The following is a 109,671-nucleotide window of genomic DNA, read 5'->3' as shown; positions in this document are numbered from 1 at the left end:
GGCAGCGCGACGTTGAGGATCGAGAAGTCCACCGACATCATGAACTGCGAGCCCAGCAGCACCACCAGGATGAGCTGCTGCCGCCGGGTCATCCGCGGCCGGGCCTCGACGGCGGCCCCGGGCTGCGCCGTGGGCGCGCCGGCCGGTGGGGGTGGGACTTCGGTAAGTGCGGTCATCGTCGAACGTCCGATCGTTCTGGTTGGAAGGCAGGGGTCATGGACCCGAGACCCCTGGGGGATCCGGGTCGGGGTCGGACGGGCCTTTCGGCGGGTGAGAGAGAGCGGCGGCTGAGCGGGCCCGGAGCAGGGCCGGCTGCGCATCGGCGCGTGGAGCGGAGGGACCGCGGGGCGCCCGGCGGCCGCGAAAAGGGTCTTACGAGCGGGTCAGGGCCGGCCGGTGTCGGCGGCCCTGGTCCGGCCTCACTTGTCGATCGCGAGCTTCCCGGCGACGCCGAAGCTGTCGGCCGGGGTCTCCTCGATGAAGACCATGACCGTCTCGGCCGGGATCCCGTACGTCTCGACGAACGCGTCGGTGATCTTGCCGATCAGTTCCCGCTTCAACTCGACGCTGCGGGGACCCTGCTGAACGGTGACGGCGGGCATGAGCCGCTCCTTCTGGCTGCGCTTTTCGGACCTGTCCAGACTCGTTGACCGGGATGTCCGCATCAAGCGTGGCCTGTGGCACGATCGGTGAACCGGACTCACCGATGGGGGGCGGGCGGATGGAGCGCCACGAGATCGAGACCTTCCTGACGCTCGCCGAGGAACTGCATTTCAGGAAGACCTCCGAACGCCTGGCACTGGCGCAGGGCCGCGTCAGCCAGATCGTCAAGAAACTGGAGCGCCAGATCGGCGTGCCGCTGTTCGAGCGCACCAGCCGCCGGGTGGCGCTCACCCCGGCGGGCCGCGCGTTCTACAACGATCTGAAACCCGCCTACGACCAGGTCCTGGAGGCCGTCTCCACAGCGGTCGCGGCCGGTCGCGGCATCGCCGGCACCCTACGCGTCGGCTACTCCACCCCCTGGTGCGGCGACCTGGTGGTCCGCGCCGGGGACGCCTTCCGCGCCGCCCACCCCGGCTGCGAGGTCCACTTCCGGGAGATTCAGCTCAACGACCCCTATGGCCCGCTCCGGGCCGGCGACGTTGACCTCCAACTCACCGAGTTCCCCGTCGACGAGCCGGACCTCGCCGCCGGGCCGGTGATCATCTCCGAACCCCGGGCCCTGATCGTCCCAGCGAACCACCCCTACGCCCGCCGCGAGACCGTGTCACTGGAAGACCTGGCCGCGATCCCCCTCGTGCCCATCGCCAACGCCCCCGACCACTGGCTGGACCACCACTACCCCTCCCACACCCCCTCGGGCAGGGAAATTCCGCGCGCCCCGGCAGCCACCTACTGGCAGGAAACCCTGACCCTCGTCGCCGGCGGCCACGGCGCGGCCCCGGCCGCTGCCCGCGCCGAGCGCTACCACGGCCGCCCCGGAGTGGCCTTCGTGCCCTTCAGCGACGCACCACCCATCCAATACGGACTCATCTGGTCCGCCACCGGCCACAACGCCCGAGCCCGCTCCTTCATCGAAACCATCGTCCGAACGCCGAGCGCGTAACGGCTCCAGGGACGCCCGGACTATCGGGTGGAAGATGATCTTGATCAGCGTGGAATCCAGCGGGACGCTTTGTCGTTTCCGAGGCCAGTCTTCTGACCGCAGAGTCCGGGCGCGCCGCGCAGCGGGGGGCGAGAACCGTGGCGGGCCAGGTGCTGATCTTGCGCTCGTTGGCGTAGGCCAGATGGAAGGCCGGCAGGAGGCTTGGCGGCTATGCCCCGGACGCGGCGGTTGCCGCCGTGCTCGATGCCTTCGTAGGCGTCGCCGAGGGCGGCGTGCATGGTGGCGTGGGCTGCTGGACGGTGGTCGGCCGGGCGCAGTGCCTACAACGAGCGCGTGTGCCGCGGAGGGGTTGCCGTGGGTAGTGGCGTTCTCGTGGAGTTGGGCTGCGTCGCGGTGCTCGGCCGAACTCATGGGCGGGAGATCGTCGGTGCGTGGCGCCGGACCAGGGCCACGATCGACGGGGCGATCCTGAGCCGCGGCAGGACGTCCGGGCGGAAACAGTGCAGCATGATCCCTTCGGTCAGCGTCAGCGTGGACGGGTCACCGTTCCAGCGGCCGGCGAAGATCTGGACCGAGAAAGCCGAGGATTCGCCGCTCACGGCTTCTTCCACTGCGAACGGCTCCAGAACGGGGATGTGGAGCCCTGCCTCTTCTCGTAGTTCCCGCCGGATCGTCTCTTCGAGGGTGCGGTCGTCGGGTTCACGGTTGCCGCCGAGCAGGGACCACGCGCCGGGCTCGGCGATGCCCGGGATGTTGTCGCGCAGGTGCAGCAGATACTCGCCGCGGCCGTTGTAGATCAGCGCCGAGGCCGTTGACGCATTGGGATGATCTTGAAGGTTGCTGCCCTGCGTGCTGACCTACGCGGCAGCGCGGGCAGTACGAGGCCATCCACTTGGCCGGCGGCAACATTGTTAGTCCGGATCACAGGAGCGCCGCGATCTCCGGCCAGCAGTAGCAGACCTCGTCGGGTGGCACCTCACCGGCGAGGACTCCGCCGAGCGAGGTGTAGAGGCGGCGAGCGCGTTCGTTGACGGCCAGTACCCGGATCGCCAGCGAGCCGAACCCGTCGGCGGACAGGTCGGCTGCCGCCGCCCGCAGCAGGGCGCGGCCATGGCCTTGGCTCTGATGTCCGGGACGGACGGCGAGGGCGTAGATCTCAGCGTCATGGCCGAGTTCCGGATCCGCCGGACCGCCCATGACCAGACCGATGACCGTCCTGTCCGGCAGTTCGGCGACCCTGGTGTGGTGTGGCCGAGGTCGTTCGGCCGCCTCTCCGAGGAGATTCCTGCGCCAGTTGGCGGTGGATTGCTCACGGGTGACGTCGAACTCCTCGAACTCGGCGAACGCGGCACAGGTGACCTCGGCCATGACCTCGGCGTCGGGCGGGAGGGCGTACCGGATCGGCATAAGCGGAGCCGCCCCCAATGGTGCTCATCGTGAGGGATAGCCGGGCAGTTGTCTGCCGGCCTCGACCTCTAACGGTCAGTGAATCCGCGTATACCGCAGGGCGTCCGCTCGCGCAATACGATGGCGCTGACTCGCGAGGGGCCACGCCATGTCCGAGTTTTTGTTTTCCGTCTACGTCATGCTCGACGAGCTGAAGATGATCGAGGCGATCACCAGTGACCAGGTCGCCCGGGCACCGGGCAACCAGGGCATGCTCACGTTTGTCTTCGCTCACCCGAATTCGGTCGTGCTGCGCGACTTGAATGCGTCGGCGGCCTACATCGACATCCGCTCAGGCCTGGCGTGGAACCTCTTTGTCGTCGGCTACGCCCCGGGTCCGCACGGGCAGCCCGACCTGGTCTCCAAGCCGCAGGTGTTCGACGAGGTCAGGCGTACGATTCCCGCTCCATGGCGCTACTCAGGGCTCTGCGACCTCGTTTCGGTCATGGCCTACCAAGGGCATGCAGGCCTGATCGACTGGTCATCCATGCGGTCGGTGACCATCACCGGTCCCGACGGCGGCTACACCGACCGCAGCATCGGCGAGATCTCCGAGTTGATGGCCGACTGGCACGACGACCCTCCCGGCCTAGCCGACTACGCCGCCGGCGAACCCCCGGCAGCCAGGTCCCTGACCGTGTCCAGGCTGGCGCCCGCCCTGGGGTTCCTCGGCAACGCGGTCGGAGGCGGAGTCCTCGGCAACACCGTCTACGACCTGCTCAAGGCACTCCACTGACCGCATCGCGGTGACCTCGCCGTGCCCCAACTTCGGGGTCGCCGAGCTCGCTGCTCGCCGGTAGCGGGGTCGATCCGCATCGGAACCGTGATTCTTGATCGACGGCCTGGTGCTGGTCGCCCCCGGCCCGTCACGCGTTTTCCATCCCCTCCCGGGCACCACGGCATACTCGGTTACCTGTGGCAGGAGCCGACACGAGCCGGGGGAGCGATGCCGGGAGACGGCGCACCAGGGGACGCGGCGCCGGGGACGGTCGCGCAGCTGCTCGCCGCAGACGACCGGGAGTTGGAGGAGATCCTCGCCGCAGCGGACACCGCCGACCTGGCCATGCACGCCCCGCGCACCAGCCCCCCGCGGGTGCGCCGTCCCGCTCCGGGAACGTGCGAGATGGTCCTGCTGGGGTCGCTGGGCTGCCGCTACGGGATGCTCGCCGGCGGCGCCGGCGGCCACCTGGTCCGCACCGCGTCCGCCAGCGTCCTGGTGGACCCCGGGCCGGCCGCACTGCACCTGCTGCTCGGGCTGGCCGAGCGGGGGCTGTTTCACTGGAGCGAGCTGGACGCCATCTGCGTCACCCACTTCCACCCCGACCACTACACCGACCTGATCCCCTGCCTGGAAGGCATGGCCGGTGACCCCGCCGCCGGGCGCAAGCTGCTGGTGGCCAACCCGACTGCGGCCGACCGGTTCCGCGCGTTCTCGCCCTATCACGCGGGCGGCATGGCCGACCTGGTCACGCTTGCGCACCCGCGGACCGAAGGGGACGGCGAACCCTCGGTCAAGGTCGGCGACCTGACGATCCACGCCACCCCGGCCCTGCACACCGAGGAGACCGGCCGCACCCGCTCGGCGATCGGGCTGGCCTACCGGACGCCCGCCGGGGGGATCTGGTATACCTCCGACACCAGCCTCGCGGGCGGCCTGCTCGGCGAGGTCGCGGCGCTCGTACCCGAGGCGGCGCTTGTGATCGCGCATGCCGACGCCACCAACCTGCATCCCTCGCCCGAGCGGACCGCGGCCTGCCACCTTGAGACCCGAGACGTCCCGGCCATCGCCGCCGCGCTGCACCCAGGCCACGTCCTCATCCACCACTACGACGCCGCCTACGCCGCGCCCCGGTACCGCATCGCTCAGGCCGTCTGGCTGCAGCGCGAACTGGACCGGCGCGGCCTGCCCGCCCGCGTGCTGCCCTCGGCGGCCGGCATGCGCCTCACGCTCGCCGATGGCGGGCTGCGGCACCACCACGTCGACGTCACCGATGACGCCGGCGCCGCCGTCGCCGAGTATCTGCGGATCGCCTGACGTGTCGCGGTGTGCGGCTCGGTCCGCTCGTCAGCCGGGTTGAGCGCACGCCCGCGCCGTGCGGTCCACCGCTCCCACGACGGAGTGGAAGATGATCTTGCTTGGCGTGGAATCCAGCGCGGCGCTTTGTCGTTTCCGAGGCCGGTCTTCTGTGACCGCAGAGCCCGGGCGCGCCGGAGACCCCCTCGGGGCCAGCGTGCGGCGGTGTGCCCGGGCCGCGAGCGCCGCGCGTTCAGCCTGCTAGACGGAATCCCAGAATTGGCCGAGCTCCTTCGCGAACCAGTCGAGCCGGTCGGCGGCGTACGAGGCGCGCAGGTCCTTGACCAGCGGGTCGAGTAGCGCCCGGTCGCGGTCCGCGCCGAGATTCGCCATCAACTCGCTCTCGTTCTTGTACGTCGCGCCGAAGTTGGCGAGAACGGCGAACACTTCGAGGACGTCGCGCCAGAACACGGTGGCGTCGATGCCGGTGGCGCGCCAGTCGGTGCGGGTGAAGCGCAGCATGGCGGCGGAAGCATCGTCGCCGAGTGCGCCGTAGGAGTCGTCGCAGCGGTGGAAGGCCAGCGAAGCGGCGGTGAGTCCGGCCCGGCGGACGGCCAGCAGAACGGGTGGATCGTCGGCGTGCTCGGCCTCCAGTTCGTTCAGCGCGTCGAACAGGGGCCTGATGTTCTCCAAGGCCGAAATGCCCCAGCCCGGTGCTTCGAGGTCGAACGGAGTGGCCCCGGAAAGTCGTTGGTAGAACGGGCGCGGTGAGACCGGGTACAGATCCCAGCTGCCGAAGTGCGTCCGAAGGAGGTGGCGGTGGCTGGGGGTGTCGCGCATGGCGGGTGAATGGTCCTTGCTCCGGACGCCCGTGCCCTGCTTCACCTTCGACCGTGCCTTGGCCAGCGTCTTGCGGTCGGCGGCCAGACCACCGACGAGGTCTGCGGCGGTTTTCCCGGTGGCGGCGAGACGCTCCTTGAGGTCGACCAGGTGCGACCACATCCGTTCGGCGAAATTTCGGTTGGCGGGTTTCGCGTAGAGGCTCGCGTCGAGCTCGTCCCAGTCGCCGTTGTGGTCCGCGACGCACACGACGCCGAACCACAGGTCCCAGTACGTCCACTCGGCACCGAAGGCGGTTTTCCATGCTTCCGGCCCGTAGACGGTGGGCTTCTTCGTTTTCACTGGTGCACTCGGGGTTTTGTGCTCGGTGGCGAAGAAGTGAACGAGGGCGAGTCCGTCGGCATCGGCTCTGGACGAGCGGTACTTCTGGCCTCCTTTGACGGCCTCCCAGTGCGGGGCCGTGTTGCCGTAGGGGCCCTCGGAGTAGTCGAGGCGCCAGCCGTCGGGGAGGCCGGCGCAGAACGGCACGGCCAGCTCGGCGAGGTCCCGGCTGGGGCAGGTCGGTCCGTTGGGCCTCACCGACCAGCCGGGGCGCGGCCGCCCGCCGGGGGCGGGCATCGTCGTCTCGACGACGGCGCAGTGTCGCCGGTGCCGGGGCGTGGCGTCCGGCCGCGCCACCGGCCTGGCCGCCGCGATCTCCCGTTCGGCCAGTGCGCGGAACTCGGCGCGGGCGGCGTCCGGGTCGGCGCCGGACAGCAACCGGGCGGCGAGGTCGGCGACCGGCCAGGTCACGAGGGCGCCGGGGTCCGCGAGGTACACCCCGGCAGCGCGGACGCCGTAGAGGTCGCCGGTGTCGAGCCACGCGTGCGCGACGAGGTGCCGCAGCCGCCGGGCCACCTCGGCCGCGTCGCCGAGGCTGACCGCGACCAGCGTGTCGCCGATCATCAGGTCGCCCTCCGCCAGCCCGTGCACGAACACGGGCTCGGCGACGCCCCGCATGGCGCCCGGCCCGTCCAGCCGGTCACCGAGGGCGCGGGGCAACTTCCGGACGAGGCCGACCAGTTCGCGCACCTCGTCCTCGGGGACGCTCCGGTGGATCTGCTCGACGGTAGCGTCCGGCTCCGGCAGCACACCCGCCTCGAACCGGGCCAGCATCAGGCAGAGCCGGGCCAGCCCCGTCTCCGCGCCGCCGACCACGCCGACTGTCGAGTGCGCGGCGAAATAGCGCCGGACGCGGTCGATCAGCTCGGACAGGACCGCTTCCACCGGACCGGGCTTCGGCGGGCTGGACAACGCGGCGAACGCTTTCCTCAGGTCGCGCTCCCGGAGGTCGTCGACCCAACCGTGCGTGGTGGGCCGCAAATCGGCGGCCTTTTCCCGGAAGGGCGGGACCAGCTGCGCGTGCGACGCGTACCGTCGCGCCATGCGGTCCGCCCATCCGTCCCGAACGACCGCCTGCAGGCCGCGCAGCGCGCGATACGGAGGCACCTGCTGCACAAGAGCGCCCATGCGCAGGGCAAGTGCCCGCTCGGTGTATTCGCCGTGCGCTCTGCCGGAACCAGCCGGCAACCGTCCGGCAAGCGCAGGCGCCCCAGCGAAAGCACGTGCGCACCATTCGCCGACGGCACCGGCGTCCAATCCCACGGAGCCCACCATCGCGCACCTTTCCTGCAGTGACCGGGGACCATCGACCCTACGGCCTGTCCGGTAGGTCTGGGTGTTTCGTAGTTCCGGCGATGAGTTCGACCGGCACGCCGGGTCAGTCACAGAGCAACGAACCTACGGAGGGGACAATCCAATGGCCGAGCTGAACGCCGAACATGCCCGGCGAGCGATCGTCGAACACACCCGACGTCTGGCGGAGTCGGCCGCCGCGGCCGGGCCTGACGCCGTCGTGCCGACGACCCCGGAGTGGACCGTCACTGACCTGGTCGAGCATGTGGGCCAGACCCAGCACTGGGTCGCGGAGATCATCGAGCGGCGCATCACCGACCCCGCGCAGCTGCCCGCGGAGATGGCCGCTCTCCCCGCCGACCCCCGTGAGTGGCAGGCGTGGCTGTCGGAGTCCGCGCAGCGGGTCGCGAGCGCGTGCTCCGATGACTCGCTCGACGCGCCGGTGTTCAACCCGGCGGGGGACGAGCGGACCGGGACGCGATTCTGGATGTCCAGCATGCTCAACGAGGCGGTCGTCCACGGCTTCGACGCGGCCTCCGCGGCGGGCCGACCGGCCGACATCGACGCCGACATCGCAGCCGCGCTCATCGGCAACCACCTCGCGATGCTCACCTCCCCCACGTGGGAGATGCAACGGTCGGAGTCCGCCCACGCCATCCGGGGGACCGGGCAGACCCTGCAGTGGCTGGCCACCGACACCGCGGACGACGCGGGCGCCTGGTTCGTCGAACGGCGGCCTGACGGGGCGACGTGGCAGCCTGGAGCCCGGCAGGCCGATGTGACGGTGACCGGCCCGGCACGCTCGCTGCTGCTGGCCCTGACCCGGCGACTCCCTCTCACCGACCGCGAAGCCACCGGCATCAGCGTCGACGGCGACACGGGCCTCGTCCAACACTGGCTCGACAACACCGCCCACGTCAGCGGCTGACCGGTACCGAGGCGCCCGGCGTTCAGGGGGCGTCGCCGGCGAGCAGCCAGCGGAGGCGGGTCGTCAACTCCTCGATGACGGTGTCGGCCTGCCGGTCCCGGCTCGTGCGGACCCAGTCGTCGAGCCAGACCTGCAACGCCGAGACGATCATCCCGGCGGCCACGCGCGGGCGGATGTCGGGCAGCTCACCGGCGGCGATGGACGCCTCGACGCCGCCCGCGAGCGTGTCCAGCCCGGCGCTCCAGACCGTGCGCTGAACCCCGCGGCCGCCGTCCGCGCCGCTCGCCCAGCCGAATCCGGCCCGGAGGTTGAGGTGGAGGTACTCGTCGTGCTCGGTCAGGAACCGGGCGACGGCGGCGACCCCGGTGAGGAGGCGTTCGAGGGGTGACGCCGCGGTCCGCGTCACCGTGTCGACCTCGGCGAGGAGCGCCCGCATCCGCTCGTCATGCAGGGTGTCCCAGATGGCGAGCTTCCCCGAGAAGGTCTTGTACACCGTCGAGAGGGACACGCCGGCCGCCGCCGCGATCGACTCCATCCGCGCGTCGGTGAACCCGGAGGCGCTGAACTCCCGCTCGGCCGCGGCGAGGATCTGCCGCTGATACATCCGCCGGCGCGCGTCCCGGATGTCGGGCACCGCGGCCGGGTTGTCATCAAGGTGCATGGTTCTCCACTGCGCCCGTACGGCTCCGCCGCGCGCCGCGCGGTTCGCTCTCCGAGCGCGTGCACGGATCGTTTCGAGAGGGGTTGTCCTCATCGTAGCGCCTCGCTACGGTGACTGCAGAATCACGATTCTGTTTATTGAAGTGACCATTACTCCATTCGTGGAGGCCGGAGGTTCCCATGGCGAAGCCGACGCTGTCGATGAAGCCCACCGGTTGGTTCCAGGTCGCCTGGTCGGCCGAGATCGGGCCGGGCGACGTCACCCGGATGACGTACTTCGGCCGCGATCTGGTCGCCTGGCGCGGAGAATCGGGACAGGTGTCCGTCATGGACGCCTACTGCGGGCACCTGGGCGCACACCTGGGCTACGGGGGAACGGTCGTCGGGGACCGCCTGCAGTGCCCGTTCCACGGCTGGGAATGGACCGCGGAGGGCCGCAACGCCTGCATCCCGTACGAGACCCGGCCGAACCTCGGCGCCCGGATCCAGACCCTGCCGGCGGTCGAGCGCAACGAGGCCGTCTACGTCTGGCACGACGTGCACGGCCGCCCGCCCTACTTCGACGTCCCCGACGTCTTCACGGGCTGGGACGACGGCGTCACCGCGGACGACTACCACCCGGCGTTCCCCGGCTCGGCGCTGCTTCGGGAGCGGCTGGAACTCCATCCGCAGTACGTCCTGGAGAACGGCGTCGACTTCGCGCACTTCAAGTACGTGCACAAGGTCCCGATCATGCCGGTGTTCACCCGCCAGGACTTCGACGAGCCGGTCTCCTACGTCGACTTCACCATCACCTTCGACGGCTCGCTGAGCAGCATCGACGACGTCGGCAGCGGTGTGCACGCCATCAACGCCGGGCTCGGGGTCGCGGTCACCAAGAGCTGGGGAATGGTCGACAACCGGACCGCCTCGGCGGTCACACCGGTCGACGACCGCACCTGCGACGTGCGCTTCTCCGTCTGGATCGCCCGCCGGCCCGACAAGGACGAGGCGGCCTCGCGGTCCTCGGCGCAGCGGAACGCCCAAGGCGTCATCGACCAGTTCCTCGCCGACATCGAGATCTGGTCGCACCAGCGCTACGCGGACCCCGCGAGGCTCGTCCGCGACGAGCACGCCGGCTTCACCGCGCTCCGCGCCTGGGCCGAGCAGTTCTACCCCGCCGAACAGCCCCGTTCCCACGAAAGGCAGAGGCCATGACCTCAGATCGCAGATCACCCGTCCGGGTCTTCCAGGTGGCCACCGGCAACGTGGGCACCGAGATGATCCGGCGGATCGGCCGGCATCCCGACCTGGAACTCATCGGCGTGCACTGCTACACCCCGGAGAAGATCGGGCGCGATGTCGGTGAACTCGCGGGCGGCGACCCGATCGGGGTCGCGGCGACCGGATCGGTGGAGGAGATCATCGCCGCCGCGCCGGACGTCGTCACCTTCCACGGGGTGTTCCCGGACGAGGCCCTCTACGAGCGGGTGCTGGAAGCCGGCATCGACATCGTCACCACAGCCGACTGGATCACCGGGCACCACCGCGACCGGAATCATCCGCACCCGTCGGGCCGGCCAGTCAGCGAGGTCCTGGCCGACGCCTGCCGGCGCGGCGGCGCCACCTTCTACGGCACGGGGATGAACCCCGGGCTCTGCCAGATCCTGGGCGTCGTGCACTCCGCCGACGTCGCCGAGATCGAGAACGTCACCGTCATCGAATCGGTCGACGTCTCCTGCCACCACTCCGCCGCCACCTGGATCGAGGTCGGCTACGGGCGTCCCGTCGACGACCCCGCGCTGCCGTCGATGCTGGAGAAGTACACGCGGGTGTTCGCCGACTCGATCTACATGATGGCCGACTGCTTCGACCTCCGGCTCGACGACGTCGCCTTCTCCTACGAGATGGGCGCCTGCACCAAGGACGTCGACCTCGGCTGGTACCAGCTGCCCAAGGGCTCACTGGGAGCCAGCTACATCAAGTACCAGGGCGTCGTCGACGGCGTCCCGCGGATCGAGGCCCACCTCGAATGGCAGATGACACCGGACACCGATCCCCGCTGGGACGTCAAGGGCTGCTACATCACCAAGATCCAGGGTGATCCCGTGATCTACAGCAAGCACATGATCCTGCCCAAGCCCGGCACCGACTTCTCCTCCCCCGAAGCCTTCGCCTCCATCGGCATGACCGTCACAGGGCTCCCCGCCCTCAACGCCATCAAGGCCGTGGTCGACGCACCTCCCGGCATCCTGACCAGTGCCGACATGCCGCTGCGCGGCTTCGCCGGCCGTTTCGCCACCACGGCGGGCGGCTGACCGGGACATGGGGTGCCACGTCGAGGGAGGAATCCGTCGCGCGAGCCTCTGAGACGTCGTAAGGCCGCTAACGGCCGGTTCCGCGTTCCGTGGCCGGCTGACAGCGGCGCGCTCCGATGCTGGGATCGGGTCATCGGTGGACCGGTCATGGAGGGAGCGGGTTGCGCGTCATTCGGTGGGCGCTGCGCATCGTCGCGACGGCTGCGCTGGCGGTGGCGGCCGGCGTCGCGGTCAACCAGGTCCTGAACGGCGGGACCTTCGCGCCGCGGTGGGCCGTCGCCGCGTTCGCGCTGAGCCTGGTGTCGGAGGGCCTGAACCAGTGGTTGGCGCGGCGCGACGCCCGCCAGACCCCGGCAGGCGAGGGCGGCCCCGGGCAGCGGGCCGTCTACCTCAGGCAACTGCGGTCGCACGTCCAGCCGAGCCTTCCAAACCCTCGTGCAAGCCGATCGCACCACGCGCCTGCACAACCTGCACCGGCTCAACGAACTCGCCGCCACAGGCGAGGTGGACATCTTCAGCGCCCACGACCCCGACGAGCTCGACCGCGCGCAAGGCGGACGCACTCGCGATCAGGCGGAATCGGAATCGCGCCGGCACGTGTCACAGGAGGGGCCGGGGCTGCGTCCTTGAAGGCATGAAGCCCACGATCACCGTGATCGGCGGAGGTCTGGCGGGTCTGACCGCCGCCATCGCCAGTGCCGAGCAGGGCGTCGACGTGGTCCTGTTCGAGGCGCATCAGAGCCTGGGCGGCAGGGCCCGCTGCACGCCTGCACCCCACATCGCCAATGACGGCCCCCATGCCTTCTACAAGGACGGCACCGCCTGGAAGTGGCTGGCGGCGCGGAGCCTGGCGCAACCCGCCGCGCGGTTGGGCGCCGCTCAGCTGGCCAGGGTGCGTTTCCGTCACGGCGGCGGGCTCAAGCTGCTCCCGCCCGCCGGGCTGGTCCGCATGCTTATCGCGGGCCGGGGGCGGCATGCCCCGGTCGACCGCTCGTTTCGGGACTGGGCTAGCGCGGAGTTCGGGGAGCCCGCCTACCGTGCCGCGGCGGGTCTGCTCGGACCGGCTCTGTTCGAGGCCGACCCCGGCCGGCTGTCGGCCGCCTTCGTCTTCGAAAGGCTCTTGCGGGTGGCATCGTGGCGCCAGCCCGTCACCCGCTATCCGGTCGGAGGCTGGGGCGCGCTGGTCGACAGGATGGCCGCCCGCGCCCGCCACCTGGGCGTCCGCATAGAGACGGGAGTGCGCGTCGATGCGGTCCCCACGGCGGGGCCCGTGATCGTGGCCACCTCCCTCGACGCCGCCCGCGCGCTTCTGGGTGATGAGAGCCTGCGCTGGGAGTCCGGGCGTTGCGTCCTCATGGACGTCGCCCTGCGGCCCTCGCGCACGGACCAGTGCGTCACGTTCGACCTGCAGGAAGGCGGCTTCGTTGAACGGTTCGGCGCCCAGGACCCGAGCCTGGCGCCACCCGGCGAAACACTCCTGCAGGGATCGATGCCGCTGCGGGCGGACGAGTCCAAGACCCGCGGCATGACGCGTCTGGAGGCCCTGTACGACCTGTGCGCCCCAGGTTGGCGCGACCGGCTCACTTGGCGCCGCGACCAACTCGCCGCCGGACGCACCGGAGCCCTCGACCTCCCCGGCACGAGGTGGCGGGACCGGCCGGCGATCAGCCGCGGCGGCCGGACCTACCTCGCCGGAGACGCCGTCGCCGCCCCCGGGCTCCTCGCCGAGGTATCGGTCAACAGCGCTCTCATCGCCGCCCGCCTGGCCACCGATCCGGCTCCCGCGCGGGGTGCGGGCGTGGACCTCGCAGGGCGTCGTGCAGCGCCTCCCGCAACGAGGGAGGATTCAAGCCGTCGAAGGGCTCGCAACGAGCGGGGTCGATGACGTAGTCGTGTTCGTTTCCGCTGGCCAGGTAGCGGCAGAAGCCGTAGGGCTCGCCGGTCACCGCCGAAATGAGGGCAGCGTCGAGCCGCGGTGTGGCGATCGGGGAGCGGACGATGAGCCGGCGCAGACCCAGCGTGGTGGCGATGGCGCGGACGAGCTCCCGGTGGGTGGGTTGGGCGCAGGCAGGTGCGTCCAGCGTCCGGCCTGCCAGTGCCGCGTCGGTCCCGGCGGCGACGATGGCCTCCGTCACCGTGGCGGGATCGATCACGGCGATGCGGTTGGCGCACCAGGGGCCCAGCGGAACGATGGGCGATCGTTGGACGAGCTTCACGTAGGGCAGCAGGCCGCGGGAGCGGGCGCCCAGCACCATGCCTGCGCGTACGGCGGTCATGCCAGGGATGCCGTCCAGCAGGATCTCTTCCACCCGCAGCCGGTTGTGCTGGTAGACGGGCGGCCGTGCGCCACTGGGTGGCGCCAGGGTGGTGAAGAAGACGCCTTGTGGCAGCCCGGTGGCCTGCGCCGCGCGGACGAACTGCCGGGCGGCGCGCAGGTCGCGTTCGTCGGTCCTGCGGTCGGGTGCACCGAGGGCGTGCACGAAGTAGAACGCGGTGTCGACATCGGTCAGGGCCTCGTGCAGACCGGCTCCGGTGATGGCATCGCCCTGGACGACGTCATCGATGCCCGCCTCCTTGAGGGCAGAGGCCGCGCGTGCGCGGTCGCGGACGAGGCCGCGAACGGTGTGGCCCCGCGCCGCGAGGAGCCGGGCGACGTTCCCGCCGTTGTAGCCGCCGGCGCCGACGATCAGAGCCTTCATCGCCGTGCCTCCCGCGCCAGCACGCCGACCGCGGTGCGCGGGTCGGCCAGCAGCACGCGGGTGCGCGCCCAGAGCGAGCTTCGAGGGCGTACGTCGAGATGGCAGTACATCTGATGACGAGCGACGAGGTCGCCGCGGAAGGTCCAGATCTCGGTGCCGAGCTGGTTGGCGCGGCCGCGGAACCCGCCCTCCCAGGTGAGGACGACGGTGTCGGCATCGGCGCATTGCGGGATCTTCCGAACGCGCAGCCGGTGGGCCCGCCAGACCTCGGCCAAGACCGAGGCCGCGGGACGGATCGCGTCGAGGCCCGCGTAACGCTGGGCGGCTCCGTCGAAGACCCACTCGGCGACGGCGTCGGGGTGGTAGAGGGCCAGCCACTCGTCCAGCAGCGCCTCATTGGTCATCCGTTCGGCCTCGGCGGCGAAGGACGCGGCGTCGAGAGCGCCGTCCGCGCGGCGGGCCAGAGGGGTGGTGGCGGTCATCGGTCGCTCCTCGAGTCCGGTCCGTCGGGTGTGTTGAGCCATGCCGTCTCCAGTGCGTGTGCGGTGGTCGGGGCGGGCGCGGTCAGCCGCCGGTGGAACGCGGTGATCGCGCGGACGGCGCGCCGGTCGGTCATCGTGGTGAGCAGCGCGGCGCCCTCCGCGCGGAACGCCGCGGTCGTGCGGTGCGCACCCGGCCCCTGGTAGGCGACCCGTTTGAGCTCACGGATCACCCGTGGCCCACGTGTCGCCAGGCGTTGGGCGATCGACACCGCCCGGGCCTCCAGGTCGTCGCGGGGGACGAGATGGTGCACGAGACCGAGGTCCGCCGCCTGCCGCGGGGTGAGCATGCGCCCTTCGAGCAGCAGTTCCAGTGCGCGGGACGTGCCGATCGCGTCGAGCGTGCGGCGGGCGCCGCCCGCCCCGGCCAGGACGCCGACGGTGCTCTCCGGAAGGCCGATCGCGTACGTTCCGTCGGCGGCGACGCGGACGTCGCAGGCCAGGGCGAAGACCCAGCCCATCGCGACCGCCGTGCCGTTGATCGCTGCGACGAAGACCTTGTCCGTGCGGTTCATGCGGCGGAACGTCGCGTACAGCCGCGGTGCCAGCAGCACGCCGCGCAGCGGGGTGGCCCGGACGACCCGGTCCACCAGCCGCGACCGGGTCAGGACGCTCCCGACCCGCAGGATCGCGAGCGCGACCGGATAGGGGACACGGCGCGGCGCCAGCCGTACCGCGTCCAGCACGTCGGGCACGTGCAGATGCGGATAGGCCGAGCCCTGCCCGGCGAAGACCACCGCGCCGACCGAGGTGTCGCGGGCCAGCCGCCGGGTGAGCCGGTCCAGTTCGACGCTCATCGGCTCGTCGAGGAAGTGATGGGGCGGGTTGTCGAAGTGCACCACCAGCACGCGCCCGACCCTCCGGGTCAGCAGGCGAGGCCCCTGGGCACCAGACGTTCGTTCGTCCATGGCTCAGGACGGTACATAAGTTTTCGAAGCTAGTAAATAAGTATTCGAAGTAGATGCTTCGAATAGTTTTCTGCGAGCGGTAGAGTGCGGGGCATGGCTCGGCGCACCTATGACCAGTTCTGCGGCCTCGCCCGCGCACTCGACATCGTCGGGGAACGCTGGACGCTGCTGATCGTCCGGGAGCTCATGTCGGGCCCCAAGCGCTACTCCGACCTGGCCGCCGCACTCGACGGCATCGGGACCAGCCTGCTGGCCTCCCGGGTCAAGCAACTCGAAGCCGACGGCGTCATCGCGCGGCGCCGTCTGCCGCCGCCGATCGCGTCCACCGTGTACGAACTCACCGCGACCGGGACCGACCTCGCCCGGGCGATCATGCCGCTCGCCCTGTGGGGCGCACGCCACTACACCGGCGAGGGCCGCGGACCCGCGGACGTCTACCGAGCCGAATGGACGCTGACGCCGCTCGTCCATCTCCTTCCGCCCGACGCACTGCGCGACGTCGAAGCCGTCTACGAGTTCCACGTCGACGACAGCACGGCCCACCTGCGCATCCAGGACGGCCAGGCCCACATCGCCCCGGGAGTGGCGGACGGGCAGGCCGACGTCACCATCCGTTCGGACTCATCGGCTCTCGCCGCCATAGCCGCAGGCCGCCTCGACATAACCGAAGCCCTGGAAGCCGGCCAAATCGAGGCGGACGGCGAGGCGACCGCGCTGACAACACTGCTAGAACTCCTGCACGCCCACCTACACCCCCTAATCCACCCCAAGAACACCGCCTAGCCACCCGCCCCCGAGCCCCAATGCTCCAGATGATGGAAGCAGGGGGCCGCGGCCGGCGCCGCCGCGGCGATCGGGGAACTGCTGGCGGACATGCTGCGAGTGCTGGCCCCCGACCATCCCGACACCCTCGCCGAGGCGATGGTCGCGTGTTCGGTCGGTTATTTTTCGGCGGCCGCGATGTCGTCGGGCCGCGTTGCCGGCAGGTCTGGGGTCCAGGAGAGGAGGATGTGTAGTGCGTCGTCGGATGGTGTTCCCGGCTGTGCGGTGAGCACCATGAGTCGCTGTCCGCTGTCGTCGGGGCTGTCCCAGGTGTCGCAGTCCAGGGTGAGGTCGCCGACCTCGGGGTGCCGGTAGTGCTTGGTGCCGTAGGCGGCGGAGTTGACGCGGTGTTCGGCCCACCACGTGCGGAAGTCGGGGTCCTGGACGGAGAGTTCGCCGACGAGTTGTGCGAGGTCCGGGTCGTCGGGGTCCTTCGCCGCTTCCATTCGCAGGGCTGCGACGGCGTCGCGGGCGTCGTGCTCCCACTCCAGGTGCATGCCGCGGATCCCGGGATGGGTGAACAGCAGCCGGACGTAGTTGCGTTCGCCGGCGGGTATGCGGGCGAAGTCGGTGTAGAGAGCGGCGGCGGCATCGTTCCAGGCCAGGATGTGGAGCCGCTTGCCGAGGACGACCGCCGGGGTCGTGTGGAGCTGGTCGAGCAGGCGGCGCATCGCCGGTCGCATCTTCTGGACGGTGCGGCGCCGGCGCGGGCGGGCGTCGGTCTTGCCCGCGATCTCGTAGAGGTAGGTCTGCTGGTCTTCGTCCAGGCGCAGGGCGCGGGCGAGGGTCGCCAGGACGGTGGCGGATGCCTGGACGCGGCCCTGTTCGAGCCGGGTGTAGTAGTCGACGCTGATCGCGGCTAGCTGCGCGACCTCCTCCCTGCGCAGGCCGGCCACCTTGCGGCGCCCGCCGGTCTCGGGCAGGCCCACCTCGTGCGGCGCCAGCTGGGCGCGGCGGGCCTTGAGGAAGGCACCGAGGTCGCCGGTATCCGGTGAGGCGGTCATGCCGTCCATTCTCGGCGGTCAGGGGGCGCGCCTGGGAGGGCAGGTTCCTTCCCAGGCAAGAACCCGTCTCTTTTGCGCGTCCGGGAGCAGCGCGAACGTGGAGTCACACCGCTTCCCGACAGCGAACTGGAGCCTCCCGTGACCACGATCGACGTCACCTTCGACAGCGCCGGCATCACCCTGGCCGGTCACCTTTACGTCCCTGACGCGCCCTCCGACGGACCGCGCCCGGGCATCGTCGTCGGCCATCCCGGCACCGGCGTGAAGGAGCAGGCCGCGGGGCTGTACGCCGCCCGGCTCGCCGAGCAAGGGTTCGTGACCCTCGCCTTCGACGCCGCCTACCAGGGCGAGAGCGGCGGCGAGCCCCGCGGGCTGGAAGATCCGGCCCAGCGGATCGAGGATCTCAAGGCGGCCGTCTCGTTCCTCACCACGCGGCCCGAAGTCGACGCCGAACGCATCGGTGCGCTCGGCATCTGCGCCTCCGGCGGCTACGTCCTGCCCGCCACCGCCGGTGATCACCGCATCAAGGCCACCGCCACCGTCAGTGCCGTCGACATCGCCCGCCAGTTCCGGCTGGGGGCTGACGGAGCCCAGGACCCGATGGTGTTCCAGGGCATGCTCGACGCCGCCGCTGCCGCCCGCACCACCGCCGCCCGCGGTGCGGACCCGGGCGTCCTGACCTTGTTCCCCGACACCATCGAGGAAGCGCGCAGGCTCGGCGGCGAGCACGGGGCCGAAGGCTTCGAGTACTACCGCACCCCACGCGCCGAGCACCCGCGCGCGGCGGCGTTCTTCGACTGGACCAGCATCGACAAGATGGCCGGCTTCGACGCCTTCGCCCCCGTGCCCTTGATCGGCCCGCGTCCGCTGCTGATGATCGCCGGAACCCGCGCCATCACCTCGTGGATGACTCTCGAGGCCTTCCATAGGGCGGTCGGCCCCAAGGAGATCCACTGGGTGGACGGCGCCAGCCATGTCGACCTCTACGACAAGGACCAGTACGTCGGCCCGGCGGTCGAGAAGCTCACTGCGTTCTTCACCGACGAGCTGGCGTCCTCGTCGGCTGTTGCTAAGTGGACTGCGGTCCGGTAGCTTCCCGAGAGGAATGCGGACCGTAGTCCGCTTGCTGAAGGGATCAGGTCATGAGCCGTTTGCTGCATGTCTCCGCCTCGCCGCGCGGAGCGTCCTCGGAGTCGCTGGCGCTCGCCGCCACGTTCCTCGACGCCTACCGGGAGACCCACCCCGGCGACACCGTCGACCACCACGACCTCTGGGACGGCACGCTCCCGGAGTTCGGTCCCGCCGGAGCCGGGGCCAAGATGACGGTCTTCGGAGGCGCCGAGCCGTCCGGCGCCCAGGAACGCGCCTGGGCCGCCGCCCGCGCCGTCTTCGAGCGCTTCGACTCCTACGACCGGTACCTGTTCAGCGTGCCCATGTGGAACTCGGGCGTGCCGTACATCCTCAAGCAGTTCGTCGACGTGGTCTCCCAGCCCGGCTGGGTTTTCGGCTTCGACGCCGAGCAGGGCTACACCGGTCTCCTGCGGGGCAAGAAGGCGGCCGTCGTCTACACGAGCGCCGTCTACGGCGACGGCCGCGAACCGGCTTTCGGCGCCGACTTCCAGAGCACGTTCCTCGAGGGCTGGCTGCGCTGGGCCGGGATCACGGACATCACCGCCGTGCAGTTCCGTCCCAACCTCGCCACCGCCGACGCCGAGATGGGACGCCGCGAAGCCCACGGCCGGGCCCGCGAGGAAGGCAAGCGTTTCTGACGTTCCGCGCCACCCGTGATTGCAACGTGACGTCGCATTCTTGCCAGCGCGGGCGGCCTGGCTCGCGAGAGGGTCGGCGACGGCTCGCGATTCCGGTCGCGGGCCGTCTCACCCTCGGCATTCTGCGAAAGGCGCTTTGCATGCACGTCGTCCCCGGACTCAAGGTGTTGTACTTCGGAACTCCGGTGGTGCTGATCAGCTCGCTCAACGAGGACGGCACCGCGAACCTCGCGCCGATGTCGTCCGCGTGGTGGCTGAACCAGTCGTGCATGCTCGGCCTCGGCAACAGCGCCCGGACCACGGCGAACCTGCTGCGGGACGGCGACTGCGTGCTCAACCTGCCCTCGTCGGCGATGGTCGACGCCGTCGACCGGCTCGCGCTCACGACCGGTAGGCCGGACGTGCCGGACCACAAGGTCGAACAGGGCTACCGGTACGAGCCGGACAAGTTCTCGGTCGCCGGGCTGACCGAGCAGGTGTCGGACGTGGTCCGGGCCCCTCGGGTCGCGGAATGCCCGATCCAGATGGAGTGCAGGGTCGTCTCGGCCCATCCCGTCGGCCGGCCGACTCCGCAGGCCACCGCCTTCCAGGTCGAGGTCCTCCGCGCCCATGTCGAGGAAGAGCTGGTCATCCCGGGGACGAGCCACGTGGACCCGCTCGGCTGGGACCCGCTGATCATGAAGTTCTGCGAGTTCTTCGGCGGTGGCGGCAACGTCCATCCGTCCCGCCTCGCCGAAGGCTGGAACATGCCGCACGACCTCCGGACGTCGACCGTCTGAGTCCGCTCCCCAGAGGTTGTCGTTCGGGAGCCTGGCCTCGCCGGCGGGCCGGCGGTGCCGTGCCTGCTCACGTCGTGATCGTCCGCCGCACCCCGGCCGGCCTGGTGCTGGGTACAGGCCCGATTCGGGTCTCCGCGATCATGTACAGCGAAGCATTGGTCAGGATCAGCCAGGTCAGCAAGACCTATGGCCGCCGCGACAACAGGGTGGCGGCCTTGAACGGTGTCTCTGGTCGTGTTTCCGGGCGGCCGGTTCACCGCCGTCATGGGGCCCTCGGGATCGCGGAAGTCGACCCTTCTCCAGTGCGCCGCGGGAATCGACCGTGTCGACGCGGGCGGGGTCGAGCTGGCCGGAACGGCCCTGAACAAGCTAAGTGAGAGTCGCTCGGCGTCGGCGGGGCAGCGTCCAGGCGTGGACGGGCGCGGTCGCGAGCAGCAGCCCGCAGCTCCAGGCCGCGCCGACCAGCACCGCCAGGACGGCCTCGGGCGGTTCCCGGCGGGATCGACGCCGGTGAAGGCGGTGATCCGGGAGCGCTGCAACGCGGCGCAGCCGCGCACCACGGCCAGGATGACGATCAACGCCAGCACGGGGGCGACGACCGACCGCGCGAGCTCGATGCCGACCGCGATCCGGAAGGCGACGGTGGCCAGGCCCGCCAACCCCACTGCACCGCCCGCCGCGACCTGCGCCGTGGCCAGCCAGGTGTCTGCTCTGACCGGCGACCTGCACCACGCTCCGATCCCCGCCCGCGTCGGAATCTGCGCGGCATCAAGATCACAGCCGTCACGCTATCCGACGCCTGATGGTGGCCCTGCCGGTACCGGTAACCGCCGGGCCTGGGACGCCGGCCCCGCGCTCGGCAGGCTTGCGGCTCACCGGACCTCTCGCCGAGTCCACAAGGAGAGATCAGCATGTGTCACGACATCGACAGCCGGCCCCCCGCGGCGCCCGCCGTCACCGGAGGGGTGGCCGAACACGGGCCGCTGGAGATCGGCGCCGCCGACGGCAACCGGCTCCGGGCCTATCGGGCAGCCCCGGCCGTGCCGAACGGCCGCAACGTGCTGTTGCTGCCCGACGTGCGCGGGTTGCATCCGTTCTACGCCAGCCTGGCCCAGCGGTTCGCCGAGGCGGGCTTCCACACCCTGGTGATGGACTACTACGGACGCAGCGTCGGCACCGCACCCCGGGACGACTCGTTCGACGGCTACGCCCACCTGCCCCTGCTCGAACCGCACCACGTCGAGACCGACGCCGCCGCTGTCGCCGAGACGATCCGCGCCTGGCATCCCGGCCCGCTGTTCAGCGTCGGCTTCTGCCTGGGCGGCGGCTACTCGTGGCGGCTGGGCGCCGCCGGGCTCGGCCTGTCCGGCGCCGCCGGCTTCTACGGGCCGCCGCGCTTCGTCGGCGACCGCGCGGACCAGCCGTCCGCGCCGCTGCTCATGCTCCTGGCCGGCGACGACGTGGCCACCACGCCGCGGGAGTACGCCGAGCTGACCGCCGCCTTCGACCGTGCGGGCAAGCAATACGAGGCCCACACCTACGAGGGCGCCCCGCACTCGTTCTTCGACGACTCCTACGACCAGTGGCAGGAGGCGTGCACCGACGCGTGGCACCGCATCCTCGCCTTCACCGCACGCCACGGCGAACAGCCCAATGAGTGAACGCGCGACGTGACGGGGCGCCGTGGCCCGCAGCGCGCCCAGGCCTTCGCCGGTCAGGACGGCCGGCCAGCCGCGCCGGTCGGAGGCCAGATGCTCACCCTCGCTGCCCGCTCCGGGGTATCCAAGCCGACGCTCTACGCGCGGTTCGGGTCCAAGGGGCGCGCTCGTCGCAGCCGTCCTGGAAGAGGTGCATGTCCGCCGGCGGGCGGAGATGGAGCGGTACCTGGACCGCCATGACGGGCCCCGGGCGCGGATCCTGGCGGTGTTCGACTGGCTGCAGCGGTTCCACCGGCAGCGCGGCAACCGCGGCCGCCCGTTCGTCAACGCCGCCGCGGAGCTGTGCGACCCCAAGGACCCGGCCCGGGAGGTCGTGGGGCGCCACAAGCACTGGCTGCGCGAGGTGCTGACGGCGGAGGCGCGGAACGCGGGCGCCGACGATTCCGGGCACGTACTGCTGTTGCTGCTGGACGGAGCGAACGCGCGGATCGTCGTCGAGGGGGACCGCGGACGCCGCCGCGCGCCCGCCGGACGGCCAGCTCCTCGACGCCGCCCTGTGGGACGGCGTCGATCCGCAGGTGGAGTCGGGTGTACGGCGCGCCGCCGAGGTCCTCGCCGCCGCGCTCGGCATCCACGAGTCCCCTCTCAACCGTCGACTGCAGGACGCGTAGGACGCCACCGTCCCCCGCCCGGGATCCGGACGGGGGCGGTGTTGTGGTGGTCGCGGTCAGCTCGTGGTGACGGGCGCCGGGTCGGGTGCTTCCGCGGCGGTTGAGGACGTTGTGGAAAAGCGGGGCAGGACGAGGCTGACCAGCAGCCCGATGACCATTCCGGCCGCGGTCAGCAGCACCACGATGAATTGGCCGTGGGCGGTGGCGGAGCGCAGAGTCTCGCCGGTCTTGCCGCCGGTGCCGATGTCGGCGAGCGCGGTGAACATCGCCAGGCCGATGGCGTTGCCGATGTTGAGGGCGGTGGAGGCGATGCCGTTGGCGACGCCCTGCTCGTGGCCGGCGGTGCCGGTGGCGGCGGCGATCCACATCGCCGTCCAGACGATGCCCTGGCCGACGCCGGAGACGACCAGTCCGGGCACCAGCAGGCCGTAGCCCGCGTCGCCATCGAAGCCGATCGCCATGGCCGCCGTGCCGACGGCCCCGATCGCGAAGCCGATCAGCAGCGTCGTGCGCAGGCCGGTCCGGGTCGTCAGCCGCTCGCCGAGCTGGGTGCCGGTGGCGATCGCCAGCGAGGGGACCAGGAAGGCCAGCCCGGTCTCCAGGGCGCTGTAGCCGTGCACGCTCTGCATGAGCACGGTCAGGAAGTAGGGCAGCACGCCGAAGGTCGCCATGTAGAGGAACGTGACGGTCAGGCCGATGGTCAGGTTGCGGTTGCGGAACAGCCGGAACGGCATGAGCGGGTCGGCGCTGCGCCCCTCGATGGCCGCGAAGGCCGCCAGCAGCGCGGCGGCCAGCACGAAAGCACCGATCACGAGCGGGTTCGTCCAGCCCTCCTCCGGGCCTTCGACCAGGGCGAACACCAGCAGTGTCGCGCCCGCGGTGACGGTCAGCGAGCCGGGCAGGTCGAAGCGCCGCCGCGGCCCGCCGGCCGGGTCGCGCGGGATCACCGCGAGCGCGGCCACCGCCAGCAGGGCGGCCAGCGGGACGTTGACGTAGAAGACGGCCGGCCAGCCGAAGTTCTCGGTGAGGACGCCGCCGAGCAGCGCCCCGATGGTCAGGCCGCTGGCGCCGGCGCCGCCCCAGACCGCCAGGGCCCGGTTGCGCTGCGGCCCCTCGGCGAACAGCGTGTTGATCAGCGAGAGCGTGGACGGCAGCAGCAGCGCGCCGCCGATCCCCTGCACCGCCCGCGCCACGATGATCGTGGCGGGGCTCGGCGCGAGCCCGCCGGCCAGCGACGAGACGGCGTAGAGGGCCAGCGCGGACACGAAGACGCGGCGGCGGCCCAGCAGGTCGGCGGCACGGCCGCCGAACAGCAGGAACCCGCCGGCGAACACGACGTAGGCGCTCACCACCAGCTGCCGGGTCTGACCGGGGAAGCCGAGGTCCGAGCCGATCTCGGGGAGCGCGACGAACACGATGTTCAGGTCCAGCGCGTAGATCAGTTGTGCGAGCGCCAGCAGGGCCAGGGTCCAGCCCGGCCGGGCCTGTCTTGGAGCAGCGGACATGCGAGAGGACACCCTTCGGGGGACGGGCCGGCGGGCGGACCGCCCACCGACGTACGACTGTACGAATAATTACGTATGATCGTACGGAGCTGCAAGGGCGTCCTGGTCGATTGTTCGACTATCGCTGTACGGTGGGACCATGAGGTACCGTCACCCGGAGCGCGACCAGATCCGCATCGACGGGGTGCTGTCGGCGCTCGGCCACCCGGTCCGGCTGGCCGCCGTCCGCGTGCTGGCCGGCGGCGGCGAGCACAACTGCACCAGCGTGCTGGTCGAGCTGGGCATCACGGCCAAGTCGACGATGACCCACCACTGGCGCGTCCTCCGCGACGGCGGCGTGATCTTCCAGGAGCCGTCCGGCCGGGAGAACCTGCTGACCCTGCGCCGCGACGACCTGGACGCCCGCTACCCGGGCCTGCTGGACGCCGTCCTCGCCGGCGCCCGCACCGACGAAGCCGACGCCTGAGCCGCGCTAGCGCGAGGTGGTGCGCCGCCTGGATGCGTTCGTTAGAGGTCGAGCACCAGAGCGCGGTGGTCGGAGACTTCCGGCGCGGTCACGACCTCGAACCGTTCCACCTCGACGGGGTCGGAGACCAGCAGGTAACTGGCGTGCCGGAGCGGCTTGGGGTACCGGGACGTCCTGGTGTCGGCGTCGCGGACCAGGTCGGTCAGTCCGAGGTCGGCGAGGATCTTGAACGTCTTGCTGTCGGGGAGCAGGTTGAAGTCGCCGCACACCACGGTCATGTCGCCGTCTTGGCGCGCCCCCTCGACGAGGGCCGCGAGCCGTTCGGCCTGCGCGTGGCGGGCCGGGGTGTCGGCCTTGCCGCGCGGGTCGCGCAGGCCGTGGAGGTTGACGACGGTGACGAACCGCCGTGCCCGGCGGTCGTGTACGCGCACGGCCAACGCGGCTCGGGGCCGTCCGTCGGTCGGCCATCGGTCGCGGTGTTCGGTGTAGTCGCCGTGCACGAACGCGGAACGCACGCCGACCACGGGAAGCGGCTCGCTGACGAAGGTGGCCACACCGAAGTCCTGCCGGTGCTGCCGCTGTTCGTGGTCCCGCACCGGGCCGGTGTCGCTCGCGACGAAGAGCCCGTGGTGGTGCGGGAGGCGGGAGCGGACATCGGCCAGAAGGTTCGCCCGCTGGGGCAGCGAGCGATCGGCGTCGTCGAAGCGCGTCCAGCCGCCGAGCGCCGGGGTGTGGGTGACTTCTTGCAGGCACAGGACGTCGGCGCCGCACGCGTCGAGCCAGGGGGCGAGTTCGTCGAACATCGCGCCGCCCCAGGCGTTGAGGGAGATGATCCGCACGTGGACCAAATGTAGATCCACCACGTCATACCGGCCAGCCGCAAAAGCCCATCACCCGATGAGCGACCGCAGCACTATGCAGGGGAGCGGAGCGCCGCCCAGGCGGCGAGGCCGTCTTCGGTGAGGAAGTGGTCGAGCGCGGTCACCGCCGCCCCGTGGAGTGCCCCGTCGCGGCCGAGAGCGGCGGCGACGACGGGAGGCGGGTTCGGGCGGCGGAAGCGCATGAGGCCATCGGCGACGGCGGCGTTGAACTCCGGCTCCGCGGCGGCTCGGAGCGGCTCTGCGAGGCCGCCGAGTGTGACGACGGCGGGGTCCAGGGCGTTGATCAGCCCGGCGAGGCCGCGGGCCAGACCGGTCGCCGTGCGGCCGACGGCCGTCCGGACGGCCGGGTCCGCCGGGGCGCGGGCGAGGGCGTGCTCCGCGTACGCGCGGGGGTCGCGGGGTGGAGGATCGCCGAGGTGGCGGGCGATGGCACGGCCGTCGACCATCAGGTCCCAGCAGCCTCGGGCGCCGCACGGGCAGCGCAGGCCGGGGTCGCCGAACGGAAGGTGACCGAACTCCCCGCCGGCGCCCGTCGCGCCGTCCACCGGCCGTCCGTCGACGACCAGGGTGCCGCCGACGCCCACCTCGACGGTGACGTGCAGGACGGTCCCGGCTTCGGCGGCGACGCCCTGCCGGGCCTCGGCGAGGCCCGCGAAGGTCGCGTCGTTTCCGATCAGCAGCGGCACATGCGGGTCAACTGCCAGCGCCGCTAGATCGACCGGGCCCCAATCCAGCGCGGCGGACTGGACGACCCTGCCGCGCTGCACGGTCGCGGCGATCGCCACGGAGACCGCGCGGACGCGTTCTCCGTAGTGGTGGTGGAGGCGCCGCACCGCCTGCGCGACCGTGTCGATCACGTCCTCGGGGTCGCGGCTGCGGTGGGTTCCGGTCTCCGCGATGTCGGGCTTTCCGTCGAGCGCGGCGACCGCACAGCGCCAGTCCCCTTGCCGGACGTCCACCGCGATCACGACGGGCCCGTCCGGATGAGGGGTGAGCACGGTCGTCGGACGGCCCCGGCCCGCCGTGGCGGCGGGCGTCTCGGCGAGGAGGGCGAGGTCGCGCAAGCGGGCGGTGATCTCGGTGGCCGATCCGGTGCTGAGACCGAGCCGGCGCGCGACGGCCGCTCGGGTCACGCCCGGCTCGCGGCGCATCTCCTCGAGCACGGCGAGCGCGCCGCGCCAGCGGGCGTCCCTGGCACGCGCGGACCGTGTCCGGTCCCGGGGGCTTGCCATGTGCACCTTCCCCTTGATTATGCTCGTTGCACGAGTTTATTTGAAGGGAAGGCTGTTCTGCGACCGCGGCGGCGCGATCCCGCCGTCACGCCCGACCATGCTCACCACCGACGCTCCCATGAGGAGGGCGGCATGACCGACGAAGTGACCCCGTTCGAACTCGACATCCCGGAAGCTGTGCTGACCGACCTGCGGGAACGTCTGCGGCGCACCCGCTGGCCGGAGGAGGCGACGGTCGACGACTGGTCGCAGGGCGTCCCGCTGGGCTACCTGCGCGAGCTGTGCCGGTACTGGGCCGAGGAGTACGACTGGCGGACCACCGAGCGGCGCCTGAACGCCCTGCCGCAGTTCCGCACGTCGATCGACGGTCTCGGAATCCACTTCCTCCACGTCCGATCGCCGCACCCCGATGCGCTGCCGATCGTCCTCACGCACGGCTGGCCGGGCTCGGTCGTGGAGTTCCTCAAGGTGATCGGGCCGCTCACCGACCCGACGGCCCACGGTGGCGACGCCCGCGACGCGTTCCACGTCGTCTGCCCGTCGCTGCCCGGCTACGGATTCAGCGACAAGCCGGCCCATCGCGGCTGGGGCGTCGAGCGGATCGCCAAAGCATGGATCCGGCTGATGGCGCGCCTGGGGTACGAGCGTTACGGAGCGCAGGGCGCGGACTGGGGCACCACCATCACCACGCTGATCGGCCAGAACGACCCGGACCACGTGGTCGGCATCCACCTCGTACCGCCCCTCGCCGCGCCGGACCCGGCGACGTTCGGCGACCTCACCGACGCGGAACGCGCCGCGCTGTCCGCACTCGAGCACGGCCAGGAGTGGGAGGACGGGTACTCGCTCGAACAGTCCACCAGGCCGCAGACCATCGGGTACGGGCTCGTCGACTCCCCCTCGTTGCTGTGCGCCTGGATCATCGAGAAGTTCCGCTCCTGGACCGACTGCGGCGGCCACCCCGAGAACGCGCTCGCCCGCGACGAACTCCTGGACAACCTCATGTTCTACTGGCTGCCCGGGACCGGCGCGTCGGCCGCCCGGCTCTACTGGGAGAGCTTCAAGCAGGTCCAGCGGCTCTTCACCGCCGAGACGACCGACCTGGTGACCGTCCCGACCGGATGCACGGTCTTCCCCAGGGAGACCCCCCGCCCGTCCCGGCGGTGGGCCGAGAAGCGCTTCACCGACATCCGCCACTGGAGCGAGCCAGGCAAGGGCGGTCACTTCGCCGCGTTCGAGCAACCCGAACTTTTCGTCAACGAGATCTGCACGTTCTTCCGCCTCGTCCGCTGACGCGAACGGCAGCCGCCGGACAGGGGATGCCTGTCCGGCGAACGGTGCGGCTTCCTGGGCTTGCGGCTAGTCCTGGACGGTGAACTCCGTGCTGACCGGTGCGGGACCGAGCACCCACTTCGCGGTGAGCTTCACCTTGGTGCCGGCCGGGACCGAGTCGGCGACGTAGATCCTGAACTGGGCGCCGGCCTGGTCGGCCGGGATGCTGCCGTCGGAGGGCACACTGAGCTGCGCGGTGACGCCGGGGGTGTCGCTGGTCATGTTGATCCTGGCGCCGAACGGGTGCCAGATGTCGCCGAGGCCGACCGCCCCGAAGTTCTCAACGTTGCCGGGGCGGTGCCGCACCGGCCCCAGGACGCCGATGGAGAACTTCTTGGGCACGCCGATGACGCCGGCGAACTGCCTGGCGGTGCTCAGAGCGGCCATGACGGTGACGAAACGCGGCTGGTCGTAGGCCATGGACGCCATCGAGAAGGTGGCGCTGGTCGCCCCGGCGGGCACGACCACGTAGTACGGGAACGAGAAGGCCCCGCTCTCGTAGGGGGTCTTGCGCAGGTCGACGGCCAGCCCGCCGATCGGCGCCGGGGACTTGATCCGCACCGTCCCGGTGATCTTGCCGCCCTCCGCCGCGATGCGCTTGTCCACGGTGAAGTCGGTGACGTCCTGCACGCGCGCGTCGATCGGGTCGACGGTGACGGACGTCTCCGCGACGCGGCCGCCGACACCGGCGGTCAACCGGGTCACGGTCCCCGCGCTGGTCGCGGACTGCACCCGGATCGGGAAGCTGACGCGCTGCTGCCCGGCGGGCACCGTGACCTTGTGCTTGGTCGACTGGAAGTAGGTCAGGTCCTCGTACTCGTTGCCGTCCAGGAGGTCGACGGTGACACCGCCGGCGGGAGCCGGCTCGGCCAGGGTGACCGTCTGGATCGCCTCCTCGCCAGAGGTGATCCTGGACGGCGACACGCTCGTGGACGCGACCGTGACCTCGGCCGCCGAAGCCCGCAGCGGAGCGAACACGGCGGCCGCCAGGGCGAGCGGCAGCACGGCGCCGGCGGCCCGGCGAACGGCGGAACCTGAAGTGGATGCGTTCATGGGCCCAAGTCAATGATCTTCGCCTGGCCCCGCACCAGATCACGACCCCGCACGTTCGATCTTCGTAAGGACTCCGCCCACCACAGTGACCAAGCCATCACGACCAGCACTTTTCACGCACGACCACCGCCTCATTCCCGGACCTTCCCCCGAGGATCGTCGATCGAGAAGGCCTCGAGGGCATGTGGGCCGACGGCTCCGGTCAGGGGGTCGGGGTGGGGACGGGGCCGAGGAGGTAGCCGCCGTCGGCCACGAATTCCGAGCCGGTCGCGTAGCCGGCCTCGTCCGAGGCGGCGAACAGGACCAGGTTGCTGATCTCGTCCACGTCCGCCAGGCGCGGGAGGGGCTGATCGGCGACGCCGACGTTCAGTTCGCCGGTGGCGGGGTCGTAGGCCAGGGGCGTCTCGATGATGCCGGGGTGCACTCCGTTGACACGGATGTTCTCCCGGCCGAGTTCCTTGGCGGCGATCCGGGTCAGTCCGCGGACGCCCCATTTGCTGGTGCCGTAGGCGGCCAGTCCCGCCGCGGCGCCGATCCCGGCGGTGGAGTTGATGTTGACGATGGAGCCGCCGCGGCGGCGGCGCATCGATGGCACCACCGCCCGGATGCCCAGGAAGGTGCCCACCAGGTTGGTGTCGATCACCTCGCGGAACTCCTCGAGGGTCACCGACAGGGTGGTGCCGACGATGGCCCGCGCGGCGTTGTTGACCAGGACGGAGACCGGGCCGAACGCCGCCTCCGCCGTGGCGACGGCGGCGTCCCAGTCCTGCTCGCTGGTGACGTCGAGGCGGGCGAACGCCGCGTCGGGGCCGAGTTCGGCGAGGAGGTCGGCGACCTGCTCGCGTCGGCGGGCGCCGACGACCACGCGGGCGCCCTCGGCGGCGAATCGGCGGGCCATGCTGGTGCCCAGGGCTCCGGCGGCGCCGGTGATGATGACGGTTTCATCGGTGAAGCGGGGCATGGTCTTCCCTTCCGGGGGACGGGTGTCAGGCCTGGGGCGGTACGAAGCCGTCTCGGTCGGTGGTGAGGGCGAACTCGTATTGGGCCTCGGCGCTTTCCAGCCGGGCCTTGAGGGCGTCGTGGACGAGGCGGTACGCGTCGGAGCCGAGGAGCTGCCGCCGCGGCGGGTCCGCGAGGTCGCCGATGCGGATCATGGCTTCGGCGACCTTGCGCGGGTCGCCGGGCATGTCCTCGAGCGCGACGCTGCTCTTGCCGTGGGTGAGGTCCGCGGCCTGGGTGCCGGCGTAGGCGGGCAGCTGCGAGGGGGCGACGTCCGCCGAGCTGTAGAAGTCGGTGGCGACCATGCCGGGCTCGATCAGCGTGGTGCGGATCCCGAACCGCTCGGTCTCCAGGGCGTAGGTCTCGAAGAAGCCTTCGAGGGCCCATTTGCTGGTGTGGTACAGCGACATCGCGGGGAAGACGATGTGGCCGCCCATGCTGGAGGTCTGTAGGAACCGGCCGCCGCCCTGCGCGCGCAGGTGCGGGGTCACCGCGCGGGCGAGCTGGATGGGGGCGGTCACGTTGGTGTCGATCTGGCGCTCGATCTGCTCGTCGCTCAGCTCCTCGGCCAGGCCGATGAGGCCGTATCCGGCGTTGGAGACGACCGCGTCGATGCGGCCGAACTCGGCGAACGCGGCGTCGACGACCTCGCGCATGCGGGCGGTGTCGGTGACGTCCAGCTGCGCGCGCCACAGCCGGTCGCCGTGCTTCGCGGCGAGGTCGTCCAGGCGGGACGGGTTGCGCAGGGTGGCGGCGACCCGGTCGCCGCGGTCGAGCAGCAGTTCGGTCATGTGCCGGCCGAAGCCGCTGGAGGTTCCGGTGATGAACCAGGTGGAGGCCATGTCCGCTCCTTCGTAGGTAACTAGTTAGATACCGTAGCACAGAAAGTATCTAGACAGTTAGGTACGATGGGGGACATGGACGAAGCCCCTGCCCTGACGGCCAAGCAGCGCCAGTCCCGCGCGACCCAGGAACGGCTGCTGGCCGCGGGATTCGACGAGTTCCAGGGGCATGGCCTGGCCGGGGCGCGGGTCGACCGCATCGCGGCCAAGGCCGGCGCCAACAAGCGGCTCATCTACGTGTACTTCGGCGACAAGGAACGGCTGTTCGACGAGGTCATCGTCCGCAACGTCGCGGCGATGCTCGACACGGTGCCCTTCGACGCCGATGACCTGGTCGGCTACGCCGAACGGCTCATGGACTACCTCGAGGACCGTCCGGAACTGACGCGCCTGTTCTCCTGGCGCAACCTGGAGCGCACGGACGTCTCCGAGGCCGAACTCGTCTCCTATCGCAACAAGGTGACCCAGATCGCCCGAGCCCAGGACGGCGGGCGTCTCGACGCCGCGATGCCGGCCGTCCACGTCCTCGCCTACGTCCTCGGGCTCGTCGGCGCCTGGACGATCGCCTCCCCCGCCCTCCACCAGGTCGCCGGCCCGGACGGCCTGCGCGACCTCCGCCGCCGCAGCCTGCGCGAGGCGGTACGGCGCCTGCTGACCGCACCGCCCCCCTGACAGCGGCTGCGAGCCGGGCTCGCCGCCGCGACGGCGAACCCTGCTCGCGGACGAGGCTTCACGCCTTGAGGAGTTGCTCGCTCAGCTCCCAGAGGCGCCGCGCCGAATCCGGGTCGACGGCGTGCGGGACGACGTCGGCCGAGACGATCGCGTCGGCGTCGAAGGCGCTGGACGTGGGAGCTTCGTCCAGTTCCGAGACGTCGTTGTTCCTCAGGTAGACGCCGCCGATGCCGGCGAGCAGCGGGCTGGCCGCGGCGAACACGATGGTGCCGGCGCCCTGCTGCGGCGTCTTCCGGTCGCGGTCCGGGTCGATGATCGGCCGGCCCGACGCGTCGACGAGTCCCATGGCCTGCTGCATGGCCTGCACCTCCTCCGGGCTGACCGAGTTCCCCAGGTTCGTGCCGACGACGATGCCCGGGTGCACGGCATAGCCGTGGATCCCGTCGTCGGCCCATCGCCGGTCCAGTTCGACGGCGAACAGGACGTTGGCGGTCTTGGACTGGGCGTAGGCGAGCATGCCGTCGTAGCCGGTGGTGAACTGCGGGTCGTCCCAGCGGATGCCGGAGAGCCGGTGGCCGCCGGAGGTCACGTTGACGACCCGGGCCCCGTGGGCGGAGCGCAGCGCGGGCAGCAGGCCCAGGGTCAGCTGGAAGTGGCCGAGGTGGTTGGTCGCGAACTGCGACTCGTAGCCGCGCGCGTCCCGGACCAGCGGGCCGCCCATGATGCCGGCGCCGTTGATCAGGATGTGGAGCGGGCGGCCGGAGCCGAGGTGGCGGTCGGTGAAGGCGTCGATCGACGCCGGGTCGAGGAGGTCCAGCCGGTCCACCTCGACGCGCTCGATGCCGTCCAGCGCGGGGGCGGCGCGGTCCGGGTCGCGCGAGCCCACGGTGACGGACGCGCCGGCCTTGCTGAGCGCGCGGGTGGCCTCCAGGCCGAGCCCGACGTGGCCTGCGGTGACGACGGCGTTCTTACCGGACAGGTCGATGCCCTTGAGGACGTCGTCGGCCGTCGACGCCGCGGTGAACCCGGACCCGATGGGGTGCTGTTTCTGATGCATGCCACCACTGTGTCCGCGACCGCTCGTACTCTGAATAATTGACAGTTCGGATTTCTTTGGCGAGAGTACGGGAATGGTCGTCGATCAGCTGTCCGAGGTGTTCGATCTCGTCGAGGTCCGGGGGCAGATGACCGGCGGGTTCGAGGTGCGGGGCCGCTGGGTGTCGCGCGGCGCCGTCGACGACCCGCTGAAGCTCGCCGCGATGGTGCGCGGCCGGGCCCGGCTGACCACCGACGGTATCGACGACCCGATCGAGCTCGAGCCGGGCGACGTCGCCATCCTGAACAACCGGTCATGGCTCTGCATGGAGGGCGGCACCGGCGGCGGACCGCCCCGCGAGATCGTGCCCGAGCAGACCTACCGCACCATCCGAACCGACGGCACCGACGGTGCCGACGGCGGCGCCCCCGACGTCGTCATCGGCTGCCGCGTCGACGTCAACCCGGCCGGTCAGGCGCTGCTGCTGGAGGCGCTTCCGCCGGTGGGCCACGTCCGGGCGTCGGCCGCCGCGGCCGGCCTGCGCCGCAGCCTCGACCGGCTGATCGACGAGGTGACCGGCGGCCGGCCCGGCTCGGCGTTCGCCATCCGGCAGTGCGGCCAGCTCCTGCTGCTCGAAGTGCTGCGCGCCTACGTCGGCCAGGCCGAGCTGCCTCCCGGATGGCTGCGCGTGCTGACCGACGAACGGTTGCGCCCGGCGCTCAACCTGATGCACGCCGACCCGGGAAGGCCCTGGCGGCTGGAAGACCTCGCGCACGCCGCGGCGATGTCGCGGACGTCGTTCGCCGAACGCTTCCGCACCATGGCGGGCGTTCCGCCGCTGACCTATCTCAACCGCTGGCGGATGCTGCTGGCCCAGCGGGCCCTCCGCGACGGCGACGTCCGCATCGGCTCGCTGGCCGCCGAACTGGGCTACGCGTCCGACAGCGCCTTCAGCACCGCGTTCAAACGGGAGGTGGGGGAGTCGCCGCTGCGTTTCCGGCACCGGACGCGCCAGACCGCAGTGCTCCCAACACCGGCAACGCAAGCCTGAAGCCGCGGAACAGCAGCTAGAGCGTCAGGTCGGCCGGCCAGGGCGGGTCCGCGCCGGGTTTGCGGCAGGTCTCCGCGGCGACATCGGAGGCGAAGGTCAGCGCGCGCACCAGCAGGTCGGGGTCGAGCGCGTCGAGCTTGCCGCCCAGCGCGCCGCCCTGGTGCAGGCGGTGGAGGAGGCCGGCGGTGAACGCGTCGCCCGCACCGACGGTGTCGACGGGGGTCACCGGACGGGCCGGGACGGTGAAGCGCTCACCGTTGAGCGAGGCGGTCGCGCCGTCGCCGCCCCGGGTGACCACGACGAGGCGGACGCCGTCGGCGTGCCATTGCTCGCAGAGGTCGGCGAGCGGACGCCCCGGGTAGAGCAGGTCCAGGTCGTCCTGGCTGAGCCGGAGGATGTCGGCGATCGCGGCCCAGCCCGGCAGGCGGTCCCGGTAGCGGTCGAGGGGGACGATGCCGGGCCGGATGTTGGGGTCGATGGAGATCGTGGCCGCGCCGCGCCGGTCGCCGAGGAGCCGTTCGATGAGCGGGCCGCCGGGGTCGAGGGCGAGGGCGAGGGACCCGGCGTGCAGGCAGACGGCGTCGTCCGGGGTGCTCGCGGCGAGCTCGTCCGGGCTCCACTGCCAGTCGGCGGTGCCGGCGGCGTAGAAGGAGTAGCGCGCCTGCCCCGCGGCGTTCACGGCGGCGATCGCGAGCGTGGGTTCCTCGGCGGCGTCGACGACCCGCGACACGTCCACGTGGGAGTCGGTGAGGTGGCGCCGCAGGAGCGCGCCGATCGGGCCGCGGGAGACGCGGCCGACGAAGCAGGCCGGCGCGCCCAGCCGCCCGAGCGCCACGGCGGTGTTGGCCGGGCCGCCTCCCGGACGCACCCGCAGGTCGAGTGCGCCGGGGGTGGCCTGTTCGGCGGGGAGGAAGGCGTCGGCCACGGTCTCCCCGATGACCGCGATGCAGGTCAACGTCGTCCTTTCAGATCTGGAGGGCGCCGGTCATGATCGCCACGACGTCCGACATCGAGTGGTCGGCGGGCCTGACCACTCCGGCGCGCCGGCCCAGCCGCTGGATGTGGATCCGGTCGGCGATCTCGAACACGTGCGGCATGTTGTGGCTGATGAGGACGACGGCGAGGCCGCGGTCGCGGACCTTGCCGATGAGGTCGAGCACCTGGGCCGACTCCTTGACGCCGAGCGCGGCGGTGGGCTCGTCCATGATGACGACGTGGCTGGCCCAGGCGGCGGCGCGGGCGACGGCGACGCCCTGCCGCTGGCCGCCCGACAGGTTCTCCACCGCGCCGTTCATCGACTGCAGCCCGATGTTGAGCTCGTTCATGTGGCGGGCGGCGTCCGCGCGCATGGCGGGTTTGTCGAGCATCCGCAGGATGCTGCCGAGCGGCCCCTTCCTGCGCCGTTCGCGGCCCAGATACAGGTTGCTGGCGATGTCGAGGGCGGGTGCGACGGCCAGGTTCTGGTAGACGGTCTCGATGCCCTGCCGCCGCGCGTCCAGCGGCGACTTGAAATGCGCCCGCTCGCCGTTGAGGAAGATCTCGCCTTCGTCCGGGCGGGCGGCGCCGCTCAGCGCCTTGATCAGCGACGACTTGCCGGCGCCGTTGTCGCCGATCACGGCGAGCACCTCGCCGGGCAGCAGGTCGAAGTCGCAGCCGTCCAGCGCCGTGACCGGGCCGTACCGCTGGACGAGCCCGCGGGCCCTCAGCACCGGTTCGCTCATCGCTTGGACCTCCTTCTCGACAGCTGGTCGACGGTGACGGCGAGGATGACCAGGATCCCGGTGATGAGTATCTGATAGATCGACGGGACGCCCATCAGCTGCAGCCCGTTGCGGATGATGCCGACCAGCAGCGCGCCGACGAGGGTGCCGACGATGAGGCCGCGTCCGCCGAACAGGCTGGTGCCGCCGAGGACGACGGCGGTGATGCTGTCGAGGTTGTCGGTCTGGCCGGCCTTCGGGTCGCCGACGCCGGTGCGGGCGATGAGCAGCAGCGCCGCGATGCCGTACACGGCGCCGGCGAGGGTGTAGACGGCCAGCAGCCGCCGCTGGACGGGGATGCCGGTGAGCCGGGCGGCCTCGGAGTCGTTGCCGACGGCGTACACGTGCCTGCCCCATGCGGTCTGCCCGAGGACGTAGGCGAACACGGCGAACAGGCCGAGCATGAGGACCGACCCGTAGGTGACGTCGGTCTTACCGAACGGGAAGGTGTCGCCGAGGGAGGTCAGCGCCGAGGGCAGCCCGCTGATCGTCTGCTCGTCGGAGTAGATGTGGGTGAGCGCGAACGCCACGTTGAGGACGCCGAGGGTCACGATGAACGGCGGCAGCGAGATCTTGGTGACGAGCAGGCCGTTGACCAGCCCGAACCCGGCGCAGACCGCGATACCGGCGGCGATCGCGAGCAGCGGCGGCCAGCCGGCGTCCACGGCCAGCTTGGCCATCAGGACGCCGCCGAACGCCATCACCGCGCCGCAGGACAGGTCGATCCCGCCGGTGAGGATGATGAGGGTCTGGCCGATGGCGAGGGTGCCGACGACCATCACCTGCTGGATCACCAGGGCGAGGTTGCCGCCGGCCAGGAACTGGCCGCTCTGCGTGGTGAAGAAGGCGCCGGCCAGGAGCAGCGCGGCGAACGGTCCGACGGTGGAGCCGGACAGGAACGTCAGCCGCGGGGTGGCGGCGCGGAGCCGGTTCGTCAGTGCCGTCACGGTCAGCCCCAGCAGTTCTGCAGGCCGAACGCGGTGTCCTTGGCGTCGACGCCCGTCACGTTGTGGTCGGTGATGAGGGTGACGCCGGTGTCGGTGTACCCGGCCGGCTTGGTCTTGTTCTTGGCGTACGCGGCGATGGCGTCGACGCCCATGGACGCCATCTTCAGCGGGTACTGCTGCGAGGTCGCGGCGATCTGCCCGTCCTTGACGCCCTTGACGCCGGTGCAGCCGCCGTCGACGGAGAAGATGAGGACCTTCTTCTCCAGGCCCTTCGCCTTGAGCGCGGTGTAGGCGCCGAGCGCGGCGGGCTCGTTGATGGTGTAGACGATGGTGAGGCCGGGTGCCTTCTGCAGGCAGTTCTCCATCGCGGTCTGGCCCTTGGCCTGGTCGCCGCCGGTGTCGGCGGCGCACACCACCTGCGGCGCGGTGGCGGGCTGCGCGGCCTTGGCGTCGACGGTGGCGGCGCCGAAGCCGTTGAGGAAGCCGTTGTGGCGCAGGATGCCGACCGAGACGCCCGGTTCCAGGTCCAGCATGGCGATCTTCGGGGTCTGCCCGGCGGTGCGGGCCTTGGCGTACTGCCCGATGAGCTGCCCGGCCTTGAAGTTGTCGGTGGCGAACAGGGCGTCGGTGGCGTCCTGCGGCTGGGTCGGGGTGTCCAGCGCGATGACCGCCACGCCCTTGTCCCGGGCCCGCTTGATCGCCGGGATGATCGCCTTGGTGTCGCTGGGGGTGATCAGGATGCCCTTCACCCCGGCGGCGACCATGTTCTCGATCGCGGTGACCTGGCCCTCGTTGTCGCCGTCGAACTTCCCGGCGGCGGTCATGAGCTTCAGGCCGTCCTTGGCCGCCTGGGCCTGCGCGCCCTGGCGCATCTTGACGAAGAACGGGTTGGTCTCGGTCTTGGTGATGAGACCGACCTTGGGGGTGCCGCCGCCGGAACCCTTGGCGCCCGAGCCGCAGGCCGACAGGGCGAGTGCGCCCGCCACGGCCAGGACGATCCCTCTGCGGACCATGAGTTTCTCCTTGGGGGGTGGGTGTTCCCGGGGGTTACGCCCCGGTTGAGTCCGCGTTATCTTGCTCACGCGAAAACGCTCGCGCAATCGTTTGCGCAAACGCTTTGACCGAGGAGCCCAGCATGGCCACGATGGCCGATGTCGCACGTCTGGCCGGTGTTTCGGTGTCGACGGTCTCCCATGTCATCAACGGGACCCGGTTCGTCGCCGACGAGACCCGGCTGCGGGTGCTGGCCGCGGTGCAGGACACCGGCTACATCCACAACAGCGTCGCGCGGGCGCTGGTCACCTCCAGCACCAAGTCGATCGGGCTGGCGATCTCGGCGATCTCCAACTTCTACTTCGCGGACCTGGTCGCCGCGCTGGAGTCCCAGGTGCGGCTGGCCGGGTACACCCTGCTGCTCACCGACACCCACGACGACCCCGACGAGGAGCTGAAGGTGGTGCAGGCGCTGCACCAGCGCCGGGTGGACGGGATCCTGCTGGCGACCGAGGCGGACGGGGCCGGCGCGCCCGCGCTGCGCTACCTGGCCGAGCTCAGCATCCCCACCGTGCTGGTGGACCGGTGCCCCACGTCCCGCTTCGACCAGGTCGGCACCGAGAACGTCGAGGCCAGCGCCCATCTGGTGCTGCACCTGGCCCAGCTGGGGCACCGCCGGATCGGGATGATCGCCGGCCGGGAGAGCCTCAGCACCTCCGCCGAGCGCCTGCACGGCTACCGGACGGCGCTGACGCGCGCCGGGCTGCCGTTCGCCGCCGACCTGGTCGCGGAGGGCCACTCCAACGCCGCGGCGGCCGAGCAGGCCGTCGACTCCCTGATGTCCCTGCCCGAACCGCCCACGGCGTTGTTCGTGGCGAACAACCACATGACGATCGGCGTGATGCGGGCGCTGGACCGCCGCGGCGTCCGGGTGCCCGAGGACCTCGCCCTGACCGTGTTCGACGACTTCGAATGGGCCTCGATCTTCCGGCCCCGCCTCACCGCGATCGCCCAGCCCATCCGCGAGATCGCGACCCGGTCGGTGTCCATGCTCGCCGACCGGATCGCCGATCCCGACCGGCCGCCGCGCACCGTCCGGCTCAAGCCCCGCTTCATGCACCGCGACTCCTGCGGCTGCAAACGCTAGCCGCGGCGCGCACAGCGGGTCGCCGGACGGCTCTGGGAAGCGGCGGCGGTGGTGCCGCTCAGCCGTTCCAGGTCGAGCCCATCGGCCATGCACGCGCCTGGGTCAGCTGCACGGCTCCCCCTGACGGGACGAGCGTCACCTGGTCCGATTCCTGATAGCGCGGGTAGACGCGGGCGGTGAGGGCGGTGCCGTCGGCGGTGAACACCTCCAGGCTGGACCGGTCGACCAGGACCCGCAGGTCAAGCCGTCCCGCCTGGTCGGGAAGGACGGTCGCCGACCATGTGCCGCCCGATCCGTACCCGGCATTGGTGGTGTCCAGGGTCAGCACGTGCGTGGCCAGGTCGTATCGGAGCTCGGCTCCCTCGGCGGCGGAGGAGCGGAGTTTGAGGGTGAAGCCGCTCGCCTTGGAACGGCCGACGTCGACCGTCGCCCGCAGATCGAGTGCGTCGCCCCGCGCGAGCTCCTTCGGTGCGGTGACCTGGCCGGCGGGCGTGGTGCGGGGGGCGCCGGTGTGCAGCCGGTCGGCCTGGGCGATCGGGCGGCTGCCGACGGTCCCGTCCGGCTTGAGGAACAGCTGCCGCGTGATGGTCTGGGCACCGGCCCAGCCGTCGACGCGGGTGGGCTCCTTGGCGTTCCAGTTGTCCATCCAGCCGATCAGCAGGTCGCGGCCACCGGCGTCGCGGTAGTGCTGCGCGGCGTACAGGTCGGGTCCGGCGTCCAGCCGGGAGACCTTCTCCGGGGTGAAGCGCTTGCCGTCGAACGTGCCGACGTAGGCGTAGTCGGTGTTGTCGGCCGAGACCAGCAGCACCCACTTGCCGCCGAGCTGGAAGAGGTTGGGGCACTCCCACATGGCGCCGGTGGTCCCGTCGCCCTCTGCGAGGACGCCGACGTAGGTCCACGCGCGCAGGTCCTTGGAGGAGTAGAGCTGGGCGCGGCCGTGCCCGCCGTGGCCCGAGCCGATGACCAGTTTCCACAGCCCGTCGGACGGGTCGCGGAAGACGTACGGGTCGCGGAAGCCAGCCTCGGAGCCGTCCGGTGGCGCCGCGATGACCGGGTTGCCGGTGTACGGGGTGAAGGTCACGCCGTCGCGGCTGGTGGCGATGCCGACCGTCTCGGGCGTGGCCCCCGGATGCGCGCCCGTGTCGGTGGAGATCGTGTAGACGGCGGTGAGCGTGCCGTGGTCGTCGACGGCGCTGCCGCTGAAGATGCCGCTGGCGTCCGTCGCCGAGGCCGGCGCGGGCGGTGCGAGCGCGACGGGGAGATTTCGCCAGTGGACGCCGTCGGAGCTGTCGGCGTGCGCCCAGTGCATCGGCCCCCACTTGGGCGCGTCCGGGTAGAACTGCGAGAACAGCTGGTGGCGGCCGTTCCACTGGATAAGCCCGTTCGGGTCGTTGATCCAGCCCTGATACGGCGTGTAGTGGAACTGCGGGCGCAGCGGGTCGGTCGCGTAGTCGGCGGCCCCGGGCGCCGCCTTGGCCGGTTGGCCCTGCTGGCTCAGGCGGTTGAAGGTGAGGCCGTTGTCGGCCTTGGTCGCGTCGGTGACGCGGAAGTCGTCGGCGTTGATGTGGCCCCATCCACCGGTGGCGTTGTCCACGATGCGGAGGTAGACGTCCTGCCCGCGCCAGGCGCTGGTGTCCCAGGTGACGCGGACGAGCGCCTCGTCGTCCATGCCGGACTGCTTCGCCAGGACCTCGCCGTCGGAAGCGCGCACCAGGGCGACGTACAGCCGGTCGGGGTTCCAGCCTCCGGAGACGAGGAAGCTCATGGTGGCCGAGTCGAGCCGGAAGGTGCTGGACCGGACCTCGCCGGTGGCGTCGTCGCCCTTGCTCACGAAGCCGGACAGGAAGCGGGTGCCGTGCTTGTTGAACGCGCCGCCCCAGTAGGTCGTGGCGTCGGTGACGCTGAAGGCGTCCCCCGCCACCACCTGCCAACCGGAGAGGTCACCAGTCTCGAAGTCGGCGTTGTCCGGACCGGCGGAACCGGCGGGATCGGCGTGGGCGGGCAACTGCCCGCCCACGCAGGTGAGGGCCACGCTCAGCGTCACGAGGGCATGCGAAAGACCACGGTGCATGGGGGATGCCTCCAGGTCGATGGGGGGTGGGCGAGGAGCGTAAAACGCAGAAAAACGTTGCGCGAGCGCTTGCGCAACGTTCGCTGGAAGGGCCGTCACGGACCTCAGCCGGGCTCGTGGCCGCGAGTTCCTCAGCTATCCCGTCTCGGTCTGGCGCGGGTGTGCACGCGTTCGCCTTGGCGCCCGAACAGGTTGAGGATCTCGACGGCGGACTCGCCGGTCGGGCCGAACCAGTGCGGCAGGCGGGTGTCGAATTCGGCGGCCTCGCCCGGCTCCAGGACCAGATCGTGGTCGGCCAGGACGAGCCGCACGCGTCCGGACAGGACGTACAGCCATTCGTAGCCCTCGTGCGTGCACGGTTCGGGGGTGTTCTGGTCGGCCGGGACGATCGACTTCCAGGCTTGCAGGGGGCCGGGGTGCGGGGTCAGCGGGATCACGGTGCGGCCGTTCTGGACGCGGGGCCGGGCGCGGACGCGGGGATCGCCGACCTGCGGGGCGCCGACCAGCTCGTCCAGCGGGAGTTGGTGCGCGTGGGCGATGGGCAGCAGGAGCTCCAGGCTCGGCCGCCGCTGGCCGGTTTCGAGCCGCGACAGGGTGCTCTTGGAGATGCCGGTGGCCTCGGCCAGCGCCGTCAGGCTCAGGCCGCGCCGGGTGCGGATCTGCTTGAGGCGCGGGCCGACCTGGGCCAGTGCGGCGGCGATCGAGGGCTGCTCGTCCATCCGCCCATTCCACCGCCGCGTCCCAGAAATGGCAACAGATGTTGTCGGTCTGGAGGCAGGGGTCGCAGCATCGGCGGCGGAGGTGATCGCCATGAGCAAGGCGACGAACGACCTGGAGGGCGGCGCACCGCGCGCCGCTGGCGACGGGACCTACGACGTGGTGGTGGTCGGTGCCGGGGCGGCCGGGCTGAACGCGGCGCTGCTGCTGGGACGGGCCCGCCGCAGGGTGGTGGTGCTGGACGCCGGTGAGCCGCGCAACGCGCCCGCTTCGCACATGCACGGCTTCCTGTCCCGCGACGGCCTGCCGCCTGCGCGGCTGCTGGAACTCGGCCGCGCGGAGATCGCCCGGTACGGTGTCGGGCTCGTCCGGGGACGGGTGGAGCGGATCGACCACGGCTACGACGTGCGGATGGTCGGGGGGCCGGTGCTCCGGACCCGCCGCGTCCTGGTCGCGACCGGGCTGCGCGACGAGCTGCCCGACATCCCCGGCGTGCGCCAACGGTGGGGGAAGGACGTGTTGCACTGCCCCTACTGCCACGGCTACGAGGTGCGTGACCAGCCGCTCGCCGTGCTGGGCACCGGCCCGGGCGCGGTGCACCAGGCGCTGCTGGTCCGCCAGTGGAGCGACGACGTCGTCTTCTTCACCCACACCCTCGAACTGTCGTCGCGGGACCGGGAACGGCTGGAGGCGAGCGGTCTGCGGATCGTTGCGGGCCGGGTCGCGCAGGTGGTCGTCGACGGCGGCCGGCTGCGGGGCATCGAGCTCGCCGACGGCAGCCTCGTCCCCCGCGCCGCCGCGTTCGTCTTCCCCCGCATGGTCCCGCAGGACGACCTTCTGACCGGGCTGGGCTGCGCCAAGGACGACAACGGCTGGATCGTCACCGACCGCACCAGCCGCACCAGCGTCGCCGGCGTCTGGGCCGCCGGTAACGTCATCGACTCGCGCGCCCAGGTCGTCACCGCTGCGGGCATGGGGTCGGCCGCCGCGTTCGCCATCAACGGCGACCTGCTGGAAGAGGACGTCGAGCACGCCGTCGGACGGCACCGCAAGGTCTTCGGCGCAACGGTGCCGGAGGCCGGCCGATGAGCGTCGAGGCGGCACGGCGGCGGGCGCCGGTCGCGCGCGGCAGGCTGCCGCTCGGCGTCTACCTGCTTGCCTTCAGCCTGTTCGCGATGGGCAGCGCGGAGTTCCTGCTGGCCGGGGTCCTGCCGGAGATCGCGGGCGACCTGCGGATCAGCCTGTCGTCCGCCGGGGCGCTGATCTCGGCGTTCGCCGTCGGCGTCGTGGTCGGCGGGCCGCCTCTGGCGATCATGACGCTGCGGTGGCCGCGCCGCACCACGCTGGTGACCACGCAGGCCCTCTTCGCCGTCGCGGTGGCCGCCGGCCTGGTGACCGGGGACTACGCGGTACTGCTGGTCACCCGCTTCGTCTGCGGCCTGGCCTACGCGGGGTTCTGGGCGGTCGCGGCGGTCACCGCGATCGGCCTGGTCGCCCCCGACCGCACCGCACGCGCCTCCGGCGTCGTCGTCAGCGGCCTCAGCCTGGCGATGATCGCCGGAGGCCCGGCGGGCGCGCTGCTCAGCTACTTCACCGGCTGGCGGGGCGGGTTCTGGGGCGTGGTCGCCCTGACTGCCCTCGGCGCGGTCCTGACCCTGGTCGCGGTACCGGCGACCGCCGCGCAGGAGAGGCCCAGCGTGCGGCGCGAATTCGCCGCAATGAAGCGGCCGCATCTGTGGGCGGTCTACGCCGCCACCATCGCGAGCACCGCCGCCTACATGATCTCCTTCAACTACCTGGCGTCGCTGCTGACGGGCGTCACCGGCATCCCCGGCGTCTGGGTGCCGGCGATCCTCGCGCTGTTCGGCGTCGGCGCCTTTGTCGGCCTGTCCATCGGAGGCAGGATCGCCGACGGCCGTCCCACGCACGCGCTCCTGGCCGGAGCGCTCGGGATCATGGCGTGCTCCGTCCTGCTCGCCCTGCTGGCCCGGCACGCGCTCGCCGTCGTCCCCCTCGTCGCCCTTCTCGGGGTCGCCGGGTTCGTGCTGAACCCGGCCATCTACGGGCGCGTGTTCACGATCGCCGCTCAGGCGCCGACGCTCGCCGGAGCCACCACCGTCTCGGCGTTCCAACTCGGCATCAGCCTCGTCCCGGCCCTCGCCGGTACCGCCCTCAACGCCGGCGCCGGCATCACCTCCACCTGCTGGATCGGTGCCGCCCTGGCCCTGGCCGTCGTACCGGCAGTCCTCGCCGACCGCACGCCGTGATCACGCTCAGGTGTCCCTGGGCATGGCGAGGGGGCGGCTGTGTATTGCGACCGGGGGACTTGAGTAGGTGTGCTCATGTGCGGGACGTGTCGGCGGGCCAGTCTCGTGGGCATGGAGATGATCCGGGAATCCGCGCAAGCCCCTTACGGGATCCGATCCGGCGCCGTGGCATGGGCGCGGCGCCTGCTGTGGACGCAGGTCGCGTTCCTCGCCGCAGTGTGGCTGATTCCGAATGCGATGGTGGCCGCCGTGGTGGTGACGGAGGGAGTTCCCCGCGACGGGAGCGCCGGCTGGCTGCTGATCCCGGTGATCTTTTCGGCGCCGCTGCTGGTGCTCGCAGCGCCGGGGGCTGCGCTGGCCGCGCTATGCCGCCCCGGCCACCGGGGCGTCCATGTCGGAATCATGGTGTGGGAGGCCGTGCTTCTGGTGATCGGAGGTCTGGGGCTGGTCGTTCCCGCGCTGAAGCTGGTGCTCGTTCTGTTCGCGTCGCTGCCGGTGGTGCCGGTCTTCGAGGTGTTCGCGGGGGTCGCCGTCCTGGTGCTGGTGTTCCGGGTCCTGCGAGAAGGCTGAGGCTTACCAGGCGAAGGCTCGGGCGGGGTTGGTCTCGAAGATGGCGGTGGCGGTGTCCTCGCCGAGTTGCGCCTCCACGCGGGGGCGGAGGACGCGGAGCAGGTGGGGGATGCCGGGGGCGTCGGGTGTCGTGGTGTCGCCGCCCATCAGGATCCGGTCGGTGTGGCCGGCCTCCACGAGCGCCGCCAGGACGTCGAAGAGGCGCCAGTCGGTGGCGTGATGGGCGCGGGACGGGCCGTCGAAGCACAGGTAGGCGCCCGATTCGGCGGCGCGGCGGTGGACCCAGGGGTCGGGCGAGCGGTTGAGGTGGCTGAGGATCACCCGGTCCGGCGGGACATCCAGGGACGTGCAGAGCAGGTCGAGGACGTCCAGGGACGCGGTGCCTTCTTCGAGGTGGACGCCGATGGGGGCGCCGGTGGCGTTGGACGCCTCGGCGGCGGCGGTCATGGTGTGCCGGGCGTGCTCGTCGAGCCCGTGGTAGCCGCCGGCGACCTTGATCATGCCGGCGGGGCCGTCGGTGAGCTCGCCGTGGAAGAGCTCAGCGAGGCAGGGGCGGATCCGGGCGAGGACGTCCGGGTCGTAGTGGACCGCCTGGTGCAGGCCCGTGGCGGCGATGATGTGGACGCCCGTGGCGGCGGAGAGGTCGGCGAGGTCCCGTTCGCGGCGGCCGAGGCCGTAGGGGGTCCAGTGGGCGATCGTCCGGCCGCCGAGGCCGGCGAAGGTCCGCAGTTGGGCGGCGGCGCGGGCCGGGTCGTCCAGTTCCCGGCCGGGCAGCCGGGGCGTGCGGAGGAACAGGTGGTCGTGGGCGTCGAAGACGCCGAGGTCGGCGGGGTCGACGTCGCCGAGGACGGTCCGGGCCCTCATCGGGCGTCGGCCAGGGCAGCGGCGGCGACGCGCAGGCCGGCGAGCGCCTTGGGGACGCCGACGTAGGGCGCGAGGTGCACGAACGACTCGACGATCTCCTCGCGGGCCATGCCGAGCCGCAGGCAGGTGCGGACGTGCCCGGTGAGCTGCGGTTCGACGCCGCCGAGGGCGGTGAGCGCGGCGAGGTTGAGCAGCTGGCGGTCGCGCAGGGACAGGCCCTCGCGCTGGTAGGTGCCGCCGAACAGGCTGGTGACGACCCAGTTGGCGAAGCCGGGGGCGAGGCCTTCCAGGGCGGGGAAGGTGGCCTCCCGGGTGGTCTCGTCCTGGAGGACGTCCAGCAGGCGGTGGCCTTCGGCGCGGTCGAGGGTCGCTTCGGTCAGGTCCATGGGAACTCCCTTTGTAACGGCCTTGGCGTTACACGCTAGCGTAACGGCCGAGGCGTTACAATCGGGCCATGGTGAAGGACGACCCGGAGGCGTTCCGCCTCGACTGCGGCGCGACCTGGCTGAACCTGCTGGCCACGAAGGGTCGGGCGTTCGGCGCGCGGCCGGTCGAGCGGATCCCCGATGTGCGGCGGTTCGCCGAGTGGCTCGACGCGTGCGAGCTGGCCCCGGCGCGTCCGGTGGACGCCGATGACCTCGAACGGGTGCGGCGGCTGCGCGAGGTGCTGCGTCCGATCGCGCTGGCGACCGTCGACGGCGAGCCCCCGTCGCAGGACGACGTGCACGCGCTCGCCGGCTTCCTGACGATCCCCGAGCCGGTCGAGCTGGCCGTAGACGGACGCCTCGTCCGGGTCGCGCCGGCCGATGGAGACGCGGCGCTCGGCCGGATCGCGCGCCAGGCCGTCGACCAGCTGACCGGTCCGGAGCGGGCGTTCCTGAAGGTGTGCCCCGAGGACGACTGCCGGGGCGTGTTCGCCGATCCGGCGGGACGGCGCCGCTGGTGCCCGTCGCCCGCGTGCGCCAGCCGGGGGCGAGTCCGTGCTCTGCGCGCGCGCCGCAACGCCGAAGGCGTGTAGCCGCCGGTGCAACCGGGGCCTGCCGGGCGGGGTTCTTGGGGCGCCGCACGCCGAAGGAGGCGTGCGCACCTACGAGAGGGGAACCCATGGACCTGCGGCTCACCGGGCGGGTGGCGGTCGTCACCGGCGCGTCGAAGGGCATCGGCCTGGCGGTCGTCCGGACGCTGCTGGAGGAGGGCGCCCGCGTGGCCGCCGTCTCCCGCAAGCCGGGCCCGGAGCTCGACGCGCTCGCCGGGCCGGACCTGCTGCACGTGGCCGCCGACCTGATGGACCCGGCCGCGCCCGCGCTTGCGGTCGAGCAGGCCGTGGAGCGGTTCGGCGGGCTGGACGTCCTGGTCAACAACGCGGGCGGGCCGCCGCCCGGCGCGGTCATGCCCCGCTTCGGGTTCGGGACGCTGACCGACGACGACTGGCGCGACGTCTTCGAGTTCAACGTGGTCGCCGTGGTGCGGGCCGTCCGCGCGGCGATCCCGCACCTGCTGGAGAGCGACGCGGCGGCGATCGTCAACGTCTCGTCGGTGAACGGTCGCCGACCCGGCCCGATGAACTTCGACTACAACGCCGCGAAGGCGGCGCTGAACAACCTGGCGAAGGGGCTGTCGGAGGAGTTCGGCCCGCAGGGGATCCGGGTGAACACGGTCTCGCCCGGCCCGGTCGTGACGGACTGGTGGACGAAGGAGGGCGGCGCCGCCGACGTCATCGCGCAGGGCACCGGGTCGGACCGCGACGCGGTTCTGAACGGCGGGGCGGCCGAGATGATGAGCCTCACGACGGGCCGGATGGCCGAGCCGCAGGAGGTCGCGGACGCGGTGGCGCTGCTGGCCTCGCCGCGTTCGGCGAGCACCACGGGGGCCGAGGTCGTGGTCGACTCGGGCTTCCTGAAGGAGCTGTAGCGCTGCGGGCCCTCACGCCAGGACCCCCGTTCCGGACCTTGGAACGGGGGTTCCCGGCGTCACTTCTCCGGGGTCCGGCGCGGCAGGAACAGCGCCGGGACCAGCGCCAGGGCCAGGAGGCCGAGCGCGAAGACGTAGGTGTGCTGGAACGCGTCCGACAACGAGCCGGCGATCGCGTCGTGCGCCTCCGGGGTGAGCCGGTGAACGGCCTGGAGCGCGCCGCCCTCCGGATCCCCGGGGACCAGCCCGCTCATCAGCGCGGACAGCACCACCGACGCCAGCGCCGTCCCGATCGCCCCGGACGCGGTGTTGACCAGGTTCACCGTGGTGCTCGCCGCGGGCGCCTGCTCGTGCGACATGCCCCGGGTCGCCGCCGTCATCGCCGGCATCATCGTCGCGCCGCCGCCCGCGCCCATCAGCAGCATCGCCGCGCACAGCCCCCAGTACGGGGCGTCCGCGCTCAGCTGGACGGTGAACAGCGTGAACCCGGTCAGCGCGATCGCGATCGACACCGGGACGAGCCGCCCCGGCGGCACCTTGTCCGCGATCCGCCCGGCGACCTGCATCGCCGTCCCCGACCCGAGCGCGAACGGGATGCCGAGCAGCCCGGCGACCGTCGCGCTCTCGCCCCGCACGACCTGGAGGTACAGCGGGAGGAGCAGCATCGTCCCGAAGTAGCCGGACGCGAACAGCGCCAGCGTCCCGGTCGCCGCCGCGAACGTCCGGTCGCGGAACGGCCGCAGGTCGATCAGCGGGTTGCGGACGGTCAGCGCCCGCGCGACGAACCCGGCGACCAGCAGCGCGCCGCCGCCGAGCGGGCCCAGCACGGACGCCGAGCCGAAGGCGCCGCGCTCGCCGCCCGCCGTCACCCCGTACAGCAGCGCGGCGAGGCCGGGCGAGAGCATCAGCAGCCCGAGGACGTCCAGCGGCCTGCGCGCCCCGGCGGTGTCGCGGGGGAACGTCCGCGCGGCGAGCGCCACGACCGCGACCGCGATCGGCAGGTTGATGAAGAACATCCACCGCCACGACACCTCGTCGATCAGCCAGCCGCCGACGACGGGCCCGGCGAGCGGGCCGACCAGGATCGCCAGCCCGAGCGTGCTCATCAGCCGGCCGAGCCGCTCCGGCCCGGCGGCGCGCAGCAGGATCGTCATGCCGACCGGCATCACCAGGCCGCCGCTGAGCCCCTGCACGACCCGGAACGCGATCAGCGACTCGATGTTCCACGCCAGCCCGGCCAGCACCGAGCCGGCCGCGAACGCGGCGATCGCCGCCAGGTACAGCCGCCGCGCGCCGAACCGCCCGATCGCCCACGCCGCCGACGGGATCACCGCGCCGAGCGCCAGCGAGTAGCCGGTCGCGACCCACTGGACGGTGCCGAGCGGCGCGTCGAAGTCCTCCGACAGCCGGTTCACCGCCACGTTCACCACGGTCTGGTCCAGCGCGATCATGATCGAGCCGAGGACCAGCACCAGCACGATCGCCATCGGCCGCGCCGCCCGCCCCGCCGCCGCCGCCGACGGGGCCTGCGCCATCGTCGTCATGTCAGGCTCCGTACGGCCGGACGGCCCGCGCGTCGCGCAACGCGTGCCCCCACCAGGCGAGCTGGTCGAGCATGCCCTTGGCCGCCGCACCGGCGCCGTCCGGATCCGTGGGCCGCCCGTCCTCGCCGAACCAGTTCCACGGGGCGTGGAAGCTGACGGAATCCCGCATCGTGACCGCGTGCAGCTCGGCGAAGACACCGCGCAGGTGCTCGACGGACCGCAGCCCGCCGGACACCCCGCCGTAGGAGACGAACGCGACCGGCTTGGCGCGCCACTCGTGGAAGTGGCTGTCGATCAGGTTCTTGAGCGTGCCGGGGAAGCTGTGGTTGTACTCGCAGGCGATGACGACGAACGCGTCGGCGTCCCGCAGTTTCCGGGTGGCCTCGGCGAAGCCGTCCGGCGCGGGCGAGCCGAGGCGGCTCGGCGGCGGCGCGTCCGCCGTGTCCACCAGGTCGATGACCATGTCGTCCCGCTGCCCGGCCTGCTCGGCGAACCAGGTGGTCACGGTCGGGGCGAAGCGCCCCTCCCGGGTGCTGCCGGTGATGACCGCGACGCGAAGAGGTGTGTTTTCCATGGCCCTGACGCTAGGAACGCACCGACCGGCCGGGCATCTGTCACCCGACTGGCCTCCCCACCGGTCGCCCGTTCAGCCGACCGGACGAGCCACCCACAAGCCTCCGCCAATATCGACATATCTACATTTCGACGTAGATGCCGTTCACGAGGCCCCGAGCCGCGACGCGATGCTCACCGCCGCATCGACGACCCTGTCGGCTTCGGTGATCCACTCGCCCCAGGAATGGACGAACCAGAGCCGCCCGCCGTCGTCCGGCCTCGGCCTGCACGTGACGGTGTCGCCCGGCTCGGGACTGTCGTCGCAGCACCCATCGCCGAAGGGGTTGGTCACCAGCAGGCCGTCGGGCTTGAGCCGCACGTCCAGCCGGTAGAGGTCCAGTCGCCGCATGAGCTCTCCGAGCCGAGCCTGCGCACTCGCGATGGGGATGGTCATGGGTGGAGCCTAGAAACACCTATCAATACTTCACAATAGCTACCAGTGGTTAACAAGCATTATCAGTGGTCAATTACTGTTTTGATCATGGGGATCGACCTGGATGCGCCGGAGCCGCTGTACGAGCAGGTGGCCGCGATCCTGCGTGCGCGCATCGAGGACCGGACCTACGCGCGCCGCATCCCGTCCGGACCGTCCCTGTCGGACGAGTTCGGTGTCTCTGTGCCGACCATCGTCAAGGCCCTCGACCTGTTGAAGGGCGAGGGCCTGATCCGTGCCGTCAAGGGGCGCGGGACGTTCGTAGTGCCGCAAGACGACGCGCCGCCGAAGGGCACGTGACTCTGGGTTAGAGGGGGCAGGGGTGGCTGCAGGCGGTGCGTAGGCCGGCGGGGACCCGGAACTCCGCCCATACGGCCGTGCCGCCGAGCGCGCGGTGCGTTCCCCAGGCGGTGGACAGGGCGTCGACCAGCTGCAGGCCGCGGCCGTTCTCGCCCCATGGGTCGTCGCGGACGCGCGGGGCCGCGACGGTGCCGCCGTCGTCGAGGACGGTCACGCGCAGCACCTCGGTGGCGGCGCTGACGATGACGGTCACCTTCCCGCCCAGCCCGGAGGCGGTGTGCTCGCAGGCGTTGGCGACCAGCTCGTCCACGCAGAGGACGATGTCGGCGAGGGCTTCGGCGTCGATGTGCGGGGCGACGCGGAGGACGAACGCCCGCGCCTGCGGGGCGGACCGGGCGATCCCCGGCAGGCTGGTCGTGCCGAGGAGTCTCAGGGGACCGCGTGCCCGGATCGTCGTACTCCGTGTCATCGAATCGCTCCCTCGCGTGAGTGCTCCGGCCAGCATGAGTCCGCGGATCCGGTCGCACAATCGCCTCCGGTGACAAGCCGGGGCCCGCGCATTCGCCGTTTCCGCAGATGCCTGCAATGGCTGTGCGACGATGCGTGCCCATGCCGACGCGCACGGTGACAATGGGGTTGCCGCCGGCGTCCGGGGCCAGGGAGGATCACGGGGTGAACGAACTCGAAGAGGGAACGCGGCTCGAACTGGACTTCGGCAAGCTCCGCGCCGTCGCGGCGACCGGCTCGGAGGTCGTCCCGGTGGTGCTGCAGGACGCCGCGTCCAAGGACGTCCTGTTCATCGGCTACGCCAACGAGCAGGCGCTGAAGGCGACGCTGGACGAGCGGATCGCGGTGCTGTGGTCGACGTCGCGCAACGAGCTGTGGCGCAAGGGCGCGTCGTCCGGCGACGTGCTGGAGCTGGTCGAGGTCCGGGTCAACTGCGAGCAGAACTCCCTGCTCTACCTGGTGAACCGGACGACGGGCGGCGCCTGCCACACCAAGGACGCGTCCGGTCAGGCGCGCCCGACCTGCTACTACCGGTCAGTCACCGGCGAGGGCGCCCTCCGCCACGAATGACAGCGGCCCTGCTCGGCGCCCGCCGCGCGACGGGCCTGTGTCTACTTGGCGGGGTGGGGGGCCGGGGCTTGCGGGGTGGGGTGGCCGGTCGTGGAGGGCCGGTGGACCGGGTCGTTGCCCTGGCCGTTGTCGCTGCCGTTGCCCTGCCCGTTCCCGTTGCCCTGGCCGTGGTTCGGGGTGCTCTTCGGGGCCTTCGGCGTCCGGCTCTTGGTCTGCCCGGGGGCGGCCGTCTTGCCGTGCTGCGCCTTGCCCTTCGGGGACGTGCTCGGCTGCGGACGCTGCGCCGGGCTCGCGTGCGGGACCACGGACGGCGACGGCGACGGCCGGTCGCCGCGGTGCCAGGGCGTCCCGGGCACATGGCGCGGGGACGGCGCGGGGTCGGTGGATCCGCCGGGGAGGTGCCCGGTGCCGGCCGCGACGGCGACGCCCCCGCCGAACACCGCGAGCGTCACGGCGACCACGGCGACCTTGACCGTCGCGTAGCGGGGCAGGGCGGCCCAGCGCGACCGGTGCGGCGCGTGCCGCGTCCGGGCGGCGCGGTAGGCGGCGGCCGAGGCGTCCTCGCCGGCCAGTTCGCCCGGACGCGGCGGACCGGCCGCGGCGGACCGCAGCGCGCGCAGCGCCTCGTGGCCCTCGGCGGGACCGTCGCCGGCGGTGCCGTGCGCGGGGCTCGCCGGAGCCCCGCCGAGCAGCCGCTCGGCGGTGCGCTGGTCGAGCCGTCGGGCTCGCTGGTGGTCGCTCATCTCACCCCTTCAGCGCCCGTACCGCCGGTTTTGTCACTCCCGGCGGCGGGCAGCGTGCCCGCCTGCGCCGGTGGAGCGGTCCCGGCGAGCCGCTCGGTGAGCCGGCGCAGGCCGCGGTGGGCGGCGGTGCGGACCGCGCCGGGACGCTTGCCGAGCACCTTGCCCGCGGACTTGGCGTCCAGCCCCATCACCACCCGCAGCAGCACCGCCTCGGCCTGGTCGCGCGGCAGTTCGGCGATCAGCCGCAGCGCGTCGCCGGTGGCGATGCCGTCCAGGGCGAGCGCCTCGGTGTCGGACGGCGCGGCGAGCGTGAGCAGCTCCTCGGCGGGCGCGTCGGCGGCCGGGCGGCGGGCGCGCCGGCGCAGGTGGTCGAGGGCGCGGTGCCGGGTGATCGTGGCGGTCCAGCCGCGGAACCCGTCGATGTCGCCGCGGAAGGCGGGCAGGTCGCGGGCGATCTGCAGCCACGCCTCGGAGGTGACGTCCTCGGCGTCGGCGCCGACGAGCGCGCCGGCGAAGCGGATCAGCCGGGGCTGGACGTCGCGGTAGAGCACGCGGAAGGCCTCCTCGTCGCCCTCCTGGGCCGCGCGGAGGGCGCGGTCGAGGTCGTCCCCGCCGCCCGCGCCGTTCTCCCGCACTCGCGTCACCCGCGTCATTGTGCAGGCATTTCGTGTTCGGTGTGACATGGACGCACTGCCCGGCGCTGACCGTTCTGAACGGCGGCGCCGCCCGCGCGTGCGCGACGTTCGTCCCCTAGCGCGAAGTGATGGACGCCATGATCCGCGATTTACCCGCATACCGGGCCGTACCGGGCGATGAACCCGGCGTTTCGCCGGACGCTATCGGGGCGCCGGTGTTCGTGGACGCGACCGGACGGCGCCGCAGGCTGTCCCGGCGGATCGGCCTGGCGGCGGGCGGGGTGCTCGTGGTGTTCCTCGGCGCGCTCGGCATCGGCGCGGCGACGGGCGCCGCCGTACCGGTGACGCCGTGGGACGGGCCGTCCGCACACCCTCGTGTGGGCGGGCACCAGTCGACCGGCGCGCGCGCTGGGAAGGGTGGTGCGACGGGTAAGCCTCAGGGGGCTGTGCCGGGGCGACGTCCTGAAACCGCTCCGTCAGGGGCGTCTCCCAAGGCGCCGTCCGCGACGTCTAACCCCGGGCGGACGGCGGCCCCCGCGACCGGCGCCAAGCCCGCAGCGACCGCGTCCGCGAGCCGTCCGGGCAACTCCCACGCGTCGCCGCCCGCGTGGGGGCGCAAGAAGAAGTCCGGCTGACCGTGCGCCGGGGCGAACCGCGGGGCCACTGGGTCCTGCTGCTGCTCGGTGGCCTGGCGCTGAGCGTGCTCCTGCTGCTGGACGGCTACGCGCACGGCGCGGTCGGTGAGGCGCCGCGCGAGGACCCGGCGCACCCCGTCCCGGCGCCGCGGTCCGTCACCTCGGGCGGCCCGGTGGTCAACATGGCGGGCGGGACGCCGCACGCGCTGCGGATGCCGGCCAAGACGATCGCGCTGACCTTCGACGACGGCCCCGACCCGAAGTGGACGCCTCGGATCCTCGACGTCCTGCGCCGCCACGGCGCGCACGCCACGTTCTTCGCCGTCGGCGCGCACGTGGCCGAGAACCCCGGGCTGATCCGCCGCGTCCTGCGCGAGGGCAACGAGATCGGCTCGCACACCTACACGCACGTCGACCTCGCCACGGCCCCGGCCTGGCGCGCCCGCCTGGAACTGGACCTGACGCAGCGGGCGCTGGCGGGCGCGGCCGGGGTGCACACCCGGCTGATGCGGATGCCGTACTCCTCCGTCCCGGACGGTCTGACCGCGCCGGAGTGGCGCGCGGCCCGCCGGGCGGGCGAGGACGGGTACGTCGTCGTGCTGACCGACCGCGACACCGAGGACTGGACCCGGCCCGGCACCGCGGAGATCGTCCGGGCCGCGCTCGCGGCCGGCCGGCGGGACGAGGGCGCCGTCGTCATGCTGCACGACGCGGGCGGCGACCGGGCGCAGACCGTCGCGGCCGTCGAGCAGATCCTCGACCGGCTCCAGCCGCGCGGCTACCGCTTCACCACGCTCTCGCAGGCGCTGCGGATGCCCGCCGCCGACAGCGCCGTGCCGGGCCGGGAGAAGGCGGTCGGCTGGACGCTCGTCGCCGCGCAGCGGACCGCGTCCGCGCTCACCGGCTGGCTCGGCGCCCTGTTCGGCGTCGCAGGGGCGCTGTACGTGCTGAGGCTCGTGCTGCTGCTGGTCTTCGCGCATGTGCACGTCCGGCGCGTCCGGAGGCCGTCCCGCCGTCCGCCGCCGGTGCTCTACCCGGACGTTTCCGTCATCGTCCCCGCCTACAACGAGCAGGCGGGGATCGCCGCGACCGTCCGGTCACTGGTCGACACCGACTATCCCGGCGCGTTCGAGGTGATCGTCGTCGACGACGGCTCTTCGGACCGCACCTCCGCGATCGTCGAGTCACTCGCGCTGCCGGGCGTCCGCCTCCTGGGCAAACCCAACGGCGGCAAGCCCAGCGCCCTGAACGCGGGCGTCTCGATGGCGAGCGGCGAGATCCTCGTGCTGGTCGACGGCGACACCGTGTTCCAGCGCGACACCCTCCGGCATCTGGTCGCGCCCTTCGCCGATCCGCGCGTCGGCGCGGTGAGCGGCAACACCAAGGTCGCCAACCGGGGCGGCATCCTCGGCCGCTGGCAGCACATCGAGTACGTGATCGGCTTCAACCTCGACCGCCGGATGTTCGACGTGCTGCGGTGCATGCCGACCGTCCCGGGCGCGATCGGCGCGTTCCGCCGGTCGGTGCTGGCACAGGTCGGGGGCGTCCCGGCCGACACGCTCGCCGAGGACACCGACCTCACCATGGCGATCTGCCGGTCCGGGCACCGCGTCGTCTACGAGGAGAAGGCGCTCGCCTGGACAGAGGCGCCGTCGTCGCTGCGACAGCTGTGGCGGCAGCGGTACCGCTGGTGCTACGGGACCATGCAGGCGATGTGGAAGCACCGCCGCTCCCTGGTCGAGCGCGGCGCGTCCGGCAGGTTCGGCCGCCGCTGCCTCACCTACCTGGCCGTGTTCCAGGTGCTACTGCCGCTGTTCGCGCCCGCCGTCGACCTGTTCGCCCTGTTCGGGATCGTCTTCCTGAACCCGCTGGAGCCGATCCTGCTCTGGGCCGGTTTCGTCGCCGCGCAGGTCGCCGCGGGCGCCTACGCGCTGTGGCTGGACGGCGAACGCGTCCGCCCGCTGTGGACGCTGCCGCTCCAGCAGTTCGCCTACCGGCAGCTGATGTACCTGGTCGTCGTCCAGTCCGTGGTCACGGCGCTGCTCGGCGCGCGGCTCGGCTGGCACACGATCCGCCGCACCGGCACCTTCTCCGACGTCCCCGCGGCCCCGCAGCCCACCTCGTCCCGCTGACCTTTCCGGATTCGGGAGGGGGCCGGGAACAATCCCGGGGGTCCCGTCGGTTACACATAACAGCCGGTGTGCCTGGTGTCCCCGGGCCTCACCTATTGCCTTCACGGAATACCGTCCGGCTGGAGCCGTGTTGTGCCTTTCGCCGAGAGGCGACCCACACACCGGTGCTTGACCAGAGCCCCGCCGGGCCGCAAGACCCGGCGGGGCCTGGTCGTTTCCGGGCTGATGCCAGACTTGCCCGCATGAGTCTCGCGGCGCATCTGGAGGAGCTCGGCCGTCCGCTGGTCGAGGAGCAGCTGAAGCACCCGACCGTCCTCGGCATCGCCCACGGGGACCTGGCCGAAGCCATGTTCCGCTCCTGGCTCGAACAGGACTACCTCTTCCTGCACGACTACGTCCGGGTGTTCTCGCGCCTCGCCTGGCAGGCCCCGTCCGCGCACCTGGGCGATCTCGTCGACCTGGCCCACGCGACCTACCACGACGAACTCGAACTGCACCGGTCGCTGTCGGCCGAGTTCGGCGCGGATCTGAACGGTGCCCAGAAGGGCCCGGCGTGCGCCGCCTACACCTCGTTCCTGCTGGACAGCGCCGCCGCCTACGGTGACGGGCTCGCCGCCCTTTACCCGTGCATGTGGGGGTATTCGACGCTGGGCGCCCGCCTCGCCGAAAACCCGCCGGCGGAGCCGCGCTACCGCCGCTGGGTCGACACCTACGCCGACCCCGGTTTCGGCGAGCTGACCCGCCGCATCGCCCAGATGATCGACGAGTCCGGCGCCGAACCCGGCCGGGCGGAACGCCTGTTCCTGGAGGGCATGCGCCATGAGCTGGCGTTCTGGGACGTCCCGCTCTAGCTCCGGAAAGTTTCACATGAAACAACGAACGCGCGGCCCCCGGCGTGGGGCCGCGCGTTCGCTCCTTCGTCAGCGGGTCGCCGGGACCTCCGGACGGGCCGGGGCCGCGGCCGCCGGAGCCGGCGCGGTGTCGCCGTTCAGCGCCCTGAACCGGCGGAGCCGCAGGCTGTTGCTGACCACGAAGACCGACGAGAACGCCATCGCGCCGCCCGCGATCATCGGGTTGAGCAGCCCGGTCGCCGCCAGCGGCAGCGCCGCCACGTTGTAGGCGAACGCCCAGAACAGGTTGCCCTTGATCGTCCGGAGCGTGCGCCGCGACAGCCGGATCGCGTCCGCCGCCGCCCGCAGGTCGCCGCGCACCAGGGTCAGGTCGGACGCCTCGATCGCCACGTCCGTGCCGGTGCCCATCGCCAGGCCGAGGTCGGCCTGGGCGAGCGCCGCGGCGTCGTTGACGCCGTCGCCGACCATCGCGACCGTCCGCCCCTCGGACTGGAGGCGCTTGACGACGTCCACCTTGTCCTGCGGCAGAACCTCGGCGATGACCTCCTCGATCCCGACCGCGTCGGCGACGGTGCGGGCGACGGTCTCGCTGTCGCCGGTGAGCAGGACGGGCCGCAGCCCGAGCGCCCGCAGCTGCCCGATCGCCTCCGCCGACGTCGGCTTGACCTGGTCCGCGACGGTGATCACCGCGCGGGCCTCGCCGTCCCAGCCGACCGCGACGGCGGTGCGGCCCTGCGCCTGCGCCTCGGACATGGCCCGCTCCAGGTCGGCGGTCAGGTGCTGCGACCACTCGGCCAGCAGCTGCGGCCGCCCCACCAGGACACCGCGGCCGTCGACGATCCCCTGGACGCCGAGGCCCTCGACGTTCGCGAAGTCCTCGACGGTCCCTAGGCTGCCTACGCGTTCGGTGGCGCCCTTGGCGATGGCCTGCGCGATCGGGTGCTCGGACGCGTTCTCCAGCGCCCCCGCCAGCCGCAGCACCTCCGCCTCGTCCACCCCTTCGGCGGTGTGGACGCCGGCCAGCGCCATCCGGCCGGTGGTGACGGTGCCGGTCTTGTCCAGCACGATCGTGTCGATCGCGCGGGTCGACTCCAGCACCTCCGGGCCCTTGATCAGGATGCCGAGCTGCGCGCCGCGCCCCGTCCCGACCATCAGCGCGGTCGGGGTGGCCAGGCCGAGGGCGCACGGGCAGGCGATGATCAGCACCGCGACCGCCGCGGTGAACGCCCCGGCGAGGCCCGAGCCGGTGCCGACCCAGAAGCCCAGCGTCGCGACGGCCAGCGCGATCACCACCGGGACGAAGATCCCGGAGATCCGGTCGGCGAGCCGCTGCACCTGCGCCTTGCCGGTCTGCGCGTCCTCCACCAGCCGCGCCATCTGCGCCAGCTGGGTGTCGGCGCCGACCCGCGTCGCGCGGACCAGCAGCCGCCCGCCCGCGTTCACCGTCGCGCCGACCACCGCGTCGCCCGGCGCGACCTCCACCGGGACGGACTCGCCGGTCAGCAGCGAGGCGTCCACCGCCGAGGAGCCCTCGGTCACGACGCCGTCCGTGGCGATCTTCTCGCCGGGACGGACGACGAACACGTCGTCCACCGCCAGCTTCTCGACCGGGATGCGTTCCTCTGTGCTTTCACCAGCAGGCCCGTCCCGGACGACCGAGACCTCCTTGGCGCCCAGCTCCAGCAGCGCCCTGAGCGCGGCGCCCGCGCGCCGCTTGGAGCGCGCCTCGAAGTAGCGGCCGGCGAGGATGAACGCGATGACGCCGGACGCGGCCTCCAGGTAGATGTTCATCGACCCGTCCGAGCGGGTCATGGAGAACTCGAACCCGTGCTTGAGGCCGGTCTCCCCGGCGGTGCCGAAGAACAGCGCCCACAGCGACCAGCCGAACGCGGCGAGCGTGCCGACCGACACCAGCGTGTCCATCGTCGCGGCGCCGTGCCGCAGGTTCGTCCACGCGGCCTTGTGGAACGGCCAGCCCGCGTACACGACGACCGGCGAGGCCAGCGTCAGCGACAGCCACTGCCAGTTGTCGAACTGCACCGCCGGGGCCATCGCCATCGCGATCACCGGGACCGCCAGCACCACCGACATGATCAGCCGCTGCCGCAGCGTGCGCAGCCCGTCGTCGGGCTCTTCGCGCGCTTCGCTCTCGCTCTTGGGCGGGGCCGGCAGCTCAGCCGTGTAACCGGCCTGCTCCACCGTGGCGACCAGGTCCTCCGGGGATACCCCTGCGGGGAACTCGACCCTGGCCTTCTCGGTGGCGTAGTTGACGGTGGCGGTCACGCCTTCGAGCTTGTTCAGCTTGCGCTCGATGCGGTTGGCGCACGACGCGCACGTCATCCCGCCGATCGCCAGCTCGATCCGCCCGGATTCCGCGTCTGGTACGGCGCCGGTCGTCATCGCTCCTCCTTCGCTTCGACCGTAAGGGATGTCAGTGCGTGTGCTCGCCGTGGCCTCCGGTGCCCTCACCCTGCTCGGGCACCGCGGTGGACGGCCCGGCCGGCACGGTGAACTCTGCTGTGCGGACCTTGCCCCCGTGCTGGAAGTCCAGGTAGAGCCGGTACACGCCGGAACTGGGCACTTCGGCGTAGAAGGTCACGTCCGGCCCCGGCTTCGTCCTGCCGTCGCCCGGCTCGCCGTCCGGATGGACGTGCAGGTAGGCCAGGTCGCCCTGGCGCAGCGCGACCAGGTGCCCGTAGGCCTCCAGGTACGGCTCCAGGTCCGTGACCGGCCGGCCGTCCTTGCTCACCGACAGCGTCAGCTTGCTCGCCTTGCCCGGCGTCAGGGCCCCCGCCAACCTCACCTCGTAACCGTCCACCTTCGCGACCTGCTCGGCCTGCGGCAGCGGGACGGTCCGGTAGTCGCCCGGCGCGGTGACGTCGACGCCCAGCGTGAGCGACTGCTTCGCGCCCTCCGGCTGGACGTCGGTGAAGAACCGGTACGCGCCGGCCTTCGGCAGGACGACCGCGACCTCCCACACGCCGCCGCCGACCTCGGTCGGGTGCAGGTGCTGGAAGCCGGACAGGTCCCGGCGCGCGACGATCAGGTGCAGCCGCTTGCCGTGCAGCGGCGTGAACCTCGTGACGGGCCTGCCGTCCGGCCCGTCGATGGTGAACCGGAAGTCGGTCGGCACGCCCGGCCGCACGTCGGTCGTCCGCGGGTGCAGGGTGTAGCCGTCCTGGCTGACCTGCAGCCCGCCGGGGACCGAGGAGGCCGCCATGCCCGTCGCCGGGCCGCCGTGGGCCCCGTGCGATCCGTGCCCGCCGTCGTCGGCCTTGCCGACCGGCCCGGCCGCCGTCCCGATCCCGGCGGCGCCGCCGAAGACGACGGCCAGCCCCACCACGTAGGCGCCCAGCTTGGTCGCGGTGTTCATCGTCCTTCACTCCACTCGTCTCGGCCCTGTTTCCCAGGGCTGCAGGCCTCAGGCCTGCAGGGCGTATCCCGCCTCCTCGACGGCGCTCCTGATCAGGGCGTCGTCGACGGGGGCCTCGCTGGTGACGGTGACTTCGCCGGTCTTGAGGTCGACGTCCACGGCGGTCACGCCGGCGACCTGCTCGACCTCCTCGGTCACGGAGGCGACGCAGTGGCCGCAGGTCATCCCGGTGACGGTGTAGGTGGCGGTGCTCATCTCTCGCTGCTCCCTCTCGACTTGTACCCCTGGGGGGTATCTCGTGGGCCTCATGCTGCCATAGCCGGACACCCCGCACAACCCGTACCCCCTAGGGGTTATTTCGAGATCCGGGTCACACCCCGTCGCGCAGAGTTATCCACACCCTTGTGCGGGGCCACCTCGCGGCGATTTGTCGATATTCGTGGAGGTATTCACCTCGAAACGCCCCTGCCGCACGGCGAACCCGTCGTTGTGCACAGGGTTTTCCACAGCCTTCCACAGGGGTGTGGACGGCTCCGCGCACCGCGAGATCGTCGGCGTGTGCCGCGTTCCGGCGGGCGCGCGCCCCCGGCCCCGGGACGCCGTCAGAGCGTTTACCTTGGGGTTAGTCCGTTCGGCGGGTGGAGGTCACATGCCTGAGTTGCCCGAGGTCGAGGCGCTGGCGACGTTCCTGCGCGAGCGCGTCGTCGGCCACGCCGTCGCGCGCGTCGATGTTCTCGCGATCTCCGCGCTGAAGACCTACGACCCGCCGGTGACCGCGCTGGGCGGCCTGACCGTCACCGGCGCCGCCCGGCACGGCAAGTTCCTCGACCTGGACGTCGACGGATTGCACCTGGTCATCCACCTGGCCCGCGCCGGCTGGCTCCGCTGGCGCGACGAGATCCCCGCCAAGCCCGCCCGCCCCGGCGGGAAGAACCCGCTCGCGCTCCGCGTCCACCTGGACGACGGCTCCGGCTTCGATCTCACCGAGGCCGGGACGAAGAAGGGCCTCGCGGTCTACGTCGTCCACGACCCGGCCGACGTTCCGGGCGTGGCGACCCTCGGCCCCGACCCGCTGGACGAGTCGTTCACCGCCGAGCGGCTCGGCGGGATCGTCGGGGGCAAGCGCACCCAGATCAAGGGTCTCCTGCGCGACCAGAGCGTCATCGCCGGCATCGGCAACGCCTACTCCGACGAGGTGCTGCACGTCGCGAAGATGTCCCCCTTCAAGATCGCCGCCACGCTCACCGACGACGACGTCGCGACCCTCCACGAGGCGATCGTCGCGACGCTCCGCGACGCCGTCGGGCGCTCGCGCGGCCTGGAGGCCCGCGACCTCAAGGGCGAGAAGAAGACCGGCCTCCGCGTGCACGGCCGCAAGGGCGAGAAGTGCCCCGTCTGCGGCGACACGATCCGCGAGGTCTCGTTCGCCGACTCCGCCCTGCAGTACTGCCCCACCTGCCAGACGGGCGGCAAGCCCCTGGCCGACCGCCGCCTGTCCCGCCTCCTGAAGTAGCGGCCCGCACCGGCCGGGAAACCGTTTCGTCCGTGATCGGCTCGTCCGGTACGATCGCGCGGTCGTTTTCGCTGCTGGGGGCGCACGGGATGTGGCCGCCGCGGCGGCTCCCAGGCTGAGAGTAGGTTCCGTCCATGGCATGTCGTATCAGTGAGCTCGTGCTCGGTTGCCGCGACCCCGAGTTGCTGGCCCGGTTCTGGTGCGAGGTCCTGGACTTCGTCGTGCTCGACCGCGAGGACGACGGCACGCTGGAGATCGGGCCGCGCGAGGGGTTCGGCGGCCCGCAGGCGACGATCATCCTCAGCCGCCGGGACGAGCCGGAGCCGGGGAAGTCCCGGCTGCACATCGACGTCAACGCCACCGACCGCGACCAGGACGCCGAGCTCGAACGCCTCCTGGGGCTCGGGGCGCGGCCCGCCGACATCGGCCAGACGGGCGACGAGCAGTGGCACGTCCTGGCCGACCCGGAGGGCAACGAGTTCTGCCTGCTCAAGGCACGCCTCGCCCCGCTCTGACGCCCCGGACCCGAACCGCCGTCGCGGACGGCCCGGGCAGGCCTACGCCGCCCGCGCCGCCGCGGCAGGCCGGTCCCCGGTCAGCGGACCTTGGGAACCGGGCCGAAGACGGGGGCGATCTGGGTCCAGCGGTGGAGCTGGCAGCCGTCGTTGCGCTTGAACGTGGTGTCGACCGGCTTGCCCTGCCAGGTGCCCTTCACCGTGGCGACCTCGGGGCCGCCGTAGATGTCGGTGCACATCCGGTCCTTGGGGACGGGGTCGAAGGGCGCCTTGGCCTTGGTGAGCGCGGCGCAGGCGTCGGCGGCCTTCGGATGGTCGCCGCCGGCCGGGTCGCAGGTCAGCGTGTAGGTCTTGGCCGGGGCCTGCGCGGAGGCCCGGATCCGGATGGTGAGGCTGTCGGCCGGGGAACCCGAGGGCCGGACCGTGGCGGCGCCCGAGGGCTTCTCGGCGGGAAGGCTCTTGTCGTGTTCGTCGCCGCAGGCGGCCAGTGAGAGGATCATGGCAAGCCCGGGCGCGGTGAGAAGGAGCGTCCGATACCGCATGCGTGATTCGACGCAGGGTGGCTTCGCGCGGTTCCATGGGGGTGTGATGATTTTCGGGGACGAGGTTCCGGCGGTGGTCGCCGCCGACGTTCCGCAGGACTGCTACCTGCTGGACGTGCGGGAGCAGGACGAGTGGGAGGCGGGGCACGCGCCCGGGGCCGTCCACATTCCGATGGGCCGGCTGGGCGACCGGGCCGGGGAGGTCCCCCGGGACCGGGAGATCTTCGTGATCTGCCGGTCGGGTGCGCGGTCGGCGCAGGTGACGGTGGCGCTGAACCAGGCCGGATGGCTGGCGAAGAACGTCGACGGCGGGATGAAGGCCTGGGCCGAGGCGGGCCGGCCGATGGAGAGCGGCCGGGACGGCGACCCCTACGTGGCGTGACCGTTCTGCACCTTATGAGGGGTTGCGGGCGGTTGTACGATCGGTGCTGACCGATACCCGCGGGAGCTCGGGCCACAAGCCGGGCTGAGAGGGCGGCCTTCCTGGCGCCGCCGACCGCATGAACCTGTCCGGGTAATGCCGGCGTAGGGAGCGTGTCCCGTGACGTCCGACGTCGAGAAGACCCTCGCTGACGCGCGTCCGCGCGACGAGGTCCCCTACACCCTCGACGAGCCCGCCCCGAAGGTGCTCGGCTTCTGGGACCAGAGCGCGTTCTGGGCGAACCTCGGGGTCAGCCTGCTGGCCTTCTCCGGCGCCTACACCGTCCTCGCGCCGGACGCCGACGGAAAGCCGACGCTGGCGATCGCGGCGGGGATCGCCGCGATGATCGTCGGCACCGTGCTGGGCGGGCTGATGCTCGGCCTGGCCGCCGCGCCGGGCGCGAAGACGGGGCAGCCGGCGATGGTGCTGCTCAGAGGCCTGTTCGGCGCGCGGCTGTCGTACCTGCCGACGGTGCTGAACATCGCGCAGCTCATCGGCTGGGGCACGTTCGAGCTGATCGTGATCGCCGACGCGGCGCGCGAGCTGTGGGACGGGGTGCCGCGCTGGGGCTACGTGGTCGCGGCCGGGGTGCTCACCACGGTGCTGACGATCTGGCCGCTCGGGTCGGTGCGGCTGCTGCGCCGGTACGTGACGGTCGCGGTGATCATCGCGCTGGCCTACTTCTACGTGCAGCTCGTCCGGCAGCCGCTGCCCGACCTGAACGACGGGTCGTGGAGCGGGTTCTGGGTCGGCGCGGACGCGGCGCTGGCGGTGTCGATCTCGTGGGTGCCGGTTGCCGCCGACTACACCCGGCACGCCAGGAGCGCGCGGGCGGCTTTCGGTGCGGCGTCGGTGGGGTATTCGGTCACCCAGATCGTGGCCTACGTCCTGGGGCTGCTGGCCCTGGCGCTCGTCGCGGGCGACACCGAGCGGGTGTTCGACCCGTTCCTGCACGTCGCGCTGGGCGCGGTGTTCTTCGCGGTGTTCGTGCTGCGGGAGGCCGACCAGTCGTTCGCGAACGTGTACTCCACGGCGGTGTCGATCCAGAACCTCGTGCCGCGCGCCGACCGCCGGGTTCTGTCGGTCGCGCTCGGCGCCGGCATCACGGTGCTCGCCCTGGTGCTGGACATCAACGACTACGCGAGCTTCCTGTCGCTGATCGGGTCGGTGTTCGTGCCGATGCTGGGCGTGCTGGCCGCCGACTTCTTCCTGGGCCGGGGGCGCGGCGGCTGGGACGCCAGCCGGACCGCGCCGTCCCGGTGGAGCATGATCGTCGCGTGGGCGATCGGGATCGTCGCCTACCAGCTGATCAACGCCGGCACCGTGAGCTGGTGGGCGGACCTCTGGCAGGACGTCCGCGACGCGCTGCACTTCACCCCGCAGAGCTGGATGAGCGCGTCGCTGCTGTCCTTCCTCGTCGCCGGCGCCGCGACCCTGCTGATCGGCCGGGCGGTGCCGTCCGGCCGGGCGGGGACCGCGCGGGACGGCCGCATTACTCGACGGTAGGGTTGCCGGGACCGCGCGCCGACGGATGCGCCGCGCCCGCCGGAAAGGGCACGACGGATGGCCGATTTCGAGGTCTTCGGGCCGCTGAAGTGGTGTTCTTCCGCTCGGTCGCGGCAGATGGTGGGAACCTTTCGGCGGCTGTTGTCCGGCGCGGCGCCGGTGCCGGGTGGCACGATGACAGGCGTGCAGCACGTCCACGATCCGATCGCGCGCGCCGTCATCGAGAGCGCCGCCGACGCGATCGTGGCCGTCGACCAGAAGCATCGCGTCACCGTGTGGAACCCCGCCGCCGAGCGGATGTTCGGCTGGAGCGCCGAGGAGATGGTCGGCCGCGTCCCGCCGATCGTCCCGGACGAGCTGAAGGCCGAGCACAACGCCGTCCAGGAGCGGCTGCTCACCCGGCGCGCCGGCGAGGGCGAGTCCGAGAAGGAGGGCGGGCAGATCTCGATCGCGACCCGCCGCTTCCACCGCGACGGCCGGCTGATCGACGTGCGGATCGACACGAGCCTGCTGAAGGACCCGGCTGGCACCCCGCTCGGCTGGGTCGGGGTCTACCACCCGGCCGAGGACGACGAGATCGTCCAGCACCACATGACCGAGCGGGCGCGGCTCGTCCGGCGGCTGAACGACATCGTCGCCGACCTCAACGCCGAGCTCGACCTGGCCGTGGTGCTCGACCGGATCACCACCGCGCTGATCGAGCTGACCGGCGCGGACGCGGGCGGGTTCGTCCGGATCGAGGGGGAGCGGCTGCGGCTGGTCAGCATGTCGGGCCTGCCCGACCACATGCGCGGGACGACCGCCGAGCTGCGGTCGAGCCTGGTCGGGGAGCTGCTGCGGTCCGGCAAGACGGTCAAGCTGGCGACCGGTGAGCAGCGGCTCGGCGACCTGATCTGGTCCGAGCTGCCCGGCCTGCACACCGTCGCGCTCGGCCTGTCCTACCTGCAGAACCGGCCGTACGGCGCGCTGTACGCGCTGTTCTCCGGACGCAAGATCGGCCACACCGAGCTGGAGCTGCTGGAGCTGCTCGCCGGGCACGCCGGCGTCGCGGTCGGCAACGCCGTCGCCTACGCGGAGGTCGTCCGGCAGCGGGCGCACGAGCGCGCGGTGATCGACTCCAGCGCGGACGGCATCGCGGTGCTCGACCACGACCTCGTCGTCCGGCAGTGGAACCCGGCCGCGCACACCCTCACCGGCATCCCGCCGGAGGAGGCGATCGGCCGGCCGCTGCCGTTCGACATGCCCGCGCTCGGGGAGATGCTGACGTTCCCGCTGGAGTCCGGGGTCTGGCTGAACGTGCTGGCCGCCGAGATCGAGGAGACCGGCGAGCTGGTCGTCGACTTCCGCGACGTGACCGAGGCCAAGGCGCTGGAGGAGGCCAAGGACCTGTTCCTCGCCACCACCAGCCACGAGCTGCGCACCCCGATCACGGTCGTGCAGGGCTTCGCGTCCACGCTGGTCAACCGGTGGGACGAGCTGCCCGACACCGACCGCCGGGCCGCCGTCGCGACGATCGCCGAGCGGGCCCAGTCGCTCGGCCGGCTGGTGGAGCACCTGCTGCTCGGCTCCCGCGCGGGCGCCGACGAGCTGGCCGTGACGATCGAGCCGTTCGACCTGGCCCGGGTGCTGGAGGGCGTGGTGGCCGGGTTCCGGTCGCTGTCGCCGCTGCACCGGGTGGAGCTGGAGATCGCGCCGGGCCTGCCGCCGTGCCGGGGCGACGCGATGGCGACCGACATCGTGCTCGGGCAGCTGCTGGAGAACGCCTTCAAGTACAGCCCGGACGGCGGGACGGTCCGGGTCCGCGCGAAGGCCGGCGCGTCCGGGATCGCGGTGACGGTCGAGGACGAGGGGATCGGGATCCGGCCCGGCGACCACGAGCGGATCTTCGAGCGGTTCGTGCAGGGCGAGGCGGGGGACCGGCGCCGGTTCGGCGGCATCGGCCTCGGCCTCTACATCGTCAAACGGCTCACCGAGGCGCAGGAGGGGGCGATCTCGGCGCATCCCAGGAAGGGCGGCGGAGCGGGCACGTGCATGCGGCTCGTCCTGCCGGCCGAATGACCGCCCGGTCGGTCACTTACCGTGAGGGCACCGGTCCGGATGCGGCCGGGTGAGTCCGGTGTGGCCCCCGGTTTGAGCGATCTTGACTGGTGGCAGTGTTGCCCCGTGCGGGAAAGTACGGTGGCCACCGGGTGTGACGGACGAAACGCGGGCGCGAGGAGTAACCCGTCCGTCCACTGGATAGATCCTTTGTTGGTCGCCGTTGGTGGCGGGATCACCCTCCCGCACCGGGCTCGCACACCACGGACGGGGGTGATCACCGTGACCGGACGGCCGGTGACTCGTTGTGCAGGTGGTGAACCGCGTCGCCCAGGTTTCCGGCCCGCGCCATCAGGGCATTTCGGTCGTACCGGAAGAGCGGCGACGGGACTCGTCCGAGCGAGCACGGGGAGGTGAGGGCGTCGAGCGTCGTACTGCTGCCACACGCGCCGTCGAGCGTCGCGGTCGCCCGCAGGCGCCTCAGCTCGGAGCTGGCCGCCTCGGGGATCTACGAGTCCGTCGTGGACGACGCCAGCGTCATCGTGAGCGAGCTGATCAGCAACGCCCTCCGGCACGCCAGGCCGCTGCCCTCCGGGCAGGTCAAGGTCTGCTGGCTGTGCCGTGGTGACGTGCTCGAACTCGAGGTCAGCGACGGGGGCGCGATGACCGAGCCGCGCCGCGGCCCGGGCACCCTGTCATCGCTCGGCGGCCGCGGGCTGGGCATCGTCGAGGCCCTCTCGGAGGGCTGGGGCGTCCGGCACGAGGAGGGCGCCACCACCGTGTGGGCCGTCGTGCGCGCGCCGCGCTCGCCCGGTGGCGAGGACGCCGCACCCGTGCGCACCCCGGTCGGCGTGCCCGATCTGTCCGACTTCCCGGACCTCATGGACGAGCCGGAGGACGACCTGTACGACCGCACGAGGAATGAGGTGGCCCCAAGTAGGGCATACCCCGCCTAGAAGGACCACTGGGACACCTTGTATGGTCCTCAACAAGCTCGGGCGCTGTCGTGCCCCCGTCGACACCGCCCGAGCGACCAACGTCAGGAAGGCCCCGGCACCCGCCGGGGCCTTTCTCGTTCCCCGGCCCGTTACGGGGCGTCGCGGAGGATCGGGCAGGACATGCAGCGCGGCCCGCCGCGGCCGGTGCCGAGCTCGCTGCCGGTGATCCGGATGACCTCGATCCCCGACGCCTCCAGCTGCGCGTTCGTCTCGATGTTGCGCTCGTAGGCCACGCACAGCCGGGGCGCGACGGCGAGGGTGTTGTTCCCGTCGTCCCACTGCTCGCGTTCGGCCGTCACCGGGTCCAGGCCGGTGTCGATCACCTTCAGCCGGTCCAGGCCCATCGCCGCGGCGGCGGCCTCCAGGAACGGGCGCGGCTCGGTGACCCGCAGGCCACCGCCGTCCAGCGTGACCGTGTACGCGGTCAGCGAGTGCGCGACCGGCGGGTACATGACCACGGTGTCGACGTCGACCATGGTGCACACCGTGTCCAGGTGCATGGTGGCCCGCTCCTGCGCGATCGGCACCGCCAGCACCGTGTGCGCGAGCCCGGCGCCGATCACCTGCCGGGCCAGCCGCTCGACGCCCGCCGGGGTCGTCCGCTCGCCCGTCCCGACCGCGATCACACCCGGGCACAGCAGCAGGACGTCGCCGCCCTCCAGGTGCTCCAGCGACGGCGAGTACACCGGCTCCACCCCGTCGAACCGCGGGTGGTGCGTGTAGATCAGCCCGAGGAGCTGCGCCTCCCGGCGCCGCGCGTCCATCGCCAGGCTCGTCACCGCCACCCGGTCGCCGATCCAGGTGCTGTTGTCGCGGGTGAACAGCAGGCCGGGCAGCGGGTCCACGATGAAGTCGAGCCGGTCCATCAGCCGGTACACCAGGCCGTGCCCGGACTTCAGCTCCTCGTGCGCCAGCCCCGCGACCAGCGTCTGCGCCAGGTCCTCCGGGTCGAGGTCGCGCAGGTAGCCCTCGACGACGCGGCGGAGCTGGTCGCCGAGCCGCAGGTCGACGATCGCGTCGCCGACCGCCTGCTCCCGCGCCGCCTCGTACTCCAGCGCGTCCTGCAGCAGCTCGGTCACGTACAGCACCTCGACGCCGCGCTCCCGCAGCGCCTCCGCGAACGCGTCGTGCTCCTCCTGCGCCCGCCCCACCCACGGGATCGCGTCGAAGAGCAGCTTGTCGCTGTTGCGCGGCGTCAGCCGCTTCAGCTCCGCGCCCGGACGGTGCAGCAGGACCGTCCGCAGCCGCCCGACCTCGCTGGTCACCCGGTGCTCGTGTGCCGTCGTCCCCGTTGTCTGCGTCACACCAGAAGTCTAGGTCGCCCCTTTCCGGCGGAGCCGACGGCCCGTTCCTGTGCCACGATCCGAGGGTGATCAGGGGGCTATCGCTGCATTTGACCGCCGCGACGCTGCTGCGGGTGTCCGCCGAGGGCGTCGCGACGGCGCTCGTCCTGACCGTCCAGGCCCGGACGGGGCACGCCGCGACCGCCGGCTACCTGCAGACCGCGATGACGCTGCCGTACGTGGTGAGCGGCCCGGTGATCGGCAACGCGCTGGACCGGATGGCCCGGCCGCGCCGCGCCGTCGTCGCGCTGGCCGCCGTCTACGCCGCCGCGACCGGCCTGCTCCTGACGATGGCGGGCGCGTCCCCGCTGGTCCTCGCGCTCTGCGTCGCCGCCGTGATCGGCTGCACCGAGCCCGTCGTCGTGGCGCTGACCAGCCTGCTCCCGCGCTTCGTCCCGGCGGACCGGTTGTCGCGGGCGTACGGGCTGGAGGCGTCCAGCTACAACGTCGCCGCCATCGCCGGCCCCGGCCTCGCCGCCGGGGTCGCCTCCTTCGCGGGCGGCCAGTACGCGGGCGGGGCGATCGTCGCGAGCGCCGTCCTGAGCCTCTTCGCGCTTCCGCTGCTTCCCTTCGCCGCGCCGCCCGGCTCCGCGGACTCGGGCGCGACCGCCGTCCAGACGACCGCGACCCCGGCTGAACGCGACCGGTCCGCGGCCGACGACCCCGTCGAGACGGTCGCCGAAGTCGGCAAGGGAGCGATGGCCGAGCGGGACATCGGCGAGGTCGCCGAGGACGGCCGGTCCGGCCTGGCGGACGTGATCACCGGCGGGCTGGTCGTCCTGGCCCGCGGCCGGGTGCTGCGCGCGCTGACCGTCGCGACCACGCTCGCATGGCTCGGGTTCGGCGGCGTCGCGGTGACGGCCGTCCTGCTGGCCGGGCACATCGGCGCGGCGCCCAGCGCGGGCGGGCGGCTGCTGGTGGCGATGGCCGCCGGGTCGCTGCTCGGTTCGCTGGCGTCGAGCCGCTGGCTGACGCCCGGGCACGCCGAGCCGGTCCTGATCGGCGGGCTCGTCGCGTTCGGCGCCGCGCTGGCGGCGCTCGCGGCGGCGCCGTCGGTGCCGTGGGCGATGGCGGCGTTCTGTGCGGCGGGCCTGGCCGAGGGGCCGGTGTTCGCCGCGACGCTGATGCTGCGCCAGCGCGAGTCGCCGCCGGACCGGCTCGGCCAGGTCAACACCACCGGCGGCAGCCTCAAGATCGGCGCCTCCGCGCTCGGCGCGGCGCTCACCGCCGCGTGCGCCGACGCGGTCGGTCCGGTCGGGCTGGTGCTGGCGATCGCCGCGCTCCAGTTCGCCGGCGCCGCCACCGGCTGGCTGCTGCTGCGGTCTCCAACTCGATGACCAGTCTATATTCCTTGACAGTTATATTCTAGATGAGGCATATTGAGCGACATGGCAACCGCGGTGTGGAGCGCGCTCGCCGATCCGAGCCGGCGCGCGATCCTGGACCGGCTGCTGCACGGGCCGCGTCCGGTCGGCGACCTGGCGCGCGAGTGCGGGCTCAGCCAGCCCGGCGCATCCAAGCACCTGCGCGTGCTGCGCGAGGCCGGGCTGGTCGACGTCCAACGCGACGCGCAGCGCCGGCTCTACGCGATCCGGCCCGCCCCGATGGCGGAGCTGGACGCCTGGCTCGCGCCCTACCGCCGGTTGTGGAACGCGCGCCTGGACGCGCTCGGCGACCGGCTGGACGCCCAGGCCACCGACGACCGGAAAGGCGATCCATCATGATCATCACCAATCCCGGCGAATACCTCGACCTCGGCGGGCGCCCCGCCGTCCGCTTCGAGCGGATCTACGACCACCCGGTCGACCGGGTCTGGCGGATGGTCAGCGACCCGGAGGAACTGGCCCACTGGTTCCCGTCCCCCGAGATCACCATCGACCTCGCCGTGGGCGGCGCGATCACCTTCTCCGGCGACCCGAACATGCCCGACGCGACGTCCACCGGCCGCGTCATCGATCTCGCGCCGCCGCGCCGGCTCGCGTTCACCTGGGGCGGCGACGAGCTGCACTTCGACCTCGAACCGCTGGCCGGCGGCCGGACCCGGTTCGTCCTCACCAACGTGCTCGAAGCCCGGAACGCGGCGGCGCGCAACGCGGCAGGCTGGGACCTCTGCCTGTCCGCGCTCGACGCCCTGGCCGAGGACCGCGCCGCCGAGCCGGGCGAGTGGAAGCCGAGGTACGACGAGTACGTGGCCGCCGGCCTGCCGTCCGGCGCCGAGATCCCCGGCCAGGCCTGACCGGCCGGTGGTCAGCGGGGCGGCCGCAGTCCCGCGATCAGGAAGCCGACCAGCCGGCGCGCGTCGTACCGCTCGTCGCTCTCCGCGCCGATGCAGAGGTTCCCGATGCCCCGCATGAGCTCGTAGGCGGAGATCCCGGAGCGGATCTCGCCGGCGGCGGCCGACGCGTCGAGCAGCCGCCCGCACACCGGCATGAGGCGTTCGAGGAAGTAGGCGTGCAGCGTCTCGAAGCCGGCGGTGTCGGACCGCAGCACGGCGGCGAGCCCGTGCTTGGTGACCAGGAAGTCGACGAACAGGTCGATCCACCGCCCCAGCGCCGCGTACGGCGTCGCGCTCTCCTCCAGCAGGACGGGTCCGGCCTCGGCGCACGCCTCGACCTGGTGCCGGTAGACGGCCACGATGAGGTCCGCCCGCGTCGGGAAGTGGCGGTAGATGGTGGCCGTCCCGACGCCCGCCTTGGCCGCGATGTCGCGGACCGGCGCCTCCACGCCCGAGGTCACGAAGATCTCTGCGGCCGCGTCGAGCAGCGCCTCCTGGTTGCGCCGGGCGTCCGCCCGCCGGGGCCGGGCCGCGCGCTCCGCGCCGCGCTCGCCGTCGTTCACCGCGCCCTCCGACTCGTGGGTTGCTAAACGGGACATTGTTCCGTATCGTTCAAACGGGACAACGTTCCGGTTGTCCATGATGCCAGAGCGCGACTCCGGCCACCAAGCCCCGCCGCCATTCGCGGTCCTGCGGGGCCCATCGAACGAACCGAACGAAGGCATGCCCATGTCGAACTCCCCGACCACGGTCGTCACCGCCAGGCCGGTCGTGCTCCCCGCCCCCGGCCGGGGCGAGGACCTCCAGGTCAGCGTGTCCGCGCCCGCTACCGGCGGCGAACTGCCCGTCATCGTGTTCTCGCACGGCTTCGGCTGGTCGATGGACGGCTACGCGCCGCTGGCCGACCACTGGGCCGCCAGCGGCTTCGCGGTCGTCCGGCCCACCCACCTCGACTCCAGGACGCTCGGCATCCCCGCCGACGACCCGCGCACGCCGCACATCTGGCGCCTGCGCGTCGACGACCTGGAGCGCGCCATCGACGGGCTCGACGTCCTGGAGGCCGCCGTGCCCGGCCTCGCCGGGCGCCTCGACCGCACCCGCATCGCCGTCGCCGGCCACTCCTGGGGAGCCCAGACGGCGAGCATGCTGCTGGGCGCGCGGGTCCTCGACTCCGGCGGCGTCCCGGGCGAGGACATGTCCGACCCCCGGGTGAAGGCGGGCGTCCTGCTCGCCCTGACCGGCACGGGCGGCGCCGACCTCTCCGCGTTCGCGGCCGAGCACTTCCCCTTCATGAACCCGTCCTTCGACGACATGGCCGCGCCCGCGCTCATCGTCGCGGGGGACCAGGACCGGTCGCCGCTGTCCACCCGGGGACCGGACTGGTTCACCGACCCCTACGTCCTCAGCCCGAAGGACAAGAGCCTGCTCACGCTGTTCGGGGCAGAGCACTCGCTCGGCGGGATCCCGGGATACGAGATCGCGGAGACGACGGACGAGAGCCCCGAGCGCGTCGCCCTGATCCAGCGGCTCAGCACCGCCTACCTGCGCAGCGTCCTCTACCCGGGCGACACCGGCTGGCAGGAGGCGCGCTCCGCACTGGAGGACGCCTCCGAGCCGCTGGGGAAGCTCGAAAGCAAGTAGGCGGATCCCCCTCCCCATCTGACCGCAAGGCCACACGGCGAAAGGATCCGACCATGCCGCAGGCACCCAGTTTCGGAATCATGACCGCGCCGATGCAGGTCGGCTACGACGACATCCTGCGGGTCTGGCGCGACGCCGACGCGATCCCGGAGATCGGGCACGCCTGGCTGTTCGACCACCTCATGCCGATCGGCGGCGACCCGGACGGCCCGGCCTTCGAGGGCTGGACGCTGCTGTCCGCCCTCGCCGCGCGAACCCGGCGGCTACGCCTCGGCCTGCTGGTGACGAGCAACCGGTTCCGGCCGCCCGCGATGCTCGCCAAGATCGCCACCACCGTCGACATCGTCTCCGGCGGACGGCTCGACTTCGGCATCGGCGCCGGCTCCCGTCCCGGCCACCCGCTGGCCCGCCGCGAGTACGAGGCGCACGGCCTGCCCTTCCACGATTTCGGGCACTCCGTGGAGAGCCTCGCCGAAGCGTGCACGATCATCCGGCGGCTGTGGACGGAGACCGAGCCGTTCGACGTCGACGGCGCCCATCACCGGCTGACCGGCGCGTTCGGCAACCCCAAGCCCGTCCAGCGCCCGCACCCGCCGATCCTCATCGGCGGCCGCTCGTCCGCGACGCTGCGCGTGGCCGCCGAACACGCCGACCTGTGGAACATCCCCGGCGGCGACATCGAGGACGTCACCGCCCGCAGCGCGCTGCTGGACCGCTACTGCGCCGACATCGGCCGCGACCCGGCCTCGATCACCCGTTCCGTCCACCTGCCCGTCTCCTACGACGAGCCCGGCGCCACCAGGGACGCGATCGGCGAGGTGCTCGACGCCGGCTTCCGGCACATCGTCCTCGGGCTGCCGTCGCCCTACCCCGACGGGGTCGCCCGGTGGGTCGCCGACGAACTGGTCAAAGCGTCCACCTGACCCCGCCGGGCCGGTGCCTACGGCACTCGCACGGACCGGTAGACGAGGAAGGGGAGACCGTCCCCGACCGTGCGGGTCTCGACCAGCCGCATCGGCTTCTTGGCGCTCGTCCCGCCGAAGAGGCGCCGGCCGCCGCCGAGCACGAACGGGTAGACGATCAGCCGCAGCTCGTCGACGAGGTCGTGCTCCAGCAGCGCCTGCACGAGCCCGCTGCTGGCGTAGACGACGATGTCCCCGTCCACCTCCCGCTTCAGCGCCGAGACCTCGTCCGCCAGGTCGCCCTTCAGGACCGTCGAGTTCTCCCAGCCGAGGTCCTTGAGGGTCGAGGACATGACGTACTTGGGCAGGCTCCGCAGCCTGTCCGCCCACGCGCCGGTCCGGGACTGCCAGCCGCGCGCGAGGAACCACTCGTAGCTCAGCCGGCCCATGAGCAGGGCCTCGGCGCTCATCGCCTCCTCGAACTCGACCTCGGCCCACGCCTTGCGGTCCTCGTCCCCCATCCAGTCGAACCAGCTGCCGAACCTGGAGCCGTCGTCCTCGGCCGCGATCTCGATGACTCCGTCGAGCGAGACGTTCTCGCTGACAACGATCTTTCCCATGGCGCTTCTCCCGTCGCTGTCGTGCCTGACACCGATCCAGACGCCACGGCGACGGGAAAGGGGGCGGCCGGCGACCGCCCCCTTTCTGCCCCGGCCGGCGTCCGTACAGGATGGGAACTCGGAGAGAGGTGGCGACAGTGGAGCTGGTGAGAGCCGACCTGATCTCAAGGGCGCGGGCCGGGGACGGCGAAGCGTTCCGGGCGCTGACCGAACCGCACCGCCGCGAGCTGCACGTGCACTGCTACCGGATGCTCGGCTCGTTCCAGGACGCCGAGGACGCCCTCCAGGAGACCCTGCTGGACGCCTGGCGGGGCCTCGGCGGGTTCGACGGCCGCGCCTCCATCCGGACCTGGCTCTACCGGATCGCCACCAACCGGTGCTTCAGCACGCTCCGCTCGGCGGCTCGGCGCCCGGCCAAGGCATGGGACATCCCGGGCATCGAACCGCCCGAACCGACCCGGCTCGGCGAGATCGCGTGGTTGGAGCCGTTCCCCGACGCGCTCCTCGAAGGCGCGCAGCCCGGGCCGCTCGGCCCGGAGGCCCGCTACGAGCGGACCGAGTCCGTCTCGCTGGCCTTCGTCACCGCGCTCCAGGCCCTGCCGCCCCGCCAGCTCGCCGTCCTCATCCTGCGCGACGTCCTCGGGTTCCCGGCGAACGAGGTCGCCGCCATGCTGGACACGACCGTCGAATCGGTGAAGAGCGCCCTCAAGCGGGCGCGCACCGGCCTGCGGCGGTCGCGGCCGGCGCTCACCGCCCCCGAACCGCCCCCCGCCGCCGGCTCGCCCGCCGAGAACACCCTCGTGGCGCACTTCGTCCGCGCCTGGGAGACCGCTGACATCGACGCGCTGGTCGCCCTGCTCACCGACGACGTCTTCGTGTCCATGCCGCCGCTGCCCTTCGAGTACGAGGGCCGGGACGTCGTGGTCCGCTTCTGCGCCGGCATGTTCGGTGCGGGCCGGAGGTTCGACCTCGTGCCGGCGCGGGCCAACGGCCAGCCGGCGTTCGGGGTCTACCTGCGCGGCAGCAACGGCGTCCGCCACGGAACCGGCCTGTTCGTCCTCACCCTGGCCGGCGACCGGATCAGTGCCATGACCCGCTTCGAGAACAGCGTGCTCCCCTGGTTCGGGCTACCGCGCTCGCTCCCGAGCCGGTAGCGGGAGCGCATCACCTCACCGCGGCGTGGGGTTCGAGAAGAGCATGGCGCTCCGCCCAGGCGGTGACCGAGGCGGCGATGGTGTCCGGACGGTCCTCGGGGGCGTGGTGACCGGACGGGCCGCCGTGCTCGATCTCCAGGTTCGCGACGTGCTCCGCGCACCACTCGGCCATCGCCGGGGTGATCCCCAGCGTGGGCGAGGTGTCGAAGGTGATCAGCAGCTTGGGGACGTCGTGGCTGGCGGCCAGCCACTCGCCGTACCGAGTGACCCGCGCGTGCACGTCGGCGGGCTCTCCGTTGATCGGCATCGAACGCGCCCACTGGAGGATCGGGCGGCGGCTCTCCGGCGTGGGGTACGGCTCCAGGTACGGCCGGAGTTCGTCCTCGTCGAGCGGCGTGAGGACGCCGCCGGTGAACGCGGTCTCCACGAAGAAGTTCGTTTCGAGTACCAGCTTCTCGCCCTCGGCCCCGCGCATGGCCTCGGCGCGGGCGCGCGGCGCCTCGCCCATCTCGTCCCAGGTCACGGGCCTGACGATCGTCTCGAAGAACGCGACGCCGCGCACCCGTCCCGGATGGCGGGCCGCCCAGTCGAACGCCAGCGCGCCGCCCCAGTCGTGGCCGACCAACACGACCTCGTCCAGGCCCAGCGCGTCGAACCAGGCGTCCAGGTAGCGGGCGTGGTCGTCGAACCGGTACGGCACGTCCGGCTTGCCCGAGCGGCCCATGCCGATGAGGTCGGGGGCGAGCAGCCGCCCGTCCCCGCCCATCGCGGGCAGCACCCGCCGCCACAGCCGCGACGAGCCGGGGTTCCCGTGCAGGAACACGACGGGCGCGCCGTCCCCGGTCTCCTCGTAGTACATCGTCGAGTCGAGCACATCGATCGTCGGCATGGGACCCTCCGCTCATTGGCGACACCAACGTTGGCGCCACCAATGAAATTACATCGTTGGTTCCACCAACGCAACCCCTCGCGAGGGCTCGGAAAATCGATCGACTTCCCCCAAAGCGCTCCGTAGTGTGCGGGACATGTTCTTCGCGGCCGGCACCCGGACGCTCGCAGGCGACCGCCTGCTGAGCGCGGTGCCGGCTGCCTTCCCCACGGCAGCGGCAGCAGCAGCGGCGCCCGCCGGCGACGGCGTCCGACGCTGACCCCTCTCCGTCCCGCCTCCGGAGAACCAGCGGAGGGGGGTGGTCCAGACGAGCGCGGCGGCATCCGCAGGGGTGCGCGCCGCGCGGGTTCTCACGTTCGGATCATCGTGAGGACGAAGAGATCATGGCGAAGAAGCTGTACGAGCGGGACAAGCCGCACCTGAACATCGGCACGATGGGGCACGTCGACCACGGCAAGACGACCCTCACCGCGGCGATCACCAAGGTGCTGGCCGAGCGCGGGCTGGCGTCCGCCGTGCCGTTCGAGGGCATCGACCGCGCCCCCGAGGAGCGCGACCGCGGCATCACCATCAACATCGCGCACGTCCAGTACTCCACCGCGACCAGGCATTACGCCCACATCGACATGCCCGGCCACGCCGACTTCGTGAAGAACATGATCACGGGGGCGGCGCAGGTGGACGGCGCGGTGCTGGTCGTGTCGGCGCAGGACGGCGCGATGCCGCAGACGCGGGAGCACATCGTCCTGGCGCACCAGGTCGGCGTCCGGCACATCGTGGTCGCGCTGAACAAGTCCGACATGGTGGAGGACACCGAGCTGCTCGACCTCGTCGAGCTGGAGGTGCGCGAGCTGCTGAGCGAGTACGGGTTCCCCGGCGACGAGGTGCCGGTGGTCCGGGTGTCCGGGCTGAAGGCGCTGGAGGGCGACCCGTACTGGACGGCCCGGATCGGCGACCTGCTCGACGCGATCGACGCGTACGTGCCGGTGCCGGACCGGGTGCTCGACAAGCCGTTCCTCATGCCGGTGGAGGGCGTGCTCACCATCACCGGGCGCGGCACCGTCGTGACCGGGGTGGTGGCGCAGGGCTCCGTCCGGATCGGGGACGCGGTGGAGGTCGTCGGGCTCGGCGAGTCGTTCGGCACGGTCGCGACCGGGCTGGAGACGTTCGGCCAGTCGATGGACCACGCCGAGGCGGGCGACAACACCGCGATGCTGCTCCGCGGCGTGCGGCGCGACCAGGTGCGGCGCGGCCAGGTGGTCGCGGCGCCGGGCGCGATCCGCCCGCACACCCGGTTCCGGGCGCGGGTCCGGGTGCTGACGGCGGCGGAGGGCGGCCGGAGCGGGCCGTTCTTCCACGGGTACCGGCCGCAGTTCCACTTCCGGACGACGGACGTGGTCGGCGGCGTGGACCTCGGCGGCGAGGGCGGCATGGCGATGCCCGGTGACTCCGTCGAGATGGCCGTCGAGCTCGGCCGGCCCGTCGCGATGAGCGAGGGGCTCGGGTTCGCGATCCGGGAGGGCGGCCGGACGGTCGGCGCGGGCACCGTCGTCGAGCTGCTCGGCTAGGCCGCCGGGCGCAGCGGGTCCGGTGGGTCGGTGACGGCCCGCCGGATCCCGTATTTTGTCGACTTATCGTCTCTTGTGGGGCGTTGGGCTTCGGACGGACCGAAATTCTCCCGAGTGGAGTGACCGGACGGTCGCGAACCGCTGGCGGACAAGATCGCGATGTGGTGGGATTTCCCCCATCATCCCCGCTGGTATGCCCCTGATGGAGAACGTGTGCGAGCCCCCCGCGCTCTGATTCCCCTGCTCTCGGTCTGCGGAGCCGCGGCCGTCGTCATCGCCGCGGGCCTCGGCGCCGACATCGACGGCCTGCCCGGCGGCGGACCGGCGCACGCCGACGGCGCCGTCCGCAAACCGCCCCCGAAGGCCACCGTCAAGGCGCTGACCTGGAACGTCTGCGGCGCCGCCGACCCCGGCTGCCCGCTCGGCGGACGGCCCGCCGAGCTCGCCAAACGGGTCGCCGACCAGCTGCACTCCACCGAGGTCGGCGGACGCAGGGTCCGCACGAACGCCGCGTTCCTCCAGGAGATCTGCTCGGGGCAGGTGCAGGCGCTGAAGCGGGCGTCCTGGTTCGCCAAGTGGAGCTGGGAGTTCGCCGCGTACCCCAGCGGCCCGTCCTGCGCCGGGGGGCAGGGACGGCTCGGCGTCGCGCTCGGCGCGGCGACGCCGCTGGCCGGCGCGCAGCGGACGAAGCTGCCCTCCCCGGCCGCGCGCCCGCGCGTCGCGCTGTGCGGCGAGGCCACGGCGTGGAGCACGCGCCTGTGCGTCACGCAGTTCAGCTCGTCCGCCGAGGACCCGCAGGGCGAATGGCGCCGCAAGCAGGGGCGCGCCTACGCGGCCCTCGCCGGGACCGGCGCCCGCGTCGTGGCCGGCGGCGACCTCGCCGAACCGCCCGAGAACGCGGCGCTCGACCCGCTGTACCGCGCCTATGCCGAGTGCGACCAGTCGGGGTCCTCGCGCACCGGCGCGAAGACCCTCCAGGACTGGCGGGGCGCCGCCGTGGAGAAGGACGACTACCTGTTCCTGACCAAGTCGGCCACCGTCTCCTGCAGCGTCCCCGCCGCCGTCGGCAAGTCCTCCGACCACCGGCCCGTCTCGGCGGTGATCCACTTCAGCTAGTGGACGCCGCGGTCGCGGTCCTGCCAGTAGGGGGCGCGGAGCTGGCGCTTGAGGATCTTGCCCGTGGGGTTGCGCGGGATCGCGTCGCGGCGCTCCACCGACGTCGGGCACTTGAAGTGGGCGAGGCGCTCGCGGCAGTGGTCGACGATCTGCTGCTCGGGGACGTCCTCGGACAGCACGACCAGGGCCTTCGGCGTCTCGCCCCACCGCGCGTCGGGCACGCCGATGACGGCGCAGTCGGTGACGGCGGGGTGCCCCATCAGCACGTTCTCGACCTCCGCGGGGTAGATGTTCTCCCCGCCTGAGATGATCATGTCCTTGACCCGGTCGTGGATGTAGAGGTAGCCGTCCTCGTCGAGGTAGCCCGCGTCGCCCGTGCGGAACCAGTTGTCTTCGGACAGCGCCGAGGCGGTCGCCTCCGCCATCCCCCAGTAGCCCTTCATGTTCTGCGCCGTCCGGCAGACGATCTCGCCGACCCGCCCGGGCGGCAGGTCCTCGCCCGTCGCCGGGTCGGCGATCCGCAGCTCGCAGCCGGAGTTGGGCAGCCCCGCGCTGCGCAGCCGGCGGGCGTTCGGGCCGTCCGGGTCGTGGTCCTCGGCGGGCAGCATCGTGATCGCGCCGGTGACCTCCGTCAGCCCGTACACCTGCATGAACTCGGCACCCGGCAGCATCGCCATCGCGCCGCGCAGCACCTCCTCGCTGATCGGCGACGCCCCGTACAGCATCAGCTTGAGGCTGGACAGGTCGCAGGCCGTCACCTCGGGGATCAGCGGCATGAACTGCAGCAGGACCGGGACGAGGAAGATGTGCGTGACGCGATGCCGCTCGATGGCCTGCGCGATCTCGGTCGGGTCGGGCTCCCGGCTGATCACGCCCGTGATGCCGTTGTAGACGACCGAGACCGTCAGCACGTTGCCCGCGACGTGGTACATCGGCATCGCGACCATCAGGACGGTCGTGTCGTCGACGTCCCACGCGTCGTTGGTCACCTCGAGCGCGGCGAGGAAGTTGTCGTGGGTGAGCATCACGCCCTTGGGCAGGCCCGTGGTGCCCGACGAGTAGAGCTGCACGAACACGTCGGACGTGGCGCCCTCGTAGGCGGGCGGCTCGGCGTCGGCCGCGTCCATCCAGGCGGCGTAGTCGAGGTGGGAGCTTCCGTCCGCGCCGATGACCACGGTGTGCGTGGTGTGCTCGAGCTTCCCGGTGATCGCGTCCAGCACCGGGACGAACTCGGGCCCGACGATGAACACCTTCGCCTGCGCGTTGTTGACGATGTAGGCGACCTCGTCAGGCGCGAGCCGGTAGTTCACGGGCACCTGGACGGCGCCGATCCGCGCCGCGCCGAACAGCTGCTCGGCGTACTCCGGCGAGTTCTTGTCCAGGATCGCGACGCGGTCGCCGCGGCCGATCCCGGCGGCGGCCAGCGCGGCGGCGGCCCGGTCGGCGCGCCGGTCGAACTCGCGGTAGGTGAGCCGTGCGTCGCCCGCGACGTAGGCGACCCGGTCGGGCTGCGCGAGCGCCCGCTCGCGAAGGATGTCAGTCAGACCCGGCACGGTAGGTCCTTTCGCCGATGACCGCCTGGTTGTCCCGGCATCATGCGGTCATCGGCGAAGCCCCGGCAAGGGGGGACGCGCTACCGGTTGCTGCGGGCCATCTTGGAAACGAGGGTCACCGCGAGGACGACGATGACGGCGACGAACCCGATGAAGAAGAAGAACTTCAGCATCGAGATGATCGCGCCGATCACGGTCATCAGCAGCCAGATCGCGAGGACGACGCCGACAATGGTCAGGATTGTCTTACCCATGTCCCTCACCGTATTCGGTCATGGCGGGCAGGGCATCACCCTTCAGTACGAAGCGGAACCCGCTACCTCTGGACGTTCGGCGGAGGCCGACCCTGAGTCCCGCCAGGGGACCGCCCGGGGTCGTCTCAGGGGGCCGGGGGTGGGGCGGCCGGCGTCCCGGGGGGCCCCCCCCCCCCCGCCGGGCGGCGGCGGCGCGTTGAAGGGCCGGCCGGAGGGCGGCGGAGGCTGGCTGCCGGGCGGGGGCGGTGCGTTGAACGGCTGCCCCGACGGCGGCGGAGGCTGCATCGGCTGGCCGCCGGGCGCGCCGTACGGCTGCGCGGGCGGCGCCCCGAAGGGCTGGGCGGGCTGCCCCATGGGCGGCTGACCGAACCCGGCCCCCGGCTGCGGCTGCGGCCCGGTCCACCCGGGCTGCCGCTGCTGCGCCGCCCCGAACCCGCCGGACATCGACACCCGCAGCGCGCCGAGCCCGCCCGCGATCACCACGGCCAGCAGCTCGTAGGCGAAGTACTTGTCGAAGCGCGGCTTCATGATCGCGCTGACCATGCCGTCCGGGACCCGCTCCAGGCCGATCATCAGGGCCAGCAGGGCGCCGATCCGCTTGCCGACCTCCATCACCACGAGCGCGGAGACCGCCGCGAGGATCGGCGGGACGGGCCCGCGCGGCCGGCACAGCATGAGCCCGAGCGCGGTGACGAGCCCGCCGAGCACGCACACGAACAGGAAGAACCCGGTCGAGCTGCGGAAATGCAGCATCTCCGGGGACGGATAGCTGGCGAACGCGGACGCGGCGATGACGACCCCGGTGGCGACGGCGCCGCCGACCAGCACCATGGCGATCGCGCCGCCCGTGGACGTCGCGGGACGAGACTGGGACATTCGCCCATTAAAGCGGGCATCGGTCATCGGCGCAGTCCGAACCTTCCCATCCCTGATCAGTTCCTTACGGAGTGGTGACGGGTGGAGTGGAACCGTCGCCGGCGCCCGTAGCGTGGAGAGGGTGATGTCCCTGCGCGCATGCGAACCGCGATGGTGAGCGGATGGTGAACCAAGCCGGCCGGGTGCTGGTGGTCGACGACGACCCGACCGTCGCCGAGGTCGTCGCCCGGTACCTGGCCCGCGACGGGCACGAGGTGGAGTGCGTCGCCGACGGCCCCGCCGCGCTGCGCCGGGCCCTGGACCGCCCGCCGGACCTGGTCGTCCTCGACCTGATGCTGCCCGGCATGGACGGCCTGGAGGTGTGCCGGCGGCTCCGCGAGACCTCGGCCGTCCCGATCGTCATGCTCACCGCGCTCGGCGCCGAGACCGACCGGCTCGTCGGCCTGGAGACCGGCGCGGACGACTACGTGACCAAGCCGTTCAGCCCGCGCGAGCTGGCGCTGCGGGTGCGGTCGGTGCTGCGGCGGGCGCGCGGGGCGGTGGTCCCGGCCGTCCCGGCGGGCCCGCTGCGCGACGGGGACCTGGTCGTCGACGTCGGCGCGCACGAGGCGGGGCTGCGCGGCGCGGCGCTCGCGCTCACCTCCCGCGAGTTCGATCTGCTGGCGTTCCTGATGCGCCACCCGCGCCGCGCGTTCACCCGCGACGAGCTGCTCGAACGCGTCTGGGACTGGTCGTTCGGCGACTCCTCGACGGTCACCGTGCACGTCCGGCGGCTGCGCGAGAAGATCGAGGACGACCCGACCGCGCCGCGCCGGATCGTCACGGTGTGGGGCGTCGGCTACCGCTACGAGCCGGAGGCCGGGGCCGAGGTCGGGGCCGGAGCCGAGGTCGGGGAGGGAGACCGGTGATCCCGTTCCCGGATCTGCTCCTGGTCGTCTTCTACGCGGCGCTCGCCGCGCTGCTGGTCGCCGCGGTCGCGCTCGGCCTGCTGCGCCTGCTGCGCTCCCGCTCGGTGGCGATCCAGCTGGTCGTCGTGGCGGCGGCCACCGTCCTGGCGACGGTCTCCGGCATCCTGGTGATCTCGTTCCTGATGCTGATCAACCAGCATGACCGGTCGGTCGTGCTGGCGGTCGTGACGTCCGCCGGGCTGGTCGGCACGCTGGTCTCGGTGCTGCTCGGGCGGCGGCTCGTGGCCGCGAACCGGGTGCTGGTGGACGCCGTCCGCGCGGACCGGTTCCACCCGCCGACCGCGCACCTGCCGGCCGAGCTGGCCGAGCTGTCGCGGGAGCTGGAGGCCGCCTACGACCGGCTCGCCGCCGCCCACGAGCGCGAGCAGGCGCTCGAGGCGAGCCGCCGCGAGCTGGTCGCGTGGGTCAGCCACGACCTGCGCACCCCGCTGGCGGGGCTGCGCGCGATGGCGGAGGCGCTGGAGGACGGCGTCGTCGCCGACGCCGGCACCGTCCGGCGCTACCACGGGCGCATCCGCGTGGAGGTCGAGCGGCTCGCCGAGATGGTGGACGACCTGTTCGAGCTGTCCCGCATCCACGCGGGCGCGCTGCGGCTGTCGCGCGAGCGCGTCGGCCTCGCCGAACTGGTCGCCGAGGCGGTCGCGGGCGCGGAGGCGCTCGCGCAGGCCAAGGGCGTGCAGATCCGCGGGGACGTCCGCGCGGGCCTGCCGGTCCACGTGGACGCCGGCGAGCTGGGGCGGGCGCTGCGCAACCTGGTGGTGAACGCGATCCGGCACACCCCGGGCGACGGCGCCATCGAGATCACCGGCGAGGTGGCCGGCGGCGAGGCCCGGGTGACGGTGGCCGACGCCTGCGGCGGCATCCCGGAGGCCGACCTGCCGCGCGTGTTCGACGTCGCGTTCCGCGGCGAGGCGGCCCGCACGCCGGGCGGCGGCGCGGGGCTCGGCCTCGCGATCGCGCGCGGCATCGTCGAGGCCCACGCCGGCGAGATCGGCGTCGCGAACGCCGGCCCCGGCTGCCGCTTCGAGGTCCGCCTTCCCCTGACCGCCTGATCAGTCGAGGGACTCGTCGAGGGCGCGGAAGGTGGGGCAGGGCCAGCGCCACATGCAGGCGCGGCAGCGGCGGATGGGGCTGTCGGGGTCGCTGGTGATGCCGCCGGCCTCCTGCGGGCGGTGCAGGTCGAGGATCCGGACGCCCAGTTCGGCGAGCGCGAGGACCTCGTCCCGGGCGCCGGCGAGGAAGGCGAGGTCCTCGCGGGCCAGCCGGGTCCTGACCGGGACGTAGCCGTCCCGGTTCACCAGCCGCGCGAGGTACTGCGTGGACGTCCGCCACGGCGTGGACTTCGCCGAGCGGGCCCGGATCGTCTCCAGGCGCTCGCGGAGCCGCGTGTGCCGCGGGTCGGTCGTTCGGTCGGCCTTCACGTGCCGCGCACCCCCCAATGCCGCTGTTGCACGGGGCCAGCCTTCCCTACTCGGGACGTCCGCGCGTGGGGAACGGGGGAGTTGCCGGAGAGGGGGCTCCGGGCCCGCCCGAGGATGAAAGCGGGTCATCACAGCGCGTAGTTCTCAAAGCGTATGGGCCGTTCCGGGTCGCGCGCGCCACGGACACGCCCGCGCCACACGCGAGTTCCCGAACCGTCTGGCTCGCGGGCCGTAGTCGAGATAGTGTGCCGGACGTGGAGCTAAATGTCTCGACCGCGTCTCAGGGAGGTCACGCCGTCGTTACGGCGACCGGCGAGCTGGACCTGTACACCGCGCCCCGGCTGCAGGCGGCCCTCGCGGGCCTGCTGCGCGGCCAGATCGACCGCATCGTGGTCGACCTGGCCGGCGTCGAGTTCTGCGACTCGACCGGCATGAACGTGCTGCTGGCGGCCATGAAGCGGATGAAGGAGCAGGGCGGCTCGCTGGAGCTGGCCGCACCGCGCCCCGCCGTCAAGCGGATCCTGCAGGTCACCGGGCTCGACACCGTGTTCACCGTGACCGACGACGCGGCGCCCGCCCTGGACTGACCGCGCGGCACGACCGCATCCGAACCGACACCGGACCATCGGCACCGGCCCGCCGGGCGGCCCATCGCCTCCGGCGGTCCCGGTACCGCCGACCCGGCCCGCGGGCGCGCGAGCCCCGCGGGCCCCGTCCCGTACGCCGTCCCGTCTTCGCGGCAACCCCGGTTGTTCACGGCGGCATGCCCGCGCGCCGACTACGATCGCCGATATGCAGGATGCGGATTTGCACGGCGCGGAAATGCCCGGGGCCGGTGCCGGCACCGGCGGTGCGGACCTCCACGGCGTGGCGGTGATCGTCCCGGCCAAGGACGAGGCCGACCGCATCGCGGCCACCGTCAAGGCCGCGCAGGAGCTTCCCGGCGCCGACCTGGTCATGGTCGTGGACGACGGCTCGTCCGACGGCACCGGGCGGGTGGCCGCGCAGGCGGGCGCCCGGGTCGTGCGGCACAGCCGCAACCGGGGCAAGGGCGCCGCGATGGAGACCGGCGCGGAGGCCGTCCGGCTGCTGGACGAGGGCCGCGACCAGCCCCGCCACCTGCTGTTCCTGGACGCCGACCTCGCCGAGACCGCGCGCGAGGCGGCGCCGCTCGTCGCCCCGGTGCGGGCCGGCGAGGCCGACATGACGATCGCGGCGTTCTCCTCGACGGTGAAGCTCGGCGGGCACGGGTTCGTCGTCCGGCTGTCCCGCGACGGGATCCGCCGCGCCACCGGCTGGGAGGCCACCCAGCCGCTGAACGGGCAGCGCTGCCTGACCCGCGCCGCGTTCGACGCCGCGCTCCCCCTCGCCGCCGGGTTCGGCGTCGAGACCGCGCTCACGATCGACCTGCTGCGCAAGGGCTTCCGGGTCACGGAGGTGGAGGTGCCGCTCGCGCACCGCGCGACCGGGACCGACTGGCACGCTCAAGTGCACCGCGGCCGGCAGTTCCGCGACGTGGCCAGGGCGCTGGCCGTGCGGGAGCCCGTCGTGGCCGAGCGGCTCGCCCGCCTGCGCGGCCGCCGCAAGTGACGCGCCCCGGTCCCGCGCGGCCGGGCACCACCGGGCCGGGGGCCGTCGGGCTGTGGGCGATCGCGGCCTCCCTCTGCTGCTTCCTCGCCACCGCGCTGCTCGGCCCCTCGGCCTTCCAGCCCGCGATGGACGCGCGGTTCGGGGAGCCGCCGTACTCGCTGGACGTGCATCCCTCGCCGTACGCGGTGCTCGGGCTCGTCGTGGCGGGCGTCCTCGCGGGGACCGCGGGCCTCGCGCTGTGCTTCCGCGCCGTCCGGCGCGGCTGGCGGGTGCGGGCGTTCCCGCTGGTGGTGGCGGGCCTGCTGGCGGCGGTCGGGTTCATGTTCATGCCGCCGGTCGGGTCGACCGACCATCTGAACTACGCCTCGTACGGGCGGATGGCGGCGACGGGCCACGACCCGTACGAGACGCGGGCGGTGGACCTGCCGAAGGACCCGGTCGCCGGGGCGCCCGAGGAGTGGCGGTCGACGCCGTCGGTGTACGGGCCGATCGCGACGGGGGAGCAGGCGGTCGCGTCGTGGATCGGCGGCGGCTCGGTGCGGCTGACGGTGTTCGTGCTGTCGGTGTTCAACGTCCTGGCGTTCGCCGTGACCGCGGTGCTGCTCTACCGGACGTCCCGCGACGAGGAACGCCGGCTGCGGACCGCGCTGCTGTGGACGTGCAACCCGCTGCTGCTCTTCCACCTGATCTCGGGCGCGCACAACGACGTCTTGGCGATCGCGCCGATGGTCGCGGCGCTGACGGTGTTCGACTCCTACGCCTCCGGCGGGCGGTGGCGGCTGTGGGGGCGGTCGCTGGCGGCGGGCGTCCTCACCGGCGCGGGCGCGGCGATCAAGCTGCCCGCGGCGCTGGTCGGCGGCGGCCCGGCGTGGGCGCTGCTCCGGGAGGTGTGGAGCGGACGCAGGTGGCAGGCGGTCGGCGGGCTCGTCGCGCTGTTCGGCGGCGCCGCCGCGACCGCCGCGACCGCATACGCGCTGGCCGGCCCGCACGCCCTCGACCAGGTGCGGGAGGCGAGCAACATGGTCTCGTTCGCCACCCCCTGGCACCTCCTCGATCGGATGCTCGGACGCGGCTCGCAGCGCGACGTGATCAAGTCGGGCTCGCTGGTGCTCGGGTTCGTCCTGTTCCTGCTGCTGGCGCGCGGTCTCCCCAAGGACGACCTGTCCAGGGACGGGACGCTGCCGGGACGCCCGGGGCAGGCCGCCAACCGGCGGATGGCCACCGCGCTCGTGCTGGCCTGGCTGCTCGCCGCGCCCTACGTGCTGCCCTGGTACGACGGGTTCGGCTGGGCGCTGCTGGCGCTGCTCCCCTGGTCGCGCATCGACTGGATCCTGCTGGCCCACACCGCCGCGCTCAGCCTCGCCTACCTTCCCGCACGCGCGCCCCAGCGCATCGGGATGCCGCACGACCTGTCGTGGCTGTTCACCGTGGTCAGGCCGACGGTGATTCCGTGGACGCTTCTCGCGGTGCTCGCGGCCTTGGCTGTTCAGTGCCTTCGTCCAGGTCGATCTCCAGCGAGCGCACCCCGGCCGCGAGCATCAGCGGGGTCGCCAGGCTGAAGGCCACCGACAGGATCACCACGCCCGAGTCGTTCACCAGCGTCCCGATGATGCCGACCGCGAGCGCGCAGATCAGCGCCGGGCGCATCGTCCAGCTGTGCTGGTAGGCGCGGTGCAGCAGGGACACCGCCCGCCACCGCGTCGGGCGCGCCAGCACGAAGAACAGGAACACCAGCGCGGCGGCCAGCGCCAGCGTGAACGGCCAGTACCCGAGGCTGTTCAGCATGGCGTTGAACTTGCGGGTGACGACGTCCCAGGCGTTGCCGTCCATCAGGTCCTGCCAGAACCGGCCCATGTGGGTCGGGTTGGCGCTGCGCGAGTTCCACCAGGAGATCGCGAGCACCAGCGCGACCCCGGCCACGCAGAACGCGCCGAGCTTCACCGGCGACACCCGCTTGCCGGTGATCATCATGCCGAGCATCGCGAAGGCGGGGGTGATCGCGATGACGCCGCCGAAGTCGCTGCCCCACGCGGGGAGCCCGTCCACCGCGACGGTGAGCAGCCCGATCGCCGCGACGAGCGCCACCGCGGTGCTCTTCGCGCGGCGGGACGCGCCGGCGAGGCCGCCGGGGTCCGGCTCCGCGCGGTGCCGGCGCAGCGGGAACTCGCAGAGCCACGCCGCCGTCAGGATCGCGGCCACCGCGAACAGCGAGAACGCCTGGTTGCCGAACCCGTAGAAGCGCCCGGCGACCAGCGCCGTGTACCCCATCAGCGTGTTGAGCTGCAGTGACGAGCCCGTCATCACGTCCAGCGCGAGGACGGCCGCGGTGACCGCGGTGATCACCAGGCCGGGCAGGAAACTCGACCGGCGCCACGGGCCGGCCAGCGCCACGCCCGTCATCAGCCCCGCGAAGCCGAGCACCGTGCAGATCAGCACCGGGGTCGGGTGCGATGCCCGCCACCACGGCATCAGCCCGGCCAAGAACGACGCGCCCGGCGCCGCCCCGCCGAGCAGCGCGATCACCCGCGTGCCGCCGAGGATCCGGGACCGCGAGCGCGGGTCGTTGCCGAGCCGCCGCAGGGCCAGCGCCGCGATCCCGTACAGGACGAGCTGCGTCGCGAAAAGCACCCAGTAGAAGGAGGTCTGGACGGCCCGGATCGCCTGCGCGGCGACGTCCTCGTCCTCCAGCGCCTCGACGCGCTTCGCCGTGGAGTCGCCGGAGTGCTCGGCCTTCCACGCCGACCCGACGGCCTGCCGCGGCTCCTTGAGCCCCAGCTGCTTCAGCGCCGTGGACGTCAGGTCGGTCAGCGTGGCCAAGCCGTCCTGGCGAGTGGCGCTGGAGGTCAGGAAACCGGGGCCGTAGCCGGCGCCCTTCGCGATCGCCACGCGCAGGTGCGGGTTGACGCCGGTGTCGGACAGGCCCGCGACCAGGATGGTCGTCCCGGCCGGGATCCCCTTCAGCACCTGCGCGACGCGGCGGTCCGCGGCGGACGCGGCGGCGGCGCGCTTGTGGTCGGAGACCGGTACCTGGTCGCCGTGCGGGTCCACGCCCGCGTTGATGTAGGCGCGGAACACGTCGTCGACATCGACGGCGGCGAGCTGGCAGCGGGCCCAGTCGGCGGGCGTCGCCCGGTCGGTGGACGGGATGTAGTGGTCGACCCGGCCGCCGCCGTCGCCGGCGCCGAACACCGCGCCGGGCCCGACGGCGAGGGTGCAGCCGCCGGCCGCGTGCACCGCGTCGCCGAGCAGCCCGGTCTGCGCGTGGTAGCCGGTTCCCGCGTTGTCGCTCTTGATCGCCGGCCAGCCGGGCGCGATCGCGCCGCCGGCGGGCGGCGGGCCCGTGGGGGAGGGCTGGCCCGGCAGGATCGGGGTCGGCGGCAGCGCGCAGTCGCCGTGCGCGAGGCGCGACCGCTGGCCCGCCGACAGCGTCAGCCAGCCGTCGGTGGGGCAGGTGCTGGTGCGCGTCGTCCGGACGCTGAGGCCGCCGGCGGAGCCCTCGCGGGTCAGTTTCCACAGGGCGGGGGTCGCCTCGGCGCTGACGTCGCTCCACATCAGGCCCGGAACCCCGATGACCACGACCCGGCCGTTGATCGCGGTGGTGGACACGGTGGCGGCGGACGGGGTCGCGGCGGGCGCCGTCGCCGCGCTCGCGGCCGACGGGATGAGCACGGCGGTCAGCAGAGCCACGACGGCGGCGACGAAAATCCCGACATTCGCCCCCCGCTGTGTCATGGCGCTCAGGTTACAAGAGCTTCACCCCCGCCCGCCGGGCGTCCGGACGGCCCCGGTTCGCGGCCGGACCGTTCCCGGACCGTCCCGGACGCCCCCCGCGCGCCGGGCGGGGGGGGGGCGCGCCGGGTGCATATCCTTCGGGCGGGGGCCGCCCGATCGGGCCGGGCCCGGTGGGCCCGATCACACCAGGATGTGGGGATGCGAGCAGTCAGCGGAGCGCGCGACGAGGCCGGCCGGTCCGTATCCGCGCAGGCCGGAGGCCCGCCGCGGCGCGGGCGGCGTTCGCCGCTGGACGCGCTGATCATGCTCGCCGGGGTCGCGGTCGCGGTGGCCGCCGCCGCGCCGATCGTCTCGCGGTGGCTCTACAACCAGCCCGACCAGCGGCTCGTCGACCTGGAGGTCTACCGCGAGGGCGGGCTCGCGGCGCTGCGCGGCGCGCCCCTGTACGACTTCCTCACCCAGCCGCCGCAGCTGCTGCCGTTCACCTACCCGCCGTTCGCCGCCGTCCTGGCCGTCCCGTTCACGCTGCTGTCGTGGCGGGCCGCGCAGTGGGCGTGGACGGCGCTGATCTACGCCGCGCTGGTGATCGCCGTCTGGTACGCGTTCCGCGACCTGATCCGCCGCACCGGGCGGTGGGCGCCGCTGACGCTGGGCTTGCTGGTCGCCGCGATGACCTGGCTCGACCCGGTCCGCGACCAGGTCCGGTTCGGCCAGGTGGGGCTGTTCCTGCTGGCGATGTGCCTGGCCGACTGCTGCACCCGGTCGGCCCGCTGGCCGCGCGGGCTGCTGGTCGGCCTCGCGCTGGCGATCAAGCTGGTGCCGGGCGTCTTCCTCATCTGGTTCCTGATCACCGGACGCCGGGACGCGTTCGTCAACGCGCTGGTCACCGCCGTGGTGGCGACGCTCGGCGCCTTCGCGGTGCTGCCGCACGACTCGGCCGGCTACTGGTTCGGCGCGCTGCTGCAGGGCGGCGACCGCACGGGCGCCGTCGACGGGACGACCAACCAGGCGATCAACGGGATCGTCGCGCGGATCATCGACCAGGGGGCCGCCCGGACGGCGGTGTGGCTCGTCCTGGCCCTGGCCATGGCCTACTTCGGCTTCAAGCTGGCCCGCCGCGCGACCTACACGGCGGACGCGCTGGTCGGCGCCCGTCCGGCGGTCTCCGGGCGGATCGGCACCGACCACTGGGCCGCCGCCGATCCCCTGTCGGGCGCGAACGCCTACAGCCTGCTGCTCGCCGGGGTCGCGATCACCGGCCTGCTGTCCGTGCTGCTGTCCCCGGTCGGGTGGATTCACCATCTTGTGTGGATGATCCCGGTCGTCGGGGCTTTGGTGGGCGATGGGCGAGACACGCGAAGATGTCTCTCCGGCCTGGCGATCTGGATCTTCTTTCTGTTCCCTCTGCCCTGGTGGGGGGCGCATCTGTCCGGCACCGGACACGCTCCGATCACCCGTGTCTGGGGGAGTCTGGAGCGCGACGCGTTCGGCCTGGCCGCGATCGCCGCCGTCCTCGTCCTCGGAATCTGGCTGCCGAACCGCCTCGCCCGCCAGATCGGTCGCGAGGATCCTTCGCAACGGAAGGTCGAGGTCGGTACGCTCGCCACGTGATGCTTGTCGCGGTGGCCGTCGCCGGCCTGGTCGCCGGGGTGGCCGGGCTATCCATCGCGGTGGTGGCCCACAACCGGGTGAACCAGGTCGTCGACGAGTGCGGGGAAATGCTCAGGCGCCAACTCCAGGTCGCCTCGGGCGAGGTCGACGAACGCGCTCTGCGCGACCTCGCCATCGTGCATTACGACGCGCTCAAGGAGATGTCAGGGCACCGGTCCTTCTCGCTCGCCGTCCTCAACGCCGTCGGGGACGGTGTCGTGGTCAGCTCGATCAACGGGCGCACCGAGACCAGGACCTACGCCAAAGCCGTCCAGGGAGGGCACCCCGTGGAGATGCTCTCCCCCGAGGAGAACCAGGTCCTGCGCGCCGCGCGCCTGGGCAAGGGGCCCATCGTGACGATGGACGACCCGCTGCCCGACTTCGGCGGCAGCGGCGCCGGCGGGGGAGAACGCACGCCGACGGCCCGCGCCTGAGGGCTCGGCGCCCGGCGAGGGCTTGACCCGGCGGGAAGTACACTCGTCTCTTCCGGCACCGCAGAAGCAGGTGCCCCGCCGAACGCGCCCTCGGGGGATCTTCGTGACCGCAGAAACCAGGCCCGCACGCTACGCCTACCTGGGTCCGCAGGGCACGTTCACCGAGGCCGCGCTCATGTCGCTGCCCGGCGCGGCCGACGCCGAGCAGCTCCCGCTCGCCACCGTGCCCGCCGTGCTGGACGCGCTGCGCCGCGGCGAGGCCGACTCCGCCGTCGTCGCGCTGGAGAACTCCGTCGAGGGCTCCGTCCCCACCACGCTGGACGAACTGGCCACCGGAGAGCCCCTCCAGATCGTCGCCGAGGTCCACCTGCCGGTGTCGTTCGCGCTGCTGGTGCGGCCCGGCACCGCGCTCGGCGACATCAAGACCGTCGCGTCCCACCCGATCGCGCAGCCGCAGTGCCGCCGCTGGCTCGCGGGCAACGTCCCGGACGCCGAATGGCGCGCCGCCACGTCCAACGCCGAGGCCGCCCAGCACGTCGCCGACGGCCACTACGACGCCGCGCTCGCCGGCTCGTTCGCCGCCGCCCGCTACGGCCTGGCCGTCCTCGCCGAGGACATCCACGACGTCGCCGACGCCGTCACCCGCTTCGTCCAGCTGCGCCGCCCCTGCCCCCCGCCGCCCCCCACCGGCATGGACCGCACCAGCGTCGTCGCGTTCATCGGCGAGGACCACCCGGGCGCCCTGCTGGAGATCCTCACCGAGTTCTCCGTCCGCGGCATCAACCTGTCGCTGATCCAGTCCCGCCCGACCGGCGCCGGCCTCGGCTCCTACCTGTTCTGGATGGACCTCGAAGGCCACGTCGACGACGCCCGCGTCGGCGAGGCGCTGATGGGGCTGCGCCGCATCTGCGCCGACGTCCGCTTCGTCGGCTCCTACCCGCGCGCCGACCAGGTCCGCCCGGAGATCCGCCGCGGCACCCACGACAACGACTTCACCGAAGCCGCCGCCTGGCTGACCACCCTCCGAACCGGCCACGCCTGATCCGCGACCTCCCGGATGCCCCGGTGATCTCGTTCTTCAACGGTGTGCATGGTTCGCCGGAGTACGGCTTCATGTAGGGCGTTCAGTGCAAGGTGATCGGGGTTTCGGACTCGATACGGGTCAGCTTTTCGGGGTTGCGGACGTAGTAGAGGCCGGTGATGCGGGCGTCCTCGACGCGGATCGCCATGACGCCGTCGAGTTCGCCGTCCACGCGCATGACGAGCGCCGGGTTGCCGTTCACCACGGTGTGGTGGGTGGTGATCGTGCTCTTGGTCCTGCCGGTGCCGCCGATGATGTAGCGGGCCACCTTGTCGGCGCCGTTGATCGGCCGTAGCGCGGCCTGCTTGACGCCGCCGCCGTCGCCCACCAGGACGATCTCCGGGGCGAGCACGTCGAGGAGTCCTTGGAGGTCGCCGGTGTCGAGCGCGCGCTGGAACGACTCCAGGACGGCCCGGGTCTCGCTCGCCGACACCGTCTCGCGGGGCCGCCGGGCGTCGACGTGCCGGCGGGCGCGGTAGGCGATCTGCCGGACGGCCGCCGGGCTCTTGCCGACCGCCTCCGCGATCTCCTCGTAGCTCACGTCGAACGCCTCGCGCAGCACGAAGACGGCGCGTTCGGTCGGCGACAGCGTCTCCAGGACGAGCATCAGCGCCATCGACATGCTCTCGGCGAGTTCGGCGTCCTCCGCCACGTCCGGTGTGGTGAGCAGCGGCTCGGGCAGCCAGGGGCCGACGTAGGCCTCCTTGCGCCGCGTCATCGTCCGCAGCCGGTTGAGCGCCTGCCGGGTGGTGATCCGCACCAGGTAGGCGCGCTGGTCGCGGACCTCCGCCAGGTCGACCTTGACCCACCGCAACCAGGTCTCCTGGAGCACGTCCTCCGCGTCGACAGCGGAGCCGAGCATCTCGTACGCGACGGTGAAGAGCAGGTTGCGGTGGCGGACGAAGGCCTCCGTCGCCGGGTCGGGGGTGGGGTCGCTCACTTGCCCTTCCCGTCCTTCGATCCGGGGAGGCCGGTGGCGCCGATCCCGGTGCGGGCGCTCCACCCGGCGCTGCGGACCACCAGCTCCTTGGTCACGGCGCCGGGACGGCCGGCGAGGTACTGCCGCCGCGGGCTGTCGTCCCGGCGGGCCAGCTGGATCACGCCGTCGCGGCGGCCGAGGCTGACGCACGTGGCGACGTACTCGACCGCGTACGGCTCGAGCGCGCGGCCCTTCGCCAGCCGGGCCAGCGTGTCGGCCGCGTGCACGCCCTGCGGCTCGGCGGTCTGGCAGGACATGCGGGAGCCGGGGACGGCGGCGCAGTCGCCGACCGCGAGGATCCGCTGGTCGCTCACGCTGCGCAGGTACTCGTCCACGACGACGCGGCCCCGCTCGTCGACCCGCAGGCCGCTCCGCGCCGCCAGGTCGGGGACGCCGCCGATCACGGCCCACAGGGTGACGTCCGAGGCGAGCCGCTCTCCGGACCGCAGCCGCACCGTACCGGCCTCCACCTCGTCCACCGCGTCCTCCAGCACCGACACCTTCAATCGTTCCAGGCCTGCCCGCACCCGCCGCCGGGCCCCCTGGGAAAGGGAGGCCGCGAAATCCCGTCCGACGAGCCGGACCTCCAGGTCGGGACGGGCGTAGGCGATCTCGGCGGCGGTCTCGATGCCGGTCGGCCCGGCGCCGACGACGGTCACCGTGGCGCCCGAGCCCAGACCCGCCAGAGCCGCGCGTGCCTGCTCCGCTCCTTCCCACGTCCCGACCGGGACGGTGCCGGGCAGGGGCGACAGCGTGCTCCCGACGGCGAGGATCAGGTAGTCGAAGTCCAGGGTCTCGCCGCCGTCGAGGACCACAGCGCCATCGCCGATCTTCTCCACGGCCGCCCGCCGCGACCGGACGCCCTTGCGCAGCACCTGCGCGAGCGGCGTCGCCGCCTTCCCCGTCCCGGCCAGCTGCTGGTGCAACCGCACCCGCTCGACGAAGTCGGCCCGCGGGTTGACCACCGTGATCTCCGCGCCGGGCACCTTCTTCGCCAGCCGGTTCGCCGCGAGCGTCCCTGCGTATCCCGCACCTGCCACGACAACCTTCATGTCCGCCTCCTCCGTCAGGGTGGGTTCGCACATGAGACACCGCGGCCTGCCGGTTCATAACAACGCCGCGAGTGGCCTGCATCACGCGCGTCGAGGTGACCGAAATGTGATCAGCGGTCTTTTCCTGGATGACAACCGCAAGTGGATCTTGGACGTCTTCTGATCGTTTCCTGAACGCCCGCGGAGAGGCCCTTCCTTGCGCCGAACGTCGTCCCTCCTGGCCACCGCCGCCCTCACGGCCTCGGCCCTGCTCGTCCCCGCCACCGCCCACGCGGACGTGTCGGACGCCGAACTCACCGTCACTTTCGATCGTCTCGCCAAGGACCGCGTCGCCAAGATCTCGGTGAGCGCGAAGTCGGCGAGCGGGGTGACGAGCGTTCAGGCGCATGTGCGGTACAAGTCGTCCACCGCCGAGCCCTACGCCACGCTGGACCTCACGCGGACGCAGGGAACGGACAACGACGGCGTCTGGGAGAGCGAGATTCGGCCCGACATCGTCGCCCGTCCCGGAGTCAGCGTCGTCGACACGGTGATCACGACGGCCGACGGGGCCACCACGATCAGGCGGGCCGGTCTGAACGACTGCTACGTCACCTCGATCGAGGGACTCACCGCCGAACCGGCCGTTGTGGACGTCGAGCATCCGGACGTGACGATGCGCGGCCGGCTGATGGTCCAGAGGAGCCGTGACCAGGCCGCGGAACCGGCACAGGGCCTCAAGGTGCATGCGACTCCCGTGGAGGCGACGACGGGGGCGGACGGATCTTTCGCCCTGCCGGTCAAGGGGAGCCGCGAGATCGACGTGTTCGCGCAGGGGGAGTACTGCGCGCTGAGCGAGCGCTCGCCGGTCACCGTTCGCACGCAGGCGACCGAGATCACCGCGAGCATGAAGCCCGGGACGACCGTCGCTCCCTACACGGACATGACGGTCGAGGGGAAGGTCGTCCGGCACGGCTCGGCTGGCCTCGTTCCTGCGGCCGGTGTCACGGTCGTCGTCAATCTGCCGGGCGAGTTGACCGATCGCTCCCCCGGGCAGGTGCAGACCGCCGCGGACGGGACGTTCCATACCTCCTTCACGGCCGCGCGGGACGTCGGGCTGTCCGGTGCGGTGACGGTCGAGGCCAGGGCCGGGGAGTTCCTCACCGGGAGCAAGGCGTCGCTGGGAACGCTGAACATCCGCAACAAGGCCACGATCGACGACTTCGTCCTGCGTGGGGAACCCATGGCCTACGGCGACTCGATCGTGGCCGACGGGACCCTGGTGATCCGGCCGGACTACACGAATGTCACGAACCTGCCGATGTACCTGGAGTTCTCCCGGGACGGCAAGACGGGCTGGACGGTCTGGGCACAGCAGACGTTGGCGCGCCCGAAGAGCTTCTCCTTCAACACCACCAAGCCGGTCACGCAGGATGGGTACTGGCGCTTCCGGTATCCGGGCGGCCCGCGCAACACTCCGGCCGTAAGCCCGGTCAAGTACGTCGACGTCAAGTACCGGACGAAGGTGTACGACTTCAACGCCTCTCCCGAGCCGGTGAAGAAGGGGAAGAGCATCACCGTCAAGGGCCTGCTCTACCGGTTCATGGACAAGGCGGTGACCGCCCCGAACGCGCCGGTGACGATCTACTTCAAGCCTTCGGGCTCGTCGACGTGGACGCAGATGGCCGTCGTGAAGACGGCGTCCAACGGCTGGTTCAGCAAGAACTTCACGGCGTCCAAGGACGGAACGTGGATGGCCGCCTACACCGGCAGCGCCAACTACTTCGCCTCCGACAAGCCCACCGACTACGTGGACGTGCAGTGAGCCGCCGCGGGAAGGTCGCCAAGTCGTCCCTCGCGGCCGCCGTTCTCGCGGTGTCCGCCGCGCTCGTCCCCGCCGCTGCGGCGCACGCGGACACGACCGACCTCACGGCGACCACCACCTTCGATCCGCTCGATCCCGCCCGGGTCGCCACTTTCGAGGTCACCGCGAAGTCGGTGAGCGGGATCACCGACGTCCACGCGAACGTGCGGTACGGCTCCAGCACGGCCGAGCCCTATGCCACGATCCCGTTCACGCGGACCGGAGGGACGGACAACGACGGCGTCTGGCATGGCGAGTTCCATCCCGACATCCAGGCCCGCCCCGGGGCGGACTACGTCGAGGTGCTGGTCACCACGGCGGACGGGGCCACCCGGAAGAAGACCACCGGGTTCTGGGACTGCTACACGACGACGATCGACGGCTTCACCAGCGCGCCCGCCGTCATCGACGCCGATCACCCGGACGTGACGCTGCGCGGCCGGGTCATGCTCCGGAAGAGCCGCGACGTCGCGCCGGAGCCGGCGCCCGGCGCGAGGCTCATCGGGGCGGGGCCCGAGGTGACGACGGGTGCGGACGGCTCGTTCGTCCAGCAGGCCACCGGGGTGGCCGCTCCGCGGAGCGAGGTGCCGCGGCAGGGGGCGCTGTGCCCGGTGACCGTGAACGCGAACACGACCGTCCGCAAGCAGGCGACCGTGACGTCCGGGCAGATCGTTTCGATCAACCCCTACGCCGACCGCGCCGACGTCGTCGTCCGGGGACGGGTGGTCCGCCAGGGCGCCGCCGGGGCCGTCCCCGTTTCCGGCCAGGTGGTGGCGGCGGTCCTCGACGCCGGAACGCCGGGCGCCGCCTCCCTGACCAGGGACACGACGTCCGCGGACGGGACGTTCGAGCTGCGGTTCACGGCCCTGCGGTCCGGCGCGCTGAGCCTCAGGACGGGCGACACGTCCTTCCTGACCGGCGGGTCCGCCGATCTCGGGCGTCTGGACATCCGGCGGACGACCCGGTTCGACGATCTCAGGATCACGCCGCAGGTCGTCGGTTACGACGCCCTGCTGTACGCCTACGGCTACCTGCGCGACTACTCCAGCGTCAGCCTCCCGGACAGGCCGGTGCTGTTGGAGTTCTCGACCGACAAGAAGACGTGGAGGCAGGCCTCCACGGTCAGGACCGAGGACAACGGTGCGATCTACCTCTCCGACGCGTCCCTCAAGAAGGACGGGTACTGGAGAGTCCGGTTCGCCGGCGGTCCGAAGTACGCGCCCGTCGTCAGCGCTCCCCAGTACGTCGACGTCCGCTACCGGACCTGGATTTACAGCTTCAACGCCTCGCCCGAGCCGGTGAAGAAGGGGAAGAGCATCACCGTCAAGGGGCAGTTGTTCCGGTACATGGACAAAGAGCAGCCAGGGCCGAACGCGCCGGTGTCGATCTACTTCAAGCCCTCGGGTGCGTCGAAGTGGACGCAGGTGGCCGCGGTGAAGACGGCCTCCAACGGATGGTTCGGCAAGACGTTCAAGGCGTCACAGGACGGCACGTGGATGGCCGCCTACACCGGCAGCGCGAACTACCTCGCGTCCAACAAGCCCAGCGACTACGTGGACGTGAGATGAGAGGTCGAATGCGCCGGTTGCTGGCGCTCTTCACGGGACTGGTGACGGTCGCGGCGCTCGTCGTCGCGCCGCCGGCCGAAGCGGCCGACTATCCGAACATCGACTCGGTGCGGCTCCTGTCGCCCGGTGCGACCACGCAGATCGAGGTGGCCGCCGTCTCCGGCAGCGACATCACGAAGGTGAGCGCCGACCTGCGGACGCTGGGCGGCGGGCCCGAGACCGTTCCGGTGGACGACTTCGAGCTGGTCGGCGGCACGGCCAAGGACGGCGTGTGGCGGACGAAGTCCGCGGTGACGGTGGCGCAGGGCCGCTGGACGGTGGACGTCGAGCTGACGAACGCCGCCATGACGCGGAACCTGCCGGGGCGGGCCGTGATCGACAACGGGCTGGACACGGTGCTCGCCGACGTGGCGGTGTCGCCGACCACGGTGGACGTCGACCACCCGGAGGTGACCTTCCGGGCCCGGCTGCTCGCCAGGAACCCCGACGGCACCGAGACGCCCGTCGAGGGCGCCAGGCTCCACGTCGACCAGCCGGACGGCACGAGCGCCACGGCGATCACCGGCGCGGACGGGCGTGCCGAGGGGACCGCCACCTTCACCGCGTCCGGCGACGTCGTCGTGTCGTACCCGGGCGACTTCCTTCACCGGCCCGCGCGGAGCGCGGCGACACGGATCTCCAAGCAGCGGCTCCGCACCCGGATCAGCCTGGCGATCAAGGGCCGGCCCATCGCGGGCGAGAAGGCGACGATCACCGGGAGGCTCGAACGGCAGGACCGGGCCGGCGTGTGGGCGCCGCTGCCGGGCAAGCAGGTCGACCTGCAGTTCGACAAGGCGGTCGGCGGTGACTGGCACACGGTCGCCTCGCCGAAGACGGACGCGAACGGCGTCTATAGCGCGACCGTTCTGGTGACGGATGACGGCGCCTGGAATGTCTCCTTCGCGGGCGATCCGGTCCATCTCCCCGGCGACTACGCCGATTACCTGCAGTCGTCCGACGACACCAACGTCGTCCAGATCGCCTACAGGACGTCCGTCAGCGGCTTCGACGCCGGTCCCGAGCCGGTCGGCAGAGGCGACACGATGACGGCGACCGGCCAGGTCCTGCGCAGGCTGGCGGACGGCCGATGGGTCGCGGCCGAAAGCGCCCTCGTGGAGCTGCAGTTCTCCACCGACGGGAAGAAGTGGAGCGACGTCGTGGCGGGGGTCCTCGACGGAGCGGGCCGGTTCGCGATCCCGACGCGTGCGGTGCGTGACGGGTACTGGCGGGCCGTCGTGCGCGACGACGGGTTCGCCTCCCTGCCGTCCACCGGCCCGGCCGACTACGTGGACGTCCGGTACCGCACGGAGATCGCCGATTTCAACGCGAGCCCCGAGCCTGTGGTCAAGGGCCGTACGGTCACCATCGTCGGCGCGCTCTACCGGGAGCCCAAGCCGAACCAGTGGACGAACTTCGGTAAGCAGAAGGTGTCGTTCTACTTCCGGGCCAAGGGGGCGTCCAAGTGGACGTACCTGGGCGCCACCACGGCCGACGGGCTCGGCCGGTTCCGGAAGGGATTCAAGGCGTCCAAGGACGGAACCTGGCGCGCCTACTACGGTGGCTCGTCCGCCTACGTGAAGGCGTTCCGGGACGACTACGTGGACGTGCGCTAGCGTACGCTGCCCTCGTGGCCGACTTCGATCTTTACGAGCGCGAGCTGTGGGCCGGGCGGGCCCCCGCGTACGAGCGGGGGTTCGCCCGGCTCACGCGGTACATGGTCGGGCCTCTGCTGGACGCCGCGGGCGTCGCGGCGGGGACCCGCGTGCTCGAGGTGGGGACGGGGCCGGGCCTCGTGGCCGCGGAGGCGGTGCGGCGGGGCGCGGAGGTGTCCGCGCTGGACGCCGACCCGGGCATGGCGGAGACGGCGCGGCGGAACGTGCCGGGGCTGGACGTGCGGGTGGCGGTGCTGCCGGACGTGCCCTTCCCGGACGGGACGTTCGACGCGGTCGTCGGCAACTTCGTGATCAACCATGTCGGCGCGCCGGACGTGGCGCTCGCCGAGCTGCGGCGGGTGCTGCGGCCGGAGGGGCGGCTGGCGCTGAGCTGCTGGGTGATGCCGGGCATCGGCGCGCTCGCGGTGGTCCGGGACGCGATCGACGCGGCCGGGGTGCCGTGGCCGGACGACATCCCGCCGTCGCCGTTCATGGAGTACGGCGAGGCGATGGCGTTCCGGCGGCTGGTGGCGGAGGCGGGGTACGCGGACGTGGCCGTCGAGGAGGTGACCTGGGAGCACCTCGTCGACCCGGAGGAGTGGTGGGAGACGGGGGCGCTGGCCGGGGTCGGCAGCAACGGCGTCGCCGTGAGCCGGCAGGACGGGAAGACGGTCGCGCGGATCAAGGCGGAGTACGACCGGCTCGTCGCGGGGTACGCGCTGCCCGAGGGCTCGGACCCGGACCTGGACGGCCAGGTGGCGCTGCCCGCGCACGCGCTGCTGGCGAGCGCGCTGCACTGACCGCGGCGGGCGGACCGCGACCGGCCGGACCGCGATACTCGCGCGCGCCGGGGGGTCCCGGGCCGGTAGCCTCGGGTCTGTGATTGACCTGCGAGCTCTTCGAGAGGATCCCGAGCGGCTGCGCGCCTCGCAGCGCGCCCGCGGTGAGGATGACGCCGTCGTCGACCGGCTGCTGGACCTGGACGGGAGGCGGCGCTCCGCGCTGACCTCGTTCGAGCAGCTGCGCGCCGAGCAGAAGAGTTTCGGCAAGTCGGTGTCGCGGGCGCAGGGCGACGAGCGGCAGGCACTGCTGGCCCGCGCGAAGGAGCTGGCGCAGCAGGTCAAGGAGCGCGAGGCGGAGGCCGACCGGCTCGGCGAGGAACTGGACGCGGCGCTGAAGGGCGTCCCGAACCTCATCGAGGACGGCGTCCCGGCCGGCGGCGAGCAGGACTACGCCGTCCTGGAGCACGTCGGCGAGCCGACGTCGTTCGACTTCGAGCCGAAGGACCACCTGGAGCTGGGCGAGGGCCTCGGCGCGATCGACATGGAGCGCGGCGCGAAGGTGTCGGGCGCGCGGTTCTACTACCTGACCGGGGTAGGCGCGCGGCTGCAGTACGCGCTGCTGAACCTGGCGATGGAGCAGGCGGTGGCGGCCGGGTTCGTGCCGATGTACCCGCCGGTGCTGGTGAAGCCGGAGGCGATGGAGGGAACCGGGTTCCTCGGCGCGCACGCCGCGGAGGTGTACCAGCTCCCGCAGGAGGAGCTGTACCTGGTGGGCACGTCGGAGGTGCCGCTCGCCGCGTACCACATGAACGAGATCATCGACGAGCTGCCGCGGCGGTACGTGGCGTGGTCGTCGTGCTTCCGCCGGGAGGCCGGCTCGTACGGCAAGGACACGCGCGGCATCATCCGGGTCCACCAGTTCGACAAGGTGGAGATGTTCTCCTACTGCGATCCGGCCGACGCGCATGCCGAGCATCTGCGGCTGCTGGAGTGGGAGAAGGAGATGCTCGCGAAGTGCGAGCTCCCGTACCGGGTGATCGACACGGCGGCGGGCGACCTCGGGGCGAGCGCGGCGCGCAAGTTCGACTGCGAGGCGTGGGTGCCGACGCAGAACACCTACCGCGAGGTGACGTCGACGTCGAACTGCACCGAGTTCCAGGCGCGGCGCCTGTCGGTGCGGTACAAGGACGCCGACGGGAAGAACCAGCCGGTGGCGACGCTGAACGGGACGCTCGCCACGACGCGGTGGATGGTCGCGATCCTGGAGAACCACCAGCGGGCGGACGGTTCGGTGCGCGTTCCGGAGGCGCTGCAGAAGTTCCTGGGCCTGGAGGTCCTGGAGCCCGTCAAGCGCTGAGAAGCCGATGAGGGAGGGCCCGTCCGCATGGGGACGGGCCCTTTCGCTTACCGGAGCAGTTGCTTGCGCAGGGCGGCCCGGGTGGCGGCGTCGATGCCGAGGCCTTTGGTGAGGAACGCGTCGAACGTCCCGAAGTCCTTCTTGATCTGGTCGAAGGCGGAGTCCAGGTAGGAGGCGCGGACGGTCAGGAACGGCTCGACGAGGGCCGGGTCGATGCCGAGCTTCTCCAGCTGGGCGAGCTCGGCGGCGTTCTGGTCGGCGAGTTCCTGGTTGGAGCGCAGGTAGTCGCCGTACACCTGGGTCTTGTCGACGCCGAGGGCGGTGAGCAGGACCGCGGTCATGACGCCGGTGCGGTCCTTGCCCTCGGTGCAGTGGTAGAGGACGGGCCCCTTGGCGGACGCGATGCGCTTCAGCGCCGCCGAGAACTGCTTGCGCGAGTCGGGGTCGTGGACGAACCCGCGGTAGGACAGCGCCATGAACTCGCCGGGCTTGTCCTGCGCGAGGATCGCCTTGAGGAGTTCGGGCACCATCGTCAGCAGCGTGGGGGAGAACGCGTTGATGTTCGCGGCGACGGGGGTGACGCCGGCGGGCAGCTTGTCGGCGCCGGACATGCCGACCTCGAGCTGCGAGCGGAAGTCGACGGAGGCCGACAGGCCGAGCCGCTGGAGCTGCGCGACGCCGGTCGCGGTGACCTTGCTGAGCGACGCGGACCGGTAGACGGCGCCGTAGCGGACGTGCCGTCCGTCCCGGGCCGTGTACCCGCCGATGTCGCGGACGTTGACGGCGCCGTCGACCGTGACGTCGCGGACGGTGGAGGCGGTCCGGGCGGCGGTCGCGGGGGCGGCCGACGCGGCGGGGGCCTGGAGGGTGAGCGGGGCCAGCGCGACGGTGCCCGCGAGGGCGGCCGACACCAGACGGGGGGTTCTGCGGGTCATGGGCAAGCGCCTTCCGCACGCGGGGGGGACAGCGAACGTGAAGAAGATTCGGGTGACCACACCCTAGGTGGGGGACGGACGGGACGGAAGGGGCATGGCGCGAACAGGACGCGAACGACGATCGAACCGGAGCAACCGGACGGACGGCCCGTCGGACCCGTCGCCTAAGGTGAGTCCGAGATGCACTGGAAGGTGACATGACCGAACCCACGCCGCGCGTGATCGCGACCGACCTCGACGGCACGATCGTGCGCTCCGACGGGACCATCTCCGCGCGCACCGTCGCCGCCCTCGCGCGCGTCGAGCGCGCCGGCGCGATGCTCGTCATGGTCACCGGCCGCCCCCCGCGCTGGATGGCGGAGATCGCCACCGCCGTCGGCCACCGCGGCCTCGCCATCTGCGCGAACGGCGCCCTCGTCTACGACCTGCACACCGAGACGGTGGTGCACGCCCGGCAGATCGCGCCGGGCGTGCTCGCCGAGGCGGTCGAGCGGCTGCGCGGCGTCTCGCCCGAGTTCCGCTTCGCCGTCGAGTACCCGACCGGGTTCGTGTTCGAGCGCAGCTACGACCTGTCGGGCTGGGATGCCGAGGCGCTCGGCGGCTGGCCCGTCGACGCCGCGGAGCTGGTCGCCCTCCCGAGCACCAAGCTGCTCGCCTTCCGCCCCGACGCCGACCCCGACGAGCTCGCCGCGCGGGCGGAGAAGGCCGTCGGCGACCTGGTCACGGTGACCCACTCGTCCGGGCGCGGGCTGCTGGAGATCAGCGCGCACGGCGTCACCAAGGCCAGCGCCCTCGAAGCGCTGTGCGCCGAGCACGGCCTCGGCGCCGCCGACGTCACCGCGTTCGGCGACATGCCCAACGACCTGCCGATGCTCTCCTGGGCGGGCACCTCGTACGGGGTCGCGAACGCGCACCCGCTCGTGCTGGCCGCCGTCACGCACACCACGTCCCGCAACGACGACGACGGCGTCGCGCAGGTCCTGGAGCGGCTGTTCCCGTGACGACGGCCGCACCCGCCGCGGCGGGTGCGGCCGTCCCGGAACGTCCTTACAGGTAGGGGCCGGACGAGCGTGGTCCCGGCTCGTCCTGCTGGTCCATGCCCTGCGGCATCATCCCGGCGGGCAGCGCGCGGCGCATCTGCTCCAGCTGGGCGCGCGCCGCCATCTGCTGTGCGAACAGCGTCGTCTGGATGCCGTGGAACAGCCCCTCCAGCCAGCCGACCAGCTGCGCCTGCGCGATCCGCAGCTCCGCCTCGCTCGGCACGGACTCCTCGGCGAACGGCAGCGACAGCCGCTCCAGCTCCTGGACCAGCTCGGGGGCCAGGCCGTCCTCGAGCTCCTTGATGGACGACTTGTGGATCTCCCGCAGCCGGGCCCGGCTCGCCTCGTCCAGCGGGGCGGCCTTGACCTCCTCCAGCAGCTGGCGGATCATCCCGCCGATCCGCATCACCTTCGCGGGCTGCTCGACCATCTCGGTGATCGACTTGCCCTCGGACTCGCCGCCGTCGCCCGCGCCCTCCAGCGCGATGCCGTTCGGCCCCACCACGAGGACGTGCGGTTCCTGTTCCGACTGGTTCTTCGAAGGCTCGCTCATAACTCCCTCATCCTCACACGGTCAGCAGGATCTTGCCGACGTGTCCGCTCTGCTCCATCAGCCGGTGCGCCTGCGCGGCGTCCGCGATCGGGACGCGCCGGTCGACGACCGGGCGGACGTCCCCCGACTCCAGCAGCGGCCAGACGTGCTCGCGGACGGCCGCCACGATCTCCGCCTTCTCCTCCAACGGACGGGACCGCAGCGCCGTTGCGTGCACGAGCGCCCTTTTGCGCAGCAGCGCGTTGATGTCGAGCTCCGCCTTGGTGCCGCCCTGCAGCCCGATGATCATCAGCCGTCCGCCGGTGGCGAGGGCCCGCACGTTCCGCTCGAGGTACTTGGCGCCGATCAGGTCGAGGATGACGTCGTACGGGCCGCTGTCGACGAAGTCGTCCTCGCGGTAGTTGATCACGATGTCGGCGCCCAGCTCCCGGCACCGGGCGGCCTTCTCCCCGCCGCCGACGGTGCACGCCACCGTCGCGCCGCTCGCCTTGGCCAGCTGGATCGCGAGCGTCCCGATGCCGCTGCCGCCGCCGTGCACGAGGAACGTCTCGCCGGCGCTCAGCCCGGCGAGCGCGAAGACGTTCGACCACACGGTGCACGCGACCTCGGGCAGCCCGGCCGCGTCCACCAGGTCGACGCCGCGCGGGACCGGCAGCACCTGCGAGGCGGGCACCGCGACCCGCTCGGCGTAGCCGCCGCCGGCCAGCAGCGCGCACACCTCATCACCCACGGTGAAGCCCGTCACACCGTCGCCGAGCGCGGCGATCCGCCCCGACACCTCCAGCCCCGGATACGGCGACGCGCCGTCGGGCGGGTCGTAGAAGCCCATCCGCTGCATGACGTCGGCGCGGTTCACCGCGCTCGCCGCCACCTCGACCAGCACCTCGCCCGGTTGCGGCTCCGGATCGGGCACCCGCGTCCACTCCAGGACGTCGGCGTCCCCCGGCTCGCGAATCACGATCGCATGCATACCGGTCACGCTACCGGGCGCCGGACGGACCCCGCCGACGGCCGGCCGGACCGCTCCGCCGGGGCAATGTGGATCTACTGAGGTGATGCGTGGTATTGACGCGCGGGTATCCTGCGTGGGGGCCGATTTGCCCTCCTGCTCCGTAATGATCATCAGAGGTGTGCCCGAGGGGAGAAACGGTGGCGAGGAACGAGCACGACGGGCGTTCCCTGGAGGAGCGGCTGGCCTCTCTTGACGCGATGAGCGGCGAGACGACGGGGCCGTCCGCCGCCGTCCCGCCGGCCGCCACCGAGGGCGGGCAGCCGCCCGGGCAGACGCCCCCGGCGCAGCCCGAGCAGCCCGAGCAGCAGGTGCAGGGCCAGGCGGCGGGCCCGGAGGCCGCGCCGGCCGAGCAGGGGCCGCAGGGGCCACAGCCCGAGCAGCCCGCGCACGACCCGAACGCCAACCCGTGGCTGGCCGCGCCGCCGCCGATCCCGGGCGCGGAGAACTTCGCCCCCGAGTCGTTCGGCCCCGAGGGGTTCGGCCCGCCGCCGCCCGCCCCCGGGCCGGGGCAGAACCTTCCGCCCTACGACGGCGGCCCCATGCCGCAGCCGTTCGAGGGCGGCATGCTGCCGCCCCCGTACGCCGCCGCGTACCAGCCGTTCGACCAGCAGCAGCCCTGGGAGACCGGGCCGGCGCCGCAGCAGCCGTACGACGCGGGCAACGGGCAGGGGCAGGGCGCGCCGCCGCTCGACCAGCTGCCGCCGTACGTTCCCGACCAGCCGTTCCCGCCGCACGACCCCAACGCTCCGCAGCCGCCCTACCCTGTCGAGCAGGGCGGCGCCCAGCCCTTCCCCCAGGACCCGAACGCGGGCCAGCCCTTTCCGGGCGACCCCAACGGCGCCCAGCAGTTCCAGCACGACCCCAACGCCCAGCAGTACCCGCAGGACCCGAACGCGCAGCAGTTCCAGCACGACCCCAACGCGCAGCAGTTCCAGCACGATCCGAACGCGCAGCCGTTCCCGCAGGACCCGAACGCGAACGGACGGCCGTACTCGGTCGACCCGACCACCGGGCAGCCCTACCCGCAGAACCAGGGCGGCCAGCCGTACCCGGTAGACCCCAACACCGGCCAGCCCTACCCCGTCGACCCGACCACGGGCCAGCCGTACATGGTCGACCCGAACACCGGCCAGGCCTACCCGATCGACCCCACCACGGGGCGGCCGTACGGTGTCGACCCCAACACCGGGCAGCCGTACGCGCAGATGCCGCCCCACGGCGAGGTCGGACCGCCCCAGCAGGGCTACGCCCACCCGCAGCAGGGTCCCGGCCAGCCCGGGCCGTACCAGCAGGTTCCTCCCGGCCAGCAGCAGTACCCGGGGCAGCCGCAGCAGCCCGACCCGAAGAGCTCCGAGAGCCTCAGCTCCGAGAACCTGCTCGGCGAGCGCCGCATCGCGCCGTCGTCGGGCTGGCGGCGCGCCGTCTACAAGGCCACCGGCGGCAGCCTCCACCCGGGCGAGTCGCAGGGCGAACTGCGCCGCAAGGACCTGATCGGGCGGACCCGCACCCCCGTCACGAACGGGCACCACCGCGTCGCGGTGATGTCGCTGAAGGGCGGCGTCGGCAAGACCACCACCACGACCGGGCTCGGCTCGATGCTCGGGTCGCTGCGCGGCGACCGGGTGATCGCGGTGGACGCCAACCCCGACCGCGGCACGCTGTCCGACAAGGTCCGGCTGGAGACCGCCGCGACCGTCCGCGACCTGCTCAACAGCCGCGACAAGATCCACCGCTACGCCGACGTCCGCGCGTTCACCTCGCAGAACCCCGCGCGGCTGGAGGTCCTCGCCTCCGACCGCGACCCGGCGGTCAGCGAGGCGTTCAGCGCCGAGGACTACGCCGCCGTCGCCGTCGTCCTGGAGCAGTACTACTCGATCTGCATCACCGACTGCGGGACGGGCCTGCTGCACTCGGCGATGGCCGGCGTGCTGAGCCTCGCCGACCAGCTCGTCCTGGTCAGCTCCCCGTCGGTGGACGGCGCCCGCTCGGCCAGCGCGACCCTCGACTGGCTGGAGGCGCACGACCACGGCCACCTCGTCCGCAACGGCGTCGTGGTGCTGTCGATGGTCCGCAACCGCACCCGCAGCCAGGTCGACCTGGACAAGCTGCAGGCGCACTTCGAGAGCCGCTGCCGCGCCGTCGTCCGCATCCCCTACGACGACCACCTGGAGGAGGGCGCCGAGGTCGAGCTGGAGCAGCTCGCCCAGACGACCCGCGAGGCCTACCTCAACCTCGCGGCCATCGTCGGCGACGGCTTCGCCTACCCGCGCCCCGACCGTCCCGACCCCTCCGCCTGACCCGGCCCGCGCACCGCCGCCGCTAAAGTCGCGTCCCGTGGAGCGCGACGAGCAGGGCATCTACGTGGGCAAGGCCGCCGCGGACGCGGCCGGCGACCGGGGCTGGCTGCTGGGCCACTTCAAGCCGTCCGGCGACCTGCGGCACAGCGACGAGGTCGAGGTCAAATGGGGCGTCCACCCCAAAGACGAGCGGCGCGCGCGCTGGACCAGCGGAGAGAAGCGCACCGCGCTGCTGGTGCTGATCAGCGGCCGTTTCCGGCTGGAGTTCCCTGGACGCGACGTCCTGCTGACCGAACCCGGCGACTACGTCGTGTGGGGACGCGGCGTCGACCACTCGTGGCACGCCGAGGAGGAGTCCGTGGTGATGACGGTCCGCTGGCCGTCCATCCCGGGATATGCGGTCGAGGGCGCGTAGGAGGACCGCTATCGTGGGCCGTGGCCACCGGGCGTGGCCGAGGAGAGTTCGCATAGTGGACTAGTGCAGGCGCCTTGAAAGCGCCCAGGGCTGGGGACAGTCCTCGTGGGTTCGAATCCCACACTCTCCGCTCGGGCGGGGTCCGTGGAAAGCGCCCTAAACGGGCGGAATGCATCCGTTACTCTCTTCGGCATGTCACAGACACCGAATGATCCGGCAGGCACCACCCACCAGTTCCAGAACTTCGCCAACCGGGCGCCGGCCGACAAGGCCGGCCCGAACATGGCCCTCATCGTCGGCCTCGCCGTCGTCGCGGTCCTCGTCGTGGTCGGCGTCATCGCGCTCATGATGGTCTGACCCCGGGCAGCCGCCCGCGCGGACGCGACGGCGCGTCCATCCCCCGTGCGCGGGCCCGACCGGCACCACGCCCCCTCCCTCCGCGTCCCTCAGGGGCGGCGCGGGCCGGGTCAGCGGCCGTTGCTGCTGAAGTGCTGGTAGTCGCGGGCGCCGCTCCACTCGCCGCCCCAGCCCCAGCCGATCGAGGCGAACGCCTTCACCACCCTGTCGCCGGCGTGGATGACGCCGGGCGCCTTGCTCTTGCGGTTCGCGAACTTCTTGCAGTCCTTGTGGGCGACGTGCCCGTCGGCGTAGACGTACGGGTTCTCGCACGTGTTGAGGTCGACGGCGAGGCCGAAGGCGTGCTGGGAGAACGAGCTGGACCCGGTGGCGTTGCGGCAGTTGAACGCGGAGGTGTTGCCGGCCTCGATCGAGTCGAAGTCGCTGCCCTTGTACTTGTCGACCGGCTCCATGCGCCGGATCGGGTAGCGCATGCCGTAGAGCTTGCGGAACACCTTGACGAGGTCGTCGGCCGCCTTGGCGTTGACGACGAGCTGCCCGTTGTCGTGCGGCTTGTCGTCCATGCCCCAGTAGGTCATGTCGATCCTCCGGAGGCCGGACGGCGCCACCGGGCAGCCCTTGTGCCAGGAGTACTTCAGATCTCCGGCGGTGACCTTCTCGACCTTCGCCTGGAACTTCTGGTTCGTCGGCTTCGCGGACGGCGCGGCCGAGGCGGTCCCGGTCCCGGACGCGGTCGGCGGCGTGGCGGGCGACGCCGTCCCGGACTTGCCGCCGTCGTCGGATCCGTTGCCGCATCCGGTCGCGGCGGTCGACACGGCGATGAACACGGCGGCGAACGCCGCACTGCGGAGTGGCCCTCTGGCTGGCATCTTTGCAGGATGGCACGTCGCATGGCCTTCGCGTTGGACCTCGGATTCGCTACGGTGCGTTTGACGGCGTGTCCGCCGGAAAGGGGCCGGGGCGGACGGGCCGCGAACGTCGCCTATCTCGCCGGGCATGTCGCCCCGGCATCCGCCGGCCCTCAGGGAGCCGGGATGGCGGATCCGCAGGAGAGGGACGTTCCGAGCCTCGAGGACGAGATCTTCGCCGTGGCGCAGAGCGTCCAGGAGGAGCCGGAGCCGGCGCATCCGCGGCTGCGGCTGCGCTCGGAGCGGGCACTGGGCATCGCCGAGCGCACCCGGTCGCTGAACGGCCGGGAGGTCGGCGCGATCGCGGCGGGGTTCGGCCTGTTCGTGTTCATCGACTTCGTGATGATGTACGCGCCGCTGATGATGAGCCGGCGGCCGAGCCTGCTGCCGCAGTTCGTCACGCTGCTGGTGCTGGCGTTCGGGCTGGGCGGCCTGCTGATGTGGAAGGTCGGCGGCCGGTGGCGGTCGTTCGGCGCGGGGATGATGCTGGCGTGGGTGTTCCTCACCCTGGTGTCGGTCGGCTTCCTGACCGGCGTGTCGGTCACCCTCTAGACGCCGGTCAGGTGGCGTCGAGCCGTTTGAGGACGGCGCTGAAGGCGCGTCCGACGGCCTCCAGGTCCTCGGGCTCGATCACGTCGATCAGGTACTCGCGGACGACCTCGACGTGGTCGCGGGCGGCACGTTCCAGCGTCGCGAAGCCGTCGTCGGTCAGCTGCGCGTAGACGCCGCGCTTGTCGGTGCCGCAGTTGTCCCGCTTGACCAGGCCCTTGGACTCCAGCCGGGAGCAGGTGTGCGACAGCCGGCTGCGCGACTGGCTGGCGTTCTCGGCGAGCTCGGCCATCCGCAGCCGATGCCCGGGCGCCTCCGAGAGCCGGACCAGGATCTCGTACTCCGACACCGAGAGCCCGTGCCGGGTCTTCAGGTCGCGGTCCATCATCTCGGTGAGCCGGACGCTGCCGTCCACGTACGCCCGCCAGTCGCGCTGCTGGGCGGCATCGAGCCAGCGTGGTTCGCTCATGCGGATCAGTATAGTGAGGGAATAGTTGAAGCATCAACTAACTTGAAGAGGAGGCAACGCCCGCCCCTGCCGCGGACGGGCCCCGACCGACGGAGGACCCCATGCCAGCCGTGATGGCCGACCCGCTGACCCTGCCCCGGCTGCCGCTGCTGCCGGACGCCGGCACCGACTGGCGCCGCGTCGCGAAGATCGTCACCGCGAAGCGGCACCTGGAGGGCGAGGGCTTCGAGGTCCGGCGCCCGTTCCCGGGCATCGACCTGTCGCTCGCCGACCCGTTCCTGCTCCTCGACCACATGG

110 protein-coding genes, 1 tRNA gene, 3 pseudogenes and 1 riboswitch (2 of these 115 cut by a window edge) are annotated in these 109,671 nt (G+C 72.2%); of the genes and pseudogenes, 63 read left to right on the top strand and 51 right to left on the bottom strand.

From position 1 onward, the window contains the following. Both ABD296_RS02580 and dmpI read right to left on the bottom strand, forming a co-directional pair. Positions 1-176, bottom strand: the 5' end (the start) of a protein-coding gene (locus ABD296_RS02580) for an MFS transporter (RefSeq protein WP_344260926.1). The gene continues 1,282 nt to the left of window position 1, outside the view; only the first 176 of its 1,458 coding nucleotides appear in the window; the start codon lies at positions 174-176; its stop codon lies off the left edge, out of view. 243 nt (positions 177-419) lie between these two features. Further along, on the bottom strand, positions 420-602 hold the full coding sequence (dmpI, locus tag ABD296_RS02575) for a 4-oxalocrotonate tautomerase DmpI (RefSeq protein ID WP_344260924.1): 183 nt from the start codon (positions 600-602) through the stop codon (positions 420-422). A gap of 119 nt (positions 603-721) precedes the next feature. On the opposite strand from dmpI, the gene ABD296_RS02570 reads away from it, so the two are divergent. Further along, the gene (locus ABD296_RS02570; RefSeq protein WP_344260922.1) at positions 722-1,606 is read left to right on the top strand and encodes a LysR family transcriptional regulator; all 885 of its coding nucleotides are present in this window, start codon (positions 722-724) and stop codon (positions 1,604-1,606) included. Between the two features lie 407 nt (positions 1,607-2,013). Here the strand turns inward: ABD296_RS02570 and ABD296_RS02565 are convergent. After that, positions 2,014-2,412 (bottom strand): annotated as a pseudogene (locus tag ABD296_RS02565) (NUDIX domain-containing protein); the annotation flags it as partial. A gap of 115 nt (positions 2,413-2,527) precedes the next feature. After that, complete coding sequence (locus tag ABD296_RS02560) at positions 2,528-3,013, bottom strand: GNAT family N-acetyltransferase (protein ID WP_344260920.1); 486 nt, start codon at positions 3,011-3,013, stop codon at positions 2,528-2,530. 148 nt (positions 3,014-3,161) lie between these two features. Here ABD296_RS02560 and ABD296_RS02555 point away from each other — a divergent pair, with 148 nt between their 5' ends. After that, on the top strand, positions 3,162-3,788 hold the full coding sequence (locus ABD296_RS02555) for a hypothetical protein (RefSeq protein ID WP_344260918.1): 627 nt from the start codon (positions 3,162-3,164) through the stop codon (positions 3,786-3,788). A 210-nt stretch (positions 3,789-3,998) separates the two neighbouring features. Continuing rightward, positions 3,999-5,087 carry an MBL fold metallo-hydrolase gene (locus ABD296_RS02550; protein ID WP_344260915.1) on the top strand — a complete coding sequence of 363 codons (1,089 nt, stop codon included), beginning with the start codon at positions 3,999-4,001 and terminating at the stop codon, positions 5,085-5,087. Between the two features lie 240 nt (positions 5,088-5,327). Here ABD296_RS02550 and ABD296_RS02545 read toward each other — a convergent pair whose 3' ends face one another. Next, positions 5,328-7,394: a hypothetical protein gene (locus tag ABD296_RS02545; protein ID WP_344260912.1), complete on the bottom strand. Its 2,067-nt coding sequence runs from the start codon at positions 7,392-7,394 to the stop codon at positions 5,328-5,330. A gap of 310 nt (positions 7,395-7,704) precedes the next feature. On the opposite strand from ABD296_RS02545, the gene ABD296_RS02540 reads away from it, so the two are divergent. Continuing rightward, positions 7,705-8,508, top strand: a complete 804-nt coding sequence (locus ABD296_RS02540; RefSeq protein ID WP_344260909.1) for a maleylpyruvate isomerase family mycothiol-dependent enzyme — start codon at positions 7,705-7,707, stop codon at positions 8,506-8,508. Positions 8,509-8,530: 22 nt separating this feature from the next. On the opposite strand, the gene ABD296_RS02535 is transcribed toward ABD296_RS02540, so the two are convergent. Continuing rightward, entirely contained in the window at positions 8,531-9,169 is a 639-nt protein-coding gene (locus tag ABD296_RS02535; protein WP_344260907.1) for a TetR/AcrR family transcriptional regulator, read from the bottom strand. 179 nt (positions 9,170-9,348) lie between these two features. Here ABD296_RS02535 and ABD296_RS02530 point away from each other — a divergent pair, with 179 nt between their 5' ends. From ABD296_RS02530 to ABD296_RS02515, 4 genes are all read left to right on the top strand, one after another. Continuing rightward, complete coding sequence (locus ABD296_RS02530) at positions 9,349-10,365, top strand: Rieske 2Fe-2S domain-containing protein (protein WP_344260904.1); 1,017 nt, start codon at positions 9,349-9,351, stop codon at positions 10,363-10,365. Continuing rightward, positions 10,362-11,465: an NAD(P)H-dependent amine dehydrogenase family protein gene (locus ABD296_RS02525; protein WP_344260902.1), complete on the top strand. Its 1,104-nt coding sequence runs from the start codon at positions 10,362-10,364 to the stop codon at positions 11,463-11,465. Before ABD296_RS02530 ends, ABD296_RS02525 begins: the two co-directional genes overlap by 4 nt. 435 nt (positions 11,466-11,900) lie before the next feature. Next, entirely contained in the window at positions 11,901-12,095 is a 195-nt protein-coding gene (locus tag ABD296_RS02520) for a hypothetical protein (protein ID WP_344260900.1), read from the top strand. A gap of 4 nt (positions 12,096-12,099) precedes the next feature. Continuing rightward, a complete protein-coding gene (locus ABD296_RS02515; protein ID WP_344260898.1) occupies positions 12,100-13,350 on the top strand; it encodes an NAD(P)-binding protein in 1,251 nt (416 codons plus the stop codon). Positions 13,351-13,831: 481 nt separating this feature from the next. Here ABD296_RS02515 and ABD296_RS02510 read toward each other — a convergent pair. From ABD296_RS02510 to ABD296_RS02500, 3 genes and pseudogenes are all read right to left on the bottom strand, one after another. Further along, positions 13,832-14,164 (bottom strand): annotated as a pseudogene (locus tag ABD296_RS02510) (NmrA family NAD(P)-binding protein); the annotation flags it as partial. Next, entirely contained in the window at positions 14,161-14,646 is a 486-nt protein-coding gene (locus tag ABD296_RS02505; RefSeq protein ID WP_344260896.1) for a nuclear transport factor 2 family protein, read from the bottom strand. The pseudogene ABD296_RS02510 and the gene ABD296_RS02505, both read right to left, overlap by 4 nt. Next, a complete protein-coding gene (locus ABD296_RS02500) occupies positions 14,643-15,611 on the bottom strand; it encodes an enoyl-CoA hydratase/isomerase family protein (RefSeq protein ID WP_344260894.1) in 969 nt (322 codons plus the stop codon). The genes ABD296_RS02505 and ABD296_RS02500 overlap by 4 nt, the downstream gene beginning before the upstream one ends. A gap of 93 nt (positions 15,612-15,704) precedes the next feature. Between ABD296_RS02500 and ABD296_RS02495 the strand changes: the two genes are divergently transcribed. Beyond that, positions 15,705-16,394 carry a winged helix-turn-helix transcriptional regulator gene (locus ABD296_RS02495; protein ID WP_344260892.1) on the top strand — a complete coding sequence of 230 codons (690 nt, stop codon included), beginning with the start codon at positions 15,705-15,707 and terminating at the stop codon, positions 16,392-16,394. Between the two features lie 158 nt (positions 16,395-16,552). On the opposite strand, the gene ABD296_RS02490 is transcribed toward ABD296_RS02495, so the two are convergent. Continuing rightward, on the bottom strand, positions 16,553-17,437 hold the full coding sequence (locus tag ABD296_RS02490; protein WP_344260890.1) for a helix-turn-helix domain-containing protein: 885 nt from the start codon (positions 17,435-17,437) through the stop codon (positions 16,553-16,555). A 138-nt stretch (positions 17,438-17,575) separates the two neighbouring features. On the opposite strand from ABD296_RS02490, the gene ABD296_RS02485 reads away from it, so the two are divergent. From ABD296_RS02485 to ABD296_RS50470, 5 genes are all read left to right on the top strand, one after another. After that, entirely contained in the window at positions 17,576-18,529 is a 954-nt protein-coding gene (locus ABD296_RS02485; RefSeq protein ID WP_344260888.1) for an alpha/beta hydrolase, read from the top strand. 50 nt (positions 18,530-18,579) lie between these two features. Then, positions 18,580-19,206 carry an FMN-dependent NADH-azoreductase gene (locus ABD296_RS02480; protein ID WP_344260886.1) on the top strand — a complete coding sequence of 209 codons (627 nt, stop codon included), beginning with the start codon at positions 18,580-18,582 and terminating at the stop codon, positions 19,204-19,206. 140 nt (positions 19,207-19,346) lie between these two features. After that, positions 19,347-19,985: a flavin reductase family protein gene (locus tag ABD296_RS02475; RefSeq protein WP_344260884.1), complete on the top strand. Its 639-nt coding sequence runs from the start codon at positions 19,347-19,349 to the stop codon at positions 19,983-19,985. Between the two features lie 911 nt (positions 19,986-20,896). Next, positions 20,897-21,646 carry a dienelactone hydrolase family protein gene (locus ABD296_RS02465; RefSeq protein ID WP_344260883.1) on the top strand — a complete coding sequence of 250 codons (750 nt, stop codon included), beginning with the start codon at positions 20,897-20,899 and terminating at the stop codon, positions 21,644-21,646. 90 nt (positions 21,647-21,736) lie between these two features. Beyond that, positions 21,737-21,883, top strand: coding sequence for a TetR family transcriptional regulator (locus ABD296_RS50470; RefSeq protein WP_407061435.1), 147 nt, complete (start codon positions 21,737-21,739; stop codon positions 21,881-21,883). Between the two features lie 487 nt (positions 21,884-22,370). On the opposite strand, the gene ABD296_RS02460 is transcribed toward ABD296_RS50470, so the two are convergent. Beyond that, positions 22,371-23,819: an MFS transporter gene (locus tag ABD296_RS02460; protein ID WP_344260882.1), complete on the bottom strand. Its 1,449-nt coding sequence runs from the start codon at positions 23,817-23,819 to the stop codon at positions 22,371-22,373. A 139-nt stretch (positions 23,820-23,958) separates the two neighbouring features. Between ABD296_RS02460 and ABD296_RS02455 the strand changes: the two genes are divergently transcribed. Then, positions 23,959-24,285, top strand: a complete 327-nt coding sequence (locus ABD296_RS02455; RefSeq protein WP_344260880.1) for an ArsR/SmtB family transcription factor — start codon at positions 23,959-23,961, stop codon at positions 24,283-24,285. A gap of 41 nt (positions 24,286-24,326) precedes the next feature. On the opposite strand, the gene ABD296_RS02450 is transcribed toward ABD296_RS02455, so the two are convergent. Both ABD296_RS02450 and ABD296_RS02445 read right to left on the bottom strand, forming a co-directional pair. Beyond that, a complete protein-coding gene (locus ABD296_RS02450) occupies positions 24,327-25,124 on the bottom strand; it encodes an endonuclease/exonuclease/phosphatase family protein (RefSeq protein WP_344260877.1) in 798 nt (265 codons plus the stop codon). Positions 25,125-25,198: 74 nt separating this feature from the next. Then, complete coding sequence (locus tag ABD296_RS02445) at positions 25,199-26,398, bottom strand: ROK family transcriptional regulator (RefSeq protein WP_344260875.1); 1,200 nt, start codon at positions 26,396-26,398, stop codon at positions 25,199-25,201. A 132-nt stretch (positions 26,399-26,530) separates the two neighbouring features. On the opposite strand from ABD296_RS02445, the gene ABD296_RS02440 reads away from it, so the two are divergent. Continuing rightward, positions 26,531-27,691: an epoxide hydrolase family protein gene (locus ABD296_RS02440; protein ID WP_344260873.1), complete on the top strand. Its 1,161-nt coding sequence runs from the start codon at positions 26,531-26,533 to the stop codon at positions 27,689-27,691. Between the two features lie 66 nt (positions 27,692-27,757). Here ABD296_RS02440 and ABD296_RS02435 read toward each other — a convergent pair whose 3' ends face one another. From ABD296_RS02435 to ABD296_RS02425, 3 genes are all read right to left on the bottom strand, one after another. After that, on the bottom strand, positions 27,758-28,783 hold the full coding sequence (locus ABD296_RS02435) for a hypothetical protein (protein ID WP_344260871.1): 1,026 nt from the start codon (positions 28,781-28,783) through the stop codon (positions 27,758-27,760). A 202-nt stretch (positions 28,784-28,985) separates the two neighbouring features. Next, on the bottom strand, positions 28,986-29,744 hold the full coding sequence (locus ABD296_RS02430; RefSeq protein WP_344260869.1) for an SDR family NAD(P)-dependent oxidoreductase: 759 nt from the start codon (positions 29,742-29,744) through the stop codon (positions 28,986-28,988). 25 nt (positions 29,745-29,769) lie between these two features. Continuing rightward, positions 29,770-30,624 (bottom strand): SDR family oxidoreductase, encoded by an 855-nt coding sequence (locus tag ABD296_RS02425; RefSeq protein WP_344260867.1) that lies wholly within the window; start codon positions 30,622-30,624, stop codon positions 29,770-29,772. Between the two features lie 75 nt (positions 30,625-30,699). Here ABD296_RS02425 and ABD296_RS02420 point away from each other — a divergent pair, with 75 nt between their 5' ends. Next, positions 30,700-31,296 carry a TetR family transcriptional regulator gene (locus tag ABD296_RS02420; RefSeq protein WP_344260865.1) on the top strand — a complete coding sequence of 199 codons (597 nt, stop codon included), beginning with the start codon at positions 30,700-30,702 and terminating at the stop codon, positions 31,294-31,296. 58 nt (positions 31,297-31,354) lie between these two features. Here ABD296_RS02420 and ABD296_RS02415 read toward each other — a convergent pair whose 3' ends face one another. Then, a complete protein-coding gene (locus ABD296_RS02415; RefSeq protein WP_344260863.1) occupies positions 31,355-32,353 on the bottom strand; it encodes an SDR family NAD(P)-dependent oxidoreductase in 999 nt (332 codons plus the stop codon). A 73-nt stretch (positions 32,354-32,426) separates the two neighbouring features. Here ABD296_RS02415 and ABD296_RS02410 point away from each other — a divergent pair, with 73 nt between their 5' ends. Continuing rightward, the gene (locus ABD296_RS02410) at positions 32,427-33,383 is read left to right on the top strand and encodes an AraC family transcriptional regulator (protein WP_344260861.1); all 957 of its coding nucleotides are present in this window, start codon (positions 32,427-32,429) and stop codon (positions 33,381-33,383) included. 16 nt (positions 33,384-33,399) lie between these two features. Here the strand turns inward: ABD296_RS02410 and ABD296_RS02405 are convergent, their stop codons facing one another. From ABD296_RS02405 to ABD296_RS02390, 4 genes are read right to left on the bottom strand one after another with little or no spacing between them, the layout of a single operon-like run. Beyond that, positions 33,400-34,338, bottom strand: coding sequence for a carbohydrate kinase family protein (locus ABD296_RS02405; protein ID WP_344260859.1), 939 nt, complete (start codon positions 34,336-34,338; stop codon positions 33,400-33,402). Between the two features lie 10 nt (positions 34,339-34,348). Beyond that, on the bottom strand, positions 34,349-35,104 hold the full coding sequence (locus tag ABD296_RS02400) for an ATP-binding cassette domain-containing protein (RefSeq protein WP_344260857.1): 756 nt from the start codon (positions 35,102-35,104) through the stop codon (positions 34,349-34,351). Beyond that, on the bottom strand, positions 35,101-36,090 hold the full coding sequence (locus ABD296_RS02395; protein ID WP_344260855.1) for an ABC transporter permease: 990 nt from the start codon (positions 36,088-36,090) through the stop codon (positions 35,101-35,103). Before ABD296_RS02395 ends, ABD296_RS02400 begins: the two co-directional genes overlap by 4 nt. 2 nt (positions 36,091-36,092) lie before the next feature. Then, on the bottom strand, positions 36,093-37,103 hold the full coding sequence (locus ABD296_RS02390; protein WP_344260853.1) for a sugar ABC transporter substrate-binding protein: 1,011 nt from the start codon (positions 37,101-37,103) through the stop codon (positions 36,093-36,095). Positions 37,104-37,225: 122 nt separating this feature from the next. Here ABD296_RS02390 and ABD296_RS02385 point away from each other — a divergent pair, with 122 nt between their 5' ends. Beyond that, a complete protein-coding gene (locus tag ABD296_RS02385) occupies positions 37,226-38,230 on the top strand; it encodes a LacI family DNA-binding transcriptional regulator (protein ID WP_344260851.1) in 1,005 nt (334 codons plus the stop codon). Positions 38,231-38,288: 58 nt separating this feature from the next. Here ABD296_RS02385 and ABD296_RS02380 read toward each other — a convergent pair whose 3' ends face one another. Both ABD296_RS02380 and ABD296_RS02375 read right to left on the bottom strand, forming a co-directional pair. After that, on the bottom strand, positions 38,289-40,274 hold the full coding sequence (locus tag ABD296_RS02380; protein ID WP_344260849.1) for a glycoside hydrolase family 32 protein: 1,986 nt from the start codon (positions 40,272-40,274) through the stop codon (positions 38,289-38,291). A 158-nt stretch (positions 40,275-40,432) separates the two neighbouring features. Further along, entirely contained in the window at positions 40,433-41,020 is a 588-nt protein-coding gene (locus tag ABD296_RS02375) for a helix-turn-helix domain-containing protein (protein ID WP_344260847.1), read from the bottom strand. A gap of 91 nt (positions 41,021-41,111) precedes the next feature. Between ABD296_RS02375 and ABD296_RS02370 the strand changes: the two genes are divergently transcribed. The 3 genes from ABD296_RS02370 (at position 41,112) to ABD296_RS02360 (ending at position 43,855) form a co-directional block, all read left to right on the top strand. Further along, complete coding sequence (locus ABD296_RS02370) at positions 41,112-42,107, top strand: NAD(P)/FAD-dependent oxidoreductase (RefSeq protein ID WP_344260845.1); 996 nt, start codon at positions 41,112-41,114, stop codon at positions 42,105-42,107. Next, complete coding sequence (locus tag ABD296_RS02365; RefSeq protein ID WP_344260843.1) at positions 42,104-43,285, top strand: MFS transporter; 1,182 nt, start codon at positions 42,104-42,106, stop codon at positions 43,283-43,285. Before ABD296_RS02370 ends, ABD296_RS02365 begins: the two co-directional genes overlap by 4 nt. Before the next feature lie 111 nt (positions 43,286-43,396). Next, a complete protein-coding gene (locus ABD296_RS02360; protein ID WP_344260841.1) occupies positions 43,397-43,855 on the top strand; it encodes a hypothetical protein in 459 nt (152 codons plus the stop codon). Between the two features lie 3 nt (positions 43,856-43,858). Here the strand turns inward: ABD296_RS02360 and ABD296_RS02355 are convergent, their stop codons facing one another. After that, positions 43,859-44,719: a phosphotriesterase family protein gene (locus tag ABD296_RS02355; RefSeq protein WP_344260839.1), complete on the bottom strand. Its 861-nt coding sequence runs from the start codon at positions 44,717-44,719 to the stop codon at positions 43,859-43,861. Then, the gene (locus tag ABD296_RS02350) at positions 44,716-45,105 is read right to left on the bottom strand and encodes a carboxymuconolactone decarboxylase family protein (protein WP_344260837.1); all 390 of its coding nucleotides are present in this window, start codon (positions 45,103-45,105) and stop codon (positions 44,716-44,718) included. Before ABD296_RS02350 ends, ABD296_RS02355 begins: the two co-directional genes overlap by 4 nt. A gap of 68 nt (positions 45,106-45,173) precedes the next feature. Between ABD296_RS02350 and ABD296_RS02345 the strand changes: the two genes are divergently transcribed. After that, positions 45,174-45,737, top strand: coding sequence for a CGNR zinc finger domain-containing protein (locus ABD296_RS02345; RefSeq protein ID WP_344260834.1), 564 nt, complete (start codon positions 45,174-45,176; stop codon positions 45,735-45,737). 86 nt (positions 45,738-45,823) lie between these two features. After that, positions 45,824-46,630: an SDR family NAD(P)-dependent oxidoreductase gene (locus ABD296_RS02340; protein ID WP_344260832.1), complete on the top strand. Its 807-nt coding sequence runs from the start codon at positions 45,824-45,826 to the stop codon at positions 46,628-46,630. A gap of 59 nt (positions 46,631-46,689) precedes the next feature. Here the strand turns inward: ABD296_RS02340 and ABD296_RS02335 are convergent, their stop codons facing one another. The 3 genes from ABD296_RS02335 to ABD296_RS02325 all read right to left on the bottom strand — a co-directional run bounded on the left by ABD296_RS02335 (position 46,690) and on the right by ABD296_RS02325 (position 49,183). After that, complete coding sequence (locus tag ABD296_RS02335) at positions 46,690-48,174, bottom strand: DHA2 family efflux MFS transporter permease subunit (protein ID WP_344260830.1); 1,485 nt, start codon at positions 48,172-48,174, stop codon at positions 46,690-46,692. Position 48,175: 1 nt separating this feature from the next. After that, positions 48,176-48,748 (bottom strand): NADPH-dependent FMN reductase, encoded by a 573-nt coding sequence (locus ABD296_RS02330; protein WP_344260828.1) that lies wholly within the window; start codon positions 48,746-48,748, stop codon positions 48,176-48,178. 144 nt (positions 48,749-48,892) lie between these two features. Next, positions 48,893-49,183 carry a hypothetical protein gene (locus ABD296_RS02325; protein WP_344260826.1) on the bottom strand — a complete coding sequence of 97 codons (291 nt, stop codon included), beginning with the start codon at positions 49,181-49,183 and terminating at the stop codon, positions 48,893-48,895. Positions 49,184-49,270: 87 nt separating this feature from the next. Between ABD296_RS02325 and ABD296_RS02320 the strand changes: the two genes are divergently transcribed. Then, positions 49,271-49,522: a GntR family transcriptional regulator gene (locus ABD296_RS02320; RefSeq protein WP_344260824.1), complete on the top strand. Its 252-nt coding sequence runs from the start codon at positions 49,271-49,273 to the stop codon at positions 49,520-49,522. Positions 49,523-49,529: 7 nt separating this feature from the next. Here the strand turns inward: ABD296_RS02320 and ABD296_RS02315 are convergent, their stop codons facing one another. After that, complete coding sequence (locus ABD296_RS02315) at positions 49,530-49,991, bottom strand: ATP-binding protein (protein ID WP_344260822.1); 462 nt, start codon at positions 49,989-49,991, stop codon at positions 49,530-49,532. A 203-nt stretch (positions 49,992-50,194) separates the two neighbouring features. On the opposite strand from ABD296_RS02315, the gene ABD296_RS02310 reads away from it, so the two are divergent. Next, entirely contained in the window at positions 50,195-50,599 is a 405-nt protein-coding gene (locus ABD296_RS02310) for a phosphoribosyl-AMP cyclohydrolase (RefSeq protein WP_344260820.1), read from the top strand. A 41-nt stretch (positions 50,600-50,640) separates the two neighbouring features. Here the strand turns inward: ABD296_RS02310 and ABD296_RS02305 are convergent, their stop codons facing one another. Next, the gene (locus tag ABD296_RS02305) at positions 50,641-51,342 is read right to left on the bottom strand and encodes a hypothetical protein (protein ID WP_344260818.1); all 702 of its coding nucleotides are present in this window, start codon (positions 51,340-51,342) and stop codon (positions 50,641-50,643) included. Beyond that, positions 51,339-51,986 carry an RNA polymerase sigma factor gene (locus ABD296_RS02300; protein ID WP_344260816.1) on the bottom strand — a complete coding sequence of 216 codons (648 nt, stop codon included), beginning with the start codon at positions 51,984-51,986 and terminating at the stop codon, positions 51,339-51,341. Before ABD296_RS02300 ends, ABD296_RS02305 begins: the two co-directional genes overlap by 4 nt. A 206-nt stretch (positions 51,987-52,192) precedes the next feature. On the opposite strand from ABD296_RS02300, the gene ABD296_RS02295 reads away from it, so the two are divergent. The 3 genes from ABD296_RS02295 (at position 52,193) to ABD296_RS02285 (ending at position 55,595) form a co-directional block, all read left to right on the top strand. Further along, positions 52,193-52,612: a hypothetical protein gene (locus ABD296_RS02295; protein ID WP_344260814.1), complete on the top strand. Its 420-nt coding sequence runs from the start codon at positions 52,193-52,195 to the stop codon at positions 52,610-52,612. Positions 52,613-52,614: 2 nt separating this feature from the next. Further along, positions 52,615-54,744 (top strand): bifunctional polysaccharide deacetylase/glycosyltransferase family 2 protein, encoded by a 2,130-nt coding sequence (locus tag ABD296_RS02290; RefSeq protein ID WP_344260812.1) that lies wholly within the window; start codon positions 52,615-52,617, stop codon positions 54,742-54,744. 242 nt (positions 54,745-54,986) lie between these two features. Beyond that, positions 54,987-55,595 carry a TenA family protein gene (locus tag ABD296_RS02285; protein ID WP_344260810.1) on the top strand — a complete coding sequence of 203 codons (609 nt, stop codon included), beginning with the start codon at positions 54,987-54,989 and terminating at the stop codon, positions 55,593-55,595. Between the two features lie 69 nt (positions 55,596-55,664). Here ABD296_RS02285 and ABD296_RS02280 read toward each other — a convergent pair whose 3' ends face one another. Genes ABD296_RS02280 through ABD296_RS02270 form a run of 3 tightly spaced genes read right to left on the bottom strand, consistent with a single transcriptional unit; the run spans position 55,665 to position 59,223 of the window. Beyond that, positions 55,665-57,995 carry a heavy metal translocating P-type ATPase gene (locus ABD296_RS02280; RefSeq protein ID WP_344260808.1) on the bottom strand — a complete coding sequence of 777 codons (2,331 nt, stop codon included), beginning with the start codon at positions 57,993-57,995 and terminating at the stop codon, positions 55,665-55,667. 31 nt (positions 57,996-58,026) lie between these two features. Next, entirely contained in the window at positions 58,027-58,968 is a 942-nt protein-coding gene (locus ABD296_RS02275) for a hypothetical protein (RefSeq protein ID WP_344260806.1), read from the bottom strand. A gap of 48 nt (positions 58,969-59,016) precedes the next feature. Next, positions 59,017-59,223: a heavy-metal-associated domain-containing protein gene (locus tag ABD296_RS02270; RefSeq protein ID WP_344260804.1), complete on the bottom strand. Its 207-nt coding sequence runs from the start codon at positions 59,221-59,223 to the stop codon at positions 59,017-59,019. 394 nt (positions 59,224-59,617) lie between these two features. On the opposite strand from ABD296_RS02270, the gene ABD296_RS02265 reads away from it, so the two are divergent. Next, complete coding sequence (locus tag ABD296_RS02265; protein ID WP_344260802.1) at positions 59,618-60,481, top strand: Fpg/Nei family DNA glycosylase; 864 nt, start codon at positions 59,618-59,620, stop codon at positions 60,479-60,481. A gap of 134 nt (positions 60,482-60,615) precedes the next feature. Next, entirely contained in the window at positions 60,616-60,996 is a 381-nt protein-coding gene (locus ABD296_RS02260; RefSeq protein WP_344260800.1) for a VOC family protein, read from the top strand. 80 nt (positions 60,997-61,076) lie between these two features. Here the strand turns inward: ABD296_RS02260 and ABD296_RS02255 are convergent, their stop codons facing one another. Continuing rightward, positions 61,077-61,496, bottom strand: coding sequence for an SSI family serine proteinase inhibitor (locus tag ABD296_RS02255; RefSeq protein ID WP_344260798.1), 420 nt, complete (start codon positions 61,494-61,496; stop codon positions 61,077-61,079). Positions 61,497-61,587: 91 nt separating this feature from the next. Between ABD296_RS02255 and ABD296_RS02250 the strand changes: the two genes are divergently transcribed. The 4 genes from ABD296_RS02250 to ABD296_RS02235 all read left to right on the top strand — a co-directional run bounded on the left by ABD296_RS02250 (position 61,588) and on the right by ABD296_RS02235 (position 66,458). Then, positions 61,588-61,920: a rhodanese-like domain-containing protein gene (locus ABD296_RS02250; RefSeq protein ID WP_407061436.1), complete on the top strand. Its 333-nt coding sequence runs from the start codon at positions 61,588-61,590 to the stop codon at positions 61,918-61,920. Between the two features lie 49 nt (positions 61,921-61,969). Continuing rightward, a riboswitch (TPP riboswitch) is annotated at positions 61,970-62,087 on the top strand. Then, the gene (locus ABD296_RS02245) at positions 62,080-63,465 is read left to right on the top strand and encodes a purine-cytosine permease family protein (protein WP_344260796.1); all 1,386 of its coding nucleotides are present in this window, start codon (positions 62,080-62,082) and stop codon (positions 63,463-63,465) included. It overlaps the preceding riboswitch by 8 nt. A gap of 174 nt (positions 63,466-63,639) precedes the next feature. Continuing rightward, positions 63,640-65,523, top strand: coding sequence for a PAS domain-containing protein (locus tag ABD296_RS02240; RefSeq protein ID WP_344260794.1), 1,884 nt, complete (start codon positions 63,640-63,642; stop codon positions 65,521-65,523). A 392-nt stretch (positions 65,524-65,915) separates the two neighbouring features. Next, entirely contained in the window at positions 65,916-66,458 is a 543-nt protein-coding gene (locus ABD296_RS02235) for an ATP-binding protein (protein ID WP_344260792.1), read from the top strand. A gap of 131 nt (positions 66,459-66,589) precedes the next feature. Here ABD296_RS02235 and ABD296_RS02230 read toward each other — a convergent pair whose 3' ends face one another. Next, positions 66,590-67,804, bottom strand: coding sequence for an arginine deiminase (locus tag ABD296_RS02230; protein ID WP_344260789.1), 1,215 nt, complete (start codon positions 67,802-67,804; stop codon positions 66,590-66,592). A gap of 65 nt (positions 67,805-67,869) precedes the next feature. Here ABD296_RS02230 and ABD296_RS02225 point away from each other — a divergent pair, with 65 nt between their 5' ends. From ABD296_RS02225 to ABD296_RS02215, 3 genes are read left to right on the top strand one after another with little or no spacing between them, the layout of a single operon-like run. Then, complete coding sequence (locus ABD296_RS02225) at positions 67,870-69,180, top strand: MFS transporter (RefSeq protein WP_344260787.1); 1,311 nt, start codon at positions 67,870-67,872, stop codon at positions 69,178-69,180. 51 nt (positions 69,181-69,231) lie between these two features. After that, positions 69,232-69,567, top strand: coding sequence for an ArsR/SmtB family transcription factor (locus ABD296_RS02220; RefSeq protein WP_344260785.1), 336 nt, complete (start codon positions 69,232-69,234; stop codon positions 69,565-69,567). Then, complete coding sequence (locus ABD296_RS02215; RefSeq protein WP_344260783.1) at positions 69,564-70,079, top strand: SRPBCC family protein; 516 nt, start codon at positions 69,564-69,566, stop codon at positions 70,077-70,079. The genes ABD296_RS02220 and ABD296_RS02215 overlap by 4 nt, the downstream gene beginning before the upstream one ends. Positions 70,080-70,090: 11 nt before the next feature. On the opposite strand, the gene ABD296_RS02210 is transcribed toward ABD296_RS02215, so the two are convergent. After that, entirely contained in the window at positions 70,091-70,717 is a 627-nt protein-coding gene (locus tag ABD296_RS02210; protein ID WP_344260781.1) for a TetR/AcrR family transcriptional regulator, read from the bottom strand. 124 nt (positions 70,718-70,841) lie between these two features. On the opposite strand from ABD296_RS02210, the gene ABD296_RS02205 reads away from it, so the two are divergent. Together ABD296_RS02205 and ABD296_RS02200 are read left to right on the top strand one after the other, a co-directional pair. Further along, positions 70,842-71,759 (top strand): alpha/beta hydrolase family protein, encoded by a 918-nt coding sequence (locus ABD296_RS02205; RefSeq protein ID WP_344260778.1) that lies wholly within the window; start codon positions 70,842-70,844, stop codon positions 71,757-71,759. A gap of 80 nt (positions 71,760-71,839) precedes the next feature. Next, complete coding sequence (locus ABD296_RS02200) at positions 71,840-72,682, top strand: LLM class flavin-dependent oxidoreductase (protein WP_344260775.1); 843 nt, start codon at positions 71,840-71,842, stop codon at positions 72,680-72,682. A 17-nt stretch (positions 72,683-72,699) separates the two neighbouring features. On the opposite strand, the gene ABD296_RS02195 is transcribed toward ABD296_RS02200, so the two are convergent. Next, a complete protein-coding gene (locus ABD296_RS02195) occupies positions 72,700-73,281 on the bottom strand; it encodes a dihydrofolate reductase family protein (protein WP_344260772.1) in 582 nt (193 codons plus the stop codon). A gap of 137 nt (positions 73,282-73,418) precedes the next feature. Between ABD296_RS02195 and ABD296_RS02190 the strand changes: the two genes are divergently transcribed. Continuing rightward, positions 73,419-74,435 (top strand): sigma-70 family RNA polymerase sigma factor, encoded by a 1,017-nt coding sequence (locus ABD296_RS02190; RefSeq protein ID WP_344260770.1) that lies wholly within the window; start codon positions 73,419-73,421, stop codon positions 74,433-74,435. Positions 74,436-74,445: 10 nt separating this feature from the next. Here ABD296_RS02190 and ABD296_RS02185 read toward each other — a convergent pair whose 3' ends face one another. Further along, positions 74,446-75,324: a haloalkane dehalogenase gene (locus ABD296_RS02185; protein ID WP_344260768.1), complete on the bottom strand. Its 879-nt coding sequence runs from the start codon at positions 75,322-75,324 to the stop codon at positions 74,446-74,448. Positions 75,325-75,707: 383 nt separating this feature from the next. On the opposite strand from ABD296_RS02185, the gene tuf reads away from it, so the two are divergent. Together tuf and ABD296_RS02175 are read left to right on the top strand one after the other, a co-directional pair. Then, positions 75,708-76,892, top strand: coding sequence for an elongation factor Tu (gene tuf / locus ABD296_RS02180; RefSeq protein WP_344260766.1), 1,185 nt, complete (start codon positions 75,708-75,710; stop codon positions 76,890-76,892). A gap of 213 nt (positions 76,893-77,105) precedes the next feature. Continuing rightward, positions 77,106-78,008, top strand: a complete 903-nt coding sequence (locus ABD296_RS02175; RefSeq protein ID WP_344260764.1) for an endonuclease/exonuclease/phosphatase family protein — start codon at positions 77,106-77,108, stop codon at positions 78,006-78,008. On the opposite strand, the gene ABD296_RS02170 is transcribed toward ABD296_RS02175, so the two are convergent. The 3 genes from ABD296_RS02170 to ABD296_RS02160 all read right to left on the bottom strand — a co-directional run bounded on the left by ABD296_RS02170 (position 78,005) and on the right by ABD296_RS02160 (position 80,691). Continuing rightward, on the bottom strand, positions 78,005-79,561 hold the full coding sequence (locus ABD296_RS02170; protein ID WP_344260761.1) for a long-chain-fatty-acid--CoA ligase: 1,557 nt from the start codon (positions 79,559-79,561) through the stop codon (positions 78,005-78,007). The genes ABD296_RS02175 and ABD296_RS02170 overlap by 4 nt on opposite strands. A gap of 80 nt (positions 79,562-79,641) precedes the next feature. Then, entirely contained in the window at positions 79,642-79,815 is a 174-nt protein-coding gene (locus ABD296_RS02165; RefSeq protein ID WP_344260758.1) for a hypothetical protein, read from the bottom strand. A 42-nt stretch (positions 79,816-79,857) separates the two neighbouring features. Continuing rightward, on the bottom strand, positions 79,858-80,691 hold the full coding sequence (locus tag ABD296_RS02160; protein ID WP_344260755.1) for a hypothetical protein: 834 nt from the start codon (positions 80,689-80,691) through the stop codon (positions 79,858-79,860). A gap of 161 nt (positions 80,692-80,852) precedes the next feature. Here ABD296_RS02160 and ABD296_RS02155 point away from each other — a divergent pair, with 161 nt between their 5' ends. Together ABD296_RS02155 and ABD296_RS02150 are read left to right on the top strand one after the other, a co-directional pair. Then, on the top strand, positions 80,853-81,599 hold the full coding sequence (locus ABD296_RS02155; RefSeq protein WP_344260752.1) for a response regulator transcription factor: 747 nt from the start codon (positions 80,853-80,855) through the stop codon (positions 81,597-81,599). Next, a complete protein-coding gene (locus ABD296_RS02150; RefSeq protein ID WP_344260750.1) occupies positions 81,596-82,711 on the top strand; it encodes a sensor histidine kinase in 1,116 nt (371 codons plus the stop codon). Before ABD296_RS02155 ends, ABD296_RS02150 begins: the two co-directional genes overlap by 4 nt. Here ABD296_RS02150 and ABD296_RS02145 read toward each other — a convergent pair whose 3' ends face one another. Further along, on the bottom strand, positions 82,712-83,080 hold the full coding sequence (locus tag ABD296_RS02145; RefSeq protein ID WP_344260748.1) for a hypothetical protein: 369 nt from the start codon (positions 83,078-83,080) through the stop codon (positions 82,712-82,714). 254 nt (positions 83,081-83,334) lie between these two features. On the opposite strand from ABD296_RS02145, the gene ABD296_RS02140 reads away from it, so the two are divergent. The 3 genes and pseudogenes from ABD296_RS02140 to mptB form a co-directional block, all read left to right on the top strand. Beyond that, the gene (locus ABD296_RS02140; RefSeq protein ID WP_285913503.1) at positions 83,335-83,667 is read left to right on the top strand and encodes an STAS domain-containing protein; all 333 of its coding nucleotides are present in this window, start codon (positions 83,335-83,337) and stop codon (positions 83,665-83,667) included. A gap of 235 nt (positions 83,668-83,902) precedes the next feature. Next, complete coding sequence (locus ABD296_RS02135) at positions 83,903-84,670, top strand: glycosyltransferase family 2 protein (RefSeq protein WP_344260992.1); 768 nt, start codon at positions 83,903-83,905, stop codon at positions 84,668-84,670. 125 nt (positions 84,671-84,795) lie between these two features. Further along, positions 84,796-85,656 (top strand): annotated as a pseudogene (gene mptB / locus ABD296_RS02130) (polyprenol phosphomannose-dependent alpha 1,6 mannosyltransferase MptB); the annotation flags it as partial. Positions 85,657-86,101: 445 nt separating this feature from the next. Here mptB and ABD296_RS02125 read toward each other — a convergent pair. Further along, a complete protein-coding gene (locus ABD296_RS02125; RefSeq protein WP_344260743.1) occupies positions 86,102-88,402 on the bottom strand; it encodes a hypothetical protein in 2,301 nt (766 codons plus the stop codon). Between the two features lie 198 nt (positions 88,403-88,600). On the opposite strand from ABD296_RS02125, the gene ABD296_RS02120 reads away from it, so the two are divergent. The 3 genes from ABD296_RS02120 (at position 88,601) to pheA (ending at position 91,528) form a co-directional block, all read left to right on the top strand. Beyond that, positions 88,601-90,013 carry a glycosyltransferase 87 family protein gene (locus ABD296_RS02120; protein ID WP_344260741.1) on the top strand — a complete coding sequence of 471 codons (1,413 nt, stop codon included), beginning with the start codon at positions 88,601-88,603 and terminating at the stop codon, positions 90,011-90,013. Continuing rightward, positions 90,013-90,486 (top strand): DUF4446 family protein, encoded by a 474-nt coding sequence (locus ABD296_RS02115; RefSeq protein ID WP_344260990.1) that lies wholly within the window; start codon positions 90,013-90,015, stop codon positions 90,484-90,486. Before ABD296_RS02120 ends, ABD296_RS02115 begins: the two co-directional genes overlap by 1 nt. 103 nt (positions 90,487-90,589) lie before the next feature. Beyond that, positions 90,590-91,528, top strand: coding sequence for a prephenate dehydratase (gene pheA, locus ABD296_RS02110; RefSeq protein ID WP_344260739.1), 939 nt, complete (start codon positions 90,590-90,592; stop codon positions 91,526-91,528). An 82-nt stretch (positions 91,529-91,610) separates the two neighbouring features. Here pheA and ABD296_RS02105 read toward each other — a convergent pair whose 3' ends face one another. Then, complete coding sequence (locus ABD296_RS02105; protein WP_344260737.1) at positions 91,611-92,507, bottom strand: RNA polymerase sigma-70 factor; 897 nt, start codon at positions 92,505-92,507, stop codon at positions 91,611-91,613. Next, positions 92,504-93,598 carry an NAD(P)/FAD-dependent oxidoreductase gene (locus ABD296_RS02100; protein WP_344260735.1) on the bottom strand — a complete coding sequence of 365 codons (1,095 nt, stop codon included), beginning with the start codon at positions 93,596-93,598 and terminating at the stop codon, positions 92,504-92,506. Before ABD296_RS02100 ends, ABD296_RS02105 begins: the two co-directional genes overlap by 4 nt. Positions 93,599-93,794: 196 nt before the next feature. Here ABD296_RS02100 and ABD296_RS02095 point away from each other — a divergent pair, with 196 nt between their 5' ends. The 5 genes from ABD296_RS02095 (at position 93,795) to serS (ending at position 100,839) form a co-directional block, all read left to right on the top strand. Beyond that, entirely contained in the window at positions 93,795-95,402 is a 1,608-nt protein-coding gene (locus ABD296_RS02095; protein ID WP_344260733.1) for a hypothetical protein, read from the top strand. Further along, positions 95,399-97,009, top strand: a complete 1,611-nt coding sequence (locus ABD296_RS02090; protein ID WP_344260731.1) for a hypothetical protein — start codon at positions 95,399-95,401, stop codon at positions 97,007-97,009. Before ABD296_RS02095 ends, ABD296_RS02090 begins: the two co-directional genes overlap by 4 nt. An 8-nt stretch (positions 97,010-97,017) precedes the next feature. Next, a complete protein-coding gene (locus ABD296_RS02085) occupies positions 97,018-98,661 on the top strand; it encodes a hypothetical protein (RefSeq protein WP_344260728.1) in 1,644 nt (547 codons plus the stop codon). Between the two features lie 14 nt (positions 98,662-98,675). After that, the gene (locus tag ABD296_RS02080) at positions 98,676-99,500 is read left to right on the top strand and encodes a class I SAM-dependent methyltransferase (RefSeq protein ID WP_344260725.1); all 825 of its coding nucleotides are present in this window, start codon (positions 98,676-98,678) and stop codon (positions 99,498-99,500) included. A gap of 79 nt (positions 99,501-99,579) precedes the next feature. Next, positions 99,580-100,839 carry a serine--tRNA ligase gene (gene serS, locus ABD296_RS02075; protein WP_344260722.1) on the top strand — a complete coding sequence of 420 codons (1,260 nt, stop codon included), beginning with the start codon at positions 99,580-99,582 and terminating at the stop codon, positions 100,837-100,839. A gap of 47 nt (positions 100,840-100,886) precedes the next feature. On the opposite strand, the gene ABD296_RS02070 is transcribed toward serS, so the two are convergent. Continuing rightward, positions 100,887-101,774: a tyrosine-protein phosphatase gene (locus ABD296_RS02070; RefSeq protein ID WP_344260720.1), complete on the bottom strand. Its 888-nt coding sequence runs from the start codon at positions 101,772-101,774 to the stop codon at positions 100,887-100,889. Positions 101,775-101,971: 197 nt separating this feature from the next. On the opposite strand from ABD296_RS02070, the gene ABD296_RS02065 reads away from it, so the two are divergent. Beyond that, positions 101,972-102,775 carry an HAD family hydrolase gene (locus tag ABD296_RS02065; RefSeq protein WP_344260718.1) on the top strand — a complete coding sequence of 268 codons (804 nt, stop codon included), beginning with the start codon at positions 101,972-101,974 and terminating at the stop codon, positions 102,773-102,775. Positions 102,776-102,821: 46 nt separating this feature from the next. On the opposite strand, the gene ABD296_RS02060 is transcribed toward ABD296_RS02065, so the two are convergent. Next, positions 102,822-103,367 carry a bacterial proteasome activator family protein gene (locus ABD296_RS02060; protein WP_344260716.1) on the bottom strand — a complete coding sequence of 182 codons (546 nt, stop codon included), beginning with the start codon at positions 103,365-103,367 and terminating at the stop codon, positions 102,822-102,824. A gap of 13 nt (positions 103,368-103,380) precedes the next feature. Further along, positions 103,381-104,337: an NAD(P)H-quinone oxidoreductase gene (locus ABD296_RS02055; protein WP_344260714.1), complete on the bottom strand. Its 957-nt coding sequence runs from the start codon at positions 104,335-104,337 to the stop codon at positions 103,381-103,383. Positions 104,338-104,516: 179 nt separating this feature from the next. Between ABD296_RS02055 and ABD296_RS02050 the strand changes: the two genes are divergently transcribed. The 4 genes from ABD296_RS02050 to ABD296_RS02035 all read left to right on the top strand — a co-directional run bounded on the left by ABD296_RS02050 (position 104,517) and on the right by ABD296_RS02035 (position 107,448). Continuing rightward, positions 104,517-106,676 carry a MinD/ParA family ATP-binding protein gene (locus ABD296_RS02050; RefSeq protein ID WP_344260712.1) on the top strand — a complete coding sequence of 720 codons (2,160 nt, stop codon included), beginning with the start codon at positions 104,517-104,519 and terminating at the stop codon, positions 106,674-106,676. 37 nt (positions 106,677-106,713) lie between these two features. Further along, positions 106,714-107,091, top strand: a complete 378-nt coding sequence (locus tag ABD296_RS02045; RefSeq protein ID WP_344260710.1) for a cupin domain-containing protein — start codon at positions 106,714-106,716, stop codon at positions 107,089-107,091. A gap of 41 nt (positions 107,092-107,132) precedes the next feature. Then, positions 107,133-107,221 (top strand) — tRNA-Ser (locus ABD296_RS02040). A 62-nt stretch (positions 107,222-107,283) separates the two neighbouring features. After that, positions 107,284-107,448, top strand: coding sequence for a hypothetical protein (locus ABD296_RS02035; RefSeq protein WP_344260708.1), 165 nt, complete (start codon positions 107,284-107,286; stop codon positions 107,446-107,448). Positions 107,449-107,558: 110 nt separating this feature from the next. On the opposite strand, the gene ABD296_RS02030 is transcribed toward ABD296_RS02035, so the two are convergent. Continuing rightward, positions 107,559-108,317: a M15 family metallopeptidase gene (locus ABD296_RS02030; RefSeq protein ID WP_344260706.1), complete on the bottom strand. Its 759-nt coding sequence runs from the start codon at positions 108,315-108,317 to the stop codon at positions 107,559-107,561. Between the two features lie 165 nt (positions 108,318-108,482). On the opposite strand from ABD296_RS02030, the gene ABD296_RS02025 reads away from it, so the two are divergent. Further along, positions 108,483-108,908, top strand: coding sequence for an MFS transporter (locus ABD296_RS02025; protein WP_344260704.1), 426 nt, complete (start codon positions 108,483-108,485; stop codon positions 108,906-108,908). A 7-nt stretch (positions 108,909-108,915) separates the two neighbouring features. Here ABD296_RS02025 and ABD296_RS02020 read toward each other — a convergent pair whose 3' ends face one another. Then, the gene (locus tag ABD296_RS02020; RefSeq protein ID WP_344260702.1) at positions 108,916-109,374 is read right to left on the bottom strand and encodes a MarR family winged helix-turn-helix transcriptional regulator; all 459 of its coding nucleotides are present in this window, start codon (positions 109,372-109,374) and stop codon (positions 108,916-108,918) included. A gap of 101 nt (positions 109,375-109,475) precedes the next feature. Between ABD296_RS02020 and ABD296_RS02015 the strand changes: the two genes are divergently transcribed. Beyond that, positions 109,476-109,671 carry the beginning of a pirin family protein gene (locus ABD296_RS02015; protein ID WP_344260700.1) on the top strand. Its footprint extends 806 nt past the window's final position, so the window shows 196 of its 1,002 coding nt (coding positions 1-196); it begins with the start codon at positions 109,476-109,478; the stop codon falls past the right edge of the window.

The organism is Actinomadura napierensis, from assembly GCF_039529375.1.
GTDB classification, from domain to species: domain Bacteria; phylum Actinomycetota; class Actinomycetes; order Streptosporangiales; family Streptosporangiaceae; genus Spirillospora; species Spirillospora napierensis.
Note: the sequence above shows the minus strand (reverse complement) of the source record. Positions and strands in the feature narration are given on the sequence as shown.

What these genes read in the sequence shown, in the direction of transcription:
- dmpI (WP_344260924.1), bottom strand. Translation starts at nt 602, where the DNA reads ATGCCCGCCGTCACCGTTCAGCAGGGTCCCCGCAGCGTCGAGTTGAAG.
- ABD296_RS02570 (WP_344260922.1), top strand. Translation starts at nt 722, where the DNA reads ATGGAGCGCCACGAGATCGAGACCTTCCTGACGCTCGCCGAGGAACTG.
- ABD296_RS02560 (WP_344260920.1), bottom strand. Translation starts at nt 3,013, where the DNA reads ATGCCGATCCGGTACGCCCTCCCGCCCGACGCCGAGGTCATGGCCGAG.
- ABD296_RS02555 (WP_344260918.1), top strand. Translation starts at nt 3,162, where the DNA reads ATGTCCGAGTTTTTGTTTTCCGTCTACGTCATGCTCGACGAGCTGAAG.
- ABD296_RS02550 (WP_344260915.1), top strand. Translation starts at nt 3,999, where the DNA reads ATGCCGGGAGACGGCGCACCAGGGGACGCGGCGCCGGGGACGGTCGCG.
- ABD296_RS02540 (WP_344260909.1), top strand. Translation starts at nt 7,705, where the DNA reads ATGGCCGAGCTGAACGCCGAACATGCCCGGCGAGCGATCGTCGAACAC.
- ABD296_RS02535 (WP_344260907.1), bottom strand. Translation starts at nt 9,169, where the DNA reads ATGCACCTTGATGACAACCCGGCCGCGGTGCCCGACATCCGGGACGCG.
- ABD296_RS02530 (WP_344260904.1), top strand. Translation starts at nt 9,349, where the DNA reads ATGGCGAAGCCGACGCTGTCGATGAAGCCCACCGGTTGGTTCCAGGTC.
- ABD296_RS02525 (WP_344260902.1), top strand. Translation starts at nt 10,362, where the DNA reads ATGACCTCAGATCGCAGATCACCCGTCCGGGTCTTCCAGGTGGCCACC.
- ABD296_RS02515 (WP_344260898.1), top strand. Translation starts at nt 12,100, where the DNA reads ATGAAGCCCACGATCACCGTGATCGGCGGAGGTCTGGCGGGTCTGACC.
- ABD296_RS02505 (WP_344260896.1), bottom strand. Translation starts at nt 14,646, where the DNA reads ATGACCGCCACCACCCCTCTGGCCCGCCGCGCGGACGGCGCTCTCGAC.
- ABD296_RS02500 (WP_344260894.1), bottom strand. Translation starts at nt 15,611, where the DNA reads ATGGACGAACGAACGTCTGGTGCCCAGGGGCCTCGCCTGCTGACCCGG.
- ABD296_RS02495 (WP_344260892.1), top strand. Translation starts at nt 15,705, where the DNA reads ATGGCTCGGCGCACCTATGACCAGTTCTGCGGCCTCGCCCGCGCACTC.
- ABD296_RS02490 (WP_344260890.1), bottom strand. Translation starts at nt 17,437, where the DNA reads ATGACCGCCTCACCGGATACCGGCGACCTCGGTGCCTTCCTCAAGGCC.
- ABD296_RS02480 (WP_344260886.1), top strand. Translation starts at nt 18,580, where the DNA reads ATGAGCCGTTTGCTGCATGTCTCCGCCTCGCCGCGCGGAGCGTCCTCG.
- ABD296_RS02475 (WP_344260884.1), top strand. Translation starts at nt 19,347, where the DNA reads ATGCACGTCGTCCCCGGACTCAAGGTGTTGTACTTCGGAACTCCGGTG.
- ABD296_RS02465 (WP_344260883.1), top strand. Translation starts at nt 20,897, where the DNA reads ATGTGTCACGACATCGACAGCCGGCCCCCCGCGGCGCCCGCCGTCACC.
- ABD296_RS50470 (WP_407061435.1), top strand. Translation starts at nt 21,737, where the DNA reads ATGCTCACCCTCGCTGCCCGCTCCGGGGTATCCAAGCCGACGCTCTAC.
- ABD296_RS02460 (WP_344260882.1), bottom strand. Translation starts at nt 23,819, where the DNA reads ATGTCCGCTGCTCCAAGACAGGCCCGGCCGGGCTGGACCCTGGCCCTG.
- ABD296_RS02455 (WP_344260880.1), top strand. Translation starts at nt 23,959, where the DNA reads ATGAGGTACCGTCACCCGGAGCGCGACCAGATCCGCATCGACGGGGTG.
- ABD296_RS02445 (WP_344260875.1), bottom strand. Translation starts at nt 26,398, where the DNA reads ATGGCAAGCCCCCGGGACCGGACACGGTCCGCGCGTGCCAGGGACGCC.
- ABD296_RS02440 (WP_344260873.1), top strand. Translation starts at nt 26,531, where the DNA reads ATGACCGACGAAGTGACCCCGTTCGAACTCGACATCCCGGAAGCTGTG.
- ABD296_RS02435 (WP_344260871.1), bottom strand. Translation starts at nt 28,783, where the DNA reads ATGAACGCATCCACTTCAGGTTCCGCCGTTCGCCGGGCCGCCGGCGCC.
- ABD296_RS02430 (WP_344260869.1), bottom strand. Translation starts at nt 29,744, where the DNA reads ATGCCCCGCTTCACCGATGAAACCGTCATCATCACCGGCGCCGCCGGA.
- ABD296_RS02425 (WP_344260867.1), bottom strand. Translation starts at nt 30,624, where the DNA reads ATGGCCTCCACCTGGTTCATCACCGGAACCTCCAGCGGCTTCGGCCGG.
- ABD296_RS02420 (WP_344260865.1), top strand. Translation starts at nt 30,700, where the DNA reads ATGGACGAAGCCCCTGCCCTGACGGCCAAGCAGCGCCAGTCCCGCGCG.
- ABD296_RS02415 (WP_344260863.1), bottom strand. Translation starts at nt 32,353, where the DNA reads ATGCATCAGAAACAGCACCCCATCGGGTCCGGGTTCACCGCGGCGTCG.
- ABD296_RS02410 (WP_344260861.1), top strand. Translation starts at nt 32,427, where the DNA reads ATGGTCGTCGATCAGCTGTCCGAGGTGTTCGATCTCGTCGAGGTCCGG.
- ABD296_RS02400 (WP_344260857.1), bottom strand. Translation starts at nt 35,104, where the DNA reads ATGAGCGAACCGGTGCTGAGGGCCCGCGGGCTCGTCCAGCGGTACGGC.
- ABD296_RS02390 (WP_344260853.1), bottom strand. Translation starts at nt 37,103, where the DNA reads ATGGTCCGCAGAGGGATCGTCCTGGCCGTGGCGGGCGCACTCGCCCTG.
- ABD296_RS02385 (WP_344260851.1), top strand. Translation starts at nt 37,226, where the DNA reads ATGGCCACGATGGCCGATGTCGCACGTCTGGCCGGTGTTTCGGTGTCG.
- ABD296_RS02375 (WP_344260847.1), bottom strand. Translation starts at nt 41,020, where the DNA reads ATGGACGAGCAGCCCTCGATCGCCGCCGCACTGGCCCAGGTCGGCCCG.
- ABD296_RS02370 (WP_344260845.1), top strand. Translation starts at nt 41,112, where the DNA reads ATGAGCAAGGCGACGAACGACCTGGAGGGCGGCGCACCGCGCGCCGCT.
- ABD296_RS02365 (WP_344260843.1), top strand. Translation starts at nt 42,104, where the DNA reads ATGAGCGTCGAGGCGGCACGGCGGCGGGCGCCGGTCGCGCGCGGCAGG.
- ABD296_RS02360 (WP_344260841.1), top strand. Translation starts at nt 43,397, where the DNA reads ATGGAGATGATCCGGGAATCCGCGCAAGCCCCTTACGGGATCCGATCC.
- ABD296_RS02355 (WP_344260839.1), bottom strand. Translation starts at nt 44,719, where the DNA reads ATGAGGGCCCGGACCGTCCTCGGCGACGTCGACCCCGCCGACCTCGGC.
- ABD296_RS02350 (WP_344260837.1), bottom strand. Translation starts at nt 45,105, where the DNA reads ATGGACCTGACCGAAGCGACCCTCGACCGCGCCGAAGGCCACCGCCTG.
- ABD296_RS02345 (WP_344260834.1), top strand. Translation starts at nt 45,174, where the DNA reads ATGGTGAAGGACGACCCGGAGGCGTTCCGCCTCGACTGCGGCGCGACC.
- ABD296_RS02340 (WP_344260832.1), top strand. Translation starts at nt 45,824, where the DNA reads ATGGACCTGCGGCTCACCGGGCGGGTGGCGGTCGTCACCGGCGCGTCG.
- ABD296_RS02335 (WP_344260830.1), bottom strand. Translation starts at nt 48,174, where the DNA reads ATGACGACGATGGCGCAGGCCCCGTCGGCGGCGGCGGCGGGGCGGGCG.
- ABD296_RS02330 (WP_344260828.1), bottom strand. Translation starts at nt 48,748, where the DNA reads ATGGAAAACACACCTCTTCGCGTCGCGGTCATCACCGGCAGCACCCGG.
- ABD296_RS02325 (WP_344260826.1), bottom strand. Translation starts at nt 49,183, where the DNA reads ATGACCATCCCCATCGCGAGTGCGCAGGCTCGGCTCGGAGAGCTCATG.
- ABD296_RS02320 (WP_344260824.1), top strand. Translation starts at nt 49,271, where the DNA reads ATGGGGATCGACCTGGATGCGCCGGAGCCGCTGTACGAGCAGGTGGCC.
- ABD296_RS02315 (WP_344260822.1), bottom strand. Translation starts at nt 49,991, where the DNA reads ATGACACGGAGTACGACGATCCGGGCACGCGGTCCCCTGAGACTCCTC.
- ABD296_RS02305 (WP_344260818.1), bottom strand. Translation starts at nt 51,342, where the DNA reads ATGAGCGACCACCAGCGAGCCCGACGGCTCGACCAGCGCACCGCCGAG.
- ABD296_RS02285 (WP_344260810.1), top strand. Translation starts at nt 54,987, where the DNA reads ATGAGTCTCGCGGCGCATCTGGAGGAGCTCGGCCGTCCGCTGGTCGAG.
- ABD296_RS02280 (WP_344260808.1), bottom strand. Translation starts at nt 57,995, where the DNA reads ATGACGACCGGCGCCGTACCAGACGCGGAATCCGGGCGGATCGAGCTG.
- ABD296_RS02275 (WP_344260806.1), bottom strand. Translation starts at nt 58,968, where the DNA reads ATGAACACCGCGACCAAGCTGGGCGCCTACGTGGTGGGGCTGGCCGTC.
- ABD296_RS02270 (WP_344260804.1), bottom strand. Translation starts at nt 59,223, where the DNA reads ATGAGCACCGCCACCTACACCGTCACCGGGATGACCTGCGGCCACTGC.
- ABD296_RS02265 (WP_344260802.1), top strand. Translation starts at nt 59,618, where the DNA reads ATGCCTGAGTTGCCCGAGGTCGAGGCGCTGGCGACGTTCCTGCGCGAG.
- ABD296_RS02260 (WP_344260800.1), top strand. Translation starts at nt 60,616, where the DNA reads ATGGCATGTCGTATCAGTGAGCTCGTGCTCGGTTGCCGCGACCCCGAG.
- ABD296_RS02255 (WP_344260798.1), bottom strand. Translation starts at nt 61,496, where the DNA reads ATGATCCTCTCACTGGCCGCCTGCGGCGACGAACACGACAAGAGCCTT.
- ABD296_RS02240 (WP_344260794.1), top strand. Translation starts at nt 63,640, where the DNA reads ATGACAGGCGTGCAGCACGTCCACGATCCGATCGCGCGCGCCGTCATC.
- ABD296_RS02220 (WP_344260785.1), top strand. Translation starts at nt 69,232, where the DNA reads ATGGCAACCGCGGTGTGGAGCGCGCTCGCCGATCCGAGCCGGCGCGCG.
- ABD296_RS02215 (WP_344260783.1), top strand. Translation starts at nt 69,564, where the DNA reads ATGATCATCACCAATCCCGGCGAATACCTCGACCTCGGCGGGCGCCCC.
- ABD296_RS02210 (WP_344260781.1), bottom strand. Translation starts at nt 70,717, where the DNA reads ATGTCCCGTTTAGCAACCCACGAGTCGGAGGGCGCGGTGAACGACGGC.
- ABD296_RS02205 (WP_344260778.1), top strand. Translation starts at nt 70,842, where the DNA reads ATGCCCATGTCGAACTCCCCGACCACGGTCGTCACCGCCAGGCCGGTC.
- ABD296_RS02200 (WP_344260775.1), top strand. Translation starts at nt 71,840, where the DNA reads ATGACCGCGCCGATGCAGGTCGGCTACGACGACATCCTGCGGGTCTGG.
- ABD296_RS02195 (WP_344260772.1), bottom strand. Translation starts at nt 73,281, where the DNA reads ATGGGAAAGATCGTTGTCAGCGAGAACGTCTCGCTCGACGGAGTCATC.
- ABD296_RS02185 (WP_344260768.1), bottom strand. Translation starts at nt 75,324, where the DNA reads ATGCCGACGATCGATGTGCTCGACTCGACGATGTACTACGAGGAGACC.
- tuf (WP_344260766.1), top strand. Translation starts at nt 75,708, where the DNA reads ATGGCGAAGAAGCTGTACGAGCGGGACAAGCCGCACCTGAACATCGGC.
- ABD296_RS02165 (WP_344260758.1), bottom strand. Translation starts at nt 79,815, where the DNA reads ATGGGTAAGACAATCCTGACCATTGTCGGCGTCGTCCTCGCGATCTGG.
- ABD296_RS02160 (WP_344260755.1), bottom strand. Translation starts at nt 80,691, where the DNA reads ATGTCCCAGTCTCGTCCCGCGACGTCCACGGGCGGCGCGATCGCCATG.
- ABD296_RS02155 (WP_344260752.1), top strand. Translation starts at nt 80,853, where the DNA reads ATGGTGAACCAAGCCGGCCGGGTGCTGGTGGTCGACGACGACCCGACC.
- ABD296_RS02135 (WP_344260992.1), top strand. Translation starts at nt 83,903, where the DNA reads ATGCCCGGGGCCGGTGCCGGCACCGGCGGTGCGGACCTCCACGGCGTG.
- ABD296_RS02125 (WP_344260743.1), bottom strand. Translation starts at nt 88,402, where the DNA reads ATGACACAGCGGGGGGCGAATGTCGGGATTTTCGTCGCCGCCGTCGTG.
- ABD296_RS02120 (WP_344260741.1), top strand. Translation starts at nt 88,601, where the DNA reads ATGCGAGCAGTCAGCGGAGCGCGCGACGAGGCCGGCCGGTCCGTATCC.
- ABD296_RS02115 (WP_344260990.1), top strand. Translation starts at nt 90,013, where the DNA reads ATGCTTGTCGCGGTGGCCGTCGCCGGCCTGGTCGCCGGGGTGGCCGGG.
- ABD296_RS02100 (WP_344260735.1), bottom strand. Translation starts at nt 93,598, where the DNA reads ATGAAGGTTGTCGTGGCAGGTGCGGGATACGCAGGGACGCTCGCGGCG.
- ABD296_RS02085 (WP_344260728.1), top strand. Translation starts at nt 97,018, where the DNA reads ATGCGCCGGTTGCTGGCGCTCTTCACGGGACTGGTGACGGTCGCGGCG.
- ABD296_RS02070 (WP_344260720.1), bottom strand. Translation starts at nt 101,774, where the DNA reads ATGACCCGCAGAACCCCCCGTCTGGTGTCGGCCGCCCTCGCGGGCACC.
- ABD296_RS02065 (WP_344260718.1), top strand. Translation starts at nt 101,972, where the DNA reads ATGACCGAACCCACGCCGCGCGTGATCGCGACCGACCTCGACGGCACG.
- ABD296_RS02060 (WP_344260716.1), bottom strand. Translation starts at nt 103,367, where the DNA reads ATGAGCGAGCCTTCGAAGAACCAGTCGGAACAGGAACCGCACGTCCTC.
- ABD296_RS02055 (WP_344260714.1), bottom strand. Translation starts at nt 104,337, where the DNA reads ATGCATGCGATCGTGATTCGCGAGCCGGGGGACGCCGACGTCCTGGAG.
- ABD296_RS02035 (WP_344260708.1), top strand. Translation starts at nt 107,284, where the DNA reads ATGTCACAGACACCGAATGATCCGGCAGGCACCACCCACCAGTTCCAG.
- ABD296_RS02030 (WP_344260706.1), bottom strand. Translation starts at nt 108,317, where the DNA reads ATGCCAGCCAGAGGGCCACTCCGCAGTGCGGCGTTCGCCGCCGTGTTC.
- ABD296_RS02025 (WP_344260704.1), top strand. Translation starts at nt 108,483, where the DNA reads ATGGCGGATCCGCAGGAGAGGGACGTTCCGAGCCTCGAGGACGAGATC.
- ABD296_RS02020 (WP_344260702.1), bottom strand. Translation starts at nt 109,374, where the DNA reads ATGAGCGAACCACGCTGGCTCGATGCCGCCCAGCAGCGCGACTGGCGG.